This is a genomic window from Aquicella siphonis, assembly GCF_902459485.1.
In the GTDB taxonomy this organism is placed as follows: domain Bacteria; phylum Pseudomonadota; class Gammaproteobacteria; order DSM-16500; family DSM-16500; genus Aquicella; species Aquicella siphonis.
The window spans coordinates 2,015,670-2,131,012 of the sequence record NZ_LR699119.1 but is presented as its reverse complement, the minus strand read 5'-3'; the positions used below and the strand labels follow the sequence as shown (position 1 = coordinate 2,131,012).

Below are 115,343 nucleotides of genomic sequence, written 5' to 3'. Positions count from 1 at the left end.
CCTGGATTGATCTCATGTACGCGCGCCCTGGTTCGGGTAAGTCCGTTTTATCTAACGCGATCAACCTCGCGCTCTGTCTGTCAGGGGGTATCACCCGGCTGCCGCGTATTGCCATTATCGATATCGGGCCTTCAAGCAGCGGTCTGATATCACTGTTAAAAGAATCACTGCCCCCGGATATTAGACATTATGCGGCCTATCACCGGTTACGCATGACGCCGGATTATTCCATCAATCCGTTTGACACTCAGCTTGGCTGCCGCAAGCCCTCACCCCAGGAGCGCGGCTTTTTGGTGAATTTCGTGACCTTGCTGGCAACGCCGCTAGGTGCGGAGCGTCCTTATGACGGTGTATCCGACATGGCCGGTCTGGTGGTTGATGAAATGTTCAAGTACTTGTCTGACGAGGGCAAGGCTCACCCTTATACGCACGGAATTGAACCGATAGTCGATGATATCCTGAGTGAAATCGGCTTTGTTTTCGATGATCGGACAACCTGGTGGGAAGTCACCGATGCATTGTTTCTGGCGGGATTTCACCATGAAGCCATGCTCGCGCAGCGTTATGCCATGCCTTTGCTCGCGGATGCTGCAGCAATCTGCCGGACTCAGGTCATTGAGGATTTGTATGGCCAGGTGCGTGCTCCTACCGGCGAGCCCCTGATTCAGGCGTTCAGCCGCATGATATCAAGCGCGGTACGTGAATACCCCATTCTTTCCAACATCACCAAGTTTGACATTGGCGACGCCCGCGTGGTTTCGCTCGACCTGGATGAAGTCGCAAAGAGCGGTGGTGACGCGGCTGAGCGTCAGACAGCCGTGATGTATATGCTCGCGCGTTATTCACTGGCGCGTCATTATTATCTGACGGAAGATTCCCTGACCGATATTCCCGATGCCTATCGTGATTTCCATAGACAGCGCATTGCTGAAATACGCGAAGATTCCAAGCGAATTGTGTATGACGAATTTCATCGTACTTCCAAGGCGCGTGCGGTTCGTGATCAAGTCGTTCTGGACATGCGTGAAGGAAGAAAGTGGAACGTGCAGATTGCGCTGATATCCCAGTCGCTGGATGACTTCGACCCGGTCATGGTGGAATTTGGTACTTCGATTTTCATTATGGATGCCGGTCCCGAGCAGGCCATCAAGCGTTCGACGGAAATTTTTGGCTTGTCTGAAACAGCACGGGTTGCGCTAAAAACCCGTGTGCATGGTCCCCGTGAAGGCGGAGCCACGTTCCTGGCTCAATTCGCTACCAAACAAGGCATGAATACCCAGCTGTTAACCAATACCTTGGGACCCATAGAATTATGGGCTTTCAGTACTACCGCTGAAGATGCGAGATTGCGCAACAAACTGTACACCAAGCTTGGGCCCAAGGAGGCGCGGCGTGTGCTTGCCAACTTGTTCCCGTCAGGGTCGGTCAAGAATCTGATTGAATCTCGTCTCGCGCTGCTTAAGGAGGCGCAAGGTGTGATAGAAGAAGGCTCTAACTTGAGCATAGCAGACCAGTTGCTGGAAGAAATCCTGGATGCTTACTCCAAAAATCCTGATGTGAAAAGTCTTCCCAAATAATTTCGTATGAGTCTTGCCTTGGATACGCATATGCAAATCAAGTCTGCCACGCTGGAAGATGTGCCTGTCATCCTGTCTTTCATTCGGCAGCTCGCGGATTATGAGAAATTGGCTCATGAAGTGATAGCCACGGAAGACAGTCTGCGCAAACATTTGTTTGGAAGCAAACCGTATGCTGAAGTGATCCTCAGTTATCTGGACAATGTTCCGGTCGGTTTTGCCCTGTTTTTTCATAACTTTTCCACGTTTCTCGGAAAGCCTGGCCTATATCTGGAGGATTTATTCGTGTTGCCAGAGAAACGCGGCAGCGGAATAGGCCAGAAAATGCTGGCGTATCTTGCCTGCCTGGCGAAAGAGCGCGGCTGCGGAAGGCTGGAGTGGTGGGTTCTCGACTGGAATGAACCGGCGATACATTTTTATCAACGCCTAGGCGCACAGGCCATGAATGAATGGACGGTTTATCGCGTCACTGGCGAAGCCTTGAATGATCTGGCGGAACAGTGGAAGTCAGCGTAAACCAGGCGCATGCCTTATTTCCGAGAGCGTTCATTGAACGCTCTCTTATTTCCTTATTGTGCCGCCTGTGCTAATGGGAGGCGCAATGCCTTTTGCGTTCGCGGTAGCTTGCCACGAGATAATGATTAAATCGCGTCAGATGGAATCAGGCTCGCTTCCAAATACTTCTTTAAAAAATGACCGCATGGCTGTCCAGGATCGCATGTCAGCATTTTTTTCATAAACAGTGCCAAAATCCGGATCATTGGCTTGTGGATTGGTAAACGCATGCATGGCGTTTCCATAAACATGCAATTGCCAGTCGACTTTTGCATAAGTCATCTCTTGTCCAAACGCGAGTACTTTGTCTGGCGTCACCATGGGATCGTCAAAACCGTGCAGTGCCAGAACTTTCGCGCGTATCCGATGTTCCGCCGTATGTTCAGGCGCATGCAGCAGTCCATGAAAACTGACCACCCCTTTTACATCAGCGCCGCTTCGTGCGAGATCCAGTACGCATAATCCACCGAAACAAAATCCTATGGCCCCAATCTGGCCGCTGGCGGTATGATCCAGCTTTTTCACTGTTTCAAGCGCTGCGAGAATCCGGCGCTGTAACTTTACCCGGTCTTCTATCAGCGGTGCCATGAGAGCGGCTTTTTCGTCTTTGGTATTCCCGGCTTTTCCCTTGCCGTACATATCCAGGGCAAATCCCACATAACCCAGTTCCGCGAGTTGATCCGCCTTGTGACAGGAAAATTCATTCTTCCCTGACCAGTCATGGGCAACCAATACCACAGGACGTCTTTCCTTAATTGAATCATCATAGGCATAATAACCTTCCAGTAAAACATCGCCGTCCAGGTAGTCAATTTTTAGTTTTTGTAACATTGCAACTCTCCATCTTGAAGGATTCGATATCAGGGACTGCGGCGGACAAAAAATCCGCCGGTATTATCTAGGCTTTCTCATTCGTCAATTGCTGCGGCAAGCGGAAATGCCGCAAATTGAGAGAGAGGAACGGATTGTTCTGGCCTTCGGTCGATAAAATATATTTTGCAGTATGTTCGTTCAAGGACAGGTTTATCAAAAGTTCCTTTTTGGAAATCATGTTTTCAAACGATTGATTGATCAGTTTGAACCATCCCCAGCTGCCGGGGTATTTGCGGGTAATGGTTTCATTATTGGTCAGTATCAGTTGAATCGAGGTCATATTGCGCCGGCTTTCAGCGGGCCAGGCGATGCTATGTGTATTTTTCAGGTTGTCGCTGTTATCAACGAATTGCTTGTTGTTAATGTTCAATTTGACGGTTTTAACCAGCTTGCCGAATTTATATGGCTGCAAGTCAAACTGGACATGTATTTGATTGTCTCCATTGGGAAAGAAAGTGCGGTGGATGCGCATCGCGTGCTGAATTTGGCGCAAGGTATCCTCCGAAAAAGGCAGCGTGTTGCCATCAATTTTTTTCCAGTGCCAATCCTGGGTAGAGGTGTCGACGAATGGCTGCAGATATTGATTATAAAAGCTTAAAACAACCCCGGATTTGCCAAAGAAACGCGCGAATTGACTTACTTCAACTTCCTGATCTGTCGTGGTGCTGAAGGGATACCTGTTTGCGATATCGGTTCGATAAAAATGCATGACTTTATTCTGCCAGGAGGTGTCCAGGTATTTGCCGGCGTCCTGCATGAGAAATGTCCAGCTGTCGTTTGCGATTTGCGCCAGCCAGAACTTTACAGGCTCAGGGCTTTTTTCAGCGATGATACGGAGTTGCGTAATCGCATCCGGCGTGCCGCGGCTCAACATCCGGCTTGATACCGCATCGAATGCGGCCTTTTTCTCGTTTTCAGCGCCCAGCACGGCTTGCAGGTAGTGGTGCAGGGATTGCAGGCCCGCGAATATTTCGTAAAGCAGATTTTGTGACGCGGTGTTTTTTTCCACCAGCAAACCCAGATTCTGCAATTTGGGACTGGAAGAAACAATGGGCTCAAAATACGTGTTATCGTGCAAGGTCTGCAGCAATTGCAGCAATGGAGAATCGTTACTGATCAGATTGACAATCATGGCGTCCGTCTGGCCAAGATCAGACGGCGAGGCCAGATGGATGTTCGCCAGCAGGCTTTCCCACACATCCACGTAATTATTGATGTAAGTGGTGCGCAGTTGTTCGATTAAAGGAGTGGCCAGGGCGAGGTTTTTATTGATTTCGGGACTGTGCCCCAGCACCCAGTTGCCCGCGGTAGCTTCTTGCGCCGCGAGAATGGATTCCTGGGAGATAATTGAGGCAAAGGATTTTGCCGTGAACATGGCGGGAATCTGGTTCGAAATTTGCTGCAATGTGAAAATCTGGTTATCGCCGGTGTTGGTGCCGATATTGATTTCGCTCGCGGCGTAATTGCTGTCCAGGTTTTTCAGGATGATATAACTCAGTTTCAGGCTGGGGAGCGTGATTAAATATTTTCGCGTGCCTTGTATCGTTTTGGTGTTGAGCGGGCTGGGACTCCAGGCTGATCCCAGCGCGGTTTGAAGATGATCGGATAATTGACTCATTTCATTTTTCTGCATGGACTTGGGCAGTATTTTTAACAGCGTTGTGGAAATGTGCTCAGGATTGAAATAGGTTGCGTCACCCATCATCAGGTAGGCCTTTAGAACGGCATAAACATCGTCAGCGTCCTTGTTGATGGGAATCTGTAAATATTCTTCAAAATAATTCCTGATTTCGGGAATGAAAATGGTAGCCAGCGCATGCTGGTAAACTGCATTCGCCTTTTGTTGTGATTTGTGGGTGTAAAATGACAGCAGATAGGATAAGTCCAGTTTGAACCGGGACTGGTCAGTGGATTGATGCAGGGAGTCCAGCATTTTTACAGTTTCATCCAGATGCTCATCCGGGTCATGAAGCTGGGCCATTTTTAGTTGATAATCAGAGAGATTTTTCTGAAGGGCATATGTCTGTCTGACGCCCTGCTGAAAGTTTTTGCCCAGCAATGCCCCGGCCGCGGCAATGGCAATGATGGATACGGCGTATGCGGACCGGCGCTTCCATTCAGTCTTGCGGCGCTGCGGCGCCTGTTCCATATGCGCATTCCCCAGTCCGTGGGCAAGAAACTGTTTGACAAAATATGCCCGCGAAGATGGGGAGGGTTCTTTGAAAATCTGAACTGCGCGTGCGGACGTATTGACTGTCTGGTCCACAATCTTGTCGTCGGATTCAGCTGCGGGTTGTATCGCACTGGTTAGATAAACGCCTTGTACCTGTAATTGACGGTGAACATGGGAGATTTTTTTCATGAAATCCGTCATGAATTCCTTCAGGCGCTCCACCTGAAGAGGAAAATCCTTGATATAAGGCCTGGCCATGGGATTGCGCTCTTGATGCAGGCGGAAAAGCAGTTGTTGATTGATTTTCTTGATGAGCGCATTGAATCTGACCGAGAATAATTCTGTGATTTTTTCATCGTGTCTTGACGAAGACAGCGTGATGCCCCACGCTTGCGTGAGCTCCTCCTTGCTGGATTCGGCGAAAAACTCTTTGAAACCTGTAAGCAAATCACATTTTGTAATGATGATCTGGCATGGCATGGGTTGCGGAAACTGTTTTTGAATGGAATGAATTTGCTGGAAAAGTTCGCGCAGCACGGCATGATATTGCTTGGTATCGTTGAGCTTCATGATTTCCGGCGCAGGCAAGGCGATAATGATACCATTGATACCGTTTTTGCCGCGCTGTTTCCGGATCATGCGCAAAAAAAACTGCCATAACAAGACGTGACTTTGCCTGCCGGCGTCCGGACTCCCGCCTGCCTGACTGACGGAAAGATATTTTCCCGGAACATCAATGATGCTCGCATCGCGGGTCACCCACCAATCGCAGCTTTCCGACGGGCTCATGTTTTGCAAGTCCTGATTCTGGAATTGACGTTGAAGAATGAAATGGATGTCTGAGGTGGCCAGCAGGGTGGTCTTGCCGGCTTGTGACGGACCTATGAATAAATACCAGGGCAGATCGCTTAAATTAACAAGCTTGCCGTGTTTTGTCACATTGGTTTTATTCAAAAATTGAACCGCGCCTTTGAACCTGTTTTGCAAGTCTATTAATTTGTTGCGGATGGCGGTGTTTTTATATTGAAACGGATTGGGAGCATCGAGATCAATAATCAGGAATTTGAGCAGCCAGGCGAGAAAGATAAAAAGAATAATGTAGATGCGCTTTTCAGGTTGGGCGAGCGGGGCGTAATTTTCCCATGCAAGATAAGGCCCTGCCAGCCAGATCATTTCAGCTGTCAGGCACAACACGCCGACGGGCGCGAGTGCTTTATAGACAGCGTCATGACTTTGGAGTTTCGTATATAACCTGGTTTCCAAATCGCGCAATATTTTTATAAGCTTCATTTGATATAACATCCATTAAATAGCCCAAGCTTACGAAGATGGTCATAATGACACAGGCGGTGATGATGGCGACAAACGTGAGAGAAATCGGCTGCCGGGATGCTGATTTCGCGGCGGGTTTAGGCGTTTTAAAAGGCGTAGGCGAAAGTATTTTACTAAAACTGCCTCGGTAAGCTCGGATGTGTTTATAGAGACTGTTGGTGACTTGCTCAAGCTGATATTGGCTGTGTTCTGTGGCGCGATACTGGCCTTTATATCCCATGCTTAAACATAAATACATCAATTCCATTAAATCAATATAGAGCGCCGGCTCCTTGATGGCGCGTTCCATAATGGTAAAAAACTTGTCCTGATGATGTGTATCCTGGTTGTATGCCGCCAGAAGACAATAAGCATCCCACTGTCCTTGCCCGCCCCACGGAGTGTTGCAGATAATTTCATCCAGGGTGGCGCATAATATATATTTGCAAACAATAACGTATTCTGCGCTGTATCCTTGTGTCTTGACTGACTCCTGGAATGCGTTGATTTCCTGGATCAATTCGCTTTGCAGCTTGTTTAGCTGTCTATAGGTCTTGATTTGTTTGAGCTTGCCAATGACCGAGAAAAGATAACCGGCTGCATCCACAATGGGGTTTAATCCGGCTTTGGGGTTGTGACTGACGATGCGGCTGGGAAGCAATAGCTGAGAAGAAGCATTGAGGTTCTGGATTTTGTTGAGCGCTGTATCATTGTCGTAATGAAGCTGTTGTCCGGCTGTCTCTAACGCAAGGCTGAGCGATTGACCTTCTGTCGTGGTTTGCTGCGGGTTAATTGTTGCATTCATTCGCGCATCCTTTTTGGCTTGTCCATTACACACCTCCATCGCCTGAGGCGGCGGAAACCGCTGTGTTGCGTCATTATACACAAACAAATATACCCAAAGAAGCGGGGATGTCTATATTGTCAAAAACAGGGTTGATCGGTGAGGGTGCAGCCGGTATTGCTCACGCGGGGCGGGGGGGTAATGATGAATTCAGTAGTCCTGTCAGATTGCGCAGGACTACTGAATTCAAGAGGCGGATTAATCAAGCAAACCGTACATTTTGAGTTTCTTTCTCAATGTACCGCGGCTTAAGCCTAAAACAATAGCCGCACGAGATTGGTTGCCCTTGGTATATTCCATCACAGCTTCCATTAATGGAGCTTCGACTTCAGCCAGGATCAATTCGTATAAGTTGCTTGGCAGTTGGCCTTTCAGTTGAGAAATATAATTCTCGAGTGATTGCCGGACGCTGTCATGCAACGGCTGGTTTTTTTGAGTCAGCTCAAATGACGATTGTAATCTTTCTAACGTTTCAGTAGTCATAATTTCCCTCGATTTACCGGGATCGTTCATAATACAGCAAGTATTTTATCCATTGTTCTTTGTTAGAGCAATCATTTTTTTGCACATTTTTTTTCTTTTGTAGCTGCAGGATAAAATATAACCATATCCTGACGGCGCTTTTGCGTGCCTTACTGGGTATTGGCAGTGTGGTCTTGGTTTTTATTTTATTTTAAAACAAAAGGTTATGCTGTTTTTGACGAGAGCGTTCACTGAACTGTGTCAGTCCTTACCCATGACTGCTTCGCTCCAAACGTCACATCCTTGTGACTAAGGATTTCATCCTGAAATCCAGTCGCTCACCTGTCATGGGTAAGGACTGACACAGTTCAGTGAACGCTCTCTTTTTGACGGGGTTTTACAGGTCTGGCACCAGGGCCGGGTTGAGCATACACTTCATTTGTGTTAACTGTCATCAGATCACCTTGATCTAGTTTGTGAAGGACCTCATGAAATCTTCAAGAGAAACGCAGGGTAAGCTGGGTATTGCTGAGACGGGGCGGCGTCTTTACCGAATAAGGGATTTGCTATATTTTTCGGTCTGCCGGCCGGAGGAGTTTTCGGAATGGTCTGAACTGTTTGCCAGCCAGGAAGAGCGAGAGGTGATGGCTGCGTTTTCCCGCGGTTTTCAGGCTCATTATTTTTCCGGGCCTGTATGGGGGACTGGCGCGGTGGATGCCCGGCTCAAGCAGGCATTCGATATGAGAAAAGCTATCCGGGATTCCCGTATCGCGCTTGCGAGTATGTTGGATGATCCCATGCTGTTTACCAGTGAACAGACGGAAGTTTCCAGGATTTTAAAATCCCAATTTCTCGAACTGGAAAAATTATTTAACGAACGTGACCAGCTGACCTGCAGTGATAAGCCTCTGCCGTCCAGTCAGATTGAAGTCCTGGATGCGAATGCGAAATCAATTAATGATTTATTTTTATCTCTCTTGATCTGCATCGGGCGGAATCGAGATCTTAAACCGGAGCTCGGAAGTTCAATACGCGGCCTTCACGGCCGCTTCAAAGAGTTTGCCGCTGTGCAGAATGAAGCTGAAACCGCTGCGATGAATCAGCAGAGACTGCATCAGTATCAGGCTGCTGTCAGCCAGATGATGCTGAATGAAAGCACTGAAAAAATGGAGCAGATCCTGGGATATCATCCAGGGCTTCTGAAGTTCCTGGAGGGCAGCCTGGCGGACCTGGATAGGATTCATGGCAAATTTCAGCAGTATCTGCTTGAGCGCAAAGACAGGCTGCCGCAGCCTCTTTCAAAGCTTGAGAAGCAAGATATGCGGCAGGCCAGGGCACGCGCGCGGGAAGCTTTCCGGGTCAGGCTTAAACATGAGCAAGAAGCGCGCTTGAAACTGCTGGCGGGCGTTCGCGCTTCCATTTACGACGCGTATCAGAAGGGTCGTGAGTGTCATATGCAAGGTCAATTTGAACCAGCGCTGCTTTTCTATCTGGCGAGCGCAAAAGAGTTTCATTTCGCCAGTCTGATGAAAGCAGGGAAAATGTTTTATAAGGGAGAAGGGTGTCTTCCCAATCCGGGCAGGGCGGGTGTTTTATTCCGGGCGGCGGTAGTCTGTTCCGAATCGGAATCGCAAAAAACACGGGCTTTGGCAAGGTTGATTCTTGCTTATGAGCAAGAACTGGAAGTCTCCCGAAAAACGGATACCAATGTGGCCTCGCAAGATAAACACGAGCCGAAATATCGGGCTGTTCTGGATGTGATCGCGGATTTAAAAAAATATATTTTGCGGAGTACCGTCAATCCGGCCTTGAAGCTGCTTTATCTGGGCGAATGTTATCTTGAAATGTATAAAGTGGATGCGAAGGAAGCTGGCAAAAATGGTGCGCGTTGCGGTGAGCATTTTAGAACGGCGCATGATTTCTTTTTGCAGGCCTGGAATTATGCGCGGCGTGAATCCGAAAAGTTTATCATCATGTATGTCAATTTGTATGATGACCACCCTGATGAGAGATCGATGATGGAAGTGTCTGAGGAAGATGAGGTTATAATGGACTGTGAGGGGGTTGACGACAATCTGCCGGATGAAAAAGAGAAAGTTCACAAACATAACCGCCTTTTAAGCAGTTATTTAACATCAAAGGATGTCGGCAAATATATCAAGAAAACGATAGGCTCGCATTTGACTTCAATCTGGAGTTCGCTGGAGGCGGAAGATGCTGCGCTGGCGCTTGGTCTTGGCGAAATAACCGAGAGCGTTCTCACCGCTTCGCCAGTGCAAGATCGGGCCAGGCGCCTGTTTTAACATTCTCGTTTTGACAGGGTGTTAATGGATATTTGCCGCTATGTTGACAGCCCTTTAGGATGCGGCTCATCCTGCGGCTGGGCGCGTAGTGACAATGTCCCGTTCATCTGTGCTTCAATGAGGCGGTCAAACCGGTTGTCACTGCGAATATTGGTGGAGAGTTCCTGCCGGATTTCTTCCCGTATGGTTTTTTCATCACTTAAGGGTGGAAGAAATTTTTTGCAAGACTGATAAATTTGTTCCACATGCCAGGAGAGATTAAATATCCGCATTTCCTTGGCTTCATAATAAATGCTTTCAAGCGCGATGTGCATGGCTTCGTCGCGAATGTGGGGGGTGATGCGTATCGCGCCCCAGGATCCGGCATGATGTTTGGGCAGGGAGACCCAGTCCTGGGATCTCATAGGGTCGTGCGGCATCAAATATTCAGGGGGAACTCTGCCCGGCGTGCCGGTTTCCAGCGCGGAAATCACCATGCCCGGCCCGGTTGCGGACAATGTATTTTTGGCGCGGATTTCTTCAGCTTTTTGTCTTTGTATTTCCGGGCCTTCTTCTTTGCGCACGGTTTCTACTGCGCTGCGCTTGACTCTGCTTAGCAGGGGATTTTTCATTGCGGGTTGCCGCAGAGGCCCTGGCGCGGCGCTTGTGCGCGAAAACAGGGCCGGGGAAGACGGAAGAGTGGATGGTGAAGCCGGAGAAACCGCCGAAGCTGCGCCACTGTCTCCATAGCGCAAATTTTTGTACGTCCAGGCTGAATTATGATGATACGCTTCCCTGGCTTTTTCTGCCAGCATCTGCATTTTGGGGTTGCCAGGCGTGCAGACCATGGCTTCGCTGCCAGGCGCTTCTCTGCGCCCGGTCAGGATGGAGTGGCTGGTGATATGCATGAGAAACCGATGATCTTGCAGGGGAGTGTCGAATACGTTTTTATCGGGGTCCAGGTCATCGGAAGCTGGAAATTTGACATCGCCCAGCCGGTTTTTCTCGCTTGGGTTGACATCCATGCAGTCGAAATACGCGCCGCCTTCCTGGAACAATATGTTATAACGAAGCATATCACTGGAGGCGCCGTAATTGGGAGCGAGACTGTTTATCTCATAGCGGATTTCATCAGAAATAATCCCTGTCTGGTTAATATCGGCAAATTCAATATTGTCTGGCCATTCATGAGGAAACAATTCTGATTTCAGTCTGTCGTATTTTGCGGCGTAATCCGGATCAGATTGAGCGTCTATCCAGATTTTGACTTTGAATTCAGGGTTGGCTCTGGCCCAATTGACCACATTTTTCATGCCTTGTTCCGGCATGATCTTTTCTCCACCGGCCCAGATGAAATGAATAAGCTTGGGTATTTTTTCTGCCGTAACGGCGCCCTCCTGATCTCGCGTGATAACTTAACTATAGCAGCCCTTGGTGAAAAGTGAGGACAAGGCTGGGTTTTTTGTTTGTCAGGATGAAAAACTGTATTGAAAACCGCTGGTTGGCATTCAGGGCTGTGAAAATGCCGTTCCCGCCCGCGGCAAATCCCGGCTATGTGCGCAAACTTCAAGGCGAGATTACATGTTCATCCATTTTTCCAGATAATGAATGTTAACCAGCCCCTTCTGGAAGCTGTTGCCGCGGAGAATGTCCTGGTGGAGGGGGACATTGGTCCGTATGCCTTCAATGACTGTTTCATCCAGTGCATTACGCATACGCGCCAGGGCAATTTCGCGGGTTTCGCCATGCGCAATCACTTTGGCGATGAGAGAGTCATAGTAAGGGGGTACCTTGTAACTCCCATAGATGTGTGAATCCACGCGTATGCCGGGACCGCCGGGGGCGTGGAAATAGGAGACAGTGCCCGGAGAAGGTGAAAATGTCCGCGGATCTTCGGCATTGATACGGCATTCTATCGCGTGTCCGACGATGCGCACGTCTTTCTGTGTCAGGGATAGCTTTTTGCCCGAAGCCACATACAATTGTTCCTTGACCAGGTCGATACCCGTTACCATTTCAGTGACGGGATGCTCTACTTGTATGCGGGTATTCATTTCAATGAAATAAAATTTTCCATCTTCGTAGAGAAACTCCATCGTGCCGGCGCCACGGTATTTCATGTCGCGGCAGGCCTGGGCGCATAATTCACCGATTTCCTCCCGCTGTTTATGAGAGATGCCTGGTGCGGGCGCTTCTTCAATGATTTTTTGATGGCGGCGTTGTATGGAACAGTCGCGCTCACCCAGGTAAATGGCGTTGCCCTGGCCGTCTCCTAGCACTTGTATTTCAATATGGCGAGGATTTTGCAGGTATTTTTCCAGGTAGACCTTGTCATTATTAAACGCTGCCTTGGCTTCGCTGCGCGTCAAGGTGATGGCGTTAATCAGGTGGGATTCAGTATGCACAACGCGCATGCCGCGCCCTCCGCCTCCTCCTGCCGCCTTGATGATCACGGGATATCCTATCTGACGCGCCAGAGCGAGGGTTGCGGGATCATCTTCTCCAATTGGTTCGTTTGAGCCGGGCACACAGGGAATGCCAATCTGCTTCATGAACTTGATTGCGGCAACCTTGTCACCCATTTGGCGAATAGTGTCAGGATGCGGACCGATAAAGGTAAATCCGCTTTTTTCCACCTGTTCAGCAAAATCGGCGTTTTCCGAAAGAAATCCATAGCCCGGGTGAATGGCTACCGCATCGGTGATTTCGGCGGCGCTGATGATGGCGGGAATGTTGAGATAGCTGAGACCAGCCTGATGCGGCCCTATGCAAACGGATTCATCGGCCAGGCGTACATGCAGAAGGTCGCGGTCAACGGTGGAATGTGCCGCCACGGTCTTGATGCCCAGTTCCTTGCAGGCGCGCAAAATGCGCAATGCGATTTCACCCCGGTTTGCGATTAGAATTTTATCTAACATGATGCGTAATCCTGTGCTCTGGTCCGTGAGGTGTCATTCGATTACAAAGAGGGGCTGGTTGAATTCAACCGGCGTTCCATTATCCACCAGTCTTGCAGTAATGGTTCCCGTCTTGTCGGCTTCAATCTGGTTGAACATTTTCATGGCTTCTATGAGGCAGATAACGTCTCCTGCCTTGACGGATTGCCCGATTTCCACAAAAGGCTTTGCTCCGGGCGTGGAGGATAAATAGACTGTGCCGACCATGGGGGCTTTTAACATGTGTTTGTCCTGCACGGCGGGGGCTTCGGCTGCCTTGGCCGGGGCTGGTTCGGGGGCGGCTAGTGCCGGCGGCGGGACGGCGGCAGCGGGCATCACGGGAGGGGCCATCATGACCGGGGCGGCAGTATGGACTTCCCGGGTAATGCGCACAGATTCTTCGCCTTCACGTATCTCAATTTCAGCAACGCCCGTGCTTTGGATGAGCTCAATCAGCTTTTTGATTTTACGCATGTCCATGGGATGGCTCAGCTCCTCTATTTATCGATTAAGGTAGGTTCTCATGATAAAGGCAAGCATTCTGCACGAACAAGCCAGATTTGTCCAGAAGCAAGCAAGTTACCGGATTTTATTGCCTGTTCCTTTCAGGTTTGGTTGTGATCACCGGCAGGTTTTGCGGTATAAAAATGCAGCAAATGGGGGAAGGATAGATAAAATAATAATCCCATATACCACAATGGAAAAATTATCCCGGATAATGGGAAGTGAGCCAAAGAAGTAGCCGGCAGCCAGCAGGCTGCCTACCCAGAGAATGGCGCTCAGGATGTTATACAAGGCAAATTCTTTGGGATTCATATAACCCACGCCGGCAACAAACGGTGCAAAAGTCCGGATAATGGGAAGATAGCGGGCAAGAATGATGGTTTTGCCGCCATGTTTCTCGTGAAATTGATGCGCTTCCTGTAAGTGCTTTTTATTCAGCAGCCAGGATTTTTCAGCGGTAAAAACCTTGGGGCCTATGCTTCTGCCGACGAGATAATTCACTTTGTTGCCGAGTATGGATGCAGCCGTGAGCAGGATAAAGAGAATCTGGATATCTAATGCGTGGCTTGCGCTGGCGGCTATGCTGCCAGCGGCGAATAGCAGGGAGTCGCCCGGGAGAAACGGGGTAACGACCAGACCTGTTTCGCAGAAAATAATGGCAAACAAGATGAGGTAGGTCAGGGCGCCATAGGTGGAGACAAATGAAATAAGGTAGGTGTCGATATGTAAAATATATTGCAAGAAGAGTTGTATGGTTTCCATTAGCTGCCTATTCTACCCTTTCAAATGGCGTTGACTTGAATATACGTCAAATCGGCTATTCTTTCCCGTCAGGGAAAAATCTGGTTTTTTGTTGGCGATATTCTCTGCCAATCGCGGCCTTTTTACAATGATGCGATAGTTGGCGCAGCGGGACGCCGTATGGAACAATTCATCCGCATTCTCATCTTTTCCGAGAAGTTGCTGCATTATAACCATATCTTTCTTGACCGATGCGGACTTTTGTCGTGCCGGGAACATGGGATCCAGGTAAATGATATCGCTGGTATTTTCAGTCAGCCAGACTCGGGAGTCGGCATTGATCAGCCGCATGCGTTCCACAATGGCAGCGGTGCGCGCGTCATTTTTTGCGCGCTGGCAGGCATCGGCCAGCAAGGCATGAACAACAGGAGAACGTTCCAGCAGGGTGATCTCATATCCTAATGCTGCCAAAATAAAACTGTCTCTGCCCAGTCCGGCGGTGGCATCGACCATGACCGGCAGCTCGCGCGGGTGCCTGCCCGCAGCTCTTCCCAGCAGTTCCTTGCGCAGACTGGCTTGTTTGCAGCGATACAACAGCTTGTCTGAAAGAAAATCCACGCAGAACGGCCTGGTGTCTTTTGCCCGCGTGTCGATCAAGCCCAGATACCCTGGAGTAAAGATAAGCAGATAATCAAATCTGGCTGCAGCGATGGTATCCTGGTTCTCAAGGTGCTCCAGCCCCAGGTTCGATGCCAGTTTCAAGGCTTCATCCCGCCGTGCAGGGGATGCCGTTGTGACTGCAATAAGATGATGCATGATGTCGGTCTCGGGTATTTCTCTATACACAGCGCGGGCTTGCTGCTATCGCGAATAATATATATTTGAATGGCTAGAACGCGAAGGTATTGTACTAAAATTGCCCTATTTATGCCAGGGTTTACAATGATGCTGTCAGGCATGCAAAAACTGTTCGAACCCCGAGAGAAACATCTGAACAGCCATGGTGGTCAGTATCATGCCCATCAGTCTTTCGATGGCGGTCAGCCCGCGTTCGCCAAGGATTTTCCGCAGAAAATCAGCAAAAACAAGAATGACAGTCGTGATAAACCAGGCGATCGTGAGAGCGATAAACCAGCGGAACATGTCATAAGGCGCCTGATTAGCCAGCAGCATGACCATGGTCATGGTGGAGGGCCCGGCAATCAAGGGGACGGCCAGAGGAACGATGAGGGGTTCACCTGAAAACGAGGATTTGTCTTCCTGGCCATTCTGCGGAAAAATCATGCGTATCGCGATGAGAAAGAGAATGATGCCGCCTGCAATCTGCAGGGCCGGTTCGGAAATATGCATGCCTTCCAGGATATATTGACCAAAAAATAAAAAAAGCGTCAGAAGAATGAAAGCGATAAATGTCTCGCGCAGGATGATACGCTGGCGCCTTTTGGGATCAACATTGTTCAGGGTCGACAGAAAGAGCGGAATGTTCCCCAAGGGATCCATGACGAGTATGAGCGTGATCGTGGCGGAGTATAAGGTCATCGTATGGCCGAAATTATTTATCAGAAGCTGATTTTAACAAGTCGGCAATATGTTGGAAAGCACTCCGGTCTGTTGGCTCTCATGCAGACAAGAGATGCCGGGGGTTGCCTGTTGGCTGCAGGCAAAAAGCCGTGCAGCGGATCAGAAGGTGAAAGTGATCTTCGGGCCTTGCATCACTGCTGCGGGTTCGGGAGCAGGCGGAGCGAGAGGACGGTATACAATCCGGAAGACATACTGCCGGCCGGGTTCCGGCTGCAGCGAGGGTTTCAGGGTCATGCTGCTCGTACCGGATGTGCAATGGAACAGTCTGCCACGGTGTTCCGTCATTTGATCAAACGCAAGACACGGCCAGGCGTCGTGGGTGTGCTGTGATTCATTCTGGGCGATGAATGCATCCATTTGAATGAGTTCCGCGCTTTCTATCTGTATCCATTCATGCTTTTTTCCCCATAAGACTGAAACCTGGATATCACCCTCTCCTACGGGTGTCCATGCAGTGTAATACCCGTCATAAGTCATTTGCGCATCCAGAATAGTCTGGTGGGTTTCATGGCCGCGCGCCAGGGTGGCGGGAAGATGCGATTGCCGCGGCAACATGTCTTTTAATTTGATATCAAGTCCAAAGCGTTGCTGCGACAGTAACGCGAGTGTTAATTCAAATCCGGCCGCGCGTAATTCCGCGGGATAATTCATGCGCATGGTCTTGGAATTTTTTTCTATAAAAAAGAGGCCGCGGCGATGCAGCCCTTTTAGTCCTTGCTCCGGGTCGAACACGGTTGACACATCTTGCGTGCCAAGATTCCAGTCGAACTGGAATGAACGTAAATATTGTAATTCCGGCGCGGTTGGGAAAAAAATCATGCGGCAAAGTTCGGCGCGCACGGTTTCTCGCAGCAGGAATGGGGAAATGTGCGGTTTAATGTCTTGAAAATAGCGCTGCGCGTCATGTATGAAGCGAAGGCATTCGGATTGTATCTGAAACAGTTTTGCGTGCTGTTGTGCGCTAATGGCGGCGACGGCGTGTACCGCACTGCCTTCCCGGTCGTAATCGACGACGCTGCCCTGGTTTGAAGTGCAAAGCTGCTCGAGGAGGGCGATATATGAAACCAGTGTTTGCAGGGCTTTGTCATCGCACCAGGAGGGATCCAACAGTCCGCGGCGGCGGGATTCCCATCCGGGTGTGCGCAGAGTGATGAGGTAACGTCCGGTGACTTCAATGTTCATATCGGCGAAGACCGGTGTCAGCAAGTCTTGCACGGTGCCATGATAACCGAGATCAATAAAAACCAGTGTGTCTTTTGCAGCGATCCCGGCAGTTTTTTGCAGGTGACGCAATAACCGTGAACGGTATTGCGCTGATTTATCGAGAATCATGCGTAATATGTCGCGGCGGCGAACAAGGCGGGCGAATTCGATTTCGGGTTGAGCGTGTCTGTGTGCGGTTCTGATCAAGGGTTCCGCGACTTTATCCGGCAATAATAACTGCCGCGCCATGTCACGAAACCGTTGAGAGTGGGCGGATTCGGCGAGATAGCGGTCAATTTCACGCTGGCTGCGAAAAGAAGCCGCATAGGCGGCGAAACGGCTGATACTGACGCATGCGCCCAAGGTAGACCGGGTGAGAGCGGAGCAGGCGAGCGATGGCAGATAGGCGTCCCGCATGAGGAACAGCGCTTTGGGTTGTTTGCCTTCGCGTCTCATCTGTTCTATTTCATCGCATATATATCGGGCGAAGGTGTACATGATAGGTCCCAGTGAAGCGTATCCTATCAGTGATTCAGGTTTGTTTTCCGCTGTTTTTTCCATGGCAAAAACACCCAGAAACGGGCTGGGCACAGGCCGGGTGCTGCGAGTGCCGGTATCCATCATGCCTGCGGCAATGGCTTGCAGCCGCAGCAGATTTGTCATGTATTCATCTTCACGCTGAAATTGCAGGGCATTAAGACGAAAGGCGCGCGGCGCGGCGTAATCAGATGCGGCATGATCACCGATATGCAGATAATTTTCAGGTGTATTGCCTCTGGACCTGACGATTTTTTCAAACAAGCCGGTTGCTTTGGATTTTCCGTAATCGCAGGAACAGTAAATGCTGTCAATCGCAGCCATGACGTCCGCAGGCAGCGCGGCAGTGAGAAGCCGGCGCAGTTGCGGCTCTTCAAAATAGGTGTCACTCACTATGATGATCTTCATGCCGCGGCTTTGCGCGTCGCGTATCAGCTGGACCATGGGGGGATAGGCAAAGCAGGCTTCCATTTCTGCCGCAATTTCTTCTTCTGACAGCGCGTCCAGCTGTCTTTTATCAAGCTCCGGATGATTCGCCAGATAAATATCCCGCAGTCTGACTTCACTATGCTGCTGATTTAGAAGCATGAGACGGCGCGCCCTGTCTTCCGCCTGAATACGCATGGCGGCGGTCATGCCAAGGGATTGAAATGACGCTGCATGCTGTAATTGATAAAACACATCGTGCGGTGAAGCGTATTTGCGCCAGAGCAAAGTATCAAAACAATCAAGCGAGAGCGTGTCTATGGGGGTATGGCAGCGGTCTGGCAGGGCGGCAAGATCGTTCGCCCTTATCCTGTTGGGGGAGTGTTCCGGCCCATAGGCCATCTGTTTTGTGACTACTGCCATGTTTTTTCCATCCTGCCAGCCGACATTTGGAATATATAACTTAAAACAGATATTTACGCCATGGGCGGCGCATGGTGTGTACTTGACAGTTCAGGAAATGTCTTCGTTCACACGCTCAATCGATTCCTTTTTCACCGGCGGGTGCTGATGTATACTTCATTCCCATGTTAATACGTGAACGATTATCACAATATGCTTATCTGATGAGGCTGGACAGGCCGATTGGCATCCTGCTTTTGTTGTGGCCGACGCTGTGGGCGTTATGGCTGGCCGCCGGCGGCCGCCCGAACGGCAAGATACTGCTGATATTTGTACTGGGTGTCATACTGACTCGCTCAGCAGGATGTGTGTTGAATGATTTTGCTGACCGTCATGTCGATTGTCATGTGCGGCGGACCCGCGCGCGCCCTCTCGCGAGCGGCAAGGTTACCGTTTATGAAGCGATATTGATCGCAGGGATTTTATGCCTGGGCGCGCTGCTGCTGGTTTTGCAATGTAATCTGCTTACCATCGTGCTGGCTTTTGTAGGCGCGGGCTGGATGCTGATTTATCCTTATCTGAAGCGCGTGACGCATCTGCCGCAGCTCGGGCTGGGTATTGCGTTTAGCTGGGGTGTGCCCATGGCGTTTGCCGCGGAGACCGGCATGGTTGACATATCGGCGTGGATTTTATTTATTATCAGTGCCATCTGGCCGGTGATCTATGACACCATGTATGCCATGATAGACCGGGAAGATGATCTGAATATAGGCGTGAAATCGAGCGCAATCTTGTTCAGTGCCATGGATACAATGGTCATCGGCTTGTTACAGGCTTTGTTTGTGCTGATGCTCGTCATTGTCGGACTCATCTTTGATCTGCGTTCGGTCTATTATTTGAGTGCGCCGCTGGTTACGGTCTTGTTCGCCTATCAGCAATGGCTGATCAGAAACAGGGATCCGAAACAGTGTTTTCAGGCTTTTCTGAATAACAACTGGGTCGGCCTGGTGATTTTTGGCGGAATCTTTTTGAGTTACCTGCAATGAAAATTGTTGCTGATTCGCATATTCCCTTTATAAGAGATTATTTTGGAGCCTACGGAGAACTGGTCCTTTGTCCGGGTCGTGAAATCACGCGCGATGATGTGAAAAACGCAGACGTGCTGCTGGTAAGATCTATCACTCATGTGGATCAGAAATTGCTGGATGGATCGCGGGTAAAATTTGTTGGCAGTGTCACGGCTGGCGCTGATCATCTGGATACCAGGTGGCTGGATGATGCGGGTATCAGCTGGAGCGTCGCGGCGGGATTCAACGCGCCCCCTGTTGCCGATTACGTCATGAGCGTGGTGGCGGCTCTGCAGAAAAAAAAGCTGCTGGGGGAGAAAAATCTGAAAGCGGCAGTTATCGGCGTGGGAAATGTAGGGCGCCAGGTCGTGGAACGGCTTGGATTGCTGGACTGTGAAATTATCTTGTGCGATCCCGTCCGCGCGCAGCAGGAACCGGATTTTTCTTCTGTTCCCATGGAGGAATTGTGCGGCTTGGATATGATTTCATTACATGTGCCTTTGGTCAGAAGCGGACAATTTCCTACCCATCATTTTGTGGGAAAAGAGTTTCTGCTGAGACAGAAACCGGGTTGTGTGCTGTTGAACGCCAGCCGCGGCGCTGTGGTGAATTCCGGTGAGCTTTTACAGCATGGCAGGCATATGCACTGGTGTTTTGACGTCTGGGAGCATGAGCCGAAAATTGATAAATCAGTGCTTGAGCAGTCTTTCATCGCAACTCCGCATATCGCGGGTTATTCGGTGCAAAGTAAAATCCGTGGTATTGACATGATATACCGCATCGCCTGCGAGCTTGGCATCATCATTCCCCAGGTGATTTCTCCTATTGAAATGCCCAAACAAACATTGACTTTTGCGGGCGAGCAGCATCATTGGCGTGATGTCGTTCTGGGAATATTCAATCCTCTGGTTGTTACTGAAATGACCCGCACCATTCTGATGCCTGCGGAAGAGTACGGGGCATTGTTTGATAAAATGCGAAACCAGTTCAACTACCGCCATGAATTCGGCTATACACACATTGTGGATACGGCGTTTTCATCGTTTGACAGGCGTTTGCTGGAAAAACTCGGCTTGACGCTTGAGTGAGCTATTCCTCCATTAGTACAGGGACATTTCATTTTGCGGGTCTGATGAGGTTTCCGGCGCATGATTACTGTCCGAAGTATTGTTATTGTCCGGGCCTGGAACGACATCGGCATCGGTATTTTCGTCAGTATTGCCGTCGGCGTCTTCATCGGTGTTTTCCCCGGTCTGTGAGGTGTCGCTGATCAGATCGGATTCGGGCAGATAGGGTTCCATGAAAAATTCAAACATCCCGCTGGCGCTGTTCGCAGAAATACGCTTGCCGGTCTTGGGATCAATCCGGATGCTGATGATGCCAGGCGGCTGCGACGGAATATTTTCCGGCTTGCCTTTCAAGGCGGATTGCATGAACTGCATCCACATGGGTAATGCGGCGGTAGAGCCATATTCATGCAAGGATTGCGGCTGGTCAAACCCTACCCAGGAAATGGCGACCAGATCCGGATTATAGCCGGCAAACCATGCATCGACCTGGTTTTGTGTGGTGCCTGTTTTACCGGCCAGATCATTGCGTCCGAGGTTTTTGGCTTGTTTGGCGGTTCCGCGTTGAATGACATCATGCAGTGCGGAAGAAATCAAAAAGGTGTTTTCAGACGAGAGTACCCGCGGAGCGGCTGCTTCGCTAGGCGAACAGTCGTTGTTGCAGGCGACCAGCGGTTTTGCCTGATAAATCACTTCATCCTGGGAATTGCGTATGGTATCAATGGCGAATGGCACCACCTTTAATCCGCCGTTCGCGAATACCGCATAAGCCTGTGCCATTTGCAGGGGAGTGACCATGGCTGTACCCAGGGCGAGCGATAATCCGGGCGGCAGTTGTGAGGGTATGAAGCCAAATCGTTTCAGATAATCCACTGTATATGACATGCCCATGAGTGCCAGCAGGCGAATGGAAACCAGGTTGCGGGATTCTATGATGGCGGTACGCAGGCGGGTGGGGCCATAGAATTTGTGTGTATCGTTTTGCGGCCGCCACAAACTGTTATCGGCGGTGTTTTCAATAATGATAGGCGCATCATTGATGACTGTCGCGAGGGTGAAACCTTTTTCAAGCGCAGCCGAGTATACAAATGGCTTGAAGCTGGAGCCGGGCTGCCGTTGCGCGCTGGTGATGCGGTTGAACTTGCTGTATTGATAATCGAATCCGCCAGTCATTGCCAGAATCGCTCCGTTCCGGGGGTTCAGGGCGACCAGTCCTGCCTCGGCTTTCGGTATTTGCGCCAGTTGGTAACCATTCGGTGAAGGGTTGATGAGTACGACATCGCCCAGCTTGAGAATTTGGGACGCGCTTCTGGGCTTGGGCCCCAGATAATCCGCGTTAATCTGTCTGCGTGCCCAGGATAAGCCTGGCCAGGACAGGGTGGTCAGCTCACCATTGGAACGCAGTACGGTGACGGTTTGTTTGGTCATTTCAACCACTGCGGCAGGCTCAAGACTGTTAATCACGGGCTTTTTGCGCAGAGCCTGCTCCCATTCTTCCATGTTTTCAATCGAGGGTGTGCCCAGGTTTTCCATGGGTCCGCGGTAGCCATGACGCTGGTCATAAGCGAGCAGCTGTTCGCGGACGGACTGGTTGGCTGCCACCTGCAATTGACTGTCTATGGTTGAATAAACCTTGAAACCATCTGTGTAGATACTGTCACCATACATTTGTTCCAATTGTTCGCGGACCAGTTCGGCGACATACGGCGCCTTGATTTCAGTTTGAAGATCATGGTAGCTCGCGTTTAACGGCGCCTGGGTAGCGCTGGAATATTCTTCCTCGCTAATATAACCTTGGTCGCGCATGCGCCAGAGCACATGATCGCGGCGTTTTTGCGCAGCCTGGGGATTGGCAATCGGATTGAGAGTGGACGGCGCTTTGGGCAGACCTGCCAGCATGGCGTATTGATCCAGTGTCAATTGGTTGAGATGCTTGCCGTAGTAGACTTCCGCGGCGGCGCCCACCCCATAAGCGCGGTTGCCCAGAAAGACCTTGTTCAGATACAACTCGAGAATTTTTTCCTTTGTCAGGCGGTGTTCTATCTTGATTGCCAATAATATTTCGCGCAATTTGCGGCCGAATGTCTTGTGACGGGTCAGGTAAAAACTGCGTGCGACCTGCATGGTGATGGTGCTGCCGCCCTGGAGTTTGCGGCCGGTCAGGATAAGCGCGAGCGCCGCGCGTCCCAGTCCTTGAATATCAACGCCGGAATGCTGGAAGTAGCGTTGGTCTTCTGTGGCCAGCACCGCTTCAATAAGAGGTTTGGGAATTTGATCGTAGGGGATGGGTATTCGGCGTTTTTCACCGAATGTTGCGATCAGTTTTCCATCGTGTGAAAAGATTTGCAGAGGAACTTGCAGTTGAACCGTGTTTAAAGCATCAATGTCAGGAAGCTCGAATTCCATATAGTAAAGAATTCCGGCAACCGATAGGGTGCACAGTACTAGAAACAGTATGATGATTCGTCGAACAAGGCGGAAAAAGTGATTCATATGTTATAAAATATCTTGCATTTCAAAGAGGTTAAAGTATATTAGCATGTTGTTTGTCTGCGCAACCAATCTTTCTTGACCCCTCATTGTACCAGCTTTTGTAAAAATTGTGATCTTTTCTCGATGGTTGGCTTCCCTTCCAGTCGGCTTGCTTTTACGCATTCTGCAGGTATTTCAGCAGTCCTTCAAGCCATGAGGAGAGGGCGCGATGCTGTATTCCATACCTGCTGTGAACCCGCATTCAGACAAGACACAGAACTTCCCGCCATGCGGTGTCAATGCAAGCATATTTTTGAAGCGGGTTCCAAATAAATTCTCGCATTAAAGCGATGGAGATATCTTATGCGATATTTTTTCACTTCTCCTCCGTTGATAGGGATTGATATTCAATCATCTGCAATCCGGATTGCGCAATTAAAAAAAATTGCCGGCGGTTATCTGGTGGAACAGGCTGGCGCAGCTGATTTGCCCGAAGGTGTCATGACGGATGACAGAGTACGAGACTGGAGCTGTATTACCGAAGTTTTGTCGAAGCTGGTGCATACCTACGGCCTGAGGGGCTTGGCTGCGGCTGTTTCATTGCCCGTCAGTCTGGTTCGCATGCAGTATGTCGCACTTCCTTGCGGCATGCCGCAAGCCGCCATTGAATCCGAGATACACGCCCAGGTGCAGAAAGATTTTCCCGGCATGCGTGATGCCTTATGCGTGGATTTTAAAATTGGACCGGAATCCTCTGCCGGAGACCCGGATGTGTTTTTTGTCGCGGCGCGCCGGGAATATGTCACGCAATACATGAATGCTGTGAATGCAGCCGGGCTGAACTTGAAAATTGTGGATATCGATATTCATGCCCTTGAACGTGTACTGGACATGGCGGCTTATGGTCCGGGTTTGAACAGGGAAGCTCATGCTATCGTGTATGTGATCCGGGAAGCTGTATCACTACTGATTTTCTGGAATGATGAAATCCTGTTTCATCAACACTGGGCAAGAGCTGAAGCAGATGAAAATCTCGCACAGTTATCCAGCCGCATTCATCTGTTTCATGCAGCGTTTCCTGGAAAATCTATCAGTGTGTTGGGCTGCTACAGCCCTGACGGTCATCTTGAGTCCCGGCTTTGTGCGCTGCAAGAAAAATGGAAACCGCAGGTTCGCTGTTTGAAACCGTTTAGCCGTTTGCTGCCCGGAGCAAGCCTGAATGAAAAATGGGACCAGGAATATATGACTGAATTTTTTGTCGCGTGCGGTAGCGCAATGCGGGAGATTCCTCCATGGCAACCATGAATTTATTGCCCTGGAGAGAATATGAACGGGTATACCAGCGCAAGCTGTTGAAAAGAATTTTATTCATTACCTGCTTGCTGGCTCTGGCAAGCCTGCTGGCAATCCATGTCTGCTTATCTCGAGAGGAACACCGGGCCCGGATTCGGCTTGCTGTGATTGAAGATGAATTGAATAAATTCCGGCGTGATTTTTTCCCTGTACCCCATGTCATAAAAAGTGGCGGTGCTGCTGTAACAATTCCAGGTTTGCTGCTGGATCAGCGCGGTTTTAACAGACTTTTTTTCAGCGGTCTGGGCGAGATGGAACCCGCAGGGATATGTTTTATGAAAATTCAACGTGTCAATAATGTGACACGCTTCCAGGGGCAAGCAGATTCTTCTGCTGATCTGACCGCTTTCCTTCTTCATTGGCGAATGTCAGGACTATTTAGTGAGATACATATTAATTCGCTGGAACAGGAGAGAAATGGACGCATGCGTTTTATATTTCAGGCGGAGAAGCCGGCGTTCGGTCCGCATATGAATATAACCGGTATGAATTATAAAAAAGGTGTCTGAGGATGCACTATCAATTTCGATGGTGGTATGCGGCTGGGATGGCGTTTGTCATCTTGTGCGCGGGTTATGTCTGGGATTTGCATCCCTGTCTTGGCCGGTTGCGGGAGTTGCGCGCAAGGGAAAAGCAGATGACTGAAAAACGGACATACTTGCGTGAATTTCAGCCGCGCAGATCTTTGCATAAGGATTTGTCTGAAATCAGGTTGACCAGTGAGTTAAACCAGATTCATGCGTATTTAATGCTGGTGCGCAAACACGGATTGCAATTGCAGAAAATCCGAATGAACACATTACATCAGGCCGGAAAAGTGGAGAGGCTGCATACCCATGTGTCTGTCCTGGGCGGGTTTCGCGCGTTGTATTCCTTTCTGGCTGAGATCAATGGGTTGGATTTTCTGGCTGTGATTGAGGATTTTACCTCCCAGCCCGGGAGGGATGGCAGGTTAATGCTGGTGCTGGATATTTTATCTCTGGGTACGGTGATATCCCATGCCAGTCGCTTGATACCGCCACTTTACGCGGAAAATGCGCGCGATCCTTTTTGCAGCGCAAGCGAAAATAATGTTCTGGAAACAAGTTATTTGCGTGCAGGAGCGGCCGTGCCGTTGAATCAAATCAGGATGACAGGTTATGTGCGGCGGGGAAGGTGGGGTCAGGCCATTGTGGCCATGCCGGGAGATAAGGTGTCTGTTATTGAGACGGGTGTGATATTGGGTAAGGAGCGCGGGATAGTCACGGAGATTTCACGTGACCATGTCATTCTCAAGCTGACAGACGGGAGGCGATACATCCTGAAAATGTTCTAACAGGTTTTATTGTCAGAAATAGCCATATGAAAGGATAATACTACATGTCATTACACATTATCATGCGTTGTATCATTGTGATGATCTGTGTGTCAGCTGCTCAGGCTGCGCACGTACAGCAAAAAAAGCCGGGCATGACAATCAACTTGCGGCAAGTGCGTCTGGCAGATTCCATACGGATGATGGCAAGAATGCTTGATATGAATGTGATCATCAGTCCCGCAGTGACCGGCATGGTGACATTGGCGTTGTCGAATGTTTCTCCTGAGGATATCTTGTCTGCTCTGCTGTTATCTCATGATCTTGCGAAGTGGCGCATAGGCCGGGTTTGGCTGATCGCGCCGCGCGGGGATTTGATCAGGCGCAGACAGGATGAATTCAAATGGATAGAGCAAGAGGATGAGGCTGAGCCTTTATCGCTGCGTATATGGCAAATAAAGTATGCCAATGCGCAGGACATAGGACGATTGCTTCAGGATGAGCATGCATCACTCTTATCAAGACGCGGACGCGTGCGGATTGATACACGCACAAACCGGATTTGTATCCAGGACGCGGAAAGCCGCCTGAGAAATATGCAGAAGTTGATTGATCGTTTTGATGTGCCTGTGCGCCAAGTCTCTATCAAGGCGCGCATTGTCAGTGTTGACAGTGATTTCGAAAGGGAGCTGGGAGTGAAATTTTCAGCTAGCCCGGCAGTGACCGAAAAATCCGGTTATGATCTTGCCGGGAGCGGCGGGATAATGCCGGATCGTCATCGCCCGGGCGGTGCGTCTATTGTCGAGAGCGCCCTGCTGGACATGCATTTGTCCGCATTGGAGAGCGCCGGACATGCCAAGCTCATTTCCAGTCCCAGTCTGTTCACCGCGAATCAGCAGGAAGCCTGGATAGAAGCGGGTGAGGAAGTGCCATATCAGGAAGTCAGCGAAGGAGGAGGAACGGCGACTGTGTTTAAAAAGGCGGTATTGGGATTAAAAGTGACACCGCAAATCCTGCCTGGGAACCAGGTGCTGCTGAATTTGCAGATTAGTCAGGATCGTCCGGGCGGCAAGCAGGTGCAAGGCGTTCCCACTATCAATACCCACAAGATGATGACACGTGTACTGGTCAAAAGCGGGCAGACTATCGTGCTGGGCGGCATTTTCGAAGAAAACCGTGAAAACCTGCAGTCAGGCGTTCCATTTATTCACGATTTACCTATCCTGGGCGGGCTATTCAGAATGCGCAATCATCATGACAGCAAACGGGAACTGCTGATTTTTGTCACACCCAGAATCCTGTCTGGCGAAGAGGTTTATTGAGCTGTGTCAATCCTTGGCCATGGCAGATGAGAAACTTCCAAATAATTTAGCAAGCAAATGCCAAGCGGTCGGGGGTGTGTTAAAATCCGCATTTATCATATTCAATTGCAAATGACATGAAAAACGGACAAACAAATATTTTTCTTATCGGACCTATGGGCGCTGGAAAGACCAGCGTGGGACGGTATCTGGCCAAGCATTTAAACAAGGACTTTTATGATTCTGACCAGGAAATTGAAAAATCAACGGGCGTCAGTTTAACCTGGATTTATGATCTGGAAGGGCTGTCTGGATTTCGGCAGCGCGAAATGAAAGCCATAGACGAATTAAGCTCGCTTTCCAACATCGTGTTATCCACAGGCGGAGGTTGTGTGGAAACGCCTGAGGTGCGAGAGTTTTTACGTCGGCGTGGTACGGTCATTTATATGGAGGTTTCACTGCAAACGCAATTGAATCGCTTAAAAAAGGATAAAAAACGTCCTTTGCTGCAAGGTGACAATCCTCAGGAGGTTTTGATCAGGCTCTGGGAAGAGCGTGAGCCGTATTATGAAAATATCGCTGATTTTACCGTGATAACAGATAACCGTTCTGTACATGACGTCTGTGAGGAAATTCTTGCCTGGCTGGGCGGTGTCTAGGCGCATCTTGAGCTTGCCCCCGCTTTCCTGTGTGCTGTTCCCATGTGCAAGTCTGGACAGGGATTTAACAGGCAGTATCAAGCGTGGTCAGGGAGCAGATAGAGTGATTCAATCACCCTGTCAGCATGCTGGGCGATAAAGCCCGTGAAATAATCACCCCATAAGACGGGAGCCCGACCAGAAGAGACTGGATACCGCCACACAAATTCCACAAACCCGGCAGGTATGGATACCTCCCCATCCGCCAGCCGTATGGTGCGGGCAAGCCCTGTGGTTGAGCCTTGGGCAATTCCGGAAGTCCTGCCCCCTTTCATGACGCCGCCCTCGTGATTAAGCGGTAGGGAAACTTCTTCATGAATGAAGCGATGAAATTCAGCCAGATCAGGGAATACACTCATCAAATGGACTGATAATGTAAAGTGATTGGGACGGCGGCCAAAAACCAGGACCCAGGCGAGCAGTTCGTTGAATTCACGTACCATGTGAAACTCCCGGATCGTCGGAAATGTCCAGCTTCTGCCAGTCAGATAGTTCAGAACAAGATCGGCGCAGGAAGATACCGCAGATAGGTCGCCCGATGCTGCCTGGCGGGACAAGCGCCGAATCTGGTCCAGCGGGGCGGGAGCTGCCTGGCTGGAGTATTGCTCAATGATGACCCGGATGTCTGCAGGCATTTCATCCAGACGGAAATCAGCGACAACCACCTGAGGCAGCACATCCAGTGCGCGCTGTTCCTGGCAGCCGGATTCAGCCAGCCAATGAAAGTCATTTTGTTTGTCAGGTAAATAGCCCTGGCCTTGCGAGACATATCCTGTCGCAGCAAAAATTTCTTTCAGAATGGGAATGCCTGTGTGCGGGCCAGGTAAATCAATAACGGCGAAATGATCCAGCGGCGGCTGATCTATCCCCTTTGGTTTCAATGCGGCGTCAATAAGCCGCATGTCAGGAGAGGCGGTGCGATAGGATTCCCATAAAGTTTGAACAATTTTTTTACGAAGCTGGTGAAGCATGACATGACCCTGGGTTTCATTTTGAGTAAATACCCTGATATCTCCGGAATGGATGCTGCTTCCTGATGATACCAATATGGCTTGATGCGCCTATTGTAGTGCTTGTTTGCCTGACAAAGCGAGTCTTGCGTGAAAACAATCAATATCGGGAATGAAAAACCGGCCGGCGCTTGCTCACTTTATTTGCGATTGAGTAATTTTTTTAAATCTTTCAATGGCCGTGTGTTAATGACATTCTCTTTTTCAAGCCATCCCCGCCGTGCCTGGTTAATGCCGTAACACATGTATGAAAATTGAGAAGGGCTGTGAGCATCTGTGGATATTACAATAGGAGCGCCTATATCTTTGGCCATTTTGCAATGAATGTCATTGAGATCCAGGCGGTCTGGCTGCGCATTCAGCTCAAGAATACAGCCTCGTTCCTTCGCTCCATGAAGAATGCGCTCCATGTCTATGGAATAAGGTTCGCGATGATTAATTAAACGCCCTGTAGGATGAGCCAATATGTTGAAGCAGACATTATCCATGGCCTTCAGTATGCGTTCCGTTTGTTTTTTTTGAGGCAGGGAGAATTTTGAATGGATTGAGCAGACTGTCAGATCCAGTTCATTAAGGATATCTCTGGGCATATCCAGAGAGCCATCTTCCAGAATATCAACTTCCATGGATTTCAAGACAACAAGATTTTGCAATTTGGCATTCAATCTGTCGATTTTTTTGATTTGCGCAATCAAGGCTTTTTTATCCAGGCCATGAGCAACCGTCAAATGTTGTGAATGGTCTGTGATAGCAAGATATTCATACCCCAGCTGTTCGGCGGCTTTGGCCATCTGTTCCAGGCTGGCGCTGCCATCAGTCGCATGTGTGTGGCAGTGCAAGTCACCACGAATATCCTTCAGGGAGATCAGTTTTGGCAGGCGATGTTTGCGAGATGCGATTATTTCACCCCGGTCTTCCCGTAATTCCGGTTCAATATATGCCAGTCCCAGTTGTTTATAGAGTTCTTCTTCCGTTCGTCCGCCGATTTGCCGTTCGCCGCGATAGATTCCGTATTCGTTGAGTTTCAATTTTTTTTGCACGGCAATTTTACGTATTGCAATATTATGTTCTTTTGATCCTGTAAAGTATAAGAGCGCTGCTCCGTAGCTCTTTTCTGAGACAACGCGCAAATCAACTTGAAAGCCGGAATGCAGATGAGCGGATGCGCGGGTGGTGCCTTGTGTGATGACTGCCGCGATTTCATCAAACTTGATGAAAGCGTTAATGATTTTTTCACTGTCTTTTGCTGCCGCCAGAATATCGAGATCGCCGACTGTTTCTTTTTTTCGGCGATAACTGCCGGCGCATTCAACCTGTTCGACGCCGTCAATGTTCCTCATGTATCGCAGCAGTGAATCAACGACAGGCGCGGCATCAGCCAGCTTCATGCGTTTTGTGTATTGATTCAGGTGCTGGATGCCGCTCAGGATTTTTTGTTCGGTTTTTTCACCAAAGCCGCTCAATTTTTTCAAGCGTCCTTGTTTTATTGCGGTTTGCAGATCTTTGACATGCCGGATGCCAAGTTTCTGATAAAGAATTTTGACCCGCTTGGGGCCCAGGCCTTCAATCTTCATCAGCTCGTGCAGGATAGGGGGTGTGCGGGCTTCGACCTGCTTTAGCAGAGGGAGCTCGCCGGTCTTGATGAGAGTCCTGATTTTATCAGCCAGGTCGTCGCCGATTCCGGGAAGTTCGCTTAAATCCTTGTCTTGTGCCACCAGGTCGGAAACACGGGGCGCCAGGCTGCTGATGACGCGAGCGGCATTGCGGTATGCCCGCACACGAAACGGATTGGCTCCTTCTATTTCCAGGAGATTGGCCAGTTTGATGAAAGTGTCCGCAATTTCCCTGTTATGCAATGGCATGTCATGCCTTTCCCTGTCAGAGGCATACTCTGATTATAACCTTATCAGGCGGCGGTGGTGTGTATTTTTCATTATTCAAATATTTTCCAGCCGCCATACTTGATAAGCAGGTTCTTCATAAGGGTGCGCCGCCTTTAGGGCTGCTATTGCGTCATGAAGAAGCAGATCAGTGCAAACCATTTCAACTTTGTATTCATCGACTTTTTCCAATTGATCAGGTTGTCCCAGAAATGCATGGCTGCCTTCCAGCGGCATGAATTGCCCTTCTCCCAGTGTTTGCCATGCGCAACATGCGTAGTTGCCAATTTTTCCAGCACCTTTTGAGAACATGCTGTTTTTCACTTCTTCAACATGTGAGGCAGGAACATAGAAGCAAATTTTATACATATGAAAATCACCTTGAAATTCACTTTACTTTCAGAAGTTCGGAGTTTACATTAATTTGATACCTCAAGACCACGCTCATTCAAATTCTTAGCCGTTTCTTCAGTCAGCCTCTCGTATTTATCAGGACTTTCATCGTTTGGGTTTATTATTTGATTACCGAAACGAAAGTTGTATCAGTTGTACACAATCATTCAAGGAGATCGTTATGGAAAACAATCAGAGAAGATTAGTACTGTCAGGAATGCTATTGCTTGGCTTGCCGCTTTTTTGTGGGGTTTCTGCTTACGCAGCCAAGCCTGTTGATCTCAGACATCAAAATATTACCGCTCTTCAATCATTAATCTCTACACCTACCGCTGCGAGAGGCGCTGCGGCAATCAAGGAAATCAGCCGGCACGTGGATTTCAAAAATACACTGCATGTGCGTATTCAGCAAACATATTCTGGTTACAATGTATGGGGTGCGGATGCTGTAGTTCATATCCCTAACGGCGAGAAAACATCCAGGACATTAAGTGGTGTCGCATCTGCGGCGAAAAATAACGGCACAATGAATGGTACGGTTTACCAGGATTTGAATGTCGATTTGGCCGGAGCGCCTGCTGAAATATTTACGCAGACGCATGCGCAAACTGCCTTGCAGAAAGCGATTGAAAACTATCAGCATAAAATCGGCAACAAAGCGAATGTGTCCGAACAGGAAAGCAGCTTGATGGTTTTTGTCGGAAGTGATAACAAGGCGCGCTGGGCTTATAAAGTCAGTTTTCGCGCTGAAGCTGCGAGATCTGACGAAAAGCCGTCTAAACCTGTTTCCATTATGGATGCAACCACATTCCAGGTTTATGCAAGCTGGGATGACATCAAGACACTTGAAAAAATGGATGTCGATGGCGGCGGCTTTGGCGGTAATAAAAAAATGGGCAAATTGATTTACGATGGAACGCAGAATCATTTGGCCAAGCTTATGATTACCCGCGATACCGATGCCAATACTTGCTTTCTGCAAAATTCGGATGTGACAGTCAAGGATTATAACGGTCGCAAGGTCATGACATTCCCATGTGCTGTTACAAGCAATGAACATAACAATGTATATTGGGATGCTGATTTTGATGCTGTGAATGATGGATATTCACCAGGCAATGACGCATTTTTTGGCGGTCAGGTGATCAAGCACATGTATAAGGATTGGTATGGTATGCCGGTCTTGACCAATCCGGATGGAACACCCATGATGCTTAACATGGTTGTGCATCAACGCAATTATGATAATGCTTATTGGGATGGGCGCCAGATGACATTTGGTGACGGATACACCATGTTTTATCCATTGACGTCGCTGGGTGTTGCGGCTCACGAAATCAGCCATGGATTTACCGAGCAGCACTCCGGTCTAATGTACTACGGTCAATCAGGCGGCATGAACGAAGCATTCTCGGATATGGCTGCTCAGGCTGCTGAAGTGTATGCTTACGGTCCGAATAACAACAGCTGGCAGATTGGCCCTGAAATTTTCAAGGCTGAAAATGAAGCGCTTCGTTACATGGATAAACCCAGCAAGGATTGCAAGGGTAAAAAACCTGGTACACGCTGTTCTATTGATGATGCCAGCCAGTATACGGATTGGATTGATGTGCATTATAGCAGCGGCGTTTATAACCGATTCTTTTATACACTAGGAACGAGCCAAGGATGGGATGCAAAAAAGGCTTTTGATGTGATGGTTCATGCTAACAGCAGTTATTGGACATCATCCGCAACATTTAGTGAAGCCGCCTGCGGCGTGATCAGTGCCGCAAGCGATCTGAAATATGATGTTGCTGCGGTTAAAGCGGCATTTGATGTCGTCAAAGTTGATTACAGTGCTTGCTAGTTAGGAGGGTTCTGTCTTCCCCGCTGTGCGGGGAAGACAGAATTGTTTTCTGAATCCTGAATGGGTTTTCATACGGCTTACAGCGTTTAACCCAAAATCTGATTACACACATGGGACTGTTCAATCATGAGCATCATTGTGTAGAATGATACAGTGTCATTCTGGACGGCCAGAGTCAAACAGTAGTGTTTCTGGTGGTTTGTCAGACCGGGCGACTAACTAAATCAAAATTCTTGAGAAATCAGGCATGATGTTGGTTCACCGGTTTGGATCATGAGCAACTCTTTTTTAACTGGCATATTCGGCGTCTGAATACATAAGCTTCGTAAGGAAATTACCATTCTCTTGCAGGATATTGACAAGGAGTCGATATGAAGAACCCCTTTTTTAAACTGAGTCTGTTGTCTGTTTCATTGCTGTCGATAATGCCGGCGTATGCGGCCACGCCTGTTGACATGCAGCATAATTCATTATCCGCGTTAACACCATTTTTATCTGAAACGGCGGATATCAAACTCGAAGAAGTCAATCGTAACCTGGATTTTAATAACACCATGCATGTCAGAATCAGGGAAACATATATGGGTTATCCGGTCTGGGGCGGCGATGCCATTATTCATGTTCCGAATGGAAAAAAGACGGAAATGACATTGACTGGAGTTTCACAGGCCGCTGCAAAAAATCACGGATCCATGAACGGCATTCTATATAAAGATCTTGCCGTTGATTTGAAAGATGCGCCAGCCTTGGTGTTTTCAGCAGCACAAGCACAAAAAGCATTAAACACGGCGGTGGAAACCTATCAGCACAAGGTGGGAGGGAAGCCCGCGCTAAAAGACCAGCATAGTGATTTGATGGTTTACGTGGACGGAAGTAATAAGGCGCATTGGGCATACAAGGTAAGTTTTTACGCTGAGCCGCTTCAGGAAACTGCCTTGCCGGCAAAACCGGTTTATATCATGGATGCTGTGACATTGCATATATACAAGCAATGGGATGAAATCAAGACGGCCAAGATGGTTAATGTTTTCGGCGGCGGGTATGGCGGCAATACCAAGATGGGCAAATTGACATATGATGGTCTGGCGAATCATCTGGCAAAATTGAGCATTCAGCGCCACTCTTTTCTTCCGAACTGTTACATGCAAAATAATGATGTGGTCGTGCGTGACAAGCGGCGTGCCAGTCAGGTTTCCAGCTTCTATTGTCCCAAGCCCGACAGGCTCCATAATAATGTTTACTGGGATGGTGCTTTTGATTCTGCCCATGGTGGCTACTCACCGGCAAATGACGCCATGTATGCGGGTGATGTGATCAAGCGTATGTACCAGGATTGGTATCACGTTCCTGTTCTCAAGAAGCCGGATGGTTCTCCCATGCTGTTGACCATGGTGGTTCATCTTAAAATGGATAATGCTTATTGGGATGGTGAAAAAATGAATTTTGGCGACGGGGTGCAGGCGTTTTATCCGCTCACATCCTTGGGTATCGCGGGCCACGAAGTCAGTCATGGTTTTACGGAGCAGCATTCCAATCTGAATTATGAAGGCCAGTCAGGCGGGATGAATGAATCTTTCTCAGACATGGCTGCGATGGCGGTGGAATATTACTCCCTGGGCAGCAGTTCATGGCAGATAGGCGGTGAGGTGTATAGGGGTGAGGGTTCGCTGCGGTATATGGATCAGCCAAGCAAGGACTGCGGAGGCGGCACACCGGGAAATGAATGCTCTATCGATAACGCCGGCCAGTATTATGATGGATTGGATGTTCATTATAGCAGCGGCGTTTATAATCGTTTCTTTTATTTGTTATCAACAAGCAGCGGCTGGGATGCCAGAAAGGCGTTTGATGTCATGGTGCAGGCCAACTCGAATTATTGGACTCCTGCTTCTACATTTGACAGTGCCGCTTGTGGCGTCATTCAGGCAGCTCAAGACTTAAGCTATAATACAACAGCTGTGGTGAATGCGTTTTCTGCCGTTAGTGTGGATACTTCCGCCTGTTAATCAGCTTGGCTTGATAAAAGCCCGGCGGGTAAGCTGCCGGGCTTTCCTTAATGGCGCATCCATGCGGACCTGGCGGGGCAATGACAAAACACAAAACGCCGGGCTTATATTTGCTCATTTGATTTGATATTCGTGTGGAATTCCATAGAATACGTTGAATTGACACGCGGGTGTAGTTCAATGGTAGAACGGGAGCTTCCCAAGCTCTTAGTGTGGGTTCGATTCCCATCACCCGCTTTCAAGGGAATCAGGTATAGAATCAAGAGAGTTATATTCGCAACTCATTCTCATCGAAGAGGTAACCATGAAAAGGATATCCAGAGTATTTGTATTAATTTTAGCCATGGCTGGTTTGTGCTTTGCCGCTTTTGAAGCGCGCGCAGATATGAATGATAGTAGTGTAAAAGTAAAGTGGGGCTATATAGGAAATAATGGGCCGGTAAGATGGGGACAGTTGAATCCTGCGTTTGCCCTCTGTTCGAAAGGGCAGTCACAATCCCCTATCAATATTGATAAGAAATTCAAAAAAATGGACAGTGACCTGGAAATTCATTATCAACCCGCGATGATGCGTATTGTTGACGACGGAATTACGCAGCTTTTGATCAAATCCACACAGACCGTTATTAATGATGGTCATGGAATACAATTAAACTTTCCCAGGAATGGAGCGAGGGAAACCATACGGTTTGGCGGGGTGGATTATCATCTTGAGCAGTTTCACATGCATTCCCCCAGTGAAAATACTTTGAATGGCCAGGCATTTCCCATGGAAATTCATTTTGTTCATCAAGGTGATGACGGAAAAGTTGCAGTGATAGGCGTTTTTGTGAAGGCTGGCAAAGCCAATCCGGTTTTACAAAACCTGATCGACCATTTCCCAAGTGATGAGGGGATTGAGCATTCATTGCAGGGTGTGCAAATCAATCCTGTGGATTTGCTTCCTGAACGGCGGGCATTTTTTTATTTCAGCGGCTCACTTACTACCCCTCCTTGCACAGAAGGACTGCAGTGGATTGTCATGCCAGAGCCTATTACCGCGTCTTCAGCCCAGATTCTTTTATTCAGAAATGCAGCTGGCGGTGAAAACGCAAGGCCAGTGCAGCCGCGGCATAAAAGAAAGATTTTTTATAGTGAAAAATAATATTATCACAAGATGTACTCGAGAGTTTGCGTGATGCAAACTGACGGCCAGTCTTGCATAGCAATGACAGACAGATCCTGTCTAAAAATTTGGTTGAATGAGAGATATGATGATGAAAATCCTGAAAACACTCTTGTCGATTACTGCCTTGATTTTAATTATCTGCATATTGGCCATAGGAATGCTGGTATTTTTTGCGGATCCCAATAAGCTCAAACCTGTTCTGGTGGAAGAAGTCAAAAAAACGACGGGGTATCAACTGATCATTGAAGGGAAATTGTCTTGGTCGTTTTATCCGGGACTCGCGGTCAAAATGGAGCATGTGCTGCTAAGCGCTCCCGGTCAGACTTCTGCTTTTGTGGATGCGCATGATGTGCGCATGGCGGCCGACCTGATGGAGTTACTGCGTTCAAAGGAAAAACTGCAAGGCGGCGTGAGTATCGCAAGCCTCCGCTTGATGAATATTCAGGCTGAAAAAGTCAATGCCCGTTTACAATGGAAAAGCAATATTCTAACTATCTCGCCTATTACAGCTCATCTCTACCAGGGACGGCTGGAGGGTGAGGCGTCGGGACGCCGGTTCACATCGGAACCAGTGTGGAACTGGGACGTGCAGGCAAGCAATATTCAAATCAAACCTTTACTTGAAGATATCAATGGCAAGAAGACCCGTTTAAACCTGTCGGGTACAGGTCAAATGAAAATGCAGGCTGAAACAAGCGGCAAAACCCGTGAACGCATGACTGATAATTTGAACGGTTCTGTGTCTTTTAATCTGAGCAACGGTGCGATGGAAGGGGTAGACCTTAATTATCTGCTGAAGAATGCAGACGCGCTGTTGAATAAGGAGGCAGTTAATCCGCCCGAAAATCTTAATCAGACGGAATTTAATCGTTTGACCGGTACGGCATTAATCAGCCAGGGAGTGGCGGAGTCAAAAGATATTTTTCTGACAGCGCCCGCGTTTACGGCAAACGCTCAGGGCACTATTGTATTGAAATCACGTGAACTTGACTTGCAGCTGCAAGTCAAGCCCGGCGAATCTGCGCGCACCAAATGGGAAATCCCCGTGCTTATTACGGGCGATGTGAGCCATCCTGATGTGCGTCTGGATACCATGGAAATTCAAAAAATTCTCACCGCCCAGGAAATTGACAAACTCAAAAGCAAGGCTGCTAAAGAAATAAAAAAACATGTTCCGGGCAAAACAGGCGAGTTCCTGCAAAATCTTTTGAGGTAGTTAGCCGCATGGCGAGAATCATAACCATCAATCTCAACGGTGTCCGTTCCGCGGCGCGAAAAGGATTTTTTAATTGGCTGAAAACACAGAATGCAGATCTTGTTTGTGTGCAGGAATTAAAAGCCCAGGAACAGGATATGCAAAATCCTGAATTACATCTCGAAGGGTACCATGGATTTTTCCACTTTGCCGAAAAAAAGGGCTATAGCGGGGTGGGTATCTATACCAGGCACCAGCCTGACCAAGTCGTTTCCGGACTGGGTTGGGATGCGGCGGACCTGGAAGGCCGCTATGTCGCAGTTAAAATCAAGGGATTGTGGATAGCTTCGCTATATCTACCCTCCGGCACATCAGGTGAAGACAGGCAGCAAGTCAAGTATGATTTTCTCGACAAGTATGCGGCTTGTCTGCGAAACCAGCAGGCAGCGGCCAGAGATGCAAAAGAAGAATATATTATATGCGGCGACTGGAATATCGCGCATAAAAAAATTGACTTGAAAAACTGGCGTTCAAATCAGAAAAATTCAGGTTTTCTTCCGGAAGAGCGTGCCTGGATGGACAGGCTGTTCAGTGAAATGGGCTTTGTGGATGCTTTCAGGGAGATTAATCAGGAACCGGATCAATATACCTGGTGGTCTAACCGAGGTCAGGCATGGACAAAAAATGTAGGATGGAGAATTGATTACCAAGTCGTCACCCCGGGTTTAAAGCCTACAATAAAATCAGCCAAGATCTATAAGGAACAGCGCTTTTCAGATCACGCACCCCTGATGATGGATTATGATATCATGCTTTGAATTTCATGAATATTAACGGGATTCCAACCTGGTTCCGGGTAACCCAGGACTAGGGCGCTAATATTAACAAAAGTCAAATTAAGGGTTTCTTAAGACATTTGGCATAGACTAAAGTTAAGAGCGTAAAAAAGGCAGCGATGGCGATGCAGCGTGAAGAACTGGAAATTTTGCAGAAATACATACCCGCACAAGGGCCCGACGGCCTTAAACGTGTGCTGGAAGAGCTTTTGGAAAAATGCAAAAGTGATCGGGAGTTCGCCGCGCAAGAACATTACATTTTGTATCAGCTGGGCGGCCAGAAATCATTAATGAAAGTGGATATGAGTCAAGCGCCGTTTCAGTTCTGGTATTATGACTTGCTGGGACGACCCATGACAAAAAAGGTTGAAGAAACGATTGCGGATTTTTTATGGGATAAAGGCGGCGAAAGGGAGCGCTATTTACAAAATGCGGTTCAGGGAGAGCAGCAATGAAGAATTATGATGAAAGTTGGTGGGATAAGAGCAAGAAAACTCATATAACCAATCTCTCTAGAGTGGCATCGCTACTGGTGGATGACTTGGCGCCGGGTGTCAATCCTCCGCTGGCTACCATGGATGCTGTTCTGAGTTCTGCACATCGCGCGCCACTTAATGCCTTCACGCCTCCGGACAAATCGGCGGCGATTGAAACCGTGCCGCAGCCAATCCTGGAATCCGCTTCTGATAAAATATCAACGCGTTGGTTTGGCTTGTTTGCGCGAAATCCAACCTCTACGCCTCAACCAGGCGCCAAAAAGGAACAAAAAGCCGAACAGGAACAAAAAGCCGAAAACAAACAAAGCACAGGCATGAATAATCGCGGCTGACAGAGTAGCAGTATCTGCCTCATTTACATCATCTTACGGCCGCCGTCCGGCGGCTTAATAATAGGCTAATTAATATGATCTATCATTAATATATAGATCCGTTCCTGTTTGACTGTAGGGGAGTGGCCATGAATACTTCACGAGATGATTTGCTGCAAACGGTATTAAAACCTGAATCGACGCTGGGCGCGGGCAATTGCGCGTTTAACGCTTTTGTTCTCGGTTTGTGTCGTCCGGAAATTTTTTCCGGAATTGAGCGTGGGCTGACAGGATCTGGCTTGGTTCCCGATGAAATTTTTGAGGATTTTATTGAGCGCGCGGCATTTGTGCTGAGAACAGGGAAAAACTGGGCGGCAGTGCGTGATGAAATACTCCGGCTAAAACAGACCAATAAAGTGTTACTGCAGCAGCAGTTGGCTGCGATCATGCGCCAGATCGCGATCGAGCATGCGGAAATCAATCGTGAGCACTTTGAGCGCACCCGGCAGTCGTTGTTGGCTGCTTTTCATGATTTTGCTTGCAGAGCGTTGAATATCAGTGCAGGCAGAGTCAAGGACGATATTTATATCAAACATCCGTTCATTGTTCGCAAGTTTGAGGAGCTTGCAGATAAAATTCCACAAGAATTATTTTCCAGTGAGGAGAGTGACTTTGATGCGATTGAATATAATGATCTTAAAAGCAGGCGTTCGCTTGGTCCGGTTGAAAAGGAGCGCTTGGAATCGCTGGAATTACAGCTTGATATTGCGATGGGACCGGCGCAACACGAATTAATGCAGTGGTGGGAACAATCACTCGCGTCCAGCAGTACAGCCGCCCCCAGGCAGCCAAGCGGATATGAGACGTTTCTTGCGGCTATGAAGCAGGATGGTCAATGGGCAGGTGATCTGGAGCTGGCCGAGCTGGCGCGCTATTTCAACGTGAATCTCGATGTCGACCGTCCGGATTATGATGCGCCGCATCATATGCATATTGATTATGGCGCGATTCCGGCAGCCAGCCGGGAGTTCGGTTACGCTCTCGCCGCGCCAGCTGTTGAACAGCTGGTATCGCGTGATATTGTTAATAATCCTTCAGACAAAGAAGCGGGGGAATCCCTGCAGTTGCTGCCGCTGGATCATGCCAGCGTGGAAGCGCGGCTGAGCGCGGTGCCCGATATTAATATCGTAATAAAATTCATTAATAGCTATAAAAACGGCGAATCATTAAAAAAAGTTCCGGTTCCCGATGCCTGGAGTGACAAATGCATTGAACAATTGTTGAAACGGAATGTGATCAACCGGGTCCGTTATGAAACAGGGCTGCTGGGATATGAATTTGTCGTATCCCATCACGATGCCATGAATCGTATTCGCGAAATGGAACAGAAAGACCGGATTCTCGCCGCCTGGGACCAGGCACATAAGGAATCGCCTACTGTCACACTCACCAATCCGTACGCGCTGCACTGGGAAAACATGGTGCCCGCCTCTGAATTGACTATCCAGCCGGCGCTGGCCTGGCACAAGTTTCAGATAGAAACCTTAAAACGACTGGGTGAGGGGACAATCAAGCCAATACAGGAAAAATGGGAATTATTGCTGCGGCAAGCTGAGGAGCAGGACAGGAAATTAAAAGCCGATCAATTACAGCCGGCCACGGCCCAGCCAGTTGTCGAGCAGACTGTGACTTATCATCTGCCGGCTGAAAAAGGTTTCAAGTCTGTTACTGTCACCGTGACCATGCAAAAAGACTTGGATGAAGAACTCGCGAAAAAACTGCAGGAGGAAGAATATCAGGGATTTATTGAGGGTCAGGAACAGTTGAGGCTTGATGAAGAACTGGCGAAGCGGCTGCAAGAACAAGACGATAAAACTGCAAAATCTCCGCGTACAAGACGCAAATAAGGCGACGATTTGTTTAACGCTTGAAGTATTTCTGGATTTCCTGGTTCTGCAATTCGATAGCGAGCAGCAAGTCATCCGCTTCCTGTTTGCTGCGCACATCCAGTAAGCTGGTGTTTAATCTCTCAAGAGAGTTTCCAAATGTGGTGTGCTTCAGCGCGGCTTTATAACCGGTGCTGGCCGCGATGAGCAGATTTTTGGCGAGCTTGTCACTCGTGTCTGTCTCAGTGAGACTGACATCATCAATGTTGATTTGCGGGATGCTGTCCACATTCAATCCCAGTGTCTCAGACAATTCTTTGGCATGCGAGGCGATGGTTTCCTGTGCCTTTCTGGTTGACTCAACCACAGCTTCAAGGGTGACAGCCTGGCTTGCGCCGACAGATTCTGAAAGAGGGCGTTCGGCAGAAGCAGCTAATGAATGTATGGGGTCCAAATCCGTGTCCGGCACTTTTGCGGGCCAGTTGTAAGCCGTGATCTGAAGAGTGCTTTTGCATTCATTCAGTGTGCGTGTGCGTTCATTCAATGCGACGGCAATTTGAGTGGGTGCTTCCAGACGGGGGTCGCCCACGATGGCGTCAAAATGATCAGGACGGTTATCCAGGTGTAACGTATGCGCCTGATGAATTTCGGGCGTGATTGGGGCGAGATTCCCGCATCTGCGATCCACAATATCCAGATTGCATTGCAGCTGGCTGGATAAGGCCAGCTGCTGCGGTGTGCCAGCCTTGATATGTGAATGCGCATGAAAATTGAAATAATCCTTGTAGGCATGGTCATGATATTGATCCCACCAGTTGTCAAACTGTCTGCCTAGAAAATCCTTTTTGGCATCGTCATCAGACAAGGTGAGTGCGGTAAATTCGGATTGTAACTTGATGTTGAGGTAAACATTGTTCCAGGATGCAAGCATGTTTCGGCTCTGCGCTTCCGGAATGTCGCTGAACTCACTGCTGGCCCATTGCAGCTTCGCGGTCTCTACGATGGAAGGGTCAAAATTTAATTCACCGCCGTGGTTGCGAATAGTGTAGGCGATGAAGTTGTTTTTCAAGATGTTCCGGATATCATCCTCAATCGCATCCTGGCGCGCGAGAGCGCCATTCAGCATTATTTGCCGCAACGCGGGGGCGCAAGTATCGCGTAACAGGTGATAAAAATCACAGTTTTTGACGGCGATCAATTCTTCACTCTCATCGGAAGCGGCGGGAAGCGTCAGCGTTGCCGACAGGTTGTGCGGCAGTGACGCGACAGGCGCGGCGCGTAGTAAATCAAGAATGGATGCATGCAGGGTTTGATCAGAAAAATCCAGCTGCGGTCCGCCACGACTGGCGATTTGGGCTGCGATAGCAGGCAGCAGTTGTGCCTTGATTTGCTTTCCGGTCAGGGATTCATCTTCCAGCGACCCGGTCAAGATATCGTGGACAATGTCCAGCATGACTGAGTGATAAAAACAGTCTCCATCGCCAAAAGCCTTGATAGAAATCATATATTGCATGACTTGTATTTTTTGAATAAACGCCGCCTGGTCGTTGACGGGTGAACGCATGCGCTTTTCCGCCAGTTCGCGGGCATATTCTTTTGTGGTTGGGCTCAGGTCTGAGCTTTCGATGACGGCCGCATCCCGTTCATTTGCATCTACAAACAGAATGGCTCTGAAGTAGGGGAATAATAATTTCCTCTGCTCCTGCGCCTCAGGGTTATTTTTTACTACATTGGGGTCAAGCGCTATGCCGTGATGTGTCAGAACATCGGAAAGTGTCTGCAGAAAATGCTCTTTGGAGATTTTGACAAAAACAGGATCAATGCCCAGTTTTTGGGCGTTTTCCGCCATGACCGACTGGAATTGGAGTTCGTCGTCACTGTCTCTTTTGATTTGAGCGCCAAGTATGTCGCTGAATCGCGAGGTGCTGTCACGGTTGCAAATTTCGCTGGTGAATAAATCAGCGATAATCTCCCCATTCGACAGAATGGTTTCCTGCGACAGCGGATGTGTGAAAGCGACGGGAGACCTGAACATGGTTTTTTTCTGTTATCAATAAATTATCAATATTATAGGGTTTCAAGATTACCAGAATATTAAGGGGGTGGCAAAAGTGCAGCCTGGCTGGCGTCTGCTATTCAAGTGATTGTATTTACTGATTTTAATTGACGGCAAGGCGCGCAGGCAAGTATGCGGCGACGGCGCCTAGCGCTGTTTTTGCACTTGAATCAACTCTGAAATGCCTTCTTTCGCCAAAGTCAGCATCTTGTCCAGGTCTGACTGCTGGAAAGTATCTTTTTCCGCTGTGCCCTGAATTTCAATGAATCCGCCTTTTTCAGTCATGACGATATTCATGTCGGTGTCAGCACTGGAATCTTCCGCATAGTCGAGATCCAGTATGGCTTCGCCCTGGTAAATGCCGACCGAAATGGAAGCCACATATTGTAAAAAAGGGCTGGTGGTAATCCGGTTTTGCTGTTTCAGGCGTTCTATCGCGTCATAAAGCGCAACACACCCGCCAGTAATGGAAGCGGTGCGTGTGCCGCCATCCGCCTGAATGACATCGCAGTCGACGACAATAGTGAAATCAGCAAGAGCGGTCAAATCCACCGCCGCGCGCAGGGAGCGGCCTATGAGGCGCTGGATTTCCTGAGTGCGCCCCGCTTGTTTGCCTTTCGCGGCTTCCCGCTGCATGCGTTCATGTGTGGAGCGGGGAAGCATGCCGTATTCGGCGGTCACCCAGCCCCGGCCGGAATCCTTGAGAAAAGGCGGTACACCGGGCGTGGCGCTTGCTGTACAGAGAACTTTCGTGTCACCGAATTCGATTAATACGGAGCCTTCCGCATGTTTGGTGTAATTTCGGGTCATACGGATGGCGCGCAATTGATTGGGGGCTCTATGGCTGGGCCGCATTTCGTTGACACTCCTGAGAAATTGGGCATTATTATAAGCGCATTTTATCGAGGGTTGTAAAGTGTATAACCGCCCATATATAGAAATTGAACGCTTGCGCGAGTTCAGGCCGCGTAGACGATATAAGTAATCTGAATAGGAGTGCAGTATTTTGGCTGAAATGCATGGTACAACAATTGTTTCCGTGCGGCGTAACGGGATGGTCGCAGTCGGCGGCGATGGTCAGGTCACGCTGGGGCATACAGTGATGAAATCCAATGCCCGAAAAGTGCGCCGTTTATACAATAATAAAGTATTGGCGGGGTTCGCGGGCGGCACAGCGGATGCGTTCACCTTGTTTGAAAGATTTGAGTCCAAGCTGGAAACCCATCAGGGCAACCTGGTCCGCGCAGCGGTGGAACTCGCGAAAGACTGGCGTACCGACCGCATGCTGCGCCGTCTGGAAGCAATGCTGGTTGTCGCGGACACCAAGGCATCGCTGATCATCTCCGGTAACGGTGATGTGATTGAACCTGAAAACAGTTTGATTGCCATCGGTTCGGGCGGGCCTTATGCTAAAGCCGCCGCGCAGGCGCTGCTGGAAAACAGTGAGCTGGATGCACGTACAGTGACTGAAAAAGCGCTGGCAATCGCCGCGTCAATCTGTATCTATACCAATACCCATTTCACAATAGAAACTCTCGGTTAATAACTAGACCTACAATAATCCAAACTGTCAGATGAGTGAGTAAGCAAATATGGCCATGACAATCCCAACAACACCCACGCCCAAGGAAATCGTAAGCGAACTGGATAAACATATTATTGGCCAGGCGGATGCCAAGCGCGCCGTTGCTGTCGCATTGCGTAATCGCTGGCGGAGAATGCAGTTGCCTTCCCCCATGCGTGATGAAATCATGCCTAAAAATATTCTCATGATAGGGCCGACCGGCGTGGGAAAAACGGAAATCGCCCGCCGGCTGGCCAAGCTCGCGGATGCGCCGTTTATCAAGGTGGAAGCGACCAAGTTCACCGAAGTGGGTTACGTTGGCCGTGACGTTGAATCCATCATACGCGACCTGGTGGATATGGCGATCAAAATGATGCGTGAAAAAGAGATGGCAAAAGTGCGTTCCATCGCTGAAGAAGCAGCCGAAGAGCGTATACTTAACGCCTTGCTGCCTCAGCCGCGAGCACCGTTTGCAGGCGAGCCGCATGAGCCGGCCAAGGAAGATTCCGCAACCCGGCAGTTGTTCAGAAGTAAATTGCGCGCAGGTGAACTGGATGACAAGGAAATTGAAATCGAAGTTTCCATGTCGGCGATGGGCGTGGAAATCATGGCGCCCCCCGGAATGGAGGAAATGACCAACCAGCTGCAGAACATGTTTCAAAACCTCGGATCCGATCGTAAAAAAATGCGCAAATTCAAGATCGCGGACGCCAGAAAGATTTTGCGCGAGGAAGAAGCGGCCAAGCTGATTGATGATGATGAAATGAAGGCCAAGGCGATTGAGAGTGTCGAGCAAAGCGGGATTGTGTTTGTTGATGAAATTGACAAAATCGCCAAACGTTCAGAATATGCCGGAGCAGACGTATCTCGCGAGGGTGTGCAGCGTGATTTGCTGCCATTGATTGAAGGTTCGACTGTCTCCACCAAATACGGCATGGTGCGCACGGATCATATTCTTTTTATCGCATCCGGCGCTTTTCATTTCGCCAAGCCCTCTGATCTGATCCCTGAACTCCAGGGGCGGCTGCCAATACGCGTGGAATTGAAATCGTTGTCCACGGATGATTTCGTGCGCATCCTGACAGAGCCAGAAGCGGCGTTGACCGAACAGTATACGGCCTTGTTGGGCACAGAAGGCGTGATCATCAACTTTCTGCCCGATGGGGTAAGGCGTATCGCGGAAATTGCCTGGCATGTCAACGAACGTGTGGAAAATATTGGCGCGCGTCGTTTGCATACAGTTATGGAGCGGCTGCTTGAAGAAGTTTCTTATTCTGCATCCGAACTGGACAATAAAACCATTGAAATTGACGCGGATTATGTTAACAACCGCTTGCAGCAGCTGGTCAAGGATGAAGATTTGACCAGTTACATCCTGTGATATGCTGGATTCGCGACCAGGCATTAATCCATGAATTCATACACCTGATCAAAAGGAATTCGCCATGAAAGTGACTGTTGACAAAGAAGCTGGAAAACAGGCTGCCGCACAGGCCGCAGTCGAGTATATTGAAAATGACATGATTATTGGAGTCGGCACAGGCAGCACGGTTGAATATTTTATTGAAGCCTTGCGCTCTGTAAAACAAAAGCTGGAAGGTGCGGTGGCAAGTTCTGCAGCGACCGCCAGCAAATTAAAAGCGCTTTCCATACCTCTTGTTGACTTGAACTCAGTATCGGAATTGCCTTTGTACGTGGATGGAGCGGATGAAATCAATCCCGCCAGGCAAATGATCAAGGGCGGCGGCGGCGCGCTTACGCGTGAAAAAATCATCGCGATGGTCGCAAAAAAGTTTGTATGCATAGCGGATGAAAGCAAATACGTAGACTTGCTGGGGGATTTTCCTGTGTCAGTGGAAGTGATTCCCATGGCGCGCAGTTATGTGGCGCGGCAGATTGTGCTGATGGGCGGCGATCCAGTCTATAGGGAAGGATTTGTCACGGACAATGGCAATGTCATCCTTGATGTATTCAATATGAAACTTCTTGATCCTAAAGCAATCGAAGAAAAGTTGAAAAATATCGTAGGGGTGGTTGAAAATGGCGTGTTTGCAAAACGTACAGCGGATGTATTGCTGCTGGGAGCAGAAACAGGGGTGAAAAAACTTTGAGCCAGCCTTGTCATCCCCGCATTTGATGCGGGGCAGGTTTGTTGCGCTGAAGGATCTTCTGATGCAAGCGCTGCGTAGCAGGTCTTGTCAGAGTGGATAATAAATCATCTGCACCACGTTTCCATCCGGGTCTGCACAATAAAAGCTGCGCGTTCCATCGCGGTGGTCTTTGGGCGCGGCCATGATTTTGACCTGGTTCCGGCGTAGATAATCATGCCATTGGTCTACCTCATCACGGCTTGTCAAAAAAAAACCGATGTGATCCAGCCGCTGGTGTTTTGCGGGATTGAAATCAGCCGGCGCCTTATGCAGAGCGAGATTGTCACTTCCGGAGCTGAAATAATAATTATTTTCGTCAGGCTGCCAGACCAGTTTCATGCCCAGTAATGCAGAATAGAAATGTGCGCATTCTGCAAGATGGTGAACATAGAGGGCGACGTGCCGTAAACCGGCGTGAGGTGCGGGTTTGTTCATGCGTATACCTGATAGTTATCCAAAGAATGTCAGTAACATCATATAACCTGGCGCAGGCTGGAAAAAGCGGTTTATGCTTTTTTAAGTCAGAATTTAACGGGTTTTTCTGTACGGGCCTGCGTTTTATGGTTATTATTTTAATAAGAAGAGTTTACTCATCAACATAAACAAGAAATCTCGCGATGGAATTTTTTGATATCCTCTTGAGTTTTGTAACCCTGACAATTCTTGAAGTTGTGCTGGGAATCGATAATCTGGTTTTTCTCGCCATTATTTCCCAGCGCCTTCCCAAGGATCAGCAGGCGAAAGCGCGCCGGCTGGGGCTTACTTTCGCATGGGTGACCCGGCTGTTATTGCTTGCCAGTGCGATCTGGCTTACCAAGCTCACCCGGCCATTATTTACTCTGTCCGGGATGCCTTTTTCCGGACGGGATATTTTCCTGATCCTGGGGGGATTATTTTTACTGGCAAAATCGACGCAGGAAATTCATGCGGAAATTGAGCCTGAGCCTCAGAAACACGAGGTAACGAAAAAATCAGCGGGATTCAAAATGGTCGTTGTTCAGATCGCTCTCCTGGATATTATTTTTTCATTGGACAGCGTGTTGACCGCCATTGGTTTAACGCAGCGGTTTTGGCTGATGGCCGCGGCGATTACCATAGCCATTATCGCCATGTTGTTTGCCAGCGAACCTCTGAGCCGTTTTGTGGAAAAGCACCCGACCATAAAAATGCTGGCCTTGAGCTTTTTGATTCTGATCGGCATGGTGTTGATCGCTGACGGTTTTGAATTCCATATTCCCAGAGGATATATCTACTTCTCCATGGGTTTTTCATTGTTTGTGGAATCGCTCAACATGATTGTCCGCAAGCGTCGCGGACAGTCTTCCTGATCCTCTCTTGCCGCGGGTACACTGGTGATCGCAGTCGTTTATCGTGCGCACAATAACTGTTTGCGCATGGTTGAAATGACTTCCGCGTAATCGGGTTGATTGAAAATCGCCGAGCCTGCAATAAACATATCTGCACCGGCCTGGGCAATTTGCCCGATGTTTTCTGTCTTGACACCGCCGTCTACCGCTATGCGGACTGTCAGATCGTGGGAAGTTACCAGTTCTCTGACGCGTGAAATTTTATCCAGCGCGGAAGGAATGAACGTCTGACCGCCGAATCCCGGATTGACAGACATGATTAAAATCAGGTCCAGCTTGTCCATGACGTATTCCAGGCAATGCAGCGATGTCGCCGGGTTCAGGGCGAGTCCCGCCTTGCAGCCATGCTGACGAATCAGAGCCAGACTGCGGTCTACATGATCCGAGGCTTCGGGGTGGAAGGTAATATTTGTAGCACCGGCTTTTGCAAAATCGATGATTAGGCGGTCCACCGGCTTGGTCATGAGATGCACATCTATGGGGGCTTTGATTCCATAGCTGCGCAAGGCTTCACATACCAGAGGTCCGACTGTCAGATTAGGGACATAGTGGTTATCCATGACATCCAGATGCAGCATATCGGCACCGGCATCGATCACTGCTTCGGCTTCTTCGCCCAGGCGGGCGAAATCGGCGGACAACAGGGAAGGAAGAATCAGGTAATCTTGCATAAGCAGCCTATTAGTACTCTTGGTTTGGATTGGCTGTCATAGTAGCGTGTATTTCTGCGACTTTCTATAGGATGACAGGCTTTGCCCTGCTGTACGGTTAATGATACTATCGCCCAAGTCAATTTGTCGCATTCACGCACACCATGCTGGCAGCATACCGCAACACACTGGAAAGTCTGATAATTTTCTGCCTGGGCCTGATCCTGTTTGTCATCGGGTCAGGTTCACGGGAAATTCTGGGATTTGATTCACGCTTTTATCTGTTTGCTCTGGAAATGTGGCGATACGGAACAAGCTGGTTTCCCATGACTTATCATCTTCCCTATCCGGATTACCCCGCGGCTTCCACTTTGCTCATTTACCTGTCAGCCAGGCTATTAGGGGGCGTCAGCAAGCTGTCAGCTGTGCTTCCCTCGGCAGTGCTTGCCGCGGCCACACTGGTTTTAACATATCGGATTGGAAGCCAGCACAGCCGGCGTTTCGGATGGTGCGCGGTTTTTTTTCTGCTGCTGACGCTTACATTTATCAAAAGCGCGCGTTCCATTGCTTTGGATATGTATCCTACCGTGATTTGCGCCGGGGTGTTTTATCTGATTTATTCCGCGGACAGGGCGAATCATCCAAATCGTGGGTTATGGGTTTATCCATTGCTGTTTCTGGGTTTTGCATTTCGCGGCCCCATTGGGTTGGTCATGCCGGCCGGAGTGATTTGCGCGTACTATCTCCAGACTAAAAATATCAGAAAACTGCTTCTGAGCGGTTTTGCCGCGCTGTTGCTGCTGTTCGTCTGCACGGCAGCCCTGCTGGTTCTGGCTAGGCATACGGGCGGGGATATTTTTATGCGGGAAGTCATGCGCATGGAAGTCCTGGGAAGAATGGACAACCCTTATTTGCCGGTTTATTTTTATTTTACTGATAGTTTCGGTAGTTATGCGCTTGCGTATCCGGTCGCCTGCCTGGTGTTGCCGGGCGTGGCATATTATTTTTCACGCGAATCATCGTCTGAAATGAAGCTGGTTTATCTTTTATTCGGCTGGATGGCAATCATATTGGCCGGAATGAGTATCCCCGATGACAAAAAAGTCCGATATATTTTACCCATGCTGCCCGCGGCCGCGTTGATCGCGTCTTATCCGTTCATCGCGCCCGCCAGGCAGCGCTATTTTGTGTTATTGCGTAAAGCCCTGGCCCGGGTGTTTCTGGTTTTGCCGCTGCTGTTTTTCCTGGGTGTCCTGTTTATTCGTTATGATGAACACGCGCACTCCTTGTCACTGGGAATACGTTACACGGTCATTCTTGTCCTGTTGTCAGTACTGCAGGTAATCAGTCTGATTCTGTTTTATGCCGGGCAGTTCCGGAGCGTGCGTGAGCCGGGGCTGTTGTGTGTCTCTGCGCTCAGTTTTATTTTCACATTTCTTTATTGCATTGAGCCCATACAGTTATACTTCGACAAGGCCAGGGATTTTGTTCAGGCTGTGGAGGCAAAAAGAAATCTGCGCAGCGCGCGGCTGGTCTTTTACCGGGAAAAACCAGACGGTCTCCCGATTAAATACCTGATCAATATGAACAGCCTGGATCAGCCCGAATTCATTGATAATGAATCAGCGCTCATGCGTTTTGCGCCGGCGGCATTTTTTGTGACCAGTCAGGCGTATTATGATGCGTTGCCTGTTCCTGTGGCGGCCCGTTTTCGTATTATTGCCAAAAACCGCCTGGGACATGTTCCTGTGGTCGTTTTCACCAACCGGGAGGGTTTGGAATGATGGATAGCCGCATTTGTCTTCATTGTTATGTTTCGGGAAAAGTTCAGGGTGTCTGGTATCGGGCTTCAGCCAAAGAACAGGCTGAGCGGTTGCATATCACGGGCTGGGCGCGCAATCTTCCTGATGGCAGGGTGGAAGTTCTCGCCTGTGGCAGCCGGGAGAACCTCATGCAATTATTCGAATGGCTCAAGCGAGGCCCTCAGCTGGCAAGTGTCACGGAAGTGACTCATGAAGAACTGCCCTGGCAGGACTTGCAGGGTTTTGAAACCTTGTAACTCTTCCGTCATGCCGGGAAACTGGCGGCAGGCGGCTTTATTTTTCTATTTCAATCATTTCAAAATCATCTTTGGTGGCGCCGCATTCCGGACATTGCCAGGCGGGCGGTACATCTTCCCAACGGGTGCCGGGCGCAATACCATCATGAGGCCAGCCTTTTTCTTCATCGTAAATAAAGCCGCAAAGCAGACACATATAACGCTTATACTGATTTGCCATGGTAGGCTCCTCTTCTAATGAAAGCATTTCTAATACCGCTCCAGTTGTGTAAAATAATTAGACAAATAATGGGGTGCCAGTTTAACGAGACCCACTTCACCTGTCCAGCATTCGCCACATGATTGCTGGCGCCAGGGCGGAATCGTTTTCAATCTGGATTGATCATGTCTGTTTAATTTCTGGATTATTGAGGGCAGTGTAATGCAGCGAATGCTTCCATCCACAACTTATAATTTGGCGGGATATTCTGATTATCAGTTCGTGACGGAGTTCAACGGAATCTGGACGCCGTTTAGTCAAACCGAGGCGGGATACGTGGGGATACTGACCTTGTTTAAAACGCTGCAGAAAAAACACCATCTGCCTCATCTGGTGACGGATGCGGCGGCGTGTCAGGGGATTGCCTTGTTGTATATAGAGAATGGCTGTTCCATGCGAGGTATTTCAACCGCGAATCCTGATAGACAAACTATTCACCCCTCATCGCTTGCAAAAGCAGTGAATTACCAGGCCAGGCACAGCAGTACTCTGGCAGGGCGGGCTGCCATGACTGATCCCAGCGGCAAAATCCGTTGTCAGTTACTGTCGGCAGATGCTTACCCCAAACAATGGAATCTGGAGAAAATGCTAGCCAGGCTCAATCCCTCGGATGGGAATATTTTTTTCCTGACCGGCTATTGTGAGGGCTGGAGTCAGGGAAGGCAGTATGAAGGCGCTCATGCTTTTGTGATAGCACATGACGGACATGTCTGGAAATTCTTCGAATCACAGCGGGGAGAGGCGGCCTTTTCCAGGCTGGAAGATTTGCAGGCATGGATAAGAAAGGAATCGGCATCGGGTACCTTGAGGGAATTCAATACGTCCGATCCGGTGGAAGTCAGGCCTGGCGTGACCCGGCGCTATTCCGCTTACACGCTGGATGCTTACAGTAAAGATTTTACTCTTGATAAGAGTTTAACTGAACCAGATTACAGGGGAAGGGAAACGCCTGATCATCCTGTATACCGCGCCAAATTATGAGGATTTTTATCGAGCCGCGTCAGGTGCCGCAGAGGTGTTCTGGTCTTGCGCTAAAAAACCACGTATGATTGCGGGCAATTTTAAACCAATCAAAAATTCGGGCTTACCATGACAAATTCCAAACAATTATATGATCTGGCTTTGCAGTATATTCCTGGCGGTGTTAATTCACCGGTACGCGCGTTTCGCGGTGTGGGCGGGGTGCCTGTGTTTATTCAAAAAGGGCACGGGGCTTATCTGGTTGACGCGGACGGGAATGAATATATTGATTATGTTTGTTCCTGGGGGCCTCTTATCGCGGGCCATACTCATCCCTATGTGATTCAGAAGGTGACGGAGGCATTACACAACGGATTAAGCTTTGGCGCGCCTACGGAAGTTGAAGTCAGGCTGGCGATGAAAGTGTGTCAGATCATGCCATCCATGGAAATGATCCGCTTTGTGAATTCCGGTACCGAAGCCAGTATGAGCGCGATCCGCCTCGCCAGAGGATACACGCAGCGCAGCAAGATCATCAAGTTCGCGGGTTGTTATCACGGCCACGCAGACAGTTTGCTGGTCGCGGCAGGATCCGGTGCGTTGACACTGGGCGTGCCCAGTTCAGCCGGTGTTCCGGAGAGTATTGCCCAGCATACGCTCGTGGCGGAGTTCAACCATTTGGAAGAAGTGGCGGCATTGTTTGCAAAATTTGGAAATGATATTGCCTGTGTGATTGTTGAGCCAGTGGCTGGCAATATGAATTGTGTGTTGCCTGTGCCCGGATTTCTGGAAGGGCTGAGGGATTTATGTTCTAAACATGGCAGTGTGTTGATATTTGATGAGGTCATGACGGGTTTTCGCGTAGGACTTGGGGGTGCCCAGGCGTGTTTCGGAGTCAAGCCGGATATAACAGTTCTGGGAAAAGTCATAGGCGGCGGTTTTCCGGTGGGAGCGTTTGGAGGCCGTGCAGATATCATGCGCACGATTGCGCCGTTAGGGCCGGTTTATCAGGCTGGCACCTTGTCTGGCAATCCCGTTGCGATGACAGGCGGTCTCGCAATGATGGAGTTAATCACACAAACAGATTTTTATCCGAAACTCGCAGAGCAAACTCTCAAGCTGACCCGGGGACTGGCTGAATGTGCCCGCGCGGCAGGAGTGCCGTTTTATGCCAATGCCATAGGCAGTATGTTTGGAATATTCTTTACAGATCAGGATAAAATAGTGTCAGAAAGCGATGTTAAACGCTGTGATGTTTCATTGTTCAAACGGTTTTTTCATGGCATGCTTGATGAAGGCGTGTACTTCGCGCCTTCAGCATTTGAAGCGGGTTTTGTTTCTTCTGCCCATGGCAATGCTGAAATCGAAAAAACACTAAAGGCCGCGGAAAAGGTATTCGCAACCATACTTGAGGAAAAACCTTCATGCATAGAGTTGTCGCAGGGGGTACAGGGCTGATTGGAAAACGGCTGATCGAACACTGGCTGCGCTTGAATCACACCATTACAGTCATCAGTCGTTCGGTCAAACATGTGGAATCTGTTTTTGGAAACCGCGTGAAAGCGGTGTCATGGGCCGGGTTGAACACGGACGTTTTTCAATCTGCTGAACTCGTGGTGAATCTTACCGGTGAAAATATAGGCGCGGCAAGATGGAATGCCGGGCACAAAAAGGAAATCATCAACAGTCGTACAGGCAGCACACGAGCCATAGCGGCTCACCTTTGTAAACTCAGTCAGCCGGTTCCAAGGTTTTTTAACGCGAGCGCGGTCGGGATATATGGCTTGCAGCCGCAGTTTCCGGATAAATTGCCGCCAGCTCTGGATGAAGACACGGTTGTTGACTGCGCACATCCCAAAGATTTTCTTTCCAAAGTAGGCTGTGAATGGGAAAAAGCGGCGGCAGCGGCGGTCGAGGGCGGAGTCCCTGTGGTTTTCATGCGTTTTGGCGTCGTTCTATCCGGGGAGGGGGGTGCGCTTCCCATGCTGGTCAAACCTTTCAAATGGTATCTGGGAGGCGCCGTCGGCTCGGGAGCTCAGCCTTTTAGCTGGGTTGCGCTGGATGATGTGGTGCGTGCGATTGATTTTCTGGTGGAAAAACCGGAAATCACCGGCGCAGTGAATATTGTCTCGCCTGGCTGTGTCAGTCAGCATGAATTCGCGCGCACATTAAGCCGGGTGCTTGCCCGGCCGGCTTTCATGAAAACGCCGGCGTTTTTGTTAAAACTGATATTGGGCGCGGAAATGGCCCGGGATCTGGTGCTGGAAGGGCAGCATGTTTCTCCCAAGCGATTACAGTCCATGGGTTTCAGTTTTCTTTATCCCGATCTTGAATCTGCATTAAATCATGTGCTGCGTTAGCGCCGGCCGGAGTGAATCGCCCGGCCTGCAAGAGTGTTCCATGAATGTCCTCCGGCCCGCGCAGTGAGATACACAGCATTTGATGCGCTGTAACGCCCGCGGTCCTTAATATTCTCTTAAGACATGAGTGTTAAGTTCAAAAAGATAACACACAGCCTGAGGGATGTCGCATGAAAGGATTTTGGGCATGGGCAAAAGAAAGTGTTTCATGGATAGGGTCGGGGATTAGTCAAACCTATCAAGCATTGTCAGGATTGGTCAGCTCCTTTGTTTCCTCACCCACGGTCAGAAATTATGCCAACTCGGCTTCCTTGAAAGCCTGGGAAGGCGGCACGGTTGTCATGGAGCCATCCAATGTCACCCGAATCGCCAATTCTCCCAAAACCCGCTCGGGGTTAAAAGAATCCTTCAAGGCAAATGTCGTGTATTACCTGAGTCTTGCCATGCTGCTTGAGGCGGGGCGCCAGGCCATCATGTACCGCTTTTCCGACGAAGACGATTCCTATCTGGAGTCATCCGCTTACCTGGCCATGAACACGTTTATCATGATCGGTCTGGGTGGAATCATGTTGCATCGTGTCTACGACAACATAATGATCAATCTCGCCATCAGCAAGCAGGTGGTGGATGAGAACCCTACCAGCCAGCATTTCCGCCCGTGCGGTTGTGATGATGGTGCGTTGATTTCTGCTGGTTTGTTCAGCTCAATCAATCTGTCGGGAAAACTGTTTTCTATCTGGGCCGCATCCTTTCTGCCTGTTGTCAAATACGTGACACCGCTTGCATATATGTATGCTTACGGCGAAAGTCTTGCAGAATATACGTATAGTGCCGCCGGCCAGTGCACAGATCATAGGGCGAAGGAGCTTTCGAAACATAAGGCTTATTCGTTTGGCATTGGCGCAATGCTGTATGCATCGGGGGAGTTGATTTCCTGTCTGATTTCTTCTCAGACGGGCGTCAACAGTTTTTTCATCAGCAACGCGGTATACGCTGCAATTTATCCTTATTTTGTCACGGCTGTCTTGTTGAGAAACCGTCCGGTTCCGGGAGATGATAGTCCGGGCGTGGAGATATTTTATTATCACCGCTATGTTTTGCAGCATATGATGGATAATATAGGCAAACAAATTCTTCCCATGCTAAAGAGTAACGCGAAAGCGATTGACTGGAAGAAGAAGCTGCAGGAAGTCAGCGAAATGGCTCCGGTTCGCTGGAGCAGGAAGCTGGTGTCGTATGATTTATATGGCGACTGGAAATCACTGGAAGGCTTGGAAACCAGTCCGTCCACCATGCTGTTTTTCGATGAATATTATGCCATGATCATGAAACAGCTGGGCATGGTGATTGATTTAAGAGACAAACCCTTGCATCAGCGGCGTCTGACCGAGCTTCCCCTCGCGATTGTTGCGCCCATGGTGCCAGTCATTCCCAAGCGCATCACCAATTTTTTCATGACAGACAGCTATCGTAATCTTATCAAGATCATATTTGATCAATGGCTGGAAGATCCATTGAAGAGCACACAGCAAATACTGGAAGATGTGCGGCACAGACAAATCAGCAAAAAGGAAAATGCGAAAATCAAGGTGATCTGTCATGACCGCCTGGCGCTGCGCAAGGCGTTGGAAGTGGCCAGCCAGAGCGGAACGCGGGATTCTTCATTGGAAGCGAAGCCCGTGCCTTTGTCCCTGCGGTCGCCTGAGCCCGGACTCAGAGAAGGTTCGGTGGAGTCTGCGAAAACGATCGCGGATGATTTCGTGATGATTCATCCCGGAGAAGGGCCATGTGTTGGTGAGGAAGTCAATCCGGAGCACCGAAGACATTCTGTGCTGTCAGAAAAAACGGACGCCAGTCGTCATGCTGCGACCGAAATATTAAGCCGTTCCTCGCCTTTGGCGTCCCATTCTGCGAGCCAGCCTATGGGAGCGGTGTCATCTTCGCTCAGCCTGTTTACGACGAAGGCGCATTCATCTTCCGCTGCCACGGTATTGTCTGGCCAGCAGCCGGCCCGGAAAGAGAAAAAGGAAATGCGGGATTTTATTATTGAAGATTATATGGACTCAGGTTCGGTTCCCTCCCGTCTTCGTGTTGCCATGCCGGTCAGTGGTCAGGAAAGACCTGCGGCGCGCGTGCGGAACGGGAATGGGAATGGAAGCCAGGGCTCGCATCCTCTGGACAGCTTGCAGACCAGGGTCAGTGCGAGCGATAGCAACGAGTCAACAGGATTGCGGCAATCGCAATAGCTCTTTAATGCCCGATCAGGCCGAACGGTTTGACAACTACCAGTACGACGATGGCGATAAGAAATAAAACCGGGACTTCATTGATGATGCGGTAAAACACATGTCCATGATGATTGCGGTTTGCCCTGAATGAAAAATAAAGTTTGCCCAGATAGAGATGGAACAATACCAGCAGCGCAACCAGTCCCAGTTTGGCGTGCATCCAGGCTGGATGCATATAGCCGCGCGGATCATAGCTGATTAAAATTAATCCGAACAAGATGGTCAACACCGCTCCAGGGGTCGTGATCCCGAAATATAATTTACGCTCCATGATTTTGAACCGCTCAATGCTGATGGTATCTGTCGCCATGGTGTGATAGACGAAAAGCCGCGGCAGATAAAATAATCCACTGAACCACGTAACCATGAAAACAATGTGAAATGCTTTTACCCAGAGCATAATGACCCCTCTTATTCAAGTGGGGTCATTATAAATGCATGTATGAGGTAAAGCGAGACTTGTACGCCGTTGTATGTATGTTAACGGATTTCTCTCGCCAGCGCGGCGGCATGAATGACGCTGGCTATGCGTATGGCAGACTGGATGGCTTGTTTGGAGGTTCCGGATTTTTCCAGCTGTTCCGCGTGCGCATTCATGCATTTTCCGCAGCCATTGATCGCGGAGACGGCGAGGCTGTTCAGTTCAAACAGGATTTTGTCCATGCCGGGAGTTGCCATCACATTCATGCGTAATTTGGCCGGCATAGCGGCGTAATCCGGATCAGACATGGTATGGGTGAATCGGTAGTAAACATTATTCATCGCCATGATGGTGGCGGCGGCCTTGGCTGCGTAGATATCTTCCGCCGTCAGGCCGGCGCTGCCATGCGCGGTGGCGGCGGCGATAACATCCGTGTTGCGTGTCGCGTAAGCGGAAGCGAGTGCGATACTGTCGATCTGTTTTTGATTCAGGTCGGGGGATCCTGTTTCGCTCAGGACGGAGCTCAGATTGAGTTTGATGTCTTTTGCGAAATCAGGCAGTTCATTTTTCAGATTTTCCAGATTCATGTGGTGTAACCTCTTGTTGTTTATGTGATGTCTGAAGCGGCTCCGAAAAGTGTGGGTAAGGCTTCCCGTAGCGTTTTCAGTGGGAGTTTGACTCCTCTTGAGTTAGGCAACCGCCAGGGTTTCCTCGCCTTTGCGCCAATTGCATGGGCATAATTCGTCAGTCTGCAGCGCGTCTAGTACGCGTAATACTTCACCAGGATTTCTGCCGACTTTCATGTCGGTGACCATGGCGAAGCGAATGACGCCTTGCGGATCAATGATGTAGACTGCTCTTTTGGCAACGCCTTCCTGTTTGTCTAGGATTCCCAGTTCACCGGATAATTCGCGCTTCAAATCAGCCAGCATGGGAAAAGGCAGCGCACGTAATTCATCTTTTTGCTGTTTCCAGGCCAGGTGGACGAATTCCGAATCCGTGCTGACACCTAGCAGTTGTGCGTCGCGATCGGCAAACTCCTGATTCAGCTTGCCGAATTCAGCTATTTCGGTCGGGCAGACAAAGGTAAAATCTTTGGGCCAGAAAAAAAGAACCAGCCATTTATTTTTGTATGTCTTGTCCGTAAAATCTGCAAACGCGGTTTGAATGTCGGCTGAAACCACGCCTTTTAATGTGAAAGATGGCAAAAGATCGCCGGTATTTAACATGGATGGATTCCCCTTGTGAGTTAAATTGTGTATTGAATAGCTAGACTATAAGAAACCCTGTCTTATTGTTCCAATTAATGATTTTTATGGGATTGATAAATTATATCTATTGATTGGGGCGCCGGCGCCTGACGCGCAATCCTCTGTCAGGCGCTGGCCATTCTGGTATAATGCTTCTTCGTGAATAAGCCTGGCAACGAAACGAGGTACAAGATGGCGGAAATGACAGATCCTTTGGTATTTACCCAGAGTGCGGCGGCGAAAGTGTGGGAACTCATCCAGGAAGAAGGGAATCCGGCCCTGAAACTGCGTGTTTATGTGACTGGCGGGGGCTGCTCAGGGTTTCAATACGGTTTTACCTTTGATGAAGACATACAGCCGGACGATACGGTGGTGTCGCGCCCGGTCGAGTCATCTACCGTGCAGCTGCTGGTGGATCCCATGAGTTTTCAGTATCTCGCCGGTGCGGAAATTGATTATAAGGTTGATATAGAAGGCGAGCAATTCATCATACGCAATCCCAACGCAAAAACCACTTGCGGCTGCGGATCTTCTTTTACCGCTGAGTAAGACTGTGAAATCCGGGAATATAGTTCAACAAATGTTCCCTTAAATCCGGTCTGTGCCCAGTGCGGGCTGGTACAATCCCTATGCTCTGCCTCATTGCCGGCTTGGTTCATTAGCGTGGCGCCGATGGCGGCAAACGGATATGCGGCAGTGTTTGTCTTGGCCGGCTCATTATGACATGCCTTGTTTTTCATCGTCCGGTTACATTATTACAAAATGACAGTCTCTCGCAGTTATGCTAATTTATCAGTCCCATTTTCATGTTTGAGCATCGCGCAAGTCATTGCGCTTGTACAGGAGTTGGAATACGACAGGGATGGCGCACACTTCACCGCTTAAAATCGGAATCATAGGAGCGGGTTTTTCCGGAACTGCGCTGGCTGCGAATTTGTCACGTTACGCGCGCGCGCCCGTTGAAATCCTGCTGTTTGACAAAGGCGGCTGTTTTGCGCGCGGCGCAGCGTACAGCACACCTTACCCATTTCATTTGCTCAATGTCCGTGCTCGGGACATGAGCCTGTTTGAAGATCTCCCGGCGCATTTTGTTGAATGGTTGAACTCCCGTGATAAGCAGCCGAAACCGTCAGCTGATCATGATGTTGATGAATGTTTTGTGCCGCGTTTTTTATACGGCCACTATCTGGAGGCCTTGTTGCAGCAGATACAGGCGGGCCGTTCAGAAAATATCAGTCTCAGACTGGAAAAATCGGAAGTAAAAGATATCGTTCCGACTGTCGGGCAGACAACACTGGTGATGGATGATGGCAAAGTGTGTTCTGTTGACAAGGCGGTTCTTGCGCTGGGAAATCCTGCTCCCGCGAAATTTCCCTTTCCGGTGTCACCCGGCGTGCAATGCATCAATAATCCATGGGATTTTCGCGCGCCGGAAAAAATTTCCTCTCGCGACACAGTCGTGATTCTGGGCACAGGACTGAGTATGATCGATACTGTCCTGACCTTATATCATCGGGGCCATGAGGGCGAGATATATGCGCTTTCTCGCCGCGGATTGCTGCCGTTGCCGCACGCGGCGTCCAGTGTGCCGGTGATTTCCCTGCCGTGCGCTCCTCACAATAATCTCAGGCAATTGACAAGGAATACGCGCGCGATGTGGCTCAGGCGCGGAGAGGCTGCGCCTGACTGGCGTTCGGTGGTGAATGCCATGCGCTTGCAGATACCCGATCTGTGGAGTGAAATGAGCTGGGCGGACAAAAAACAATTCATCAGGCATTTGCTCCCCTACTGGAATATTCACAGGCACAGGGTTCCTGTGAGTGTGGCGGAAATTCTTAAAAATTTGATAGCGAGGAAACAGCTGCATATTTTATCTGGACGTGTGCTTGCGGCGGAAAAGGAAATGGTTCATATCAAAATGCGGCAAACAGGAGAGTTGAGAGATATTGCATTCCAGTGGTTGATTAACTGTATGGGGCCGTCTTTGACTTCACAGCCTGAAACAGGTTCGCTGGCGCATAATTTATTATCCCGCGGCCTCGCGGTTCAGGATCCCCTCCAGCTTGGCTTTGTCACCAGTCCATCCGGCGCGCTGATAGACGCGGAAGGCCGTGCCTCGGAACAGATTTATACGCTGGGTCCGCCCGCGAAAGGCATGATCTGGGAATGCGGTTCCGTGCCCGAAATACGCAGGCTTGGCATGAATCTGGCAAAGTCCCTGCTGGAAAAGCACTCACCTGTTTTTTGAATTGACTGGAAATCAAAGGAGAAAATTATTATGGATTCGACCACCGCGGAAGCAAGCCGGGCATCAATCGCTGCCCCCTTGCATCTGGCTCCCGCCGTTGCCACGGAAGAATGCAAAATACTAGCGCTGGATCTGCCTTCACTGACATTGTCGCGGCGCAATGTTTGTGATATCGAACTGATCATGAACGGCGGATTCGCGCCGCTGAAAGGTTTCATGAATAAAGCGGATTTTGAAAGCGTGCTGCATTCCATGCGGCTCACTGACGGCACGCTGTGGCCCATGCCTGTCACGCTGGATGTGGATGAAAAATTCGCAAAAGACATCATGCCCGGACAGAAAATCGCTCTCAGGGATACCGAAGGGTTGCTGCTTGCGATATTGGAAGTGAGTGATGTCTGGAAGGCGGATAAAAAAAGTGAAGCCCTGGCAGTATTCAAGACACTGGATGACAGCCATGCGGGTGTCGCGCATCTTCTGCAGAAGACAAAGGATTATTATGTCGGCGGAGGCTTGATACCTGTCGCGCTGCCCAATCATTATGATTTTAAGCATTTGCGTCAGACACCTGCGGAGTTGCGTGAGATTTTCAGGCAGCGCGGCTGGAATAAGATCGTGGCGTTTCAGACGCGTAATCCCATGCATAGAGCGCACCAGGAGCTGACCATGCGCGCCATGCAGCATACTGGCGCGAAATTGTTGTTGCATCCGGTGGCGGGCGAGACCAAGCCTGGTGACATCGATTATTATTTGCGGGTGCGTTGTTATGAACATGTGCTGCCGGCGTATCCCGCGCACTCGGTGCACTTGAGTTTATTGCCGCTGGCCATGCGCATGGCGGGACCGCGCGAAGCATTATGGCATGCGATCATACGCAAAAATTACGGATGCACGCACTTTATTGTCGGCCGGGATCACGCCGGTCCCGGAAAAAACCGCAACGGCCAGGATTTTTATTCTCCATATGATGCGCAGACTCTGGTGCTGCAGCACCAGGCCGATATCGGCATTGAAATCGTGCCGTTTCATGAGATGGCATACAGCAAGAAAGAATCGCGGTATTTTCCTGTCAATGAATTTCCAAAAAATGACACGCCTTCGACTATTTCGGGCACGGAACTGCGTGAGCGCCTGCAAAAAAACCAGGATATTCCTGGGTGGTTTTCATTTCCAGAAGTGATTAACGAATTGCGCAAAGTATATCCGCTCAAACACCGTCAGGGTTTCACGGTGTTTTTTACAGGATTGCCAAGTTCGGGAAAATCAACGCTGGCAAACGGATTGATGCTCAAGTTGAGGGAAATGACCGGTCGTCAAGTCAGCCTGCTGGATGGGGATGAAATCCGCACGCATTTATCCCAAGGTCTTGGATTCGACAAAAAGGACAGGGAAATCAATGTTGCCCGGGTGGGTTATGTTGCCAGGGAAATCACCAGGCACGGCGGCATTGCAATTTGCGCCCTGGTCGCTCCCTTCATGGAATCACGCAACCTGGTCAGGGGCATGATAGGTGAGGTGGGCGGATTTATTGAGGTTTATGTTTCCACCTCTGTGGAAGTATGCCAAACACGCGATCGCAAAGGGATGTACAAGTTGGCGCGCGCAGGCAGGATTAAACAGTTTACCGGCATCAGCGATCCATACGAACCGCCGGTCTCTCCTGAAATCACGATAGACACTTCCCGCGGCGGCACGGAAGAAATGGTGGATGCATTGTTGGAAAAAATCAGGATGCTGGGATACATCGCGTGATAAAACAAGTGGAAAATCGGGAATTGAGTGCTCTGGTCAATGTGGTTCGCAAAGCAGGCGCAAGCATATTGGAAGTGCAAAAATCAGGTTTTGTTATAGAAGAAAAAGTAAACGCCGACATCGTGACCAGGGCAGACGTATTGGCGAATGATATTTTAAAAGCAGAACTCATCGGGCGTTTTCCGGATTATGGCTGGCTGTCCGAAGAAAGCAGCGACAATTCGGCGCGCCTGCTTCGAAACAAGGTGTGGGTGGTTGATCCGATTGATGGCACCCGGGAGTTCGCAACAGGCGTACCGGAATTTGCAATCTCTGCCGCGCTGGTGGATCACGGTGAACCGGTTGCTGCTTGTGTATATAATCCCGCAACAGATGAATTGTTTCATGCGCTCAAAAATGGCGGTGCCTGGCTCAATGGCAGGCGGATTCATTGCATGCCGCCCGTGTCGCTGCGGGAAATAGTGGTGCTTGCGAGCCGTTCGGAATACCGGCGGGGCGAGTGGGACCGCTTTTTGTCATGCTGTCATGTTCGGCCAGTGGGTTCTATCGCTTACAAGCTGGCGTTGGTCGCTGCCGGCGCGGCCCATGCGACATTCAGTCTGGGGCCGAAAAATGAGTGGGATATTGCCGCGGGAGTCTTGCTGGTATCCGAAGCAGGCGGGATTGTCACGAATGCGCAGAGGGAGAGCCTGTCATTTAATCGAGAGCGTGTGTTGGTGGACGGCATTGTTGCATCCGAAGCCGGTGTGAATGCGGATCTCTTCGCGATGATTTCCGGATCCTGGCCGGGATATCAGAATGATTCGAAAAATTCACGCTGAAAACTGCTGAGCAGCGCGTCTTCCTCGCGGATAATTTTCTTTTTGATCAGTTCCTGTATGGATTTTTCCATGGTTTGCATGCCGGCTTCCTTGCTGGTTTGCAAGGCGGAGTACATCTGGGCGATTTTATCTTCGCGTATGAGATTGCGGATTGCCGGCAGCGGCGAGGCTGAGTCAATGGGACGTTTCCCAGTCGATGCGCTCTTCTTATTATCATAGCTGAATTCGGTGAGACCGGCAGGAGCCGGCCAGGCGGCGAGCGATATAAATTTATAATTTACAATTACTTGCCGCATCTTAATTCAGCTGCCAAGGTTTGAATCTATACTTAAATCAAGAGGCCGGGATAACAAGGAGCAGTCTGATGAAAATAGAAATCAATATATTAAAGGCTGTCTTCACGGTTTTGCTTGCCGGGGTGTTGACCGGATGCGCGCCGGTCGCATCCGTACGTGTTCCCGCCTACCCTGTCTACGAAGAATATCATTACGATTACGATATCAGCTATGTCACTTCCGGACCTTATCCGTATTACTACGTTTATCCGGGATATGACTATATTTATCATCCAGGTTATTATTTGTATCCCGCGCGCGATGGTCAATATCATTACCATCACCGCCACCATTAGATTTTAAACAATAATCACTCTGATGCGTCTTTCCCTGTTGCTGGTCTCATGACAGGAATGCCGGCTTCGCGGTATAGTGTTTGCCGTCAGCGGACGTTGTCCGGCCTGACTCGACGAATGTTCAGCCATCATGGGTGCCACGGGAGAGGATAGTAATGCACAGAAAAATGTTTTCACTTTTATTGCTCTTGACCAGCAGCGCAGCGTTGGCTGCGAACCAGGGAATGAAGAGTTGCGAAAATAATTCGACTTTCAATATCGGCGCGGGTATTTATGACATTACTGGACCGGCTGCGGAACAGCGCATGATGGGATATGCCATGTTGAACCAGTCTACATCCGGCCTTTACTCGCGCCTATGGGCCAGAGCGTTTGTTCTGGAATCGCCTTGCAACGGCAAACGGGTTGTCTTTGTCAACGCAGACCTGGGTCAGTTATTTCAGGCGGTCAAACAGCAGGTAGTGCGCAGACTGAAAGAAAAATACGGCAATCTGTATGACGAGCGGAACGTGTTGATTACCGCCACGCACCAGCACAGCGGACCCGGCGGTTATTCAACCTACACACTTTATAATCTTACCATCCTGGGATTCAGCGAAAAGAATTTCAATGCCATTGTTAACGGTATTGTCACAGCGATAGACCGCGCCCAGATGAACATGGCTCCCGCGACCATCAAAATGGCAAAAGGCCAGTTATCGGGAGTCAGTTTCAATCGCTCGCCGCAATCCTATGCGCTGAATCCTGAGAGTGAACGCGCGCTTTATCGGCGCGACGTGGATACGGAGATGACATTAATCCGTTTCGACAGTCTGGAAGGCAAACCCATAGGCATGATCAACTGGTTTCCGGTTCATGGCGTGTCCATGAATAATAAAAACCATTTAATCAATGGTGATAACAAGGGCTACGCTGAATATCTGTTCGAAAGGGATTTCAATTCAGACTATGGTCCGCATGCTTTTGTCGCAGCCTTCGCCCAAGCCAATGCAGGTGATGTGTCTCCCAATGAATATGGGCATGAGGGCGGTCAGGGCATGGAGGGAATGAAAGCGGTCGAGCGGGCTGGCCGTCCTCAATATGAACTTGCCAGAAATCTTTTTGAGAGCGCGTCTGAAGTTATCAGGGGCGGTATCGACTTTCGCCATGTATTTGTGGAAATGGACAAGGTGAATATTGATCCGCGTTACACGGACGGACAGATGCGCATGACTTGTCCACCGGCTATTGGCGTTTCCATGCTCGCAGGAACGGCAGACGGCGAAGGCGTTGGCAGGCAGGGGTTGTCCTGTGCCAACATCAGCAGCGTCATTCCGGCATTTCTGTGTGAAAACCTGACGACATCCTGTCAGGGAGTCAAGCCTATCGCATTGCAATTGGGGAACAAAAAGCCTTACCCATGGGTGCCCTTGATTCTTCCTTTCCAGGAATTCAAGCTGGGGCAGCTCGTGATTGTCGCGGCTCCTTTTGAGTTGACCACCATGAGCGGCCGCCGGATCAAGACCGCTGTCCAGGAGCAATTACCCAAGGTGGAAAATAACCATGTGGTCTTGTCGACCCTTGCCAATGCATACGCGCAATATGTCACTACCCCTGAAGAATATCAGTTACAACGCTACGAAGGTGCTTCCAATCTGTTTGGTCCCTGGACATTATCCGCGCTGCGGCAACAATACGCGCAATTGACGCGCTCGCTTTTAAGCGGCGAGACGGTGGATTCCGGCCCGACACCGCCAGACTTACTGGATGCGCAAACGAATTTCCAGCCAGGGGTTTTATGGGATTCGACGCCGTCTAACCGGCAGTTTGGCGATGTTTATAAAAATGTTGAATCCAGTTATAAGCCGGGTGACAGTGTGCAAGCGATATTTTGGGGGGCGCATCCCAAAAACAATTACCGGTTGCAGAACACATTCCTGGAAGTTCAGCATCTTGAAAACGGTCAATGGAAGACCGTTCGGCAAGACAGGGACTGGGATACGGAATATCACTGGCAGCGCAGCGGTTTGGCCAATTCGCTGGTGACGATAGTCTGGAGAATGCCTGTGGATGTGCAGCCTGGACAATATCGCATTGTTCATCATGGGGATGCAAAATCTTGGTGGGGTGGAAAAATCACTCCCTATGCAGGCTACTCAGCTGTCTTTACGGTAGGATGAACCTGATTGATATCCTCGAGCGGGCGGTAGAAGGATCATCCTTCTACCGCCGCGAGAGGTTGCTTAATTTTTTTTGTCTCTTTCTTGCGAAGAGGAGCTGTCCGGCTGGGCGTGGGTTTTGCTGTAGGCTTTTACCGTAACGCGGTCATTTAAAAACTGAATGTCTATTTCGGCGTTGCTGTCTTTCCACACAGCCGAGGTTCCCGATATCCCCGCGATATTGATGCTCTCGGATGAAGTCGGTTCGCCCAGAATGGCTATCACTTCTTTCATGGTCATGTTGGTTTGAATTTTATCGAAATTTTCCTGCGATAATTTGGAGCAGCCCAGTAAAATGAAGCACACACAGGCTGCCAGGAACAAACGCCGTATAAACTGGTAAACTTGAGTCATGTTAAACTTCCTTCTGAATATTATTATTGCGTGCCCCACAGTTTTTGCAGTTGATAGTCTCTTCCGCACCCTTTTCGGTACAAATCATATCGCGAGGCATGATTGCGATAAAATTTTTGATGATACGCTTCGGCCGGATAAAAAGCCTTCATGGGCAATATTTGCGTGACAACTTTAGTAAACCGTCCTGATTTTATCAATTGTTGCTTGCTTTCAGAAGCTAATTTTTTCTGTTCAGGGCTGGAATAAAAAATAACAGGCCGGTATTGGTTTCCACTGTCACAGAATTGTCCATTCGCATTGGTGGGATCAATATTGTGCCAGTATATCTCCAGCAATTGCTGATAAGTCACTTTTGCAGGATTGTAAACCACTTCAATGGATTCATAATGCCCGCTGTCGCCGCTTTCAACCTGTTCGTAAGTTGGATGAGGCGTGGTGCCGCCGCTATAGCCGACGGTGGTATTGACAACACCGGGGACTTGGTCAAAATCGAACTGCATGGTCCAGAAACATCCGCCGGCAAAAACGGCTGTTTCCGTTTTTGGTTTCTGTGCACTAAAAATATCAGTGGGGAACAGGAAGATAAATGCTGATAGCAAAAAAGCAGTCAGGGTTTTGATGGTGTCCATAACATTATCGTCCATGGTGAAAGTGATCATACTTTCAAATAAATCATTTTAGTGCGCTATAATCAGGACTGGCAGCGTTTCAGCCTTACTGTTACAGACCGCACTGGATTTTTACTCGGCTTCATTCAGTATAACGATTTTCCATAACGGTAATGGAATAATTTACTGATTTTGGGTGTTTCTTGTGCTCGAGCATGTTTTTTTGTTTTCTCTCCTTTGCGATGAACTGCTGTCCCGCGGCCTGAACGCCAATTAATTTGCAAATTTTAAAATATGGATTAATTTTGCACAATCGTTAAATGGCGCCTGTTCACGGTAGCAGAATCTTACCCGTTCCCTTGCTGCGGTCATATTCAGCAATCTTGTATGTTTAATCATTTGTTCCGCTTCAGCGGGGCAGGGTCATGAATCATCTAAATAATATTTTATGCGCTTATCCACTTTATAATGTCAATGAGCAGGAAAGGAGGCGGAGGAGGGCTGATTGGCACAGTTCAGTCAGCGCTCCCGGTCAACAGGTTGCGTTATGCGAACGGGTCAATCAAAAGGAGACTGGGTCATGCCTAAAATACATCCACATGATGAAATTGGTCCAAATGACTCCGGTAAAATGATCATACGCGGTATTTGTTTTTCAGCATTACTGGATGAAAATCCTGATTTGAAAGCGCAAATTGAAGATTATTTAAGCGCGCGCGGAACAGTGGGTGCAATCAAGTTATCTAATACAGATGCGGTGCTGGCGTTTAGCGCGGATGAGGCAGGATTTATTGCTTCACTGATAGACAAATTTCGTGCGCTGGAGTTTTCATCCGCCGATCTGCTGACTGTCACAGCCGAGCAAACAAAAAAACAGCGAGATGAAATGGTCTTGCTTGCGCAAACCGAGTTGGAGCAATTTCGCAAAACTCAAGCCGAGAAAGGACAGGAAGTGAGTTTCACAGGGCTTGCCAATACCATCATAGAAAATGTTGATATGCGAAAACCCGTGAGTTATGTCGCGACGCTTGCCTGGGAAGATCTGGATCTTCCTGATCTTTTCGCGGGAATGACGCTTTATGATCGCAGTGGATATGTGCCGCCTACACTACCGGAATCTGAGCATGCAGCCGCGGATGAGGCTGCATCGGCGAGAAGGGAAGGGCTGGGGCTGGCATTTCATTCCATGTTTCATCGGGAGGCTGATGCTGAAGCCGCGGAGAAAGCCATACAAGATATGGTGGAAGAAGAAGACAAGAAGCCTGAGTCTTCAGTGCATCCCAAATAACACTGACGTTAACAGGAGCGGGAATGGCGTGCTAGGGAAGCTAGGGAAAAATGACGCCTTCAGTTTGTCCGTGCATGGTTACAATGTCGTATTGCCGGTCACGGGCGTTATATTTTGACAGGATTTGTTGTGCCTGGTTGTTCGCGAGAGTTTCCAGCTGTTGACAGTCTCTGAGCGGCGGCAAGCTGATCAGTTTGTTTTCCACTTCAACCGCAGCGTCTGCTCCATTGGCGGAATGATTTTTTTCATGCATTCTCAGCCGCTGAGTGTATTGGTTCCATTGATTTTGCAGGACTTTATCCGCGAGACTGTAATCAGCCCACTGAGGGAAAGCAGACTGGATGTCTGCGCTGACTGTGACTTGAGTAATGCGGCAAATCCGGTTTTCTTCCTGATACCTGAAATGCCATTTCACATTCCAATGAGTATAGGCGTCGAAATGCCTGCCAGATTCCATCGGGCCAAAAGCGTTCATCTGCGCGCGCAATTCGGAGGCAAGCCTGCCATGTATAGCATAAGCGGATTCACTGATCTGTATGACGGGTGTTGCAGCGGCGGCGGATGTGATCAGAATCAGCAGCCCGATAATATGACGAAATTTCATGCAATGGATTCACTGGTATTAACCCGGTTCAGTCATGTTACATCAGTGTGATTCATAAGCAAGTCTCCCTGTGTTTAACAGGGCGTGACCGGCAATAAGACCAATTCACGCTTTTTTGATACAGGGAGGAATTTGCCGATGAAATTCCCTCTGGTTTCGAAATTCGCACATGTACCGGCATATTTTTTGAAAAATCAAATACTAACAGCGGCCAATGCTTTTTTACCCGCTGGCGCCGTCTCTAGGCTAAAATAATAGGAGGCATACAGATTTTACCGGAGACAGTTTATGATATGGGTCTATCTGGTACTGAGCATCTGGACTATTGTCATCGTATACCCTTTCTTGCGTATCAGCTCAATCAATCGATTCGCATCTTTCCTGATTACCGTCGCGGCAGTGGCAGCGGTTATCCTGTTGTCAGCTGTTTTTCTCAAGCCTCATTTTATGGCGTGGCAGCATGAAAGATATATACGAACCCAATACCCGTTCGTGTCTTATCTGGAAACACAGTCTCCTGTGGATTTTGGCGCCTATATGAGCCAGATACGGGATAACGTCAAAAAGAACAAAAACCTAAACAATGAAATCTATTATCAATCCGAATTATTAAATACTTTGCTGCTAAAATATGGCCCTGTTGCCAGTCACAAGAGCTTGTATGATTATCTCAAACAGAATGTGGAGTATGACAAAAAGCTGATAAAGATTGATCCAGTATATGTCTTGTATCACGAATTTCCTGATAAATTTATCCGTTCTGACATCAATTTCGACAAGCTCGATCGCGATGAATATATCATGGAGTCGTTTAATGCTGTGGAGCCGGTCATTAAATCCGGAGTGGAAAGCCCACAAAAAATGCCAAGTGACGATGAGCAAAAGCAAGCCATGGTGACTTTTCGCAAAGTGGTGGATGACTTATCTAAAAAATATGGCGCGAAAACAGTGGTGGAAACCTTGCAGAATCCTGCTGATACCAAGCTGGATAAGGAAACTTCAGCAAAAATCATCATCGCGTTTTTTGAAGAAATTATTGCAAAAGGCGAGGAGAACGCGGGATTGTTTATGCGGGTATCTTATCTGGTTAGCAGGCCCAAACCAGCGGATTAGCCATATCGGCTTGCGGATAAATAAATTGATCCGCAAGCATGGATACGGCTGATTATTAAGAGGTTACTGTTTCCGGCGTGGATTTTCCTCTGGTCATGGCTTGTTTCTTCAGATTCACACATTCATAGCTATCGTATTCATCCGATATGAAAAGATTCCGCACGGGCGTGGAGAAATAATTCATGCCGCTGCAGTGTTTTCTAAAATGCTCTATGATCCTGAGGCTGTCATCTGCGCCTGTCATTTCAGGAAAAACAAGGCCGCGTCCTGGATTATCTTTTAACCAGTCTATGGCTGCCAGCACGGATGCCGAAACATACCAGGCGGTCGCATTGGTATGCGGGTATGCGTGCAAAGCTTCCGATTGTTCCATGCTGTATCCACAAAACCAGTTGGATTGGTCACGGAGCACGACCAGGGTGCCAACCAGATCAAATCCATGTTCATGATCGAGTTCATCGGTTGCGCATTTTGCCTGATACGATTCACCGAATTTCCATTTGGTGCGGGACAGTTCGCCAATGGGCGAACATTCGTAAAGAAACTGGATTTTGCAAGTCTTGTTATACTGGCTGGCAAGGTAATGGCGCATGGAGAAGGTTTCTTCATGTGAAACAATTCTTCCATGAATGGCGGTATGATCCAGTACCACCAGCCTGGATTTGGCGTTTTGATACGCTTTAATGCCGTTATGGTCGGGGTAATCGGTATGGGCAATGGATTCCAGGAAAAATTCCAAGATGTTCCAGGTGTTGTAAAAAATGTGGCTTTCCGGAACAAAATTCTTTTTGAACATGAGCGTGTCTTTTTCCAGGATATGGATTTCCTGGATCTGGTCGACGATTTGGGCAAAACTCTGTTGTCTGGCCGCGGCCAGCTCCTGTATTGCCGCATTTAAATAGTGATTCACCATGCCTGGATTGGCGCCGTGCGTAAGCAGACAAGTCGGCCCGTTGTCCGTGAGCGCAGGAATCAGGCGGTCAATGTAGACATTCATGATGCCATCAATATTCTGATAATGATTGGTTAGCCGTAATGTTTCAGGCAGCCAGGCATCGCCTACCGTGTTGATAAAGTGGCGTCCGTTCCGATGGCACCAGGATGATAATGCCCGCGTGTCTGTTTCTACAGCCGTCTCTATGACTATCGTGCCTGGATGTGAATGAGCGGCAAGCAAATCCCGATAATTGGAGTCTGAAATAGCTTGTTCTATGAAGAGGATGTTGCGACGGGGGGAGAGAGGTATGTCTTTTCGTGTTTTGTCTATCACCACGATGTTGCCGTTCAGGTAGTGAAGCACGCCTGCGCCTACTATGCCGTAGCCGATCAGGACGTAATCAATTTTATTTGCGACACTCATAAGGGTTTTCTCCGGAATGGTTATGGTTAAGGATAATTGCCAGGGCTGTTGTGCGTGGCTGCCCCGGACATGAAGACTGCAAAGTTCAATCCTGCTTGTGACTGTTTGCAGTGATGAGATCATGTAAACAGTGACAGGTGAGAATGAGCAGGATATGTTGTCAGGTTGAAGGTATTTGTCAAGCCTGGCTATTATTTGCATGTTGCGGGACGAGTGTCGTGCGTGCGATGATGCGCTGATTTGAAACCATGGATAACCAGGTAACAAGAGGCTGGTATGAAAGAGTATTTTCAAACTCTCGCGCGATATAACCGCTGGGCAAATATCCGCTTGTATGATGCTTGCGGCAAATTGCCGGAAAACGAATATCTGCTGGATCGCAAGGCGTTTTTTCATTCTATTCACGGAACGCTGAATCATTTGCTGGTTTGCGACAGATTATGGCTGGGGCGGCTGAAATTTCGCGAATCAGGCATTACGTCGCTGGATCAGATGTTATATGCGGATTTCAAATCATTGTGGAGTGCGCGACAAGCAGAAGATGAAAGAATTATTGAATTGATTGACGGGATGACCGAATCAGCACTAAATGGCTTGCTGAAATTCAAAACCCTCGCCGGCAAGGAAAGCGCTATGGGTTTGCGCTGGCTGCTGGGGCACTTGTTCAATCATCATACGCATCATCGCGGGCAGGTGCACGCCATGCTGTCTCAAGCAGGCAGTGAACCGCCAGCGCTGGATATTTATTATTTCATGGGTTGATTATGACGGATAACTTGCGTCTTGACAGGCGTGAGAAGCAACGGGGACGATATGTTTAAACTCATCATGTTCTTCATGTTAGGCTTTTGTCTGCCTTCTTTCTCTGTGGCGGGCGTCATACCCAAGACGGCTGGGCGTGACGCGGCAGCGGCACCTGTTTTTGGGTACAGCTATGTTCTTGTCACAAATAATACCAGCGAAAATTTGTCATTTCAGACCGCGCTTGATACTGATGACGCCGATTTTACCTCGGGCAAAAATTGGGAGGGTAGTTCGGTCACGCTGTTGCCTTACGAAACCAGGCAGATTCTCTGGTTCAGCCGAAATACCGGAGTCAAGACAGACAAGAGTTATCAATTTTCCGTCAAGGTGAGCCGGAGTAATGGTTCAGGTGAGCAGATCGACATTCAATTTCACGAAAAAGGAAAGCGCGTGTTTGGATCGGATGTGAAGGCTGGGCTGGTCTTGCCAGGACAGCCGGCTAAATCCATTCTCGCTGATAAAGGCCTGGAACAGTTTCCGGTGAATATATGGGGCGGGGAATACCGCATTCATGCCAGAAACTGGCTGCCAGCGGGACGCATATTCAATAATTTTCACCTTGTCATTGATAAACCGGATCATCAGGGCGGGGACAGTTCCTCTAATCAATCCATTAATATCTTAACCTATAACACACAATTAATGCCTTTTTATGCTGGCGCGGTTGATGACCTGAACCATCCGGAAATTCGCGCGGCAGATATTCCTGCCAGGATATCCCAATACGATGCAGTTATCATGGAAGAATTGTTTGATCGCGACTTAAGGAGTGCCATGGTCCAGTCGATGACAAAGAATTATCCCTACCATACCAAGGTGGTAGGGCAAGAGGGTTCCAAGGTGCTGACGGGCGGTGTGATGATTTTCAGCAAATGGCCTATAAAAGATGAGGGTCAGATTGTATATCAGGCAGGTGCGGGGATGAATGCGCTTGCAGCGAAAGGAGCGATCTATGCCCGGATTGATAAAAATAATAAAACTTACCATCTCGTCGGCACGCATATGCAGGCTGGTAACAGGCCGGACGATATCAGTGTTCGTCAGAAGCAGCTGCAGGAATTGGCTCTTTTTATTGATAGTCTGCCTATTCCAGACGATGAGCCGCTTTTGATAGGGGGCGATTTTAATGTTAACCAGTTTGATAAGGAGCTGGAAAATCTGCTGGGAATCCTGAATGTCAGTTTGCTTGAAAATACCGGCTATCCTTACTCGGCTGACGGCGTGGTGAATACCATGTCCATTAATAAGGATCGCAGCCGGATTGATTATTTGTTTTATAGTAACTTGCATGCGAAACCCGGCAAGGCATTTAACAGGGTTTTCATTTTGCGTGATCTGGAAAATGAAAAAATGTGGCCCAAATTTGACTTGTCCGATCACTTTCCGCTGTCGGCCTGTTTTGACTTCAGACGTGATGACGCTTGAGCCCGGCATTGCTGGGCCGGATTTTTTATGATGGCGGATCCGCAGCCGGGTATCCTGGGCGCGGTTGTGGTTGTATTATGAATTCCATCTTGAAGGCCGCAAGAATTTTTTCAATTTCTGGTATCAGGCAGGATGCCGTTTCGCTGCCTGACAAACGTACCGTCGTCAGTAATCCTGATGCAGTGTGCGGTTTGACGTCCACCGTGATATGAGCGCCGGTACTGGCGAGGGAAAGCAATCTTTCCTCAACCGCGCGTTTGACAATATCCAGGCGCAGGGCGGGTTTGTATATCTTGCCGACGGCTGTGAGCGGCATGTCACTGATGATGTAAATCGCTTTTGGCGTCGCCACATGTTCAGTGATATGCCGGGCTGCAAATTTTTCCAGCTCAGAACTGGTTGCTGTCATGCCTGTGTGCAGTGTCACATAGGCGGCTGGAATTTCTCCCATTCTGCCGTCCGGTTTGCCTACGGCTGCAGCCATGGCAACGGCGGGATGCTTGTTGAGCGCTTCTTCAATGACGCGCGGGTCGATGTTATGTCCCCCGCGAATAATCAGGTCTTTGCTGCGGCCGGTCAGCCAGAAGTAACCTTCCTCGTCTTGTCTGCCCAGGTCTCCTGTATTGAGCCAGCCGTCGGCAATCCATAATTCATGAGAATTTTCCTCGCCCAGATAGCCTTGAAAAACATTAGGTCCTTTCACAGCCAGTGCACCGATTTCGTCCGGTTCGCAGTCACGCAAGTAACGCTGATTTTCATCCAGGCACACCGCTTTCATGTTTTGGTAGGGAATCCGTATTCCTATGGATCCTGTCTTGCGCTTCCCGAATGGAGGATTGACGCTGCTGAAAACAGTGCCTTCTGTCAAGCCATATCCTTCCAGAATGGAAATGCCGGTGCGTGATTCAAACTCTTTGATTAGCGCAGTCGGCATGGGCGCGGCTCCGCAGGCGGCAAACTTCAGGGAGGAAGTGTTGATTTCTGGCGACCAGGTCTTATTGAGTGCAAGGTAAACAGTGGGGACTGCCATGAAAAAGCTGATGCGGTATTGTTCAACCCATTTCCAGAAATTTGCGATGACTGCTTCGCTGCGAAATCCGTGGGGCGAGGTAAGCAAGACTTCACCGCCCACTGTGAAGGGAGCGAGACCGGAAATAAGAGGAGCATTGACGTGAAACAGGGGCAGGCCGCAATGCATGACATCGCTGCTGTCCCACTGCAATTGCCGACCTACCATCCAGGCGCTGAAAACCTGGTTAAAATGCGACTGGATGGCCAGTTTGGGGGAGCCGGTCGTGCCTCCGGTATGGAAGTAACAGGCAGTCATATCAGAGCGAACAGCTTGTTCGAAATCCAATCTGGCGCCGGGATAGCGGGATATCAAGTCATCGAAGTCATCTCTGTGAATATGACTGATCCCGGATAACGCTGTCTGCAATTGTGCGCGGGGCACGGCAAATTGTTCGGGATTGACTGTCAGAATATGCTGCAGACTGTGAACATCCGGCACGATTTTTTGGACTTTTTCCCATAGCGCGCTATTCTGATGGCCGGACAGCGTGATCAAAACCTTTGTTTGTCCTTTCTTCATGATCTGTCTGATATGTTCTGCTGCCAGCATGGGATTAATGGGGTTGGCTATGCCTGCTGCCTGCGCTCCCCACAAGGCAAAATGATGCTGCGGTAAATTGGGCATTAACAGTGAAACAGTATCCGTTCGGGTGACACCCAGATCATGCAAAGCATTTGCTGTTTGTGTGATCCGGGAAAACAATTCCTGATAGGAATAATTAACCGGGATTTCTTCCGGTTTTCCGGTATATAAAAAACGCAAGGCGGTCTTATTGCCAAATTGACGGGCGCTTTGTTCAAATATCGCATAAGTATGCGGTGCCAGATGGTGCGCCGAAACGGGCGTTGTTTCCATGCGTTCCACATCTACGAGCGATGTGATTTTTCCAGATTGGATATCCATTCAATGTTCCTGTTGTGTCAGATTGTCCGAGGGCGGCGGGTGTTTAAAGAACAGTTCATTGCTGTGTGTCAATGAACGCTCTTGATAGCTGGGTCATTGTATCATGCTTGTCCGTTATATGAATAATGAGATCTGCTCTGTGAAATGATTGATTTCATCCCGCCAGAACACAGCTTGTCACCATCGTGATTAATGAGTATCTTACCTGTTATTCACTTCAAAACCGCCTTATTCAAACAGGATTATCATTCGTCTGGCTGAAGGAAGATTTTATGAAAAAGCTATTTACTATCCTGATCTTGTCCTGCATTTTTACTGTAAAAACAAGTTATGCGGATAAAATCGCTGTGATCGGCGGCGGCGCGTCCGGCCTGGTGGCAGCATGGCTGCTTGAGCAAAAGCATGATGTCACAGTCTATGAAGCCCAAGACCGGCTGGGTGGTCACGCCAATTCCATAGAGGTGATGGTCGACGGCGCGCCTGTGGTCGTTGAGGCGGGGGCCGAATTTTTTAATGAAGCCTTTTATCCCAATTTCATGAAGCTGCTGCGTTATTTGGATATCCCTCTGAAATCATTCACTTTGGTTTCGACGTTTTATAAAACCAATGGCAGTGATCAAATCATTTTGCCTCCCTACCATGACGGCAAGGTGGAGTGGGGATCATTGACGCCGGCCAATCTCTATCGTTCCCTGCAATTGAAAACCGTGATTGATAACGGCCGCAAGCTGATCAAAAAACATGATACAGTCACCACGCTGCATGCGTTTGTGGATGGCTTGAGTGTGAGCAAGTCTTTTAAGGTTGAATTTCTTTATCCGCTATTGGCTGCGGCATGGGGAGTGACGCCGGAGGATGTTCAGGATTATTCAGCGTATAACGCTCTGAAATATCTGATCGAAGGATATGATACGGAAAAATATCGATGGTATGAAGTAACCGGGGGCTTGAAAAAATATATCGAATCCGTACGTGATTCGCTGCGGCATACCGAGATCCGTCTGAATTCACGCGTGAAAGAGGTAGGCAAGATGAATACGCGCTACACGGTTATGACTGAACAAGGTGATGTGAAGGAATACGACCATCTGGTTTTTGCCACGGATGCCAGCGTTGCCAGTCATATCCTCGGCACATTGAATGAGACGGCGGACCTGGCTCAATTGCTGGGTAAAATCAGGTATATCGATACCAAAATTGCGATACATGGTGACGCGCGCTTTATGCCGCCCAAAAAGGATGACTGGCGTGTTGCGAATGTTCGTTTTAATGGATCCAAGTCGGCGTTAACCATGTATAAGGCGTGGAAATCCAAAACGCCGATTTTCAAATCATGGGTCACTTATGATGTGCGCAGCCCCAAGGATACAGGCAGTCCGGTTCCAGACAAGTTATACGCATTGATAAATTACAGGCATCCTGTTACGGATTATAATTTTTTCATGGTGCAGGATGAGATAAGAAAACTGCAGGGAAATAACAATATCTGGTTTGTCGGTATGTGGACGTATGATAATGATTCACATGAAAGTGCAATTGCATCGGCTGTGCGGGTTGCCCAGCATCTCGCGCCGGATTCGGAACGTTTGAAGGTGTTTCAATAATTCATTGATTTTGCATCAGGCAGGCGCGGATTACACCTGTCTTGCAAGGCTGACTGCAATTCCAGCGACTATTCACGTTTTATCATGGCCTGTGTATAAATCAGACCGTACTTGGGATCCAGGACGGCGCCTGCGCTTCCTGATAATTCATAACCTTCCAATAATTTGTCCGTGACGGCTCGGGAGAATTCCTCGGTGTCAATCGGGCTTTTGTCTTCGCCTATAATCGAAGTAATCAATATGTATTGCATCTTCTTGCTCCTGTTAGCGAGGCATTTCCTATATTTATAGTATCTCAAGCGCGGCAATGTTGCGAACGGACAAGAATGCGCATTTGGTAAGGGTTTGATTTTAATCGAGGAATAAAGCTGATAGATAGTGTGTTGTTTCCGCTGGGGCATTAATGTTGCCTTAATTCGAAACGTATAAAATATATTTTCATTATTATTACAACAACGACACGCCATGTTGCTGCCAAATCTAAATGAAATCCAGACGCAAGAAGTTATCGAAAAGGCGGAGCAGATCATTTTCCTGTGGGAGTCTGATGCTCTTGGTCAGCGTAAGTATAGTAAAAAAACAGGATTTTCCGACGGTTTCCCCATCAGCAAGCCTGTCGAAATTCCATTCTCAATTCTGAAAGATTCCAGTGGAAATTATTATTTCATCGATAATGATTCCAAGGTCACGCATTCCGCTGAAGCCAAAGGCAATCAAGGCAAATACAGGAGATTGTTTCCCTTGAAACGAAATACGTCTGGGCATTTTACGCTTGCGGATAATATAATCGGTGTGAAAATTGAAAATGTATGCGCCAAGAAAAAACCTGAACAACAGCCGCGGCAATTATCATTGTTTGATGATATATTTTCATTTTCCGGGCAAGCGGGTCCGCGTCCGTCCGGACCGCAGCATAGAGATGTGGTCACGGATATATTTGGCGAAGAAAAAGCGGAGTATGTTGCGGATGAGGTGGGATCCCTGAAGCGGTGTGGTATGTATGTGGATCACTTTCTTGTCAAGAACAAAAAATATATTCTTTTGAAACACATTGAAGGGATGCAGCTGCTTAAATTTGTCAATACGAATTTTTCAGGTATGCCTGTTTCACAACAAGTTGAAACATTTTCCAGAATCATTCAATCCTGCATGCGCGCGCTCATGGCCATTCATGAAAGAAAAATTGCACATAATGATGCCCAGTTAAAAAACTTTATCATCGCAGTGGAGACTTATGAGTGTACAGTGATTGATTTTGGTTCGGCCTTTCTTGATGCCAAGCCGTTTCAGATGGAGAATGATTTTCTGACGCTGGCCAGAGAGTTTGACTATTTCGACCGCTATTTTGATCAGTCAGAGATCCAGTACGCCTGGCTGCGATGCAAGTCGATATTCAAGGAACAGAGTATGTGTAACTCGGTGGACATTGATGGTCTGATTCGGGTTATTGATGTCTTTACGCAGCAGGTCATGAAAATGAAAACCGGGACGAGTCAATTCGTTTTATCTTCTCCAACCTCTTCATCCTGTTCGTCTTCCTCAACATCGAATCTTGAAATCGGTCAGACAGATCTGGGACAACCGGGTTATACTGTGTAACTCACTTTATTTATATTTATTGAGGCTGCCGGCTCTGGCCGGAGCAGCGCCGTCATATTACAATTACTGATTGCCCGGGCTGGCGACAGGTGTTAAATCCTGTTATACAAAAGGCTTATCAGGTTCATGGTCCAAACCGTCATCGATAACGCGATACAATTTGGCAAGGAGTTTATACCGTGGGAACGCATTATCTGGACAAGCTGTTCAATCCGTCTTCCATTGCCGTCATAGGTGCGAGTGACCGTCCTGATTCGGTGGGCATGAAGTTGTTCAGCAACCTGCTAAAAGGCGATTTTCCCGGTAAGCTGTTTCCGGTTAATCCCAGACATGGTCAGGTTCAGGGTGTGAAAGCCTTTTCCAGTGTCAAGGACATTCCGGGATCCATAGATCTTGCCGTCATTACGACACCGGCGCACACTGTTCCGCATATTATTTCAGAGTGCGGCGAAAAAGGCGTGAGGGCTGCCGTCGTGATTTCAGCCGGTTTTAGCGAAACAGGCAGCAAAGGTAAAGAGCTGGAACAGTCCTTTTTGAAATCTTCTCATGAATACCGCATGCGTCTTATCGGCCCTAACTGTCTGGGCATCATGCGTCCTCATATCAAACTGAATGCCACATTTGATAACAACATTGCTGCGACGGGACATATTGCTCTCGTTTCCCAGTCAGGCGCGATTGTTGCCGCTATCCTGGACTGGGCTTTTAATAAAAAGATAGGATTTTCAACCATAGTTTCACTGGGCAATGCCGCTGATCTGGATTTTGGCGAGATACTGGATTTTTTGGCGGTTGACACAGAAACAAAAAGTATATTGCTTTATATCGAGGGAATTCATGACGCGCGCCGTTTTATGAGCGGCCTTCGTTCGGCGGCGCGCATGAAGCCGGTTATCGTGATCAAGGGCGGGCGAAATGCGCAGGGATCAGGCGCCGCGCGTTCCCATACCGGCGCGCTGGTTGGCGATGATGACGCATTTGATGCGGCCTTGCGCAGGGCGGGCGCGGTGCGTGTGTTGACAATTGAGCAGTTGTTTTCTGCCGCTGAAGTCTTGTCTAGCAATTACCGGGCCAAGGGAGGGCGGCTTGCGATCATTACGAATGGCGGTGGTGCGGGGGTGATGGCGGCGGACCGCGCGGCGGAATTGAATATTGCTTTGCCCAAATTGAGTGAAGAAACGATGGCACGGCTTAATGCTGTTCTGCCAAACGAATGGTCGCACCAGAATCCGGTCGATATTATTGGCGATGCCACACCGGAGCGTTATCATAACGCGCTGGATATTTGCTCCAAAGATACAAACATCGACGGACTGCTAACGATCCTGATTCCGGTAGCGATGTCAAAGCCGCTTAAAGTGGCTGAACAAATCGTGGCTGATGCCAAAGAATTTGGTAAACCTACAATAGCCTGCTGGATGGGTGAAAGTCATGTCAAATCATCCTGGGCATTATTTTCTGAGCATCAAATTCCTTGTTTCGACACGCCTGAAAAAGGGGTGGAAGCTTTTTCCTATCTTGCCGAATATCAACGTAATCAGCAATTGCTGCTGCAGGTCCCGGCACCGTTATCTCCGCAGCCAAAACCTGATATCAGCGGGTCGCGTCTGATCATAGAAGGAGTATTGTCAGAACGCCGTAAAATATTGACCACAACCGAATCAAAAGCGATTCTAAAGGCGTTTGGTATTCCCATTACACAGACCATAGAAGCGCGTAGTGCGAATGAGGCTCTGATTGCGGCCGAATCAATTCAATTCCCTCTCGTCATGAAAATCAATTCGCCCGATATCACACACAAGCAGGATGTGGGCGGTGTGCAACTGAATATTGAAAATGCAGAAGCGGTAAGAGGGGCATTTGCCAGGTTGATGGATAGTGCCAGACAAAGCCGGCCGGACGCCAGAATCTCTGGTGTGACAGTGGAAAACATGTATAAGGATCCCAATAATCGTGAGTTAATGATTGGAGTTGTCAGGGACAAGGTTTTCGGGCCTGTTATTACGTTTGGAGCGGGCGGGTCCCTGGTCGAGATCATCCATGACCGCGCCATTGCCCTGCCGCCGCTTAACCAGGTGATCGCCAGGCATTTGATTGAAAAAACACGCGTGTCAAAATTGCTGGGCCAGTTTCGCAATATGAAACCTGTTAATATGGAGACGTTGATCAATATTCTTCTCCGTGTTTCAGAAATGGTGTGCGAACTGCCTTATATCCAGGAAATGGATATTAATCCCTTGATAGTGAATGACAGGGAAGCCGTTGCGGTTGATGCCCGCATTGTGATAGATGCCCCGCCCCTCTCTCCTATTGCTTATTCTCATATGGCGATTTGCCCTTATCCAAGTCATCTGATTTCAACCTGGCAGCTTTCTGATGGCACCAATATCACTATTCGGCCTATACGTCCGGAAGACGCCAAGATTGAACAGGATTTTGTCCGCAACTTGTCTCCTCAATCCAGATATTTCCGTTTCATGGAGCATTTGCAGGAATTGACTCCCGCCATGCTGGTGCGCTTCACGCAAATTGATTACGATCGCGAAATGGCGCTGATTTCTACCTACAAAAAAAATGGCGAAGAAATCCATATCGGTGTCGCCCGTTATATTATCAATCCGGATCAGGATACCTGCGAGTTCGCGTTGGTGGTGGCGGATGAATGGCAGAACAAAGGCATAGGGACCCGCCTCATGAGTGAGTTGATGGGCGTTGCCAGGACCCATGGTGTGAAGACCATGATGGGCGAGATATTGTCCAGCAATATTCTTATGCTGGAGCTGGTGAAACACTTGGGGTTTTCGCTTTCCAGAATGGAAGATCCCTCGATTATCATGGTTACAAAATCAATTACTTAATTTAAGCAAGCGCTTTGTAGTGTTAAACAATATTGAATTTATTTAAAGATGTCGATCAAGGATATCAACTTATGACTGAGAACAAGCAACATGAGGTTTCTGCTTCATTTGTGAAAAAGGCTTATTTGGACAAGGCGGGTTATCAAGCGCTTTATAAGCGCTCGATTGAGGATCCAGCGGGATTTTGGGGTGAGCAGGCGGAGGAATTTATTTCCTGGTTTGCCAGGTGGGATTCTGTTAAATCCGGGGGGTTTGAAAAGCTTGATATGGCCTGGTTTACCGGAGGCAAGCTCAATGCCTGTCACAATTGCCTTGACCGCCACCTTGACCAGCGAAAGGATCAAACCGCCATTATCTGGGAGGGAGATAATCCCGACGAAGTGCGGCATATCACATACAGTGAACTTCATCGGGAAGTCTGCCGCTTTGCAAACGTGTTAAAAAACCAGGGCGTAAAAAAGGGAGACCGGGTTTGTATTTATCTGCCCATGATACCTGAAGCGGCGGTTGCGATGCTGGCTTGCGCGCGCATTGGCGCCATTCATTCCGTGGTGTTTGCTGGATTTTCTTCTGATGCGCTCAAGGCGCGGATTCTGGATGCGGAGGCGACTTTATTAATCACCGCCGATGAGGGCATTCGAGGCGGGAAAACAATTCCAATCAAAAAAAATGCCGACACGGCCTTGATGTCATGTCCGGGCGTCAAATGCGTTATCGTGGTAAAGCGGACAGGCGCTCCGGTTTCCTGGGATGAAAGCCGCGATGTGTGGTATCACGAAAAAATAAGGAAAGCGGGTGATGACTGCCCTGTGGAAATCATGGATGCGATGGATCCCTTGTTTATCCTCTATACTTCCGGGTCAACGGGAAAACCAAAAGGTGTGCTGCATGTCACGGGCGGTTATCTGGTTTATGCCGCGGTCACGCACCATTATATTTTTGATTATCACGAGGGCGACATTTACTGGTGCACGGCAGATGTAGGATGGATCACCGGCCATTCCTATATCATCTATGGACCACTGGCAAACGGCGCGACTACGCTCATGTTTGAAGGTGCGCCGAACTACCCGACGTTTTCTCGTTTTTGGGAAATCATTGACCGGCACCAGGTCAATATTTTTTATACCGCTCCGACTGCGATTCGTGCTTTGCGCCGGGAGGGAGATGAATGGGTCACGCGTACCAGCCGAAAAAGCCTGACATTATTGGGTACGGTGGGCGAGCCTATCAATCCGGATGTCTGGGAGTGGTATTACCAGGTTGTGGGTGAGGGGCGATGTCCTATTGTGGATACGTGGTGGCAGACAGAAACAGGCGGTGTGTTGATCACGCCTCTGCCTGGAGCGACATTGTTAAAACCCGGGTCAGCGTCATGGCCGTTTTTGGGAATCGAACCTGCGATTGTTGATGAGCGAGGCGAAACGATCGAGGATGACAGAACCGGGCATTTGGTCATCAGGCAGCCCTGGCCTGGGCTTATGCACACAATTTATCGCGATCATCAGCGTTTCATTGATGCTTATTTCAAGGAGTCACCCGGGAATTATCTCACGGGTGACGGCGCGCGGCGTGATAAAGATGGATATTACTGGATTAGCGGTCGTGATGACGATGTGATTAAGGTTTCCGGGCACCGTCTCGGGACGGAAGAGCTGGAAAGCGCTTTTATCGCGCATCCGTCTGTTTCAGAAGCGGCGGTAGTGGGTATTCCGCATGAGATAAAAGGCCAGGCGATTTATGCGTATATCACCACCAAGGAAGGCGTTCAACAAACTGACCAATTAAACAACGAGTTAATCCAGCATGTGCGCAGTTTAATCGGCCCGATTGCCACGCCTGAGGAGATTCAGTGGGCTGATGATTTGCCTAAAACCCGGTCCGGAAAAATCATGCGGAGAATTTTGCGCAAAATTGCCAGCAATGAATTGAACAGCCTGGGTGATACTTCCACATTGGCCAATCCCGGTGTTGTGGATGATCTCATCGCGGCGCGAAAAAAAATGGAATCCTCTTGATGGATCAGGCTGTTTGTGTGATTGATGCGGTTCAATAAGCATTCTTATGTGTTAAGACTTTAACCCCTATATTCTGTTAATATGGACGGGTCATTCCAACCTTGAGACGGCTAAAAGAGCCGAGGAGCTTTAAGCGTTTTATGTCCCAGGCACAACAGTCAGTTTTGTTAATCTATGATGGTGATTGTCCGTTATGCGACTCATTTGCAAAAATGATAAAAATTCGCGAATCAGTCGGACATTTTGAAATGATCAATGCGCGTCAGCCTCACCCGGTGCTGGATGAAATCAATGCTAAAAAGCTTGATCTCGATCAAGGCGTGGTGGTCAAGTATAACAATCATTTTTATCATGGACCGGATGCCATGCATATACTCGGTCTGATGAGTTCAGATCATGACTGGTTTAATTGTTTCAATGCGCTTCTGTTTCGTTCGAAAATTATTTCCAGGCTTTTTTATCCTCTTTTTAAATATGTGCGAAACGGCTTGCTCTGGTGGAATGGCGTGCCAAAGATAAAAAATCTTGGCGGCAGTCATGAATCAGGATGAACCGATATTCAAACCCGTGTTTGCCAAAGCCTGGGAACAATTGCCTCCCGTGATGCGCAAGCATTATGCCAACCGGCCGTTTAGTCAGGATGTGGTGACGGCACAGGGAAAAATGGAAGTTGGCAGTACCGGATTATTCAGGCTGTTATCACCCGTCTTCAGAGCGTTGAATATGCTGGTGCCGTATTCCGGCAGTGATATTCCTGTTACCGTTCGCTACCTGAGTGATGAGCACTCCCGCGCGTTTTATCTGGACCGCATTTTTTACTTTCCTGGAAAAACACCCTGGCATTTTCGTTCCTGCATGCTGCCTGTGAAGGATGAAGTGGTGACCGAGTTCACGGCATGGGGACTGGGCTGGCGATTCAGATATTTATATGACGGACATAAAATCACACTCAATCATCTCGGTTATGTCTGGAAAGTATTTGGCATGGTGCTGCCCTTGCCGCTCACTGTGTTTCTGGGCCGGGTATACGCAGAAGAGTTTGCAGTGTCCGATGAGTCATTCCGGATGAAAATGGAAATGGTGCATCCGCTGTTTGGTAAATATTTTTATGCGGGCGAGTTTAAAATCATGGAGCCGGTAAATTGATTCCACTATGGCAAGTATTTTTGTTATTCATTCGCATCATATGCCTTATCGGCTAACAGCATCAGCATATATTTGAATGCAAGGCTATTTCTTTCCATACATTTTACCTGCAGAAAAATCCAATGCTATGCAGGGTTCATCGCCAATCACCCATGCATCATGACCTGGTGCGATTACGGCACAATCACCCGGTCGCATTTCTTTTTCTGTGCCATCATCCATGACGACTTTCAAACGGCCTGAAAGAATATAATTGATATGCGCTGCCTGACAAGTATCAGTGCCGACAGTTGGTTTCACGCATTCTGACCATTTCCAGCCTGGTTGAAATGTGACACGCATGAGTGTTGTGTCGCCCAAATTAACTATATCAATATCGGTTTTGGGTAGTGTTCTTTTTTCACTGGGTTGATTGATGTTTTGTAGAAGGATTGAGCCGTTCATACACACCTCCTTCGCTTTTATAAAATTATTATAGATCCTTATCTTTAATTTTATATCATATTGACTCTAAAATAAGCTACCTGCGATGCAGGGTCAATTGTTCAATAAGTGAATCCTATAATTAAGCCAGCTATTTTTATGACCCATTCTTGATTATTCTGTGCAGGATCAGAAAGCTGATGCGGTGTAGCGCAGGCTTGAACTTTGGCTGTATCTATCGTTTCCAATCTTGTGCCCGTTCAGTTATCGCACTTGTCTGTTTCCGGCTTTCCTGAACGAAAAAAAGCGGGCGATGCGCCCGCTTGTCAATTTACTTGGCTGATTGTTTAAGCCATTTTTTTGCGGCCTGGCTTACTTTTTTATCCAGCAAGGCTGTTTTGATCAACTCCATTTTGCCAGCTTGATCATCGCCATACATGTCATTTAGCAAGTCATTCCATTGTTTTAATAGCTGGGCGGAGGGTTTGTCGTTCACCTGGTTCAGGATGTTATAAATCCTGCTCTTGTAGTATTCATCCACCGCTTTATCTAACCAGGCAACACTTGCCGGGGTTAATCCATGTTCCTCGGCACCGTGGCCGCTCATAAAACCTTTTTCCCAGATGGCGTTACGCAGGTGTATATATTGTTTTCCATACAGATTATTGACCCAGTCCATACAGCGTTTGCCAAGCGCAATTCCGGTCTCGCTTGCAGGATCCATATTTAAATTGGCTTCTACTTCTTTCGCCAAGTCAAACCAGGCTTGCCGGCATTTCATTTCTTCGCTTTCAGTAAATCTGGCCGATAATTCCTGCTCGAACTTTGCGTATTCTTTCAGTTCCTTGTCGTTGAATACCTTACCCGCCCATGTTTTTTCTAATTGCTGCGTCATACGATATACCTCTATTAATTTAATCACATTTTTCCAGGGAATAACTTGATGGCGTTGACAGTCAGAAATAATGTCTTTTAATGCATTGCTGGCATTGAATAATTGTTTGGCCCTGTCTTGCAGAAACTGCAATTGCGCGGAAAAATGCTCGATAATATCAATATCTGCATCCAGCAATTGTTTGATTTGGGCAAGCTCAAAGCCAAAAAATTTAAGCGCAATAATCTGCTGTAACTTCAACAAGTCCTTCTCGGAGTACAATCGATAACCGTTGGGTAGTCTGACTGAGGGCTTGAGCAGACCGATGCGATCGTAATGATGCAGTGTTTGCACCGATACGTGCGTCAATTTACTCAAGTCTTTAACATACCACTGGGTCATAGGTTTGCCCTCCTTGCACGCAAAGGTAAGGTATATAGCAACAATAAGGTCAAGCGGATTTTACCGGCTTTTTGCTTATGCTGACAATGGCCAGAGGCGGAATTAAACCGTCAATACGAGGATTTTCAATAATGAAGACAGTGATTCTGTGGCTTTCTTTCTTTATGCAAGCTGTAGGATGAGCATTATCTGCGGCTAGAAATAGTGCAGCTAATGATGGCTTGTTCACGCGCCTGGTATTGCGCTAGACTGGGAGCAATGCGATAGGGACATGTATTCCCTCAATACAATTTGTCAGTCAGTGTATTGATCGGGGTGTGGAAATTCTAATGGTTTAATATAGGATATATTAAATTATGGCTTATATCCGGGTAGCGATGTTGCTGGCGATATGTGCATTAGTATTATTGATGTTTCTTTTGTTGCCGCAATTGATTTCGCTTGTCTTTCCATTGGAAATTCAACCTGTCCAATATTACATTATTCTATGTGTATTCTATATTGCGTCCGTTGCGCTGGTTTATCTATGGGCGCAAACTTTTCAACGCCGGGCTTCGCTGATTTTAGAGCAATGGATCAAACAATCGTCTGTTCAGATAGAGGAGTGGGTGCGTTATACGCCGCCTAAATCCAGATATCTTGCCGTCATTGTTATTGCTGCCCTGACTTTATTTCTTGAGTTGGTGTTAATCCGCTGGCAAGCAAGCTTATTTCCCTTGTTTGCATTGTATAAGAATTTCACTCTCTTGGCGTGTTTTTGCGGATTGGGTATCGGATATGCGCTGGCGCGTAAGTTTCCCTTATTAATAACAACGGCTCTGCCAATGTTGGCGTTAACGATATTATTGCTAACGTTGTTGCGGTATGCGGCTCCAAAATTTATTCTTGAGCTTCTCTACGTGGTTCCGGTGCAAGAGGAGTCAGCTGTATTCGGTAATTTTGTTAATCACGCAGATTTTGTATCACGTATTGTGGTTTATGTTCCTGTCTATATATTATTAATTGGCACATTCATTTTGAATGTGCTTGTTCTTATGCCAATCGGACAATTCTGTGGATTTTTAATGGAAAATGACAGGCCATTAATTAGTTATGGATGTAATTTGCTGGGCAGCATACTGGGTGTTATTGCATTATTTATTCTTAGCTGTTTCTGGATCGGTCCCGTTGTATGGTTTGGCATCAGTGCGACCATTTTACTCTGGTATCAAATGCCCTCGCTGCATGCAAGAGGCATAGGGTTATTGTCTGTGGCAATATGTATTTTGCTTACAGCTTGGCCGCTAGAACCGCTGGTGCAAAACATTTACTCCCCCTATCAGCTTATTCAAAAAATCACTAAACCTGACGGGTTTATGCAGATTCTTGCATCAGGAAGCTACTATCAGAAAGTATACGATCTGTCGCTGGCTAATACTAACCGCGATACTGATCCTTTGAAAAAAATAGTCGGTTATTATGAGTTGCCTTTTCGTGCCTCTGCTTCTCTAAATAAAGTTGCGATTATGGGTGCGGGGAGCGGCAATGATGTTGCTGCGGCACTTAGAAGCGGCGCGCGTGAAATATATGCCGTTGAAATAGATCCGGTGATTCATGACCTGGGGCGTATGAATCATCCTGAGCATCCTTACAGTGATCAGCGCGTGCATTCTGTCATCGACGATGCGCGCACATTCTTCCGAAATACCACTGAAAGCTTTGACGCCATCGTATATGGTGTTCTGGATTCACATATTTTACTTTCTCACGGCAGTAATGTACGTCTTGATTCATTTGTTTATACCACAGAGGGATTGCATGAGGCATTTGAACATTTGAATCCCGGAGGTTTGTTGAGCGTATCGTTTGCTTTGTCAAGTTCCCGCATGGGAGAAAAGATTTTTCGTATTTTAAAGGAAATGCCGCAGGCGGGCAAACCGGCAGCTATACTCACGGGTTATGATTCCGCTGAAACCACCACTTTTATGGTGAGAAAAAATGCAGAAATTAAGTTGCCAGAAAATTTTATGAAGCAATACGGACTGAAAGATGTCACATCTCGTTATATTAATAGTAACTTTAATATGCTTGATCTCCCAACGGATGATTGGCCTTTCTTTTATATGGATTCCAAAATGTATCCGGCATCTTATGTGGTTTCTCTGGGTTTGATTTTTCTGCTATCTATTGTTTTGCTTCGCGCATTTCTTCCCGGGCATCAGTGGGAGCCGTCGCTCTTGCCGTTCTTCTTTCTCGGAAGCGGATTTATGTTAATCGAAACCAAAGCTATTACCGAGCTTGGTCTGCTATACGGTAATACCTGGTATGTTATAGGCATAACTATTATAAGTGTGTTACTCATGGCGTTTTTTGCGAACCTGCTATCGAGTAGATTTCCCGTTCGCAATTTGCATTGGGCTTATTTGTCTCTTATCCTAATTATAGGTGCCGGGTACCTCATTTCCATGCGGGGCGGGATTTTTCATCATGGTGTCATTGCGAAATTTTTCACAGTAATCTTGCTCACTGGTCCTTTGTTCTTTTCCGGATTAATTTTTTCTATTCTTCTTGCAAAAGTGAACAATATTGCTGGTGCAATGGCTTATAACTTGATAGGAGCCATGCTTGGAGGATTATTGGAATATAACGCCATGCAATATGGATTTTCATTCCTTTATCTGATTGCGCTGTTTATTTACGGATTAACTTGGATATCTTCCTATGGTAAGCCTTCCATTTTTAGTGCGCCACTTCGATAGGTATTTGTAAACTGAAACTGATACAGCGGCGGGCTTATGGGTTTCGAAACTTTGAAAACTATCGGCTTCGGGTTAGAGTACTGTGCTCATAGGTGAGCGCCCCCTGAAATGGGAAAGACCCTTGATCTGACAATGGCCAGAGGCGGAATCGAACCGTCGACACGAGGATTTTCAGTCCTCTGCTCTACCAACTGAGCTATCTGGCCATCTCAAAAATCGAGATGCCTATTAAACCGATACAGGGGGGATGAGTCAAGCAGATTTTCCTTGATTCATGGGATTATCTGCGGTAATTGTTCTCTGGGTAGGTTATTGATTGTAAACGCGGCACCAGGGAAAATCCGAGGGCTATAAACAATAGGAGCTTTAAATGAAATCGCGTTACTTGATATTGGCAGCTGCAGCATTGATTGTAATTTTGACAGGATGCCGAAACCGCATTGAAGAATATGAGCCTTATTCAACGTTTGATGACAGGATGGCGGCAGCGGAAAGCGGCAGGCCCATGACGCCGGATGATCAGATGCCGCCGGAATATGGCGATCAATATGCATACAGCAGCAGCGGCGGTCAGGATGAAGGTTCGTATGATCAGCCGCGGATGGCGGCCAGGAGTTCGTCATCGTCCAGCCAGAGTGATGTGGAAGTTCCTTTTTCGGAATCCCGCGGACCCAAGCATGCGGTCAATGTAGGCGCGCTCTGATTTTTCCAGGCAGGGCCCAGGCATCACATTCTCTCCGCCGCGTTTCGCGCGGCGGAGAGAATGCCGTTGACCCTGATGCGGGGCTTTAGTCAGTATGTTTGGGCACATACCCGGCGGGTTTTTCACTGCCGGCGCCAAAAAGAAATTTTTCCATTTCCTGCATGAGAAACGCCCGGGATTTGGGATCTATCATGCTCAGACGGTATTCATTGATCAACATGGTTTGATGTGCAAGCCACAATTGCCAGGCTTCTTTCGATATGTGTTCGTATATCTTTTTACCCAGCTCGCCGGGAAGCGGAGGCTGGGCGAGTCCTTCCGCTTCTTTGTGCAGTTTTGCGCATTGTATGATTCTGGTCATCTAACCCTCGCAGCAATAATTGTATCGGTTTGGGCAGGCCGACGGCTTTCGCTTCCCTAGGGTTATACCAAATTTGCATGCCTGCTTCCATCTCTGTGTCCAGCGCGGGCCGGTGTGATGGCCGTATCGTGACAATGACCGGATGAATATCCAGATGATAATGGCTGAAAGTATGCCTGAAGGGTTCCAGTGGCTGATAACATGCAATGGGATGACGGAGCTGCCGGCGGCAATATTCTCGTATTTTGCCCTCATCGGGTTTGCCTGGAATCTCAGGGAGGCTCCATAAGCCGCCCCAGATGCCTGTTTCCGGGCGTTTGTGTAGCAGGATGCGCCCCTTGTTTCGCAGTATCAGAAAGGCGGCGGCGCGGACTGGCAAGGTGCGAGCCGATTTTTTTTTGGGTAATAAGTCTGCCATGCCCATCCGGTATGCGTAACAGTTTTTGCCCAACGGGCATGTCCCGCATTGCGGTTTGCTGCGCGTGCAAAGCGTGGCGCCCAGGTCCATGATGGCTTGGGTATAATGATCCACGCGCTTTTCGGGGGTATAACGTTCCGCCAGGGCCCAGAGTTTATTTTCCGTGGTTTTGTCATTGACGGGTTCATCAATGCCGGCGAAACGTGACAGCACGCGCTTTACATTACCGTCCAGAATAGGCGCTTTTTTCCCGAAGGCGATAGATAGTATGGCGCCGGCCGTGGACCGGCCAATTCCGGGAAGCTGCATCAAATCTGCAATATTGTCCGGAAATATGCCGTTAACTTCCTCTAAAATCCATTTGGCGGCGCGATGCAGGTTGCGGGCGCGGCTGTAATAACCCAATCCTGCCCAGCTATGCAAAACATCGTCCACTGACGCTTGTGCAAGCGCTTTCAAACTGGGAAACCGCTGCATGAATTGTTCATAATAGGGAATAACCGTATTGACTTGTGTTTGCTGCAACATGATTTCAGATATCCAGACACGGTAGGGTGTCTTGTCTTGCTGCCAGGGCAAATGCTTGCGGCCGTGCTGGTCAAACCAGTTCAATATTGTCTTCTGAAATTGTAACGGACGCATATTCAAGTTTTGACCCGCTGAGCGGCGGGTTCAATGTGATGATGTATGATTTCATAAATTAATACCGCTGCCAGTTTGGCTGTGCGGTGATCGATATCATAACGCGGCACATGTTCAGCAATATCATAACTGATCATTTTGGCGGAAGCGGCGGCCTGTCTCAGCATGGGTATGATATGCCAGGGGTTCAGGCCCAGTGGCTGCACCGAGCTAACGCCGGGAGCGAACGCCGGAGAAAAAACATCCAATGACAAACTCAGGTAGATGGCGTGGTTTTCGTCAATGACGCGGTCAATGAAATCGAAGCACTTTTCTTGCAAGCCTTGATGCAAATCATCAGCAAGAATATGTTTGACATGAAACTGTTTCGCGAAATCAAACGATTGCCGGATGTCTCCCGCATGCTGGATGCCTATGCAATTATAATCAAAATGACGCTGTTCGGCCTCGTGAGCGCGGGCGATCTGATAAAACGTCGTTGATGCGCTGCTGCGATGGCTGGGATGCATGGGGTGCATGTCAAAATGTGCGTCAAAATTGATAATGCCCAGGCGCTCTTGCGGGGAAATCACGCGGGCAATCCCCTGAAAATGGCCCCACGCCACTTCGTGGCCGCCTCCAATGACAATGGGGCGTATCCCTTTTTTCAGCAGCCTCGCTATGACTTCAGCCAGGGCCGCCTGGCTTGTCTCCAGATCGTGGTCGGTGCAGATGATGTTCCCGGCGTCATAGCAATGAATGCTCGGTTTTTGAATCGGCAGTCTGCCCAATCGCTGGCGAATGGCGGTAGGCCCTTCAAAAGCGCCTGTGCGTCCCAGGTCGCGCTGTACTCCTTCGTCACATTTGAATCCGACCAGCGCAAAAGTGATTTCCGCGGACTTGACGGGTTCTTGCTCGAGCAGGTTCAGCAATTGCATATGCTGATAAAAACAGGAGTCATCAGGCAGGTCGTGTCGTCCCTGCCAAAGGGTTGGATCCGGCGGTATATAACGGGATTCCCAGGTCATTGTCTTAAGCTGCTTTGTGCTTAGGCAACTGCTGCAATCCGGCTGCCGGATTTTTGCAGGAAATCATCACAGCTCATGACAGTGGCATAAGAAGGCTGCATGGCGGCCAGAAAAGCATAATGAACATTTTGCGCACTGATGGCGCTATGGTTAAACTCCAGCTGGCGGGCAGCGCAGGCGTCATGCAATACGGTGCAGCTAAAGCCCAGGTCAAAAGCCGCGCGCACCGTTGCGTCTATGGACGATTGGGTCATCATGCCGCAGATGACGAGGTGGTTGATCTGGTTTTTGATCAGGTGGTTTAGCAGAATCGTGTCTTTAAAACTGTTAGGGTAATGTTTCTTGATGACCGTTTCATTTTTGGCCGGCTGTACGGTGTTGTAAAAATCGGCCCCTTTTGTGCAAGGCAGGAAATAAGCCGCGTCAGGGTGGGTGGAGATATGCTGAACATGGATAACAGGAAGCTTTTTTTCCCGGCAGGCAAGCAATACGGTTTCTGCCCTGGAACATGCTTCAAGACTTTTCTCTAATGGTATCCTTCCGTTTGGGAAATAATCGTTCTGAAGTTCTAGCATAAGTAATGCGGTATTCATGCCCGGTCCCTTTTGTTGTTAAATAATTTTCATATTTAATCATTTTTGACAGATTTCGCAATAATAACAAGTGGAAAAATAAAAAAACATGATTTTTATCAATCAGGGACGCGAACGGCTAACCCATGCCGGGTTTTTCTCTGTTCCGGCGGCATCGTCTTTGTACGGATGACAGTTGTTGACATCATAGCACCGCCCAGCTACGCTTCGTGCGGATTTTTTATTTCCATTAACAGGGAGGATTTTATAATGAAATTAAAAACCATCATTGGCGGTGTGTTTGCATTGATGCTAGGAATGGGTGGAACGGCTTTTGCAGCGGGAGATTATTATCCGCCAGAGCGTCTTCACTGCAAGGCTGACGCAATGGGCAAAGTGGTTTGCACCGATTTTAACCGGCAGTATCTGGTTGAAAGCACCCATACGGCCAATCTGCCAACAGGAAAAGATCTGGTATTCGTCTTTGCTTCGGGTACGGCATTCTCTACTGACCAGAATGAATGGAGTGTGTTTTACACTTACAAAGATCCTGATTCAAGAAATGTAAGACTGAAAACAGTCAACACTTCCATCAAGCCCAGTTTTACCGCGGGTTCATGGACCAAGTTCAAAGATTTTTATACTTGCACAACAGGCTATATGAGCTGTCCGCTCACCAATCTTCCAGCGCGTTCCTGAGGAATGCGGGGAAACCCGAATGGACAAGCGGCACCCTGAAGGGATGCCGCTTGTTTTAATCATCTTCGCGACTATGAGCGCGCATACAATCCCATAAGTTCCGCTTGTGCAAGAATATGTCCTTCCATGTTTTTTTGGACTTCCAGTTTGCTGGCTTTGGCTGGCAGGGTTAACAGTGTGTCCAGGGCGTATAACTTAAAAAAATAACGATGCTCTCTGTCAGGCGGACAAGGACCGACATAACGGGTGCCTCCAGCGGTGGTTTTTCCATGTATGCCGGGCGGTTCATGTCCTTCCGGGATTTCTTTCAAGTCAGGCGGCATATTGAAAATAATCCAGTGATCATACATGCCGTCAGGACGTAAATTTCGCGGCACATCGGGGTCATCCATGATTAGCACCAGGCATTTGGCGCCGTGAGGAACATTGCTGATGCTTAATGGAGGATTGATATTGTCGCCGTCACAAGTGTATTTTGCAGGAATCGAGCTGGCGTGCTCAAAGGCAGAGCTGGAAAGTTCCATGTTAATGATCCTTTTGTTTGTATATAAACATGAGAGTGAAATTCAGATTGAAACAGGTTGAGGCGTTCGTCAATAGCTAAAACCGTGTTCATGCAGCTCTCAATCACCCCGCTGCTTAAGGCTGGTAAGCAAGAGTGCTGACAGGAGGCGGCATCCGCGGTGGATGGTTTGTTTCGCATGCCTTAAAAAAAACATGGGTCCGCCGTGTGTGTGTCTGTAACAATGCTATTTTATCCTGCAGATTGACCGCTTTTGCGGTTGCATCGGCCAGGCGTTTCTTTTCTCCCTCCTGGCTGGCAAACCCTGCTATAGCCATTCGGTAGAGTGTTGCCGCGTGCGAAAGTTCGTCAATATCGCTGCTGCATGCGAGAAACTCTCCATAATTCATATAAAATCTTGCTGCGTAAATGGACTTTTCCGCGCTGCTTACGGACCAGAATGTTTCCAGTTCGTCAAATGCAGCCATGGCTTCCTGTCTGACTGAGACAGCCTGTTCATTCATGCCATGTCTGGCCATGAGCCCGGCTGTTTCCACTTGTATCATGGCCAGACGATTTAATGCCCGCATGTATTGGGTATCTTTTGCATCTATCCGCGCATAGAGTGCCAGAGCATGTTGAAAACTACCCGCCGCGGACAGGTAACCAGAGATGACTTCATTAATGTTCACAGTGCTTTGATCAGGCAGGCGGGCATAAAAACGGGACGCTTCATAATAAATCAGCGCTTCAACGCATCTTGCGAAAGCAAGGATCCGGATTTCTGATGGCGAAGACTGGTCGGAATAGGTGATGAGTATGGAGTGAACAAGGCGATAAACCTGTTTGTAAAGATGCTTCATTTCGCTTTCGCTAGGATTGACTGACGCGGAATTCGCCAGTTGCTGCTGGTAACAGAAAGCGATGTGATTCCATATCCAGGCTTGTTCTTGTCCGGCCGCCAGTTTTTCAGCCAGGTACAATAGTGAAAGCGCAAGATCGGGATCGCGCTTGATGTGTATGCAATACGAACCCAGTTTTAATAATAACTGCGCAAAAGTCATCTGATCAGCCGGAGCAAGTCTATCAATATATCTGGAGGTGAGTGAGGCAAATAAAACAGCTTTATCGATATTTATTCCGGAGGGTGTAATGGTGTCGCAGGCATTCCAGTCAAACGTGAAATCGCGGTTGAAAAACCCGATCAGGCCGCCCAGTGAACCGGTGTCAACAATAGCCCGCAGGGTTTGTTCGGCGGCATCGCGTGTCACGACTACAATATCATTTTCTTCTTCATAAAGATTTTTCCTGATTTCCAGCGCATGAAGATAAGCCAGGAATGCGAAGTGTTTCTTGTGCAAGACAGTGTAAATGTCGCCCTGGATATGAAATGAAATCGCAAGTGCGCCGCGCATGCCGGGATGGGATTCGCAGAGTTTCTGGTCGATTAGGACGGCGTTTTGAATGGATTCAAGCGCGGATTTTCCATCGGATGACCGCAGCTGTATCAAGGCGAGGCAGCGGCAGGCAAACGCCTGTCCGGCAAGTATATCTTGATGACCGGGAGTACGGAGGCCGAGCCGGGAGTAAATTTTCAGGGCTGTGATCAAATGGTCGGAAGCGGACTGGCGCGGATCCAGGACATCCGCGTAACCTTTAAATGTGAGTGCCTCGGCATGTTCCAGGCTGTCCGGCGCGGTTAATGCAAGATAAGCTGATGCATATTTTTCTGCGGTTTTTTGATCATTTAGACAGAGCAGGTAGTAAATAGTGACTTGCCTGCATAGATTTTTTAGTGAAACAGGGAGTAATCCTGATTGATCAAGCCAGGCGTCGAGGACGGCTTTCGCGCTCAGCACGGCCTGGTAGACAGTCTTGTTTTCTGTGACGGCAATGACAGTATTGAAGTCGAATGACAATATCGTTTCAAGCCGTTGTAATGCGATGTTATTGGAATTATCTTGTGTGCGTGTGTCCATGCTTGTCGTCTCTGTTTTTGATTTTCCCGGTTGTTTCAGGTCTTCTCACCCTTCCAGGAATGACGCGGAGTATCCGCCGTCCACCAGCAAGTCTACGCCGGTGATGTATGACGATTCGCTGCTGGCGAGAAAGAGCGCGGCGTTAGCAATATCTTGAGGTTCGCCTATGCGTTTTAAAGGGATATTTGCTTCCCGGCGCGCAAGGTATTCAGGGTCTTGTTTAAGCCGCTCATCGAATATGGGCGTTCTGATATAGCCGGGAGAAATGCTGTTGACCCGAATGGATAAATCAGACAAGTCATAAGCAAAGTTTTGCGCGAGCTTGACAACCGCGGCTTTTGTCGAGGCATAAACACTGTGCCGCTTCAAGGTGACGGTGGCGGCGCAGGAGGCGATCAGTATGATGGAGGCGTTCGGATTTAAATGCTCAAGCGCATGCCTCACAGTGAAGTAAACGCCGCGGTAATTGATATTCACCATATAGTCGAAATTTTTTTCCGTGACATTTGCAGCGTGAATGCGCTCACCCACGCCTGAGTTCGCTACTACAATATCAATTTTTCCAAAATGTGAGATGCTTTGCGCATAAAGATTTTGCAAATCTTCGGTTTGAGTGACATCGCCCTGGACTGTCAAGATCATTCCGCCGATTTCATTTTTCGCCTGGAGCAACGTCTCCGGATTGCGGCCAAAGATAACCACTTTTGCGCCTTCTTCAGCGAATCGTTTGGCAATACCCTTGCCTATGCCGCTGTTGCCGCCGGTAATGACGGCAACCTTGTCTTGCAATCGTTTCATATTGTCAGATTCCTTACTGTCATGAGCTGGTTCATTTTAGGGTCAGAGTGCCGCCGCGCGCTTTTCATAAAGCGCAGCCTGTTTAAGCCGGCCCTGATTTTTATAAGTTTCAGCGAGCAGCTGATAGGGTTTGGCCAGTAATGGATTGTTCGCGCCGTAGACTTTTTCATATATGCGGACAGCACGGTCAAATTCATTTTGTGCCGCTTTAATGCGGCCGGTTTTCAGGTAGGCCTGGCCCAGGGAGATAAAATTCCTGGCTGCATAAGGGTCTGAGCCGATATTTTTTTTGTCCATCCAATACTGTTTCAGTTGTTCAAGCATGGCGACCGCGAGTTTATCGCGCCCGTTCTGGTCCAGAATAATATGGGCCAGCCGGTTTTTCGCACGGGCATATTGATCATCTTTTCCGCCGGGCATGGATTCATAAATGTCCAGGGCGGTTTTGAAATGCATTTCCGCCAAGGGGAATTCCCTAGCATCGTTCATTACCAATCCTTTCACACAATAGGCGAAAGCCACTTCCCGGTTTTTGGCGTTGGAGTAAAGCTGCGTGATGACCTTGTTGGCATACCGCAGGGCATTTTCCCTGTCAGACGCGTTTCCGCTGGCAGCGTATTTCTGCTCATAAGCATACGCAAGATGATTGTTATTCCACGCCTTGTCCTGTTTGGTGGTGAGGAAAGCGTCGGCCAGCTGCAGTTTATGGATGGCGAGATCGGATTCGCGCGTCACGTGCGTGTAATAAGTGCCCAGTTTGTAATACAGTTTTCCCAGGGCGGCTGTATCCTGGGCATTTAAATGTGAAAAATCCTGTATGGCGTTCAGGAATCCTTCGGTTTTTGCAATGCGGGCCTTGGCGGCGGGAATGGTTGAGTAGTCATTCCAGTTGAAAGCGAATTCTTTTTCGACTTGTGATAGCGCGCGGCTTCCGGCTGCCTGCACGGGAGCATTTTGCCGGGCTGCGGGGGGTGCCGTGATTTCCGCCAGGCTGATCGTGGATGCGCTGAGAACAGTGATCAAGAGGATGAGTCCAGCGGCGAATTTCGTTTCCATAGAGTATCCTCCTTGTTTGAATGGCTTTGTGATGGATGCTCAAGCAGGCAGGCGAGGATACCGGAAGATATCCTCGTCTGATTGGTTATTTTTCAGGTGATTATGCTGCAAGCAGATTATCCGCAATATCAGAAGGGAATATCATCGTCGAAGTTATCCAGTGACGGCGCTGCTTCAGGAGCGGCGCTGGCTGCAGACGGTTTTTCATAAGACGCTGACCCACCGGAAGCGCCGCCCTTGCTGTCCAGCATTTGCATGTTTTCAGCGATGATTTCAGTGGTATAGCGGTCCTGGCCGCTGGTTTTATCCTGCCATTTGCGTGTTTGCAGGCGGCCTTCGATATAGACTTTCGAACCCTTGCGCAAGTATTCGCCTACGATTTCAGCCAGGCGCTGGTAAAACACGACACGATGCCATTCCGTGCGTTCCACATTTTCGCCGCTTTGCTTGTCTTTCCATGTTTCACTGGTTGCGACAGTGATATTCGCGATTGCTGCGCCGCTTGGGGTATAGCGAATTTCAGGGTCTTTGCCCAGGTTTCCTATCAAGATAACTTTATTTACACCACGTGCCATAATTGTGCTCCTAATTTAATATGGGTCCCGGATCAACTTTGCAAAGTTCATCTCAAACCGCTCGTTTTTCGCTGCGAGCAGTCATGATGACAGACCCTATTCCGATTGTAGTTGTTCTTTGAGGCGAATGAAATCAGGATGTTGCAGCGTTTTCCGCTCCATCTTCAGATACGCCGTGCTGTCTTCAGCAATGTAAGTGGTTTCCACCATGCCGGGAATACCTTGCAGTTTTGCGGCTATCGTGTCCCAATGAGGCTGCATGGGAGGATAAATGCGCCACATTTGCGTGACAAGGTAGCGCGGCGGCTGCATAAAGAAAGCTGGCAGCAGCCAGAAGAGCGCGAGAGCGGTGCAGAAGAAGTAAACACCCGAAAAACCGAAATGGCCGAATAGCCATCCGCCTAGAACACCGCCTGTAAAGATACCTAAAAATTGGGCGCATGAATAGATGCCTAATGCACTTCCTTTGCGCGCGGCGGGCGCCGCGCGGGAAATCAGTGATGGCAGGAAGGCTTCCAGCAGCGAGAAGCCGGTAAAAAAGAGACAAATGCCTGTTACAGCCAGTGCCAGGCTGTAAGGTGTCAGCCAGATCAGGAGTTCAGCCAGCGCAAGTGTCGTGATGCCGCCAATGAAATAGGGTTTCACCTGTTGTTTTCGCTCTGCCATGCCTATGCAGACGAGGCTGACGATAAATGCTCCCAGAAGGGCAGGAAGATAGATTTCCCACTGCCGGCTGGATTCCAGGCCGGCAAATTGCTTCAGGCTGACGGGCAGCGCAACAAAACTGGCGGTGAAAATGGCGTGCAGAATGAAAATGCCGCAGTTGAGTTTTGCGAGTTCGGGTGCGACCAATAACTTGAAGAATGAATGCAATTCCGGTTCGGTGTCGCGGTGCCAGTGGGTGTTGAGCGGCGCGGGGACAGAAGTAAAAAGGACAAATATGCCAGCCAGGCCGAATAACACCGCCAGGAAAAACAGGCTGCTGACAGGCAGCCAGCGGGTCAACAAGGGGCCGAGGAGCATGGCGGTTGAAAATGAAAATCCTATGGTCATGCCGGTAACAGCCATGGCCTTGGTGCGCTGGTTTTCGCGCGTCAGGTCAGCCAGGAGCGCCATAATGGTGCTGCCGACCGCGCCGATTCCCTGAAGTGCGCGTCCCAAGATCATGAAAAAAATGGAGTGGGCAAACCCGGCAACGAGGCTGCCGATTGAGAAAATGAGAAGACCCGCCACAATCACGGGCTTGCGGCCGTAACGGTCAGACAGGGCGCCAAACGGAATCTGGAACAATGCCTGGGATAATCCGTATATGCCCATGGCAAGGCCTACAAGTGTGGGGGTGGAGCCTTTTAATTGATGTGCGTACAAACTGAAAACGGGCAGCACCATGAATAATCCTATCATGCGCAAGCTCATGATGGATGAAAGGCCTGCGATGGCGCGGCGCTCAAGAGAAGTCATTTTATTGGCAGAAAGCATGAGTCACTCATAATTGTTATTGGCTGGTGTAAGAGCCTATTTTATAAAAAAAGCAGAAAGAGTGCGAAGTTTAAACCTCTTTATTAAAAATTCATATTCACAGATCCGGCCTGCGCACATGCTAGCCATCCTGATCGCGGCACTGCAGCTTTTTGATTGTATGCGCCTATTTATAAAAACCGCTGCTTGCTGCCGGGAGCGGCAAATGGGTGGGAATGTCAATATATTTTAAAAAAACAATAACTTGTGATTTTCCGGTTAAATAATATCCATCGCTTATACTATAAATATTGGCATCCAGAACAATATCTTGATCAAACAACGAGGGCGTGGGCATGGCTACGTCGAGAAAAAAAGAGGATGAGCGGTATTCAGCGAATGATATTTATGCCGCGGTAAGGAATGAAAATGATTATTTGCAGAAAATCGAACCGGTCGACGATATTCATTTGACTTTCGAGTCAAGCCAGCTGGATCAGCAGATAGACGGGCTGGCAAAACATATTCGTCAGTTGCGCGAACAGGATTTTGACGGCTATATCATCGACAGGAACGGCGCCCGTATCTTAGTCAAATATCATGATGCAGACAAGAATGCGCATACCTATAAACTCAATCCGATTCATATACATGAAGCCGAAGTACAGGCGCAGCGCTACTTGCGCGGCATGCTCCTGATTGTAAAACATCTTGAGGATGATGCGCGTAAGGCGACGGTATTGAGCGCCGCCAGAGAGATATATGAGCGATATGAGCAAAACAAGCAGGCAGGCCACGACCCGGCAGATCTGACATTAAGGCTGGCGGATGAGTTCACACAGTCTCTGGCGGCTGTCTTGCAGATTGGATATGAGAAAGCCGGCAAACAACTCACCATGGCGAGAGACCTGGGTATCATGCTCGAAGACCACCCGTCTGTCTGCACCATATCAGAAGAAAAAGACCGGGTTACCATTGAAAAATCCACGCCTTATAAAATCAGTGAATCCTATTACGCCGATCCGGAGCTGTTCGGAAATCTTGCGGAGCAAAACTGGTTTAAAAGCGCGAAAAGCCTCGCAGGTTTGGGCATGGATGAGGCCGGCACCTGGCTGGAACGTTTCTTCGCGCAAAACCTCGATGAATTAAAGAGGCGCGGCGTGACGGCGCCGCCCTCCGCGCGCTGGCTGCCCGTGCCAGCAAATAATCAAATTGTTGAAATGGAAGTGGCTCAGCGCAGGGAAAACAGTGCGGAAATGGAGTTTTCACATACTCAATTCATGCGCACCGGCGTTGCCATTGCTTATGATGTCAGAAGAATTCCGGGTGTGACTGTGCCAGAACCCGGACCGAGAGGCGTACATGAGAAACTAATCGATAAGGTGATCCAGCCCTTCAGGAGACCGACCGAAGAACAAAAGAAAATCGCCAGAAAAATCTTGAGGGAATTGATTACCAGTCAACTGGGCAGGCAAATACAGGGATACAAAGCAGTGTATGGCGATGTGATTGATCCGGCCAATTTCAATTTTTATGTCAATTATCAAACCCTGTTATCACCCCTGATTGGAGAAGCGCGCTTTGGTCATGTGGATAATAACGCAAGATTTGTGAAGCTAGTGAAAGAAGTGATGTCTGAGCTCGCGGGTGACGAAGCTTTTAAACAGGAATATAAAACCCGATATGGAGCGAACCTGCATATCACGCATACCAATTCAGCGGTGAACAGGAATGCGCATCTGACCAATGAATGGAGTCAGGATGAAAGAGCGCGGCGTGAAAAAATCGCGGAATTAGACCAAATCAAAAAGAACGTTGCGAAAACACTGCTCTCGCCAGACATTGATCTGGAGCAGGTGAGGTTTTCACAATTGAGACAGCCCATGCTCGAAGCCGGTTATAACAAAAAACTGGTCAATGAATTGGTCCGGCGAGAAGAGGCTTGTCAAAGCTTGCGCTTATTACTGGATGGCCAGCCGCCTTTTGATAAACTGCGGCGATACCAGCGCAATATCATGATGGCGGCGCTGGAACACCTTGCCATGGGAAGCCAGTCATATACTCTTGCCGGATGCAAGAGTGCCCGCGACCGCACGGGAGTATTTGCCTGCGCGGTCAAGGTCATGCAGGAAAATCCCGCAGCCATGCGCAACTGGAAAGTCCTGGAAAGAGGGATAGTCAAGTCGCTCAAGCAAGGGCATGCGTTTCGCTCCATGATATTTCACAGTGCGATTGTGAAAGTCTCGCTGGTTCACAAACGGTTTACAAATAAACTCAGGCAACCCACGCAAAAAGCAATCAAAACCCTGCTGGTTTTTTCGCGTACACTGGATAAATATGAAAAGGAAAAAGGTTTGCAGGCCCAGGCCCTGCCTGAGGTACGGCCTGTTCAGGGCGCGCTGACGTCCGGTGCTTCGGCGGCGCTATCGAAGCAAGATGCGCAGCATCTGTTGATCGCAAGCGGAGAGGAAACGTCCCGGCAAAAGCTGGAGGCGGGACGCAATCAATGGGCTGCGGCGATGCGCAGGTTTGCAGCTGATGTGTCAGCTCAGGGCACGGTTGAAGGGATGGATCGGTATCTGAGCGGTATCCGCGAGAAACACCTGGACACCAAGTCATTTGTGGAATATCCGCGATCAAACCCGGGTTTGAAAGTCAGGATTTATCCGCACAAGCCAGGCAATGTGAATACAGGGGCGAACGACTTTTTTGCCTCAGGGATAGACAGTGCCCGCGGCGCGTTAATGATTTTGCAGCATGGCGAAGTCCATTTGGATGAAAAAAAGAAAATCTTGGCCAAGCTTCAGGTAACATTGAATGTTTTTCAGCGAAGAATGGCGCTGCTGGAAAAGAGAAGATGCAATACAGATGAAATGAAGCTGGTTCAATTGGAACAGGCACGGGAAGAATATAAAAAATTCAATGGCGCCTTGTCTAGTCTGCTGGTGGAAGCGGGATGTTATCCGGATTATAAAACGGCGACGCACGGCATGATGGAGGCGCGCGATCTTATATGGATAATGAGCAGAAAAGACGAATCGGTTTGTACAGTGCGCCATGATAACAGTGGGCATCCTGCCGCCTTGTCTTTCGCAAGGCGCATGAATTTTCCCGCAGAAGACATGCGTGATTATGAAAATCAGCCCTGGTTTGAGCAATTCCATGGCGCGCATCCATGGGCAAAGGCTTTTTTTGCCAGCCATCCCGAGGCGCTGACTTTGTCCGCAACGCCCATGCAGCGCAGCTTGCCTAACCCGGCGAATGCCTGGGAAGAAGCCACGATACTGATTGGAAAGGATGGGAGTGGAAATGATGCGGTCGACCAGATTATTACCGGCGTGCGCATGGGTATTAGTTCTCCTTATCAGGTCAGGGAAAAGGAAGAGCGTCAGCGGCTGGCCAACCGCAATCATTTGCTCATGTTTACGGATTCGCGCCTGCTGGAGCACGCGAACCGACACATGGAAGTGTGGAAAGGACTGCATCCTGCGAATGAAATCACCATTCCTATTCTGCACCAGACTCTGGTGGATCCCGGCTCGCCACGTTATCTCGCCTGCCGCACAGGGGAAAATCCCCGTGACATGATCTGGCGCAAGCATTTGGCCAATAAAGAGTTGCAGGAATATTTGCAGCATAAAAATATTTATTATGACAAGTTAACCGGGGCGGTTGTGATGGATCCCCCCATGCTTTCTGATGATCTCATCAGGATTAAGTTCGTGGTGAAAGAAACTAATAACGGCGTCAATGTGTATGAGAAAATGACGGACAAGTCTTTGCAGGATTATTCGTGTGCGCGGGATTTGGTTTTCATGGCGAAAGACAAGCTTCAGCTGCTTCATATACGGTTAAAACAGGAAATGGAAGGGCCGTCTGTGATCGGGTTCGATGATTTTCATAAGGTGATAGGCTTTCTCTCATCAGTCAATTCTGAGCAACCGCGCAGAATGGAAGATGATGAAGCGCATTCATTAAAGAAAATTTGTGATGATTTGCTTGAGGGAAAATATAATACCATCGCGAATCCCTCGACACAGAAAAATCTGGCGCTATTGATACAGGCGGCGGCTAATCTGGCATCGTTTTTGTCTAATGATATTGGTACCAGCGTGGTGGGTTTTGTGAGCGACGGCGCGATGATGATGAATCCCGTGGCCAAATCGGCTGATATCAATGACGCGACATACAAAGCCTGTTATGAGCGTATTCTGGCGGAAATGCTGGGGGTGCGCATGGGCGGGTGCAAGAGCGCGCTGGACAGGGAGCAGGAAGTGGCGGAGTTAACCAATGCCATGTACCGGCAATTTCAGGCCGAGGGGAGAATTGTCAATTATCACGATTCCATGGAAGAAAAACAGAGATTTCTGACTGATTACGTCAATACCCAGCATAAGCACAATATGTGCGAGATGATCACCGGAATCCCGGGTTCGTCCGATCGTGAAACCCAGGGTCTGGCCTATCGTCAGGAAACGTCGTACGAGCAGAAAGCTTCTTCATTGCTGGAGCGCGGATGCCGTCATCCCCGGCCAACCGCCTTTTCTCACGAGCAATATATTAGCGAGAACAAAAGTAAAAAAATCAGCATTCCCGGTTTTTTGCATATGTTCAAGAAGAAACCTCAGAAATCACAAAAGTCTGCGGTGACCGAGCCGGTCAATTCTCCGCATAATCGTAATATCAATTCGTAATATCAATTAAATAAGAAACTTCGCTTGGGAATCTGTCCGCGCGCGGACAGTGTTTGATTTAATCAGTATTCAGAATGCAAGAGCTTATGTCCTGTCTGGCAAATGGAGATATTATCCAGTATAAGAGGTGGTTTGCTTGTAGATATGGATAGGGTTCGTCAGTCTGGTTTACGAGGAAGGATTTGCCATGTTGAGAAAACAAAAAGCGATCAGTGCTGAGTTTTATTTTGAAAGAGGTTGTGCGCAGCAGCTTGAAGGGAATCATGAAGGGGCGATAGAAAGTTTCACGCAGGCGCTGGCGGTGGATCCTTTGTTCATCCGCGCATTGCTGTGGCGTGGCTCTTCCTATCGAACCTGCAAGCGCACGCTGGAAGCATTCATTGATTTTGACCGTGCCGTCACGCTGTCTCCGCAGCAGGGTGAAGCCTACCTGGCCAGAGGAAATATATACGCAAGCCTGCGGCAGCCGGATCTTGCGTTTGCGGATTATTGCAAAGCCATAGAATTATGCCGGAACCGGAAAAATCGCGCTGAAAGTCAGATCGCGGAAGTGGCGTATGTGAACCGCGCGACCCTGTATCGTGAAAAGCGCCGGTTTCAGGAGGCCCTTGCTGATTTGCAGGCGGCGCTGGCAATAAATAATGGCAATATCAAGGCATTGATCAACCGCGCAATTCTTTATCGTGTCATGGAGGAGTATCGGGTTGCCCAACAAGCTTTCGACGACATTTTGTCCTTGCGTGCGCTGGACAGGAATAGTGTGTCTGACGCCGAGCTGCGCACTGTCCGTCTGGAAAGAAGCATGGTTCACTTGCGGCTTGGATATCCTGAATTGACAGTGGCTGATTGTAATCTTGCGCTTCAAAACGCTTCCGCGCAGCAACGTGCGCGGCTGCTTTCACTGCGTGGCAACGCGGAACTGCACCGGCGCTCGCTGGCTCCGGCGGCGGAAGATTTTACCCTGCTAATCGGCTTGAATCCAAATGAACCGGCTTATTATATTCAGCGTGCGCTTGCTTATTTATACCAGGGTCAGCGAATTAAGTCGCGCCGGGATCTCGAGAAGGCGTTGTGTTTACCTGGCCCCGGGCATGCCGCGCATTTGTTTCTTGGCATGTTGTCAGAAGAGGAGGGAAGAGCGGACGAAGCCAGGGGAAATTATAAAACGTTTCTGCAACAGTCTGCCGGGAATGATCTTCTGCGTTTATGCGTGAGTATTCGTCTTTTTTATTTGACGCCAGATGAAGAGCGGACGCAGCTGTTGGGTGGAATCATCAATTTTCGCGATCAGATTGCTGCCAGACCGGTGAAGCGGGCAGAAGCGGACTGCATTCTGGCTTTGGCGCAGCAAGTGACAGGACAGGAAGAAGCCTGCCGGCAAACATGTCAGTCACTTTTGGGTTCATTTCTTCTCTGTGCTCTCCCGCTCTATCTCCAGCGTGATTTTATCAGGATGTTGGCACAGCTGCCGCCGGGCGCGGGATGGCCGGAGTGTGCCGCCGTGGGTCAGGATGTTCCGGCTTTAAAAGATCAGTTAAAAGACATGATTCTGAGTCATCCGGAATGGGGTGTGAATGCCGCGCTGCAGGCGTTGTGCAGCAATACCTTTCTGGGCAGCATTTTTTACGTTAAACGTCATAGTCTGTCCAGCCCCTCTATCGCTGCCGGGAGGCTGAGGATGCTCGCGGAGTGGCTGGAAAAAAAACTGGTGAGTTTCCATCCTGAGGATATATCAGAAACGACAAGGCAGGCGCTGCGAGAAGAGGCGCGAATCAACGCGGATTTCGCAAAATCGATAAACGCTGAATTTCCACGTTTGCATGGGATGATAATGGCTGCGGCCGGTTTAAGCCGGCAAAGCCGGCAGGTTTTTCGCTTGTTTTCGCGGTCCCCTGTTCCGCCCGCGCCGCTTACACCGGATTTCCCTTCCATACAGGGAGATGATGGCAACCGTTTTATCACGCACTTGTGATTTTTAGCCTTCCTGCACGAACGCGCAGAGTTTGCGGGCCGTGCTGGCCCCGGCTGATTTATTCGAGGGTGTTAACAGGAAGCCATATAAGATTTTGTTAAGCCTGCTCTGGGTATGATGCCGTTATTAATTGCTCATCAGGGAGGGAAGTCCATGTTTTTACGTTTCTTGACAGTTCCAAATCTCAGTCTGCGTCAGACCAATCCTGTCAGCGAGGTGCTGGTTGAGGATATCAGAAAGCTGGCGCTCGAGAATACGCCGGAAGCAGATCGCAGTCTTCACATCGCGCTTCGCAGCCTGTTTACGACTCACTCGCCGCTTGATATTGCTCCCTATCAGCGCATTAGAATTTTTTCAGTTTTGACAGAGGCGAAAGCCTGGCCTGCTGAGGATGCGGCCGAAATCCCGTTTTCCGATCTGGGTGAGACCAAAGATCACCTGATCCATGTCATGAGTCTTGTCACAGATGATAACCTTAAAATGAATGCGATGATGCAGTCGCTGTGCAAACAAACATTCTTGGGCCGCATTTTTCACACGCCCAGAATTTCTCTCGGTTCGTTGACGGCGCCATGCATTACGTCCGGCAGACTGCTTCAGGTTGCGGAAGCGCTGGAGCAAGCCATTCGATACACTTCTCCACGCGCGCCTCAGGTTTCTGAGGCAACGGCCGCCGCTTTGCGCGCGGAAGCGGTCAGGAATCCTGCGTTTCCTCAAGCATTGCAGCAATATCCGCATCTTTATCAGGCGGTCAAGTCATGTTTTCCGGTGACAACCTCCAGTCTGTTTTCGGCGCCGCCGCAGAGGGCGGGTGGCCGGGCTGGTTCGGCCTCCGGGCAGAGTGATCAGGAAAACCACGTCACGGATCATATCGTTTCCCGGTTTTTGTGATCTGTGTTTTCGAGGTTTTTCGGGCCGGATAGCTTTTTTTCTCTGGCGGATGTTTTGCGCCTAAGCCAGATGGTCTTGCCATCCGAACGGAAGAGGGTAACCGCTTTATCAACAACTTATGAGCCGGGCTGTTGTGCCGGCTTTATCCGGCATACGCCAAGGCTGACCTGGGCGGGGAAATGTGATTATAATGTTTCCCTTTTTCTGGATGCCGCATAAACCGACTATGAAATATATTCGTATCCGTGGTGCACGAACCCATAATTTAAAAAACCTGAATGTGGATTTGCCTCGAGACAAGCTGATAGTCATCACCGGCTTGTCGGGTTCCGGCAAGTCATCGCTGGCGTTCGACACGTTGTACGCAGAAGGCCAGCGGCGGTATGTGGAATCGCTATCATCCTATGCGCGGCAATTTTTGTCTATGATGGAAAAGCCGGATGTGGATCATATTGAAGGTCTTTCGCCGGCGATTTCCATCGAACAGAAATCCACTTCGCATAACCCGCGCTCCACCGTCGGCACTATCACGGAAATCCATGATTATTTGCGCCTGTTGTTCGCTAAAGTTGGACAGCCGCGCTGTCCCTTGCATGGAAATATTCTTGAAGCGCAAACCATCAGCCAGATGGTGGACATGGTGCTCGCGCTGCCTGTGGATACCAAAGTCATGGTGCTTGCGCCGGTCGTGCGTGAGCGCAAGGGTGAACATGTGGAATTACTGCAGGAATTGCGCGGACAGGGTTTTGTGCGGGCGCGCATAGACGGTGAAATGGCGGAGCTGGACCAGCCGCCAAAACTGGATTTACGTAAAAAGCACACGATTGAAGTGGTGATTGACCGTGTCAAAGTACGAGAGGATATCCGCCTGCGCCTGGCGGAGTCATTTGAAACTGCGCTGCGGTTAAGTGACGGTGTTGCGGGTATCGGCTTGATGGACGAGCCGCGTAAAGCGCCGCGCGTGTTTTCATCGAAATTTTCCTGTCCCGACTGCGGCTACAGTTTGCCGGAATTATCGCCCAGGTTGTTTTCATTTAACAGTCCGGTAGGCGCCTGTGCTGAATGTGACGGGTTGGGCATCAAGGAAATATTTGATCCCGCGCTGGTGGTCAATGCCGATTTAAGTCTGGCTGACGGTGCGATTCGCGGCTGGGACCGACGCAATCTTTATTATTTTCAGATACTCACTTCACTGGCCAAGCATTATAAGTTTGATCTGGAGGCGCCGTTCGCGCGTCTGTCAAAAAAAATCCAGAAGATTCTGCTGCATGGCGGTACCGAACCCGTTCGGTTTCAGTATAAGGATGAAGATGGTTATTCTTTCACAAAGACCAATCCCTTTGAAGGCGTTTTGCCTAATCTTAACCGCCGCTATCATGAAACGGAGTCCGAGTTTGTACGCGAGGAACTGCGTAAATACATCGCCGTGCGTGTCTGCGAAAGCTGCGGGGGTACGCGTTTGAACCAGTCTGCGCGGCATGTGTTTGTCGCGGGCAAGTCGCTGCCGGAAATCGCGTCATGGGCGGTGGATAAAACCAAGGCTTTTTTCGATAAGCTGCATTTGCCAGGGTATCGCGGTGAAATCGCGGTGAAAATCGTGAAGGAGCTGACCAGCCGGTTGAGTTTTCTGGTGGATGTGGGCCTGGATTATATCAGCCTGGATCGCAGTGCGGAAACACTGTCGGGCGGAGAGGCGCAGCGCATTCGTCTGGCTAGCCAGATAGGTTCGGGACTGGTGGGTGTGATGTATATTTTGGATGAGCCGTCCATTGGCCTGCACCAGCGTGATAATGAGAGGTTATTGCGAACGCTGCATCATTTGCGCGATTTAGGAAACTCCGTGATTGTTGTCGAGCATGATGAAGACGCCATTATGAGTGCGGATTATGTGCTGGATCTCGGTCCGGGCGCTGGCGTGCATGGCGGAGAAGTGGTCGCGCAGGGGTGTCCCGCCGAAATCATGAAAACAGCCAAGTCGCTGACGGGACAGTATTTGTCAGGCAAGCGAAAAATTGAAATTCCGGCGTCGCGGGTCCCAGTCAACCCGGAGAAGCAGATTCAGCTGCGCGGCGCTTCCGGAAATAATCTGAAATCCATCAATGTGGATATTCCCATAGGCTTGATGACGTGCATCACAGGCGTGTCGGGATCGGGTAAGTCCACTTTAATCAACGATACACTGGCTCCGGTCGCGAGCCGTGCCCTTAATGATGCTCTGGGGCCTGAACCGGCTGCGCATGAAAGTGTGGAGGGACTGGAATATCTGGATAAAGTCGTGGTGGTGGACCAAAGTCCTATCGGCCGCACACCACGATCCAACCCTGCGACTTATACCGGGTTGTTTACAGCGATCCGGGATCTTTTTGCCGGCACCCAGGAATCGCGTTCCCGCGGTTATCAGCCCGGGCGGTTTAGCTTTAATGTCAAAGGCGGACGTTGTGAAGCCTGTCAGGGCGAAGGGCTGATTAAAGTGGAAATGCATTTCCTCGCCGATGTCTATGTGACCTGTGATGTTTGCCAGGGCCGGCGGTATAACCGCGAGACACTGGAAATTCTTTATAAGGGCAAGAATATTCATCAGATTCTGGAAATGACGGTGGAAGAGGCGCGGGCGTTTTTTGACCCTATTCCCGCGGTTGCCAGAAAGCTGCAGACCTTGCTGGATGTGGGGCTGTCCTATATCTCGCTGGGTCAGAGCGCCACGACTCTGTCCGGCGGGGAAGCGCAGCGTATCAAACTGGCGAAAGAATTATCCAGAAAAGATACGGGGCGTGTGTTATACTTGCTAGATGAGCCGACCACCGGCTTGCATTTTTACGATATCGAGCAACTCCTGCGCGTATTGCACAGACTGCGAGACCATGGTAATACCATTGTTATCATCGAACACAATCTGGATGTGATCAAAACCGCTGACTGGGTGATTGACCTGGGTCCTGAGGGAGGGGAAAAAGGCGGCAGGCTGATTGTTTCCGGCACCCCGGAGGCTGTGGCGCAGCATGCGGGATCCTATACCGGGACCTTTTTACGCAAGGTGATGCGAACTAAAAAAAGTTTTTGAAAAAAAATGCGAAATCAGTGTTGACAAGAGAGCGGGAACGGGTAGAATGCGCCCTCTCAAGCGGTAAAAGTTCTTTAACAAGTTGAAAGAGTGATATATGTGCGCGCTTACCTGAGCAATTCAGTGCGAAGGAGAATTTGCGACTATGGATGAGAGTCTATAGGAGCATACGAGTTTTAAAGAAGTGGAGAGTTTGATCATGGCTCAGATTGAACGCTGGCGGCACGCCTAACACATGCAAGTCGAGCGGTAGCAGGGCTAGTAGCAATACTAGCTGCTGACGAGCGGCGGACGGGTGAGGAATACGTAGGAACCTGCCCTCAAGCGGGGGATAACCAAGGGAAACTTTGGCTAATACCGCATAATCTCGAGAGAGTAAAGCTGCCCGCGAGGGTGGCACTTGAGGAGGGGCCTGCGTCCGATTAGCTAGTTGGTGAGGTAAAGGCTCACCAAGGCGGTGATCGGTAACTGGTCTGAGAGGACGACCAGTCACACTGGGACTGAGACACGGCCCAGACTCCTACGGGAGGCAGCAGTGGGGAATATTGGACAATGGGGGCAACCCTGATCCAGCGATGCCGCGTGAGTGAAGAAGGCCCTCGGGTCGTAAAGCTCTTTAGGTTGGGAAGAAGTGTGCCCGGTGAATATCCGGGTATGTTGACGGTACCGACAGAATAAGCACCGGCAAACTCTGTGCCAGCAGCCGCGGTAATACAGAGGGTGCGAGCGTTAATCGGAGTTACTGGGCGTAAAGGGCGCGTAGGCGGTAAGATGTGTGTGGTGTGAAAGCCCCGGGCTTAACCTGGGAAGTGCATCGCAAACTATCTAACTGGAGTATATGAGAGGGTGGCGGAATTTCCGGTGTAGCGGTGAAATGCGTAGAGATCGGAAGGAACGTCAATGGCGAAGGCAGCCACCTGGCATAATACTGACGCTGAGGCGCGAAAGCGTGGGGAGCGAACAGGATTAGATACCCTGGTAGTCCACGCTGTAAACGATGAGGACTAAATGTTGGTAGGGGAACCTATCAGTATTGAAGCTAACGCGATAAGTCTTCCGCCTGGGAAGTACGGCCGCAAGGTTGAAACTCAAATGAATTGACGGGGGCCCGCACAAGCGGTGGAGCATGTGGTTTAATTCGATGCAACGCGAAGAACCTTACCTACCCTTGACATCCTGCGAATCCCGATGAGAGTTGGGAGTGCCGAAAGGAACGCAGAGACAGGTGCTGCATGGCTGTCGTCAGCTCGTGTTGTGAGATGTTGGGTTAAGTCCCGTAACGAGCGCAACCCTTGTCCTTAGTTGCCAGCATTTAGTTGGGGACTCTAAGGAGACTGCCGGTGAGGAACCGGAGGAAGGCGGGGACGACGTCAAGTCATCATGGCCTTTATGGGTAGGGCTACACACGTGCTACAATGGGGCGTACAGAGGGTCGCGAACCCGCGAGGGGGAGCTAATCTCATAAAGCGTCTCGTAGTCCGGATTGGAGTCTGCAACTCGACTCCATGAAGTTGGAATCGCTAGTAATCGCGAATCAGCAACGTCGCGGTGAATACGTTCCCGGGCCTTGTACACACCGCCCGTCACGTCATGGGAGTGGATGGTACCAGAAGTGGGTAGTTGAACCGAAAGGGAGACGCTTACCACGGTATGATTCATGACTGGGACGAAGTCGTAACAAGGTAGCCGTAGGGGAACCTGTGGCTGGATCACCTCCTTACTATATTGAAGGTACTGACCGCCGGTGGCGGGAAGTGCCGATCAGCCGCGAGGCTGAAGTAAAGATAGATCGCACACTTGGGAAGGCGCGCACATAAATCACTCTTGAGGCTTGTGTAAGAGAAGAGATTGAGAAGAGACCCTGCGGGGCCTGTAGCTCAGTTGGTTAGAGCACACGCTTGATAAGCGTGGGGTCGGTGGTTCAAGTCCACCCAGGCCCACCAACGAGAGTGTGAGGGCGGGCTGTTTTTGAGTTAGAGCCGCATTGATAGTGGTAAAGCAATGGGGTTTCTTAAGGGGAGAAACGCAGTTCTACCCTTAAGTCGCAAGCGAGGGCTTTGCCCGAGCGAAGCGATAGGTGAAGGAGCACAAAGCGTTTAGCTCTTTGGCTGGATCAAGGCTAAAGAGGTAAGGGTTTGAAGTTGCGCTGGATGATTTGAGTTAGAGCCGCATTGATAGTGGTAAAGCAATGGGGTTTCTTAAGGGGAGAAACGCAGTTCTACCCTTAAGTCGCAAGCGAGGGCTTTGCCCGAGCGAAGCGATAGGAACATCGGGGCCATAGCTCAGCTGGGAGAGCATCTGCTTTGCAAGCAGGGGGTCGTCGGTTCGATCCCGACTGGCTCCAGGAAAGAAGAGAACAGAAGATAGGATTCGGTGTTTAAGAGAGTTATCTTCTGATCTCTAGACGGGACAGAAAGTTCTTTAACAATTTGGTTGAAATAAAGCGAAGTACACTGGGTGTATTTACTCAAGTTAACTTTAGTAAAATGCATATGATCCTGGTGGTTGCTGCTGGATATTGCGCGCGAGCGTGATATGGAGCGGAGACGATTTGGGGTTATATGGTCAAGAAATTAAGCGCACAGGGTGAATGCCTTGGCAGTAAGAGGCGAAGAAAGACGTGGCAGCCTGCGAAAAGCCCCGGGGAGCTGGCAACAAGCTTTGATCCGAGGATATCTGAATGGGGAAACCCGACAGGAGAGATCCTGTCATCCTGGACTGAATACATAGGTCCAGAGAAGCGAACGTAGGGAACTGAAACATCTAAGTACCTATAGGAAAAGAAATCAACCGAGATTTCCCTAGTAGTGGCGAGCGAACGGGAAGCAGCCTGAACGTGGAAAGCATTGACTACTTAGCAGAATGGTTTGGAAAGGCCAGCCGTAGAGGGTGATAGCCCCGTATGTGAAAAGTAGTGGATGTGCAAGCGTTCGAAAAGTAGGACGGGACACGTGAAATCCTGTTTGAAGATGGGGGGACCATCCTCCAAGGCTAAATACTCCTTACTGACCGATAGTGAACAAGTACCGTGAGGGAAAGGCGAAAAGAACCCCGGAGAGGGGAGTGAAATAGAACCTGAAACCGTGTGCGTACAAGCAGTGGAAGCCGGAGTAATCTGGTGACTGCGTACCTTTTGTATAATGGGTCAGCGAGTTAATAGTGTTGGCGAGCTTAACCGAATAGGGGAGGCGAAGGGAAACCGAGTCCGAAATGGGCGTTAAGTCGGCATTATTAGACCCGAAGCCGGGCGATCTAGCCATGACCAGGGTGAAGGGACGGTAACACGTTCTGGAGGCCCGAACTCACTACTGTTGAAAAAGTAGGAGATGAGTTGTGGCTAGGAGTGAAAGGCTAAACAAGCCCGGAGATAGCTGGTTCTCCTCGAAAGCTATTTAGGTAGTGCCTTGTGAGGTTCTTTGCGGGGGTAGAGCACTGTGCCGGCTAGGGGGACGTGATAGTCCTACCAAACCGATGCAAACTCCGAATACCGCAAAGCCATATCACAGGAGACACACGGCGGGTGATAAGGTCCGTCGTGAAGAGGGAAAAAGCCCAGACCGTCAGCTAAGGTCCCCAAGAGATAGTTAAGTGGTAAACGATGTGAGAAGGCCGAGACAGCCAGGAAGTTGGCTTAGAAGCAGCCATCTTTTAAAGAAAGCGTAATAGCTCACTGGTCGAGTCGGCTTGCGCGGAAGATGTAACGGGGCTAAAACTATCCACCGAAGCTACGGATCCGTACATTAGTACGGGTGGTAGAGGAGCGTTCTGTAAGTCTGTGAAGGTGTCCTGAGAGGGATGCTGGAGATATCAGAAGTGCGAATGCTGACATGAGTAACGATAATGCGAGAGAAAAACTCGCACGCCGAAAGTCCAAGGTTTCCTGCGCGACGGTAATCGACGCAGGGTGAGTCGGCCCCTAAGGTGAGGCTGAGAAGCGTAGCTGATGGGAAGCAGGTTAATATTCCTGCACTTGGTGACTGGAGCGAAGGGGGGACGGAGAAAGCTAGGCTAGCTGGGTGTTGGTTGTCCCAGTTTAAGCATGTAGGAAGAATGAGTAGGCAAATCCGCTCATTCCTATTCTGAGGTGTGATGACGACCCCGCACACGTTGCGGGGGAAGTAGTTGATGCTAAGCTTCCAGGAAAATCCTCTAAGTGTTGAAAGTCATTGAACCGTACCGCAAACCGACACAGGTGGACAAGTTGAGAATACTAAGGCGCTTGAGAGAACTCGGGTGAAGGAACTAGGCAAATTGACACCGTAACTTCGGGAGAAGGTGTGCCTCTGTTAGGTGAGAGCCCTGCGGCTTAAGCTGAGAGAGGTTGCAAAGAATCGGTGGCTGCGACTGTTTATTAAAAACACAGCACTCTGCAAACTCGAAAGAGGAAGTATAGGGTGTGACGCCTGCCCGGTGCCGGAAGGTTAAGTGATGGGGTTAGCGCAAGCGAAGCTCTTGATCGAAGCCCCGGTAAACGGCGGCCGTAACTATAACGGTCCTAAGGTAGCGAAATTCCTTGTCGGGTAAGTTCCGACCTGCACGAAAGGCGTAACGATAGCCACACTGTCTCCACCCGAGACTCAGTGAAGTTGAATTTGCTGTGAAGATGCAGTGTACCCGCGGCAAGACGGAAAGACCCCGTGCACCTTTACTATAGCTTTGCACTGGACTTTGAGCGTTTCTGTGTAGGATAGGTGGGAGGCTTTGAAACCTGGGCGCTAGCTCAGGTGGAGCCGACCTTGAAATACCACCCTGAAATGCTTGGGGCTCTAACCTAATCTCGTAATCCGGGATGGGGACAGTGCATGGTGGGTAGTTTGACTGGGGCGGTCTCCTCCCAAAGAGTAACGGAGGAGTACGAAGGTCCACTCAGCGCGGTCGGACATCGCGCAGTGCGTATAAGAGCAAAAGTGGGCTTGACTGCGAGACTGACGGGTCGAGCAGGTACGAAAGTAGGTTCTAGTGATCCGGTGGTTCTGTATGGAAGGGCCATCGCTCAACGGATAAAAGGTACGCCGGGGATAACAGGCTGATACCG

The 115,343-nt window shown here is 49.1% G+C and carries 93 protein-coding genes, 4 tRNA genes, 2 rRNA genes and 1 pseudogene (2 of these 100 cut by a window edge); 57 read left to right on the top strand and 43 right to left on the bottom strand.

Annotation, left to right across the window (positions count from 1 at the left end):
- Together AQULUS_RS09870 and AQULUS_RS09865 are read left to right on the top strand one after the other, a co-directional pair.
- Positions 1-1,577 carry the 3' portion of a type IV secretion protein IcmB gene (locus AQULUS_RS09870; protein ID WP_148339984.1) on the top strand. 1,450 nt of this gene lie to the left of the window's left edge, so only the last 1,577 of its 3,027 coding nucleotides appear in the window; its start codon lies off the left edge, out of view; the stop codon is at positions 1,575-1,577.
- 30 nt (positions 1,578-1,607) lie between these two features.
- Positions 1,608-2,093, top strand: coding sequence for a GNAT family N-acetyltransferase (locus AQULUS_RS09865; RefSeq protein ID WP_232051872.1), 486 nt, complete (start codon positions 1,608-1,610; stop codon positions 2,091-2,093).
- A 135-nt stretch (positions 2,094-2,228) separates the two neighbouring features.
- Here the strand turns inward: AQULUS_RS09865 and AQULUS_RS09860 are convergent, their stop codons facing one another.
- The 4 genes from AQULUS_RS09860 to fis form a co-directional block, all read right to left on the bottom strand.
- Positions 2,229-2,963, bottom strand: a complete 735-nt coding sequence (locus tag AQULUS_RS09860) for a dienelactone hydrolase family protein (protein ID WP_148339982.1) — start codon at positions 2,961-2,963, stop codon at positions 2,229-2,231.
- Between the two features lie 67 nt (positions 2,964-3,030).
- Positions 3,031-6,468: a type VI secretion system membrane subunit TssM gene (tssM, locus tag AQULUS_RS09855; RefSeq protein WP_172622816.1), complete on the bottom strand. Its 3,438-nt coding sequence runs from the start codon at positions 6,466-6,468 to the stop codon at positions 3,031-3,033.
- Complete coding sequence (icmH, locus tag AQULUS_RS09850; protein ID WP_172622815.1) at positions 6,404-7,294, bottom strand: type IVB secretion system protein IcmH/DotU; 891 nt, start codon at positions 7,292-7,294, stop codon at positions 6,404-6,406. Before icmH ends, tssM begins: the two co-directional genes overlap by 65 nt.
- 237 nt (positions 7,295-7,531) lie before the next feature.
- Positions 7,532-7,816, bottom strand: a complete 285-nt coding sequence (gene fis, locus AQULUS_RS09845) for a DNA-binding transcriptional regulator Fis (RefSeq protein WP_408608945.1) — start codon at positions 7,814-7,816, stop codon at positions 7,532-7,534.
- Positions 7,817-8,283: 467 nt separating this feature from the next.
- Between fis and AQULUS_RS09840 the strand changes: the two genes are divergently transcribed.
- Positions 8,284-10,098 carry a hypothetical protein gene (locus tag AQULUS_RS09840; protein WP_148339978.1) on the top strand — a complete coding sequence of 605 codons (1,815 nt, stop codon included), beginning with the start codon at positions 8,284-8,286 and terminating at the stop codon, positions 10,096-10,098.
- A 38-nt stretch (positions 10,099-10,136) separates the two neighbouring features.
- On the opposite strand, the gene AQULUS_RS09835 is transcribed toward AQULUS_RS09840, so the two are convergent.
- The 7 genes from AQULUS_RS09835 to AQULUS_RS09805 form a co-directional block, all read right to left on the bottom strand.
- Entirely contained in the window at positions 10,137-11,405 is a 1,269-nt protein-coding gene (locus AQULUS_RS09835; RefSeq protein WP_148339977.1) for a glycosyltransferase, read from the bottom strand.
- Positions 11,406-11,654: 249 nt separating this feature from the next.
- Positions 11,655-12,995 (bottom strand): acetyl-CoA carboxylase biotin carboxylase subunit, encoded by a 1,341-nt coding sequence (gene accC, locus AQULUS_RS09830; RefSeq protein ID WP_148339976.1) that lies wholly within the window; start codon positions 12,993-12,995, stop codon positions 11,655-11,657.
- A gap of 33 nt (positions 12,996-13,028) precedes the next feature.
- A complete protein-coding gene (gene accB, locus AQULUS_RS09825; RefSeq protein WP_148339975.1) occupies positions 13,029-13,493 on the bottom strand; it encodes an acetyl-CoA carboxylase biotin carboxyl carrier protein in 465 nt (154 codons plus the stop codon).
- A gap of 141 nt (positions 13,494-13,634) precedes the next feature.
- Positions 13,635-14,279: a DedA family protein gene (locus AQULUS_RS09820; protein ID WP_148339974.1), complete on the bottom strand. Its 645-nt coding sequence runs from the start codon at positions 14,277-14,279 to the stop codon at positions 13,635-13,637.
- 12 nt (positions 14,280-14,291) lie between these two features.
- Positions 14,292-15,074, bottom strand: coding sequence for a class I SAM-dependent methyltransferase (locus AQULUS_RS09815; RefSeq protein ID WP_148339973.1), 783 nt, complete (start codon positions 15,072-15,074; stop codon positions 14,292-14,294).
- 135 nt (positions 15,075-15,209) lie between these two features.
- The gene (locus AQULUS_RS09810) at positions 15,210-15,797 is read right to left on the bottom strand and encodes a MarC family protein (protein WP_148339972.1); all 588 of its coding nucleotides are present in this window, start codon (positions 15,795-15,797) and stop codon (positions 15,210-15,212) included.
- A 141-nt stretch (positions 15,798-15,938) separates the two neighbouring features.
- A complete protein-coding gene (locus AQULUS_RS09805; protein WP_148339971.1) occupies positions 15,939-18,428 on the bottom strand; it encodes an HAD family hydrolase in 2,490 nt (829 codons plus the stop codon).
- Between the two features lie 164 nt (positions 18,429-18,592).
- Here AQULUS_RS09805 and ubiA point away from each other — a divergent pair, with 164 nt between their 5' ends.
- Entirely contained in the window at positions 18,593-19,453 is an 861-nt protein-coding gene (gene ubiA / locus AQULUS_RS09800; RefSeq protein ID WP_148339970.1) for a 4-hydroxybenzoate octaprenyltransferase, read from the top strand.
- The gene (locus AQULUS_RS09795) at positions 19,450-20,562 is read left to right on the top strand and encodes a 4-phosphoerythronate dehydrogenase (RefSeq protein WP_148339969.1); all 1,113 of its coding nucleotides are present in this window, start codon (positions 19,450-19,452) and stop codon (positions 20,560-20,562) included. The genes ubiA and AQULUS_RS09795 overlap by 4 nt, the downstream gene beginning before the upstream one ends.
- A gap of 12 nt (positions 20,563-20,574) precedes the next feature.
- Here AQULUS_RS09795 and AQULUS_RS09790 read toward each other — a convergent pair whose 3' ends face one another.
- Entirely contained in the window at positions 20,575-22,947 is a 2,373-nt protein-coding gene (locus tag AQULUS_RS09790; protein WP_172622814.1) for a penicillin-binding protein 1A, read from the bottom strand.
- A 429-nt stretch (positions 22,948-23,376) separates the two neighbouring features.
- Between AQULUS_RS09790 and pilM the strand changes: the two genes are divergently transcribed.
- From pilM to aroK, 5 genes are all read left to right on the top strand, one after another.
- Positions 23,377-24,318: a type IV pilus biogenesis protein PilM gene (gene pilM, locus AQULUS_RS09785; RefSeq protein ID WP_148339967.1), complete on the top strand. Its 942-nt coding sequence runs from the start codon at positions 23,377-23,379 to the stop codon at positions 24,316-24,318.
- Positions 24,319-24,365: 47 nt separating this feature from the next.
- Positions 24,366-24,875, top strand: a complete 510-nt coding sequence (locus AQULUS_RS09780; RefSeq protein WP_148339966.1) for a PilN domain-containing protein — start codon at positions 24,366-24,368, stop codon at positions 24,873-24,875.
- Positions 24,876-24,877: 2 nt separating this feature from the next.
- A complete protein-coding gene (locus AQULUS_RS09775) occupies positions 24,878-25,681 on the top strand; it encodes a pilus assembly protein PilP (RefSeq protein ID WP_148339965.1) in 804 nt (267 codons plus the stop codon).
- A gap of 44 nt (positions 25,682-25,725) precedes the next feature.
- Complete coding sequence (locus AQULUS_RS09770) at positions 25,726-26,982, top strand: secretin N-terminal domain-containing protein (RefSeq protein ID WP_148339964.1); 1,257 nt, start codon at positions 25,726-25,728, stop codon at positions 26,980-26,982.
- Between the two features lie 116 nt (positions 26,983-27,098).
- Entirely contained in the window at positions 27,099-27,620 is a 522-nt protein-coding gene (gene aroK, locus AQULUS_RS09765; protein WP_148339963.1) for a shikimate kinase AroK, read from the top strand.
- Positions 27,621-27,697: 77 nt separating this feature from the next.
- On the opposite strand, the gene AQULUS_RS09760 is transcribed toward aroK, so the two are convergent.
- From AQULUS_RS09760 to AQULUS_RS09750, 3 genes are all read right to left on the bottom strand, one after another.
- Positions 27,698-28,630: a 2-oxoadipate dioxygenase/decarboxylase family protein gene (locus AQULUS_RS09760; protein ID WP_148339962.1), complete on the bottom strand. Its 933-nt coding sequence runs from the start codon at positions 28,628-28,630 to the stop codon at positions 27,698-27,700.
- Between the two features lie 179 nt (positions 28,631-28,809).
- Complete coding sequence (gene polX, locus AQULUS_RS09755) at positions 28,810-30,531, bottom strand: DNA polymerase/3'-5' exonuclease PolX (RefSeq protein WP_148339961.1); 1,722 nt, start codon at positions 30,529-30,531, stop codon at positions 28,810-28,812.
- A gap of 75 nt (positions 30,532-30,606) precedes the next feature.
- Entirely contained in the window at positions 30,607-30,918 is a 312-nt protein-coding gene (locus AQULUS_RS09750; RefSeq protein WP_148339960.1) for an NGG1p interacting factor NIF3, read from the bottom strand.
- A 205-nt stretch (positions 30,919-31,123) separates the two neighbouring features.
- Here AQULUS_RS09750 and AQULUS_RS09745 point away from each other — a divergent pair, with 205 nt between their 5' ends.
- From AQULUS_RS09745 to AQULUS_RS09705, 9 genes are all read left to right on the top strand, one after another.
- The gene (locus AQULUS_RS09745; protein ID WP_148339959.1) at positions 31,124-32,791 is read left to right on the top strand and encodes a M4 family metallopeptidase; all 1,668 of its coding nucleotides are present in this window, start codon (positions 31,124-31,126) and stop codon (positions 32,789-32,791) included.
- Between the two features lie 371 nt (positions 32,792-33,162).
- Positions 33,163-34,797 carry a M4 family metallopeptidase gene (locus tag AQULUS_RS09740; protein ID WP_148339958.1) on the top strand — a complete coding sequence of 545 codons (1,635 nt, stop codon included), beginning with the start codon at positions 33,163-33,165 and terminating at the stop codon, positions 34,795-34,797.
- A 166-nt stretch (positions 34,798-34,963) separates the two neighbouring features.
- A tRNA-Gly gene (locus tag AQULUS_RS09735) sits at positions 34,964-35,034 on the top strand.
- A 67-nt stretch (positions 35,035-35,101) separates the two neighbouring features.
- Positions 35,102-35,941: a carbonic anhydrase gene (locus AQULUS_RS09730; protein WP_148339957.1), complete on the top strand. Its 840-nt coding sequence runs from the start codon at positions 35,102-35,104 to the stop codon at positions 35,939-35,941.
- A 106-nt stretch (positions 35,942-36,047) separates the two neighbouring features.
- Positions 36,048-37,181, top strand: a complete 1,134-nt coding sequence (locus tag AQULUS_RS09725; protein ID WP_172622813.1) for an AsmA family protein — start codon at positions 36,048-36,050, stop codon at positions 37,179-37,181.
- An 8-nt stretch (positions 37,182-37,189) separates the two neighbouring features.
- Positions 37,190-37,978, top strand: coding sequence for an exodeoxyribonuclease III (locus AQULUS_RS09720; protein WP_148339955.1), 789 nt, complete (start codon positions 37,190-37,192; stop codon positions 37,976-37,978).
- Between the two features lie 143 nt (positions 37,979-38,121).
- Positions 38,122-38,451 (top strand): hypothetical protein, encoded by a 330-nt coding sequence (locus AQULUS_RS09715; protein WP_148339954.1) that lies wholly within the window; start codon positions 38,122-38,124, stop codon positions 38,449-38,451.
- Positions 38,448-38,825 (top strand): hypothetical protein, encoded by a 378-nt coding sequence (locus tag AQULUS_RS09710; protein WP_148339953.1) that lies wholly within the window; start codon positions 38,448-38,450, stop codon positions 38,823-38,825. Before AQULUS_RS09715 ends, AQULUS_RS09710 begins: the two co-directional genes overlap by 4 nt.
- 128 nt (positions 38,826-38,953) lie before the next feature.
- Entirely contained in the window at positions 38,954-40,711 is a 1,758-nt protein-coding gene (locus AQULUS_RS09705; protein WP_148339952.1) for an OTU domain-containing protein, read from the top strand.
- A 13-nt stretch (positions 40,712-40,724) separates the two neighbouring features.
- Here AQULUS_RS09705 and AQULUS_RS09700 read toward each other — a convergent pair whose 3' ends face one another.
- Together AQULUS_RS09700 and rph are read right to left on the bottom strand one after the other, a co-directional pair.
- On the bottom strand, positions 40,725-42,725 hold the full coding sequence (locus AQULUS_RS09700) for a hypothetical protein (RefSeq protein WP_148339951.1): 2,001 nt from the start codon (positions 42,723-42,725) through the stop codon (positions 40,725-40,727).
- Between the two features lie 168 nt (positions 42,726-42,893).
- Positions 42,894-43,601: a ribonuclease PH gene (rph, locus tag AQULUS_RS09695; protein WP_148339950.1), complete on the bottom strand. Its 708-nt coding sequence runs from the start codon at positions 43,599-43,601 to the stop codon at positions 42,894-42,896.
- Positions 43,602-43,752: 151 nt separating this feature from the next.
- Here rph and hslV point away from each other — a divergent pair, with 151 nt between their 5' ends.
- The 3 genes from hslV (at position 43,753) to rpiA (ending at position 46,421) form a co-directional block, all read left to right on the top strand.
- On the top strand, positions 43,753-44,289 hold the full coding sequence (gene hslV, locus AQULUS_RS09690; protein WP_148339949.1) for an ATP-dependent protease subunit HslV: 537 nt from the start codon (positions 43,753-43,755) through the stop codon (positions 44,287-44,289).
- Positions 44,290-44,344: 55 nt separating this feature from the next.
- Positions 44,345-45,691 (top strand): ATP-dependent protease ATPase subunit HslU, encoded by a 1,347-nt coding sequence (hslU, locus tag AQULUS_RS09685; RefSeq protein WP_148339948.1) that lies wholly within the window; start codon positions 44,345-44,347, stop codon positions 45,689-45,691.
- A 64-nt stretch (positions 45,692-45,755) separates the two neighbouring features.
- Positions 45,756-46,421 carry a ribose-5-phosphate isomerase RpiA gene (gene rpiA / locus AQULUS_RS09680; protein ID WP_148339947.1) on the top strand — a complete coding sequence of 222 codons (666 nt, stop codon included), beginning with the start codon at positions 45,756-45,758 and terminating at the stop codon, positions 46,419-46,421.
- An 87-nt stretch (positions 46,422-46,508) separates the two neighbouring features.
- Here the strand turns inward: rpiA and AQULUS_RS09675 are convergent, their stop codons facing one another.
- Entirely contained in the window at positions 46,509-46,895 is a 387-nt protein-coding gene (locus AQULUS_RS09675) for a VOC family protein (protein WP_148339946.1), read from the bottom strand.
- Positions 46,896-47,077: 182 nt separating this feature from the next.
- Here AQULUS_RS09675 and AQULUS_RS09670 point away from each other — a divergent pair, with 182 nt between their 5' ends.
- Positions 47,078-47,788, top strand: a complete 711-nt coding sequence (locus AQULUS_RS09670) for a TerC family protein (protein WP_148339945.1) — start codon at positions 47,078-47,080, stop codon at positions 47,786-47,788.
- Between the two features lie 38 nt (positions 47,789-47,826).
- Here AQULUS_RS09670 and rpe read toward each other — a convergent pair whose 3' ends face one another.
- Entirely contained in the window at positions 47,827-48,498 is a 672-nt protein-coding gene (gene rpe, locus AQULUS_RS09665; RefSeq protein ID WP_148339944.1) for a ribulose-phosphate 3-epimerase, read from the bottom strand.
- Between the two features lie 143 nt (positions 48,499-48,641).
- On the opposite strand from rpe, the gene AQULUS_RS09660 reads away from it, so the two are divergent.
- On the top strand, positions 48,642-50,261 hold the full coding sequence (locus tag AQULUS_RS09660; RefSeq protein WP_148339943.1) for an ArnT family glycosyltransferase: 1,620 nt from the start codon (positions 48,642-48,644) through the stop codon (positions 50,259-50,261).
- Entirely contained in the window at positions 50,261-50,536 is a 276-nt protein-coding gene (locus tag AQULUS_RS09655; protein WP_148340338.1) for an acylphosphatase, read from the top strand. The genes AQULUS_RS09660 and AQULUS_RS09655 overlap by 1 nt, the downstream gene beginning before the upstream one ends.
- A gap of 37 nt (positions 50,537-50,573) precedes the next feature.
- Here AQULUS_RS09655 and AQULUS_RS09650 read toward each other — a convergent pair whose 3' ends face one another.
- The gene (locus tag AQULUS_RS09650; RefSeq protein WP_148339942.1) at positions 50,574-50,756 is read right to left on the bottom strand and encodes a rubredoxin; all 183 of its coding nucleotides are present in this window, start codon (positions 50,754-50,756) and stop codon (positions 50,574-50,576) included.
- A gap of 201 nt (positions 50,757-50,957) precedes the next feature.
- Here AQULUS_RS09650 and AQULUS_RS09645 point away from each other — a divergent pair, with 201 nt between their 5' ends.
- The 4 genes from AQULUS_RS09645 to AQULUS_RS09630 all read left to right on the top strand — a co-directional run bounded on the left by AQULUS_RS09645 (position 50,958) and on the right by AQULUS_RS09630 (position 56,361).
- Positions 50,958-51,776, top strand: a complete 819-nt coding sequence (locus AQULUS_RS09645) for a hypothetical protein (protein ID WP_148339941.1) — start codon at positions 50,958-50,960, stop codon at positions 51,774-51,776.
- A 108-nt stretch (positions 51,777-51,884) separates the two neighbouring features.
- On the top strand, positions 51,885-53,213 hold the full coding sequence (gene hemL, locus AQULUS_RS09640) for a glutamate-1-semialdehyde 2,1-aminomutase (RefSeq protein WP_148339940.1): 1,329 nt from the start codon (positions 51,885-51,887) through the stop codon (positions 53,211-53,213).
- Positions 53,180-54,115, top strand: a complete 936-nt coding sequence (locus tag AQULUS_RS09635; protein ID WP_148339939.1) for a TIGR01777 family oxidoreductase — start codon at positions 53,180-53,182, stop codon at positions 54,113-54,115. Before hemL ends, AQULUS_RS09635 begins: the two co-directional genes overlap by 34 nt.
- A 170-nt stretch (positions 54,116-54,285) precedes the next feature.
- A complete protein-coding gene (locus tag AQULUS_RS09630) occupies positions 54,286-56,361 on the top strand; it encodes a hypothetical protein (RefSeq protein WP_148339938.1) in 2,076 nt (691 codons plus the stop codon).
- A gap of 4 nt (positions 56,362-56,365) precedes the next feature.
- On the opposite strand, the gene hemJ is transcribed toward AQULUS_RS09630, so the two are convergent.
- The 3 genes from hemJ to AQULUS_RS09615 form a co-directional block, all read right to left on the bottom strand.
- Entirely contained in the window at positions 56,366-56,803 is a 438-nt protein-coding gene (hemJ, locus tag AQULUS_RS09625) for a protoporphyrinogen oxidase HemJ (RefSeq protein ID WP_148339937.1), read from the bottom strand.
- A gap of 80 nt (positions 56,804-56,883) precedes the next feature.
- On the bottom strand, positions 56,884-57,411 hold the full coding sequence (locus AQULUS_RS09620) for a carboxymuconolactone decarboxylase family protein (RefSeq protein WP_148339936.1): 528 nt from the start codon (positions 57,409-57,411) through the stop codon (positions 56,884-56,886).
- Between the two features lie 102 nt (positions 57,412-57,513).
- Positions 57,514-58,053 (bottom strand): peroxiredoxin, encoded by a 540-nt coding sequence (locus AQULUS_RS09615; protein ID WP_148339935.1) that lies wholly within the window; start codon positions 58,051-58,053, stop codon positions 57,514-57,516.
- A 213-nt stretch (positions 58,054-58,266) separates the two neighbouring features.
- Between AQULUS_RS09615 and erpA the strand changes: the two genes are divergently transcribed.
- The 4 genes from erpA (at position 58,267) to AQULUS_RS13050 (ending at position 62,895) form a co-directional block, all read left to right on the top strand.
- Complete coding sequence (erpA, locus tag AQULUS_RS09610) at positions 58,267-58,623, top strand: iron-sulfur cluster insertion protein ErpA (protein WP_148339934.1); 357 nt, start codon at positions 58,267-58,269, stop codon at positions 58,621-58,623.
- A gap of 313 nt (positions 58,624-58,936) precedes the next feature.
- A complete protein-coding gene (locus AQULUS_RS09605; RefSeq protein WP_148339933.1) occupies positions 58,937-60,322 on the top strand; it encodes an FAD/NAD(P)-binding protein in 1,386 nt (461 codons plus the stop codon).
- 30 nt (positions 60,323-60,352) lie between these two features.
- The gene (locus tag AQULUS_RS09600) at positions 60,353-62,074 is read left to right on the top strand and encodes a bifunctional sulfate adenylyltransferase/adenylylsulfate kinase (RefSeq protein WP_148339932.1); all 1,722 of its coding nucleotides are present in this window, start codon (positions 60,353-60,355) and stop codon (positions 62,072-62,074) included.
- Positions 62,071-62,895 carry a 3'(2'),5'-bisphosphate nucleotidase CysQ gene (locus AQULUS_RS13050; protein WP_232051871.1) on the top strand — a complete coding sequence of 275 codons (825 nt, stop codon included), beginning with the start codon at positions 62,071-62,073 and terminating at the stop codon, positions 62,893-62,895. Before AQULUS_RS09600 ends, AQULUS_RS13050 begins: the two co-directional genes overlap by 4 nt.
- Here AQULUS_RS13050 and AQULUS_RS09595 read toward each other — a convergent pair.
- Positions 62,868-63,191 (bottom strand): hypothetical protein, encoded by a 324-nt coding sequence (locus AQULUS_RS09595; protein ID WP_148339931.1) that lies wholly within the window; start codon positions 63,189-63,191, stop codon positions 62,868-62,870. The two genes, AQULUS_RS13050 and AQULUS_RS09595, sit on opposite strands and share 28 nt — an antisense overlap.
- A gap of 68 nt (positions 63,192-63,259) precedes the next feature.
- On the opposite strand from AQULUS_RS09595, the gene AQULUS_RS09590 reads away from it, so the two are divergent.
- Positions 63,260-63,526, top strand: a complete 267-nt coding sequence (locus AQULUS_RS09590; RefSeq protein ID WP_148339930.1) for a hypothetical protein — start codon at positions 63,260-63,262, stop codon at positions 63,524-63,526.
- Positions 63,527-63,681: 155 nt separating this feature from the next.
- Positions 63,682-65,685 (top strand): neutral/alkaline ceramidase, encoded by a 2,004-nt coding sequence (locus AQULUS_RS09585; protein WP_148339929.1) that lies wholly within the window; start codon positions 63,682-63,684, stop codon positions 65,683-65,685.
- A gap of 63 nt (positions 65,686-65,748) precedes the next feature.
- Here AQULUS_RS09585 and AQULUS_RS09580 read toward each other — a convergent pair whose 3' ends face one another.
- The gene (locus AQULUS_RS09580) at positions 65,749-66,078 is read right to left on the bottom strand and encodes a DUF3862 domain-containing protein (protein WP_148339928.1); all 330 of its coding nucleotides are present in this window, start codon (positions 66,076-66,078) and stop codon (positions 65,749-65,751) included.
- 23 nt (positions 66,079-66,101) lie between these two features.
- Positions 66,102-66,710: a peptide-methionine (S)-S-oxide reductase MsrA gene (gene msrA, locus AQULUS_RS09575; RefSeq protein WP_148339927.1), complete on the bottom strand. Its 609-nt coding sequence runs from the start codon at positions 66,708-66,710 to the stop codon at positions 66,102-66,104.
- 559 nt (positions 66,711-67,269) lie between these two features.
- Between msrA and AQULUS_RS09570 the strand changes: the two genes are divergently transcribed.
- Complete coding sequence (locus AQULUS_RS09570) at positions 67,270-67,977, top strand: hypothetical protein (protein ID WP_148339926.1); 708 nt, start codon at positions 67,270-67,272, stop codon at positions 67,975-67,977.
- 40 nt (positions 67,978-68,017) lie between these two features.
- Here AQULUS_RS09570 and AQULUS_RS09565 read toward each other — a convergent pair whose 3' ends face one another.
- Positions 68,018-68,581, bottom strand: coding sequence for a DUF922 domain-containing Zn-dependent protease (locus tag AQULUS_RS09565; RefSeq protein WP_148339925.1), 564 nt, complete (start codon positions 68,579-68,581; stop codon positions 68,018-68,020).
- 288 nt (positions 68,582-68,869) lie between these two features.
- Here AQULUS_RS09565 and AQULUS_RS09560 point away from each other — a divergent pair, with 288 nt between their 5' ends.
- Positions 68,870-69,694 carry a hypothetical protein gene (locus tag AQULUS_RS09560; protein ID WP_148339924.1) on the top strand — a complete coding sequence of 275 codons (825 nt, stop codon included), beginning with the start codon at positions 68,870-68,872 and terminating at the stop codon, positions 69,692-69,694.
- A gap of 55 nt (positions 69,695-69,749) precedes the next feature.
- Here AQULUS_RS09560 and AQULUS_RS09555 read toward each other — a convergent pair whose 3' ends face one another.
- Entirely contained in the window at positions 69,750-71,054 is a 1,305-nt protein-coding gene (locus AQULUS_RS09555) for a saccharopine dehydrogenase NADP-binding domain-containing protein (RefSeq protein WP_172622812.1), read from the bottom strand.
- 276 nt (positions 71,055-71,330) lie between these two features.
- Here AQULUS_RS09555 and AQULUS_RS09550 point away from each other — a divergent pair, with 276 nt between their 5' ends.
- Together AQULUS_RS09550 and AQULUS_RS09545 are read left to right on the top strand one after the other, a co-directional pair.
- Complete coding sequence (locus AQULUS_RS09550; protein ID WP_148339922.1) at positions 71,331-71,816, top strand: DinB family protein; 486 nt, start codon at positions 71,331-71,333, stop codon at positions 71,814-71,816.
- Positions 71,817-71,867: 51 nt separating this feature from the next.
- Positions 71,868-73,283, top strand: coding sequence for a sphingomyelin phosphodiesterase (locus tag AQULUS_RS09545; protein ID WP_148339921.1), 1,416 nt, complete (start codon positions 71,868-71,870; stop codon positions 73,281-73,283).
- Between the two features lie 25 nt (positions 73,284-73,308).
- Here the strand turns inward: AQULUS_RS09545 and AQULUS_RS09540 are convergent, their stop codons facing one another.
- Positions 73,309-75,258, bottom strand: a complete 1,950-nt coding sequence (locus AQULUS_RS09540) for an acyl-CoA synthetase (RefSeq protein WP_148339920.1) — start codon at positions 75,256-75,258, stop codon at positions 73,309-73,311.
- Positions 75,259-75,530: 272 nt separating this feature from the next.
- Between AQULUS_RS09540 and AQULUS_RS09535 the strand changes: the two genes are divergently transcribed.
- Entirely contained in the window at positions 75,531-76,862 is a 1,332-nt protein-coding gene (locus tag AQULUS_RS09535; protein WP_148339919.1) for an FAD-dependent oxidoreductase, read from the top strand.
- A gap of 68 nt (positions 76,863-76,930) precedes the next feature.
- Here AQULUS_RS09535 and AQULUS_RS09530 read toward each other — a convergent pair whose 3' ends face one another.
- A complete protein-coding gene (locus AQULUS_RS09530) occupies positions 76,931-77,113 on the bottom strand; it encodes a DUF1737 domain-containing protein (protein ID WP_172622811.1) in 183 nt (60 codons plus the stop codon).
- Positions 77,114-77,327: 214 nt separating this feature from the next.
- Here AQULUS_RS09530 and AQULUS_RS09525 point away from each other — a divergent pair, with 214 nt between their 5' ends.
- The 5 genes from AQULUS_RS09525 to AQULUS_RS09505 all read left to right on the top strand — a co-directional run bounded on the left by AQULUS_RS09525 (position 77,328) and on the right by AQULUS_RS09505 (position 84,483).
- Positions 77,328-78,461 (top strand): protein kinase family protein, encoded by a 1,134-nt coding sequence (locus AQULUS_RS09525; protein ID WP_148339917.1) that lies wholly within the window; start codon positions 77,328-77,330, stop codon positions 78,459-78,461.
- Between the two features lie 179 nt (positions 78,462-78,640).
- A complete protein-coding gene (locus AQULUS_RS09520) occupies positions 78,641-81,319 on the top strand; it encodes a bifunctional acetate--CoA ligase family protein/GNAT family N-acetyltransferase (protein WP_148339916.1) in 2,679 nt (892 codons plus the stop codon).
- A gap of 71 nt (positions 81,320-81,390) precedes the next feature.
- Positions 81,391-83,337 (top strand): acetate--CoA ligase, encoded by a 1,947-nt coding sequence (acs, locus tag AQULUS_RS09515; RefSeq protein WP_148339915.1) that lies wholly within the window; start codon positions 81,391-81,393, stop codon positions 83,335-83,337.
- Positions 83,338-83,477: 140 nt separating this feature from the next.
- Complete coding sequence (locus AQULUS_RS09510; RefSeq protein WP_148339914.1) at positions 83,478-83,888, top strand: DCC1-like thiol-disulfide oxidoreductase family protein; 411 nt, start codon at positions 83,478-83,480, stop codon at positions 83,886-83,888.
- Complete coding sequence (locus AQULUS_RS09505) at positions 83,875-84,483, top strand: DUF4166 domain-containing protein (RefSeq protein ID WP_148339913.1); 609 nt, start codon at positions 83,875-83,877, stop codon at positions 84,481-84,483. Before AQULUS_RS09510 ends, AQULUS_RS09505 begins: the two co-directional genes overlap by 14 nt.
- Positions 84,484-84,567: 84 nt before the next feature.
- Here AQULUS_RS09505 and AQULUS_RS09500 read toward each other — a convergent pair whose 3' ends face one another.
- Both AQULUS_RS09500 and AQULUS_RS09495 read right to left on the bottom strand, forming a co-directional pair.
- Positions 84,568-84,927: a cupin domain-containing protein gene (locus AQULUS_RS09500; RefSeq protein WP_148339912.1), complete on the bottom strand. Its 360-nt coding sequence runs from the start codon at positions 84,925-84,927 to the stop codon at positions 84,568-84,570.
- Between the two features lie 310 nt (positions 84,928-85,237).
- Complete coding sequence (locus tag AQULUS_RS09495) at positions 85,238-86,182, bottom strand: MerR family transcriptional regulator (RefSeq protein WP_148339911.1); 945 nt, start codon at positions 86,180-86,182, stop codon at positions 85,238-85,240.
- Between the two features lie 356 nt (positions 86,183-86,538).
- On the opposite strand from AQULUS_RS09495, the gene AQULUS_RS09490 reads away from it, so the two are divergent.
- The gene (locus AQULUS_RS09490) at positions 86,539-88,920 is read left to right on the top strand and encodes a spermine/spermidine synthase domain-containing protein (protein ID WP_148339910.1); all 2,382 of its coding nucleotides are present in this window, start codon (positions 86,539-86,541) and stop codon (positions 88,918-88,920) included.
- 8 nt (positions 88,921-88,928) lie between these two features.
- A pseudogene (locus AQULUS_RS09485) lies at positions 88,929-89,012 on the top strand (transposase); the annotation flags it as partial.
- 41 nt (positions 89,013-89,053) lie between these two features.
- On the opposite strand, the gene AQULUS_RS09480 reads toward AQULUS_RS09485, so the two are convergent.
- Positions 89,054-89,126 (bottom strand) — tRNA-Phe (locus tag AQULUS_RS09480).
- Positions 89,127-89,290: 164 nt separating this feature from the next.
- On the opposite strand from AQULUS_RS09480, the gene AQULUS_RS09475 reads away from it, so the two are divergent.
- Positions 89,291-89,623: a hypothetical protein gene (locus tag AQULUS_RS09475; RefSeq protein WP_148339909.1), complete on the top strand. Its 333-nt coding sequence runs from the start codon at positions 89,291-89,293 to the stop codon at positions 89,621-89,623.
- 85 nt (positions 89,624-89,708) lie between these two features.
- Here the strand turns inward: AQULUS_RS09475 and AQULUS_RS09470 are convergent, their stop codons facing one another.
- From AQULUS_RS09470 to AQULUS_RS09455, 4 genes are read right to left on the bottom strand one after another with little or no spacing between them, the layout of a single operon-like run.
- The gene (locus tag AQULUS_RS09470) at positions 89,709-89,984 is read right to left on the bottom strand and encodes an oxidative damage protection protein (RefSeq protein WP_148339908.1); all 276 of its coding nucleotides are present in this window, start codon (positions 89,982-89,984) and stop codon (positions 89,709-89,711) included.
- Positions 89,902-91,044 carry an A/G-specific adenine glycosylase gene (gene mutY / locus AQULUS_RS09465; protein ID WP_148339907.1) on the bottom strand — a complete coding sequence of 381 codons (1,143 nt, stop codon included), beginning with the start codon at positions 91,042-91,044 and terminating at the stop codon, positions 89,902-89,904. Before mutY ends, AQULUS_RS09470 begins: the two co-directional genes overlap by 83 nt.
- 2 nt (positions 91,045-91,046) lie before the next feature.
- Complete coding sequence (gene hutG / locus AQULUS_RS09460; RefSeq protein ID WP_148339906.1) at positions 91,047-92,051, bottom strand: formimidoylglutamase; 1,005 nt, start codon at positions 92,049-92,051, stop codon at positions 91,047-91,049.
- A 20-nt stretch (positions 92,052-92,071) separates the two neighbouring features.
- Positions 92,072-92,644 (bottom strand): cysteine hydrolase family protein, encoded by a 573-nt coding sequence (locus AQULUS_RS09455; protein WP_148339905.1) that lies wholly within the window; start codon positions 92,642-92,644, stop codon positions 92,072-92,074.
- A gap of 249 nt (positions 92,645-92,893) precedes the next feature.
- Between AQULUS_RS09455 and AQULUS_RS09450 the strand changes: the two genes are divergently transcribed.
- Positions 92,894-93,322, top strand: a complete 429-nt coding sequence (locus AQULUS_RS09450; protein WP_148339904.1) for a hypothetical protein — start codon at positions 92,894-92,896, stop codon at positions 93,320-93,322.
- Between the two features lie 71 nt (positions 93,323-93,393).
- Here AQULUS_RS09450 and AQULUS_RS09445 read toward each other — a convergent pair whose 3' ends face one another.
- From AQULUS_RS09445 to AQULUS_RS09420, 6 genes are all read right to left on the bottom strand, one after another.
- A complete protein-coding gene (locus tag AQULUS_RS09445) occupies positions 93,394-93,846 on the bottom strand; it encodes a YbhB/YbcL family Raf kinase inhibitor-like protein (RefSeq protein ID WP_148339903.1) in 453 nt (150 codons plus the stop codon).
- 115 nt (positions 93,847-93,961) lie between these two features.
- The gene (locus AQULUS_RS09440; protein WP_148339902.1) at positions 93,962-95,803 is read right to left on the bottom strand and encodes a hypothetical protein; all 1,842 of its coding nucleotides are present in this window, start codon (positions 95,801-95,803) and stop codon (positions 93,962-93,964) included.
- A gap of 45 nt (positions 95,804-95,848) precedes the next feature.
- Positions 95,849-96,601: an SDR family NAD(P)-dependent oxidoreductase gene (locus tag AQULUS_RS09435; RefSeq protein WP_148339901.1), complete on the bottom strand. Its 753-nt coding sequence runs from the start codon at positions 96,599-96,601 to the stop codon at positions 95,849-95,851.
- Between the two features lie 42 nt (positions 96,602-96,643).
- Entirely contained in the window at positions 96,644-97,657 is a 1,014-nt protein-coding gene (locus tag AQULUS_RS09430) for a tetratricopeptide repeat protein (protein WP_148339900.1), read from the bottom strand.
- Positions 97,658-97,785: 128 nt separating this feature from the next.
- Complete coding sequence (gene ssb, locus AQULUS_RS09425) at positions 97,786-98,232, bottom strand: single-stranded DNA-binding protein (RefSeq protein WP_148339899.1); 447 nt, start codon at positions 98,230-98,232, stop codon at positions 97,786-97,788.
- A gap of 96 nt (positions 98,233-98,328) precedes the next feature.
- Entirely contained in the window at positions 98,329-99,711 is a 1,383-nt protein-coding gene (locus AQULUS_RS09420; RefSeq protein ID WP_148339898.1) for an MFS transporter, read from the bottom strand.
- A 335-nt stretch (positions 99,712-100,046) separates the two neighbouring features.
- Here AQULUS_RS09420 and AQULUS_RS09415 point away from each other — a divergent pair, with 335 nt between their 5' ends.
- From AQULUS_RS09415 to AQULUS_RS09380, 8 genes are all read left to right on the top strand, one after another.
- Positions 100,047-104,384: a hypothetical protein gene (locus AQULUS_RS09415; protein WP_148339897.1), complete on the top strand. Its 4,338-nt coding sequence runs from the start codon at positions 100,047-100,049 to the stop codon at positions 104,382-104,384.
- 187 nt (positions 104,385-104,571) lie between these two features.
- Positions 104,572-106,356 carry a tetratricopeptide repeat protein gene (locus AQULUS_RS09410; RefSeq protein ID WP_148339896.1) on the top strand — a complete coding sequence of 595 codons (1,785 nt, stop codon included), beginning with the start codon at positions 104,572-104,574 and terminating at the stop codon, positions 106,354-106,356.
- Between the two features lie 153 nt (positions 106,357-106,509).
- Positions 106,510-107,247: a hypothetical protein gene (locus AQULUS_RS09405; RefSeq protein WP_148339895.1), complete on the top strand. Its 738-nt coding sequence runs from the start codon at positions 106,510-106,512 to the stop codon at positions 107,245-107,247.
- A 226-nt stretch (positions 107,248-107,473) separates the two neighbouring features.
- The gene (gene uvrA / locus AQULUS_RS09400) at positions 107,474-110,308 is read left to right on the top strand and encodes an excinuclease ABC subunit UvrA (protein ID WP_148339894.1); all 2,835 of its coding nucleotides are present in this window, start codon (positions 107,474-107,476) and stop codon (positions 110,306-110,308) included.
- A 181-nt stretch (positions 110,309-110,489) separates the two neighbouring features.
- A 16S ribosomal RNA gene (locus AQULUS_RS09395) occupies positions 110,490-112,028 on the top strand.
- Positions 112,029-112,174: 146 nt separating this feature from the next.
- A tRNA-Ile gene (locus AQULUS_RS09390) sits at positions 112,175-112,251 on the top strand.
- Positions 112,252-112,579: 328 nt separating this feature from the next.
- A tRNA-Ala gene (locus AQULUS_RS09385) sits at positions 112,580-112,652 on the top strand.
- A gap of 219 nt (positions 112,653-112,871) precedes the next feature.
- Positions 112,872-115,343: ribosomal RNA gene (locus AQULUS_RS09380) — 23S ribosomal RNA — on the top strand (it continues 436 nt past the right edge of the window).
- Together the 16S and 23S rRNA genes with 2 tRNA genes alongside form the textbook arrangement of a ribosomal RNA operon.

What these genes read in the sequence shown, in the direction of transcription:
- AQULUS_RS09605 (WP_148339933.1), top strand. Translation starts at nt 58,937, where the DNA reads ATGGCGCACACTTCACCGCTTAAAATCGGAATCATAGGAGCGGGTTTT.
- rpiA (WP_148339947.1), top strand. Translation starts at nt 45,756, where the DNA reads ATGAAAGTGACTGTTGACAAAGAAGCTGGAAAACAGGCTGCCGCACAG.
- hemL (WP_148339940.1), top strand. Translation starts at nt 51,885, where the DNA reads ATGACAAATTCCAAACAATTATATGATCTGGCTTTGCAGTATATTCCT.
- AQULUS_RS09700 (WP_148339951.1), bottom strand. Translation starts at nt 42,725, where the DNA reads ATGTTCAGGTCTCCCGTCGCTTTCACACATCCGCTGTCGCAGGAAACC.
- AQULUS_RS09840 (WP_148339978.1), top strand. Translation starts at nt 8,284, where the DNA reads ATGAAATCTTCAAGAGAAACGCAGGGTAAGCTGGGTATTGCTGAGACG.
- hemJ (WP_148339937.1), bottom strand. Translation starts at nt 56,803, where the DNA reads ATGCTCTGGGTAAAAGCATTTCACATTGTTTTCATGGTTACGTGGTTC.
- AQULUS_RS09745 (WP_148339959.1), top strand. Translation starts at nt 31,124, where the DNA reads ATGGAAAACAATCAGAGAAGATTAGTACTGTCAGGAATGCTATTGCTT.
- aroK (WP_148339963.1), top strand. Translation starts at nt 27,099, where the DNA reads ATGAAAAACGGACAAACAAATATTTTTCTTATCGGACCTATGGGCGCT.
- AQULUS_RS09790 (WP_172622814.1), bottom strand. Translation starts at nt 22,947, where the DNA reads ATGGAATTCGAGCTTCCTGACATTGATGCTTTAAACACGGTTCAACTG.
- AQULUS_RS09535 (WP_148339919.1), top strand. Translation starts at nt 75,531, where the DNA reads ATGAAAAAGCTATTTACTATCCTGATCTTGTCCTGCATTTTTACTGTA.
- erpA (WP_148339934.1), top strand. Translation starts at nt 58,267, where the DNA reads ATGGCGGAAATGACAGATCCTTTGGTATTTACCCAGAGTGCGGCGGCG.
- AQULUS_RS09660 (WP_148339943.1), top strand. Translation starts at nt 48,642, where the DNA reads ATGCTGGCAGCATACCGCAACACACTGGAAAGTCTGATAATTTTCTGC.
- AQULUS_RS09550 (WP_148339922.1), top strand. Translation starts at nt 71,331, where the DNA reads ATGAAAGAGTATTTTCAAACTCTCGCGCGATATAACCGCTGGGCAAAT.
- AQULUS_RS09710 (WP_148339953.1), top strand. Translation starts at nt 38,448, where the DNA reads ATGAAGAATTATGATGAAAGTTGGTGGGATAAGAGCAAGAAAACTCAT.
- AQULUS_RS09435 (WP_148339901.1), bottom strand. Translation starts at nt 96,601, where the DNA reads ATGAAACGATTGCAAGACAAGGTTGCCGTCATTACCGGCGGCAACAGC.
- tssM (WP_172622816.1), bottom strand. Translation starts at nt 6,468, where the DNA reads ATGAAGCTTATAAAAATATTGCGCGATTTGGAAACCAGGTTATATACG.
- msrA (WP_148339927.1), bottom strand. Translation starts at nt 66,710, where the DNA reads ATGGACACCATCAAAACCCTGACTGCTTTTTTGCTATCAGCATTTATC.
- AQULUS_RS09475 (WP_148339909.1), top strand. Translation starts at nt 89,291, where the DNA reads ATGAAATCGCGTTACTTGATATTGGCAGCTGCAGCATTGATTGTAATT.
- AQULUS_RS09630 (WP_148339938.1), top strand. Translation starts at nt 54,286, where the DNA reads ATGAAAGGATTTTGGGCATGGGCAAAAGAAAGTGTTTCATGGATAGGG.
- hutG (WP_148339906.1), bottom strand. Translation starts at nt 92,051, where the DNA reads ATGACCTGGGAATCCCGTTATATACCGCCGGATCCAACCCTTTGGCAG.
- AQULUS_RS09585 (WP_148339929.1), top strand. Translation starts at nt 63,682, where the DNA reads ATGCACAGAAAAATGTTTTCACTTTTATTGCTCTTGACCAGCAGCGCA.
- AQULUS_RS09615 (WP_148339935.1), bottom strand. Translation starts at nt 58,053, where the DNA reads ATGTTAAATACCGGCGATCTTTTGCCATCTTTCACATTAAAAGGCGTG.
- AQULUS_RS09580 (WP_148339928.1), bottom strand. Translation starts at nt 66,078, where the DNA reads ATGACTCAAGTTTACCAGTTTATACGGCGTTTGTTCCTGGCAGCCTGT.
- AQULUS_RS09560 (WP_148339924.1), top strand. Translation starts at nt 68,870, where the DNA reads ATGATATGGGTCTATCTGGTACTGAGCATCTGGACTATTGTCATCGTA.
- AQULUS_RS09645 (WP_148339941.1), top strand. Translation starts at nt 50,958, where the DNA reads ATGCAGCGAATGCTTCCATCCACAACTTATAATTTGGCGGGATATTCT.
- AQULUS_RS09675 (WP_148339946.1), bottom strand. Translation starts at nt 46,895, where the DNA reads ATGAACAAACCCGCACCTCACGCCGGTTTACGGCACGTCGCCCTCTAT.
- AQULUS_RS09490 (WP_148339910.1), top strand. Translation starts at nt 86,539, where the DNA reads ATGGCTTATATCCGGGTAGCGATGTTGCTGGCGATATGTGCATTAGTA.
- AQULUS_RS09565 (WP_148339925.1), bottom strand. Translation starts at nt 68,581, where the DNA reads ATGAAATTTCGTCATATTATCGGGCTGCTGATTCTGATCACATCCGCC.
- polX (WP_148339961.1), bottom strand. Translation starts at nt 30,531, where the DNA reads ATGCCATTGCATAACAGGGAAATTGCGGACACTTTCATCAAACTGGCC.
- AQULUS_RS09835 (WP_148339977.1), bottom strand. Translation starts at nt 11,405, where the DNA reads ATGCCGGAACAAGGCATGAAAAATGTGGTCAATTGGGCCAGAGCCAAC.
- AQULUS_RS09810 (WP_148339972.1), bottom strand. Translation starts at nt 15,797, where the DNA reads ATGACCTTATACTCCGCCACGATCACGCTCATACTCGTCATGGATCCC.
- AQULUS_RS09715 (WP_148339954.1), top strand. Translation starts at nt 38,122, where the DNA reads ATGCAGCGTGAAGAACTGGAAATTTTGCAGAAATACATACCCGCACAA.
- AQULUS_RS09570 (WP_148339926.1), top strand. Translation starts at nt 67,270, where the DNA reads ATGCCTAAAATACATCCACATGATGAAATTGGTCCAAATGACTCCGGT.
- AQULUS_RS09455 (WP_148339905.1), bottom strand. Translation starts at nt 92,644, where the DNA reads ATGAATACCGCATTACTTATGCTAGAACTTCAGAACGATTATTTCCCA.
- AQULUS_RS09730 (WP_148339957.1), top strand. Translation starts at nt 35,102, where the DNA reads ATGAAAAGGATATCCAGAGTATTTGTATTAATTTTAGCCATGGCTGGT.
- AQULUS_RS09510 (WP_148339914.1), top strand. Translation starts at nt 83,478, where the DNA reads ATGTCCCAGGCACAACAGTCAGTTTTGTTAATCTATGATGGTGATTGT.
- AQULUS_RS09655 (WP_148340338.1), top strand. Translation starts at nt 50,261, where the DNA reads ATGGATAGCCGCATTTGTCTTCATTGTTATGTTTCGGGAAAAGTTCAG.
- AQULUS_RS09415 (WP_148339897.1), top strand. Translation starts at nt 100,047, where the DNA reads ATGGCTACGTCGAGAAAAAAAGAGGATGAGCGGTATTCAGCGAATGAT.
- AQULUS_RS09815 (WP_148339973.1), bottom strand. Translation starts at nt 15,074, where the DNA reads ATGCATCATCTTATTGCAGTCACAACGGCATCCCCTGCACGGCGGGAT.
- AQULUS_RS09600 (WP_148339932.1), top strand. Translation starts at nt 60,353, where the DNA reads ATGGATTCGACCACCGCGGAAGCAAGCCGGGCATCAATCGCTGCCCCC.
- AQULUS_RS09775 (WP_148339965.1), top strand. Translation starts at nt 24,878, where the DNA reads ATGCACTATCAATTTCGATGGTGGTATGCGGCTGGGATGGCGTTTGTC.
- AQULUS_RS09545 (WP_148339921.1), top strand. Translation starts at nt 71,868, where the DNA reads ATGTTTAAACTCATCATGTTCTTCATGTTAGGCTTTTGTCTGCCTTCT.
- AQULUS_RS09670 (WP_148339945.1), top strand. Translation starts at nt 47,078, where the DNA reads ATGGAATTTTTTGATATCCTCTTGAGTTTTGTAACCCTGACAATTCTT.
- AQULUS_RS09440 (WP_148339902.1), bottom strand. Translation starts at nt 95,803, where the DNA reads ATGGACACACGCACACAAGATAATTCCAATAACATCGCATTACAACGG.
- AQULUS_RS09740 (WP_148339958.1), top strand. Translation starts at nt 33,163, where the DNA reads ATGAAGAACCCCTTTTTTAAACTGAGTCTGTTGTCTGTTTCATTGCTG.
- AQULUS_RS09805 (WP_148339971.1), bottom strand. Translation starts at nt 18,428, where the DNA reads ATGGCAGTAGTCACAAAACAGATGGCCTATGGGCCGGAACACTCCCCC.
- AQULUS_RS09405 (WP_148339895.1), top strand. Translation starts at nt 106,510, where the DNA reads ATGTTTTTACGTTTCTTGACAGTTCCAAATCTCAGTCTGCGTCAGACC.
- icmH (WP_172622815.1), bottom strand. Translation starts at nt 7,294, where the DNA reads ATGAATGCAACAATTAACCCGCAGCAAACCACGACAGAAGGTCAATCG.
- AQULUS_RS09430 (WP_148339900.1), bottom strand. Translation starts at nt 97,657, where the DNA reads ATGGAAACGAAATTCGCCGCTGGACTCATCCTCTTGATCACTGTTCTC.
- AQULUS_RS09865 (WP_232051872.1), top strand. Translation starts at nt 1,608, where the DNA reads ATGCAAATCAAGTCTGCCACGCTGGAAGATGTGCCTGTCATCCTGTCT.
- AQULUS_RS09650 (WP_148339942.1), bottom strand. Translation starts at nt 50,756, where the DNA reads ATGGCAAATCAGTATAAGCGTTATATGTGTCTGCTTTGCGGCTTTATT.
- AQULUS_RS09495 (WP_148339911.1), bottom strand. Translation starts at nt 86,182, where the DNA reads ATGACCCAGTGGTATGTTAAAGACTTGAGTAAATTGACGCACGTATCG.
- ubiA (WP_148339970.1), top strand. Translation starts at nt 18,593, where the DNA reads ATGTTAATACGTGAACGATTATCACAATATGCTTATCTGATGAGGCTG.
- ssb (WP_148339899.1), bottom strand. Translation starts at nt 98,232, where the DNA reads ATGGCACGTGGTGTAAATAAAGTTATCTTGATAGGAAACCTGGGCAAA.
- AQULUS_RS09860 (WP_148339982.1), bottom strand. Translation starts at nt 2,963, where the DNA reads ATGTTACAAAAACTAAAAATTGACTACCTGGACGGCGATGTTTTACTG.
- AQULUS_RS09620 (WP_148339936.1), bottom strand. Translation starts at nt 57,411, where the DNA reads ATGAATCTGGAAAATCTGAAAAATGAACTGCCTGATTTCGCAAAAGAC.
- pilM (WP_148339967.1), top strand. Translation starts at nt 23,377, where the DNA reads ATGCGATATTTTTTCACTTCTCCTCCGTTGATAGGGATTGATATTCAA.
- AQULUS_RS09470 (WP_148339908.1), bottom strand. Translation starts at nt 89,984, where the DNA reads ATGACCAGAATCATACAATGCGCAAAACTGCACAAAGAAGCGGAAGGA.
- hslU (WP_148339948.1), top strand. Translation starts at nt 44,345, where the DNA reads ATGACAATCCCAACAACACCCACGCCCAAGGAAATCGTAAGCGAACTG.
- AQULUS_RS09795 (WP_148339969.1), top strand. Translation starts at nt 19,450, where the DNA reads ATGAAAATTGTTGCTGATTCGCATATTCCCTTTATAAGAGATTATTTT.
- rpe (WP_148339944.1), bottom strand. Translation starts at nt 48,498, where the DNA reads ATGCAAGATTACCTGATTCTTCCTTCCCTGTTGTCCGCCGATTTCGCC.
- AQULUS_RS09750 (WP_148339960.1), bottom strand. Translation starts at nt 30,918, where the DNA reads ATGTATAAAATTTGCTTCTATGTTCCTGCCTCACATGTTGAAGAAGTG.
- fis (WP_408608945.1), bottom strand. Translation starts at nt 7,816, where the DNA reads ATGACTACTGAAACGTTAGAAAGATTACAATCGTCATTTGAGCTGACT.
- AQULUS_RS09410 (WP_148339896.1), top strand. Translation starts at nt 104,572, where the DNA reads ATGTTGAGAAAACAAAAAGCGATCAGTGCTGAGTTTTATTTTGAAAGA.
- AQULUS_RS09720 (WP_148339955.1), top strand. Translation starts at nt 37,190, where the DNA reads ATGGCGAGAATCATAACCATCAATCTCAACGGTGTCCGTTCCGCGGCG.
- AQULUS_RS09705 (WP_148339952.1), top strand. Translation starts at nt 38,954, where the DNA reads ATGAATACTTCACGAGATGATTTGCTGCAAACGGTATTAAAACCTGAA.
- acs (WP_148339915.1), top strand. Translation starts at nt 81,391, where the DNA reads ATGACTGAGAACAAGCAACATGAGGTTTCTGCTTCATTTGTGAAAAAG.
- mutY (WP_148339907.1), bottom strand. Translation starts at nt 91,044, where the DNA reads ATGCGTCCGTTACAATTTCAGAAGACAATATTGAACTGGTTTGACCAG.
- AQULUS_RS09445 (WP_148339903.1), bottom strand. Translation starts at nt 93,846, where the DNA reads ATGGAACTTTCCAGCTCTGCCTTTGAGCACGCCAGCTCGATTCCTGCA.
- AQULUS_RS09500 (WP_148339912.1), bottom strand. Translation starts at nt 84,927, where the DNA reads ATGAACGGCTCAATCCTTCTACAAAACATCAATCAACCCAGTGAAAAA.
- AQULUS_RS09505 (WP_148339913.1), top strand. Translation starts at nt 83,875, where the DNA reads ATGAATCAGGATGAACCGATATTCAAACCCGTGTTTGCCAAAGCCTGG.
- accC (WP_148339976.1), bottom strand. Translation starts at nt 12,995, where the DNA reads ATGTTAGATAAAATTCTAATCGCAAACCGGGGTGAAATCGCATTGCGC.
- AQULUS_RS09725 (WP_172622813.1), top strand. Translation starts at nt 36,048, where the DNA reads ATGATGATGAAAATCCTGAAAACACTCTTGTCGATTACTGCCTTGATT.
- AQULUS_RS09820 (WP_148339974.1), bottom strand. Translation starts at nt 14,279, where the DNA reads ATGGAAACCATACAACTCTTCTTGCAATATATTTTACATATCGACACC.
- AQULUS_RS09590 (WP_148339930.1), top strand. Translation starts at nt 63,260, where the DNA reads ATGAAAATAGAAATCAATATATTAAAGGCTGTCTTCACGGTTTTGCTT.
- AQULUS_RS09770 (WP_148339964.1), top strand. Translation starts at nt 25,726, where the DNA reads ATGTCATTACACATTATCATGCGTTGTATCATTGTGATGATCTGTGTG.
- AQULUS_RS09530 (WP_172622811.1), bottom strand. Translation starts at nt 77,113, where the DNA reads ATGCAATACATATTGATTACTTCGATTATAGGCGAAGACAAAAGCCCG.
- AQULUS_RS09540 (WP_148339920.1), bottom strand. Translation starts at nt 75,258, where the DNA reads ATGGATATCCAATCTGGAAAAATCACATCGCTCGTAGATGTGGAACGC.
- AQULUS_RS09760 (WP_148339962.1), bottom strand. Translation starts at nt 28,630, where the DNA reads ATGCTTCACCAGCTTCGTAAAAAAATTGTTCAAACTTTATGGGAATCC.
- accB (WP_148339975.1), bottom strand. Translation starts at nt 13,493, where the DNA reads ATGGACATGCGTAAAATCAAAAAGCTGATTGAGCTCATCCAAAGCACG.
- AQULUS_RS09420 (WP_148339898.1), bottom strand. Translation starts at nt 99,711, where the DNA reads ATGCTTTCTGCCAATAAAATGACTTCTCTTGAGCGCCGCGCCATCGCA.
- AQULUS_RS09525 (WP_148339917.1), top strand. Translation starts at nt 77,328, where the DNA reads ATGTTGCTGCCAAATCTAAATGAAATCCAGACGCAAGAAGTTATCGAA.
- AQULUS_RS09450 (WP_148339904.1), top strand. Translation starts at nt 92,894, where the DNA reads ATGAAATTAAAAACCATCATTGGCGGTGTGTTTGCATTGATGCTAGGA.
- AQULUS_RS09555 (WP_172622812.1), bottom strand. Translation starts at nt 71,054, where the DNA reads ATGAGTGTCGCAAATAAAATTGATTACGTCCTGATCGGCTACGGCATA.
- AQULUS_RS09635 (WP_148339939.1), top strand. Translation starts at nt 53,180, where the DNA reads ATGCATAGAGTTGTCGCAGGGGGTACAGGGCTGATTGGAAAACGGCTG.
- uvrA (WP_148339894.1), top strand. Translation starts at nt 107,474, where the DNA reads ATGAAATATATTCGTATCCGTGGTGCACGAACCCATAATTTAAAAAAC.
- rph (WP_148339950.1), bottom strand. Translation starts at nt 43,601, where the DNA reads ATGCGGCCCAGCCATAGAGCCCCCAATCAATTGCGCGCCATCCGTATG.
- AQULUS_RS09595 (WP_148339931.1), bottom strand. Translation starts at nt 63,191, where the DNA reads ATGCGGCAAGTAATTGTAAATTATAAATTTATATCGCTCGCCGCCTGG.